This window comes from Granulicella sp. L60, assembly GCF_009765825.1.
Taxonomy (GTDB): domain Bacteria; phylum Acidobacteriota; class Terriglobia; order Terriglobales; family Acidobacteriaceae; genus Edaphobacter.
The window spans coordinates 434,046-531,981 of sequence record NZ_LMUR01000022.1 but is presented as its reverse complement, the minus strand read 5'-3'; the positions used below and the strand labels follow the sequence as shown (position 1 = coordinate 531,981).

Here is a 97,936-nt window from a genome sequence, read left to right as displayed (position 1 = left end):
GGGGGGGGGGGGAATCGCCGGAGCCTTCGCTGCGACGGAAGGGGGGACGGTCGCCGCCGGAGGAACGGTCTTTGCTGAAGGAGGGGCGGTCGCTACCGAAGCGCGGTTTGCTGCCGAAGCTGGGTTTCGAGCCGAAGCTGGGGCGCTTGGCTGCGTAGCTGGGCTTGCGGTCGTATGTTCGGGGAGCGGCGCCTTCGGAGCCTTCCTGCTCGCCGGATGGGTTTAGCGCGGCTGCGGCGGCTCGGTCGGCCTTCTCTTCCTCCCAGGGCTTGGTGAAGCTGGGACGGTCGGGGCGGTTGGATTCGCGGGTGAAGGGGCGGCGTTCGCGGGTGGTGGGGCGGTCTTCTGAACTGCGACCAGGTTTGGTTACAAATCCGGTGCCGACCTTGCGGGGCTTGGGGATGAACTTGGTGATGCGGGGGGTGTCGCCTGTGGCTTCGGCGCTTTCGCCTTCAGTGGTGACGACGAGAGAGTCGATGTCGTCGGATTCCGGATCCTCGATGGCGAGGAAGGCGGGGAGTTCACCGGCGACGTGAAGGACAGTGCGGCCTTCAACGGCTACAGTTTCTAGCTGGCGGGCGGACATCAGCGCGTGGACCACGTCCCGGATGCGCGAACGGGCGGCGATGGGGGAGAGGAATGTCTCGATGTCTTCTTCGGAGGCGACGATGGCCTGGCCGAGATAGAGGGAGATGAGGGCAGAGAGCGCGGTGGGCTGGCCGGCGTTGGCTCCGGCTTTGATCTGCTTGGTGAAGCGCGTGGTGGTGAGCTCCCAGAGGGTGGAGGCGCCGTCGGGCTGGGGCACGGGCAGAGCGCGGAGGTGCTGCCAGAGTTCGGTGAGGGCGCGAAGGACGGCGGTCTCGGTGACCTCTTTGCCGAGCTGGGTGGTGAGGTCGTAGGAGCTCATGCCGGTAGCGTGGTCTTTGGCACGCTCGGCGAGGAGGGTGTAGGTGTTGAGGGCGAGCGGGGAGACCTTGGTGGCGCCGCTGGTGGTGGGGGGCTGCTTCCAGGCTTTGTCGCCACGGAGGGTGAAGACGTAGGGGAAGGCGAGGGGAGAGACGATGAAGTCGGGGGTCTCGCTGCCGGTGCCGGTGGGCGAGCCGAGGAGGTTGAGGGGAATGGCTCCGCCGTCGAGGATGAGGCGTGAGAGGAGGGTGCGGGACTGATCGGTGTCGGCCAGGGTGGGAGCAGCGTTGGGCGTGCCGAGGATGGCTTCGACGAAGGAGGGCGCCGGGGACGGCAGCTGGGCGGCGCGAGGCGTGAAGAAGACGAGGCCAGAGGCGTTGAGCCAGTCGCGGAGCATGTTGATGGTGAGGATGGGCTCGGCGTTTTGATGCCAATGGCTGAGTCGGGCGGCGGCGAGTTGATCGGCCGTGGGGGTGCTTAGGTTGCTCAAGGTGTTGCCTTCCTGCTGGGCGAATCGATGCTACGCACTACAGCAATCTTCGGCCTGGGCCGAAGGACGGTCTTTGAATCGATGGGAGCGGCGCGCGACTGATGTTCGGTCAAATGGTCCGCTGCACGTCAATTACAAGGATACCGCAAAGTGCGGGTGGCCTGCGGGATACTTTCGCTGCGGATGAAAGTAAAGAGGTCGCGCCCTCGCCTGAGCCTGCGTGGACGCTTCAAGAACTGCGTGGGCGGGGAGGTTTATCTCCCAAGCGGACGCAGGCGGCGGCGTACCAGTTCCGACATGCCGAGAACACCGGTGGCAAGCAGGGTGAGCGAAGAGGGTTCGGGGACGGACGAGTCTCCGATGATTTGAACAGAGGTCGAATAGGTGTCGGCGTAGGAGGTGATAGACAGGGGTCCCGCTTCCGTCGAGGCAGAGACAGGACAGTCATATACTCCACCATCCGATGCACCGATACACGAATCGCCGATGGCTGGATTTGGCAGGGCCAGTTCTCCTCCGCTATCACTCCAGAAAATGATATCGATATTTGCCAGGTCACCGCCTGCGTAGTCGAAGCTGAAGTAATCTGCGCTGTCGGCGATGACTGTGCCGATGCCGCCTACGCTGATGGTACTGATCAGTCCGGCGCCGTCACTTATAAGAAATTCGCCGGGTGCTACGCTGCAACTGAAGTCGCTGTATTCGCTCTGGCAAGCCACGAACTCTTCGGTGGTAAATGTTCCGGTAACAGTTACAAGCTGGTTGGTGAAAGACTGACTACCGAGGGTTCCCGTCGCAACCTGGGAGATCGAAAGAGTGATGACGTCGGCGAAGACGAGAGACGAGCCGAAGAGAGATATCAGCGCGAGGTACAAGGCTAAGCGGAGAGATGGGCGCATAAGACCTCCAGGGACGCAAACTGCTTTGTAGAACAGGGACCCATGGAATCTGTCTCGCTGCGACGTTTTCCGAGGTCAGCATAGCGCATTCCAAGTTGCGGTGGTGGGCGTGTGCGGCTTTTTGTTGAAGTTTTTTGAGAGAGGTTAGATCCGCTGGAAGGCTTTGGCGATGTCTTTGTGGGAGTAGCGGAGGGCGATAGGGCGGCCGTGGGGGCAGGCGGTGGGGTGCTCGGTCTTGCTGAGGGCGTCGAGGAGCCAGGTGATCTTGGAGGGTTCGAGGGGCTGGTTGATCTTGATGGCGGCGTGGCAGGCGATGCTGGCGGCGATGCGGCGGCGGCGGGCTTCGGCGTTCTCGGTCTGGCGGTTGCGGTCGGGGATGGCGAGAACCTCTTCGAGCATCTGCTCGAGCTCGTGGCCTTCGAGACCGGCGGGGGCGGCTTTGACGGCGAGGGTGCGGGGGCCGAAGGGTTCGACCTCGAAGCCGTTGCGTTCGAGTTCGTCGGCGAGCTCGGCGAAGGTGATCATCTGGGCGGGAAGGAGATCGACGAGCATGGGTATGAGGAGGCGCTGGCGCTGGACTTGTTCGGTGTCGCGTTCGCGGAGAACTTTTTCAAAGAGGATGCGCTCGTGGGCTACGTGCTGGTCGATGATCCAGAGGCCCTCTTCGTTGGTGGCGAGGATGAAGGAGTCGCGTAGCTGGCCGAGGGGCTTGAGGGTGGAGAGGGCGGTGAGGGTGTCGGCTTGTTGAGGGGCAGCTCCGCTCTCTGCGGAATCGAAGCTGGATTCCGTGCGGTCGTAGCCTACGGGGATGGAGTGGCCGGAGAAGGCGAAGCGGCCGGGGGATGGCGGGACGATGGGGGCGGCGAGCTCGAACGTGGGGGATTTTACGTGGAAGGGTTCGGCGTCCGAGGGATGGTACGGCTCGGATTGGGAAAAATACAGGGGTTCTTCGCTGCGCTCCGAATGACGACTTCCATCAACGGGGCCGTTTGAGAAAGTGCTGGGGTCGTTGGTTGGGTTGAATAGTGGGGGGTCGGGTGCCCCGGGGAGCGGGCTTACGTCGAGGAGGAGAGAGCTTGAGGCTCCGTGGGGACCGTTCTGCAGGGCGGTGGCGAAGCTGGCGGCGGGACGGGCCTGCATGAGGGTGGTGCGAATGGTGTCGCGGACGAAGTCGTGGACGAAGCTGGGCTGACGGAAGCGAACTTCGGTTTTGGCGGGGTGGACGTTGACGTCGACCTCTTGAGGGGGCATCTCGAGGTAGAGGAGGACGACGGGGAAGGACGTCGGGGGAAGGATGTTGCGATAGGCCTCGGAGAGCGCGTGGAGGATGAGCTTGTCGCGGATGAGGCGCTGATTGACGAAGACGTAGATGGAGTTGCGGTTGAGCTTCTGCAGCTCGGGCTTGGAGACGAAACCGGTGAGACGGAGGAAGCCGGGTTCGGGCGGAGCGTAGTCGGCTTCGCGCTTCCAGGGTGGCGGCTCGGGCAGGCCGGCGCGGGTGAAGTCGATCTCAGCTGCGGTGGGGAGCATGTAGCTGGTGGTGTCTTTGCCGAAGATCTGGAAGAGGCGGTCGGCTGCGTTGGCTACGGCTGGAGCGACGAGGAGGGCCTGGGTGGCGGAGTGAAGCTCGAAGTGCCGGGTGGGATGGACGAGGGCGTAGTGGGTGACGAGCGCGGCGATGTGGGAGAGTTCGGTGGGCTCGGACTTGAGGAACTTGCGGCGGGCCGGGGTGTTGAAGAAGAGGTCTCGGAGGGTGATGGTGGTGCCGACGGGGAGGCCTGCGTCTTCGACGCGGAGGATGTTGCCACCGGCGATCTCTACGAGGGTGCCGGCTTCTTGGGGCTTGCCGTCTGCGGCGGCGCTGGCACGGGTTTCGAGGGTGAGGCGCGAGACGCTGGCGATGGAGGGGAGGGCCTCGCCGCGGAAGCCGAGGGTGGAGATGGAGAGGAGATCGTCGGAGGTGCGGAGTTTGGAGGTGGCGTGGCGTTCGAAGGCCAGGAGGGCGTCGTCACGGACCATGCCGTGGCCGTTGTCGGTGATGCGGATGAGCTTGCGACCTCCGGCTTCGACCTCGATGCGGATGCGGGTGGCGCCTGCGTCGAGTGAGTTTTCGAGGAGCTCTTTGACGACGGAGGCGGGGCGCTCGACGACTTCGCCGGCGGCGATCTGGTTCGCCACGAGGTCGGAGAGGATGCGAATACGGCCCATGAGTCGATTGTACGAGGGGAGCAGATTAAGTGTGAGGAGCGTGGTTACCGATGGGGTGTTCTGCAGGTAAGGATTGCTACGTCGGGAGTATTGGGCTGCGGATTTGAGAGCGAAAAGTCTTCACGATTTGTACGCAAGTTGCTGCATGTTCTTGTGTAACAGTTTGGCCAATTCGCCGGATTTTATGGGAGATAGCGATTGGTTACCTAAGTGCTCGTAGAGGTTCAGTAAAACCTCAGTATTAACAGGAGATTTATGACCCGTTTGACCCTTGCGCTTTGCAGCCTGGTTCTTGCTGGAGTTGGAACCACCTCCGCTTTGGCCGATACCGTCACGTTTGATTTCAGCTTCACGAGCACGAAAAACATTTCAGGTTCGGGAAGTTTTACGGCAACTTCAGTTGGAACCGATGAGTATCTTATCGACAGCATCAGCGGCACGACAGATACGGGAGACGGCACTGACAGGAAGATCACTTCCCTGCTTGCTCCGGGAACATTTCCCGAGGGCGCCGCTAACGACAACCTGCTCTTTTTCACTCCTTCGGACGATACGTATTCGCTCGACGTGTCAGGACTCTCGTATGAGCTGAACAATGGGGCGCTTTTAAACTTGTTCAGTGTCGGAACAAACGATGGGGTTGACCTGTTGCGGGTTAACGGCAATGAAGTGGTTCAAAGCATCGATATTTCGATTGCGCCTGAATCGTCGCCTGTTCCGGAGCCTGAGTCTATGGTGCTACTGGGAACTGGGTTGCTCGGTATGGTCGGATTGGTTCGGCGTAGACTCGCTCTCTAAACTTCTCAGATAGAAACTGTGGGATTGCAAAACTCTGGCGGGTGCTCTTCATGAGGCCCGCCTGTTTTTTTTGCGTAAGGCTTACTTCCTTTAATGCGTATGTCAGGGCAGGTGATGGACTCTTCGATACCGGACAGACACGGATCGGCTCCGGAGCATCCTAGGGCTAAGGAGAACGATCATGATCCGTAAACTGAAGACGGGGGAGTTCCGCATCTATTCGCGCCACCAGGATCCGAAGACGGGAAAGCGCAAGAATTTGGGGACGTTTGCTTCGCGGGAGAAGGCAGAGGAACACGAACGGGCGATTCAGTACTTCAAACGGAGCTAACGGCAAGAGCTTCGAGAGGTTACGAGAGAAAAGTGATGGATGTGCATTGAGCATTTTTTTTCACACTGTCCGCAAGGAAAGCGGGGATGAGTGTGATATGCAGCGTTTTATGGGCTTTATTCGTGAAATTGAGTTTGGCAGCCAAGGTGCATATGACTTGTGCGAGTCCCTACTTGCTTCACCTTAAGGAGTCCTATGAAATATTTTGCTCTTGCCCTTGGTGCGCTCTCTCTGGCACTTCTTCCTTCCTCCTCTGCCATGGCCGATACCTTTAGCTTCTCGTTCTCCGGAGTTGGTTTTTCGGGATCGGGAACGTTCCAGGCGACCGAAGTTGGTAAGACCGACATGTACACGATCACCTCGGGCACCGATGTCACCGGTTCCGTCTGGAGCTCGCTCGGCACAACGAACTTCACCTCTGTTCTTGCGCCTGGGAAGTTCGATAGCAACGACAACAAGATGGACTTTCCTGGGACGGGATTCGATAACTCCGACTTCTTCGATTCCAAGGGAGTGTCCTTCTCGCTCGCCGATGGACTGGACCTCAACCTGTCGGACGGCTGGTTTAACGAAGCGAAGGTTGGCTTTGCCGGCATTCCTCTCCAGATCGTCGAAGCAGACTGTGTGGATGTAACCAAGGATCCGTCGTCGCCTTCGCCGGTACCTGAGCCAAGCAGCCTGATGCTGCTGGGCACAGGAATTCTGGGAGCCGCCGGTGCGATCAAGCGTCGCGTGCTTGCATAAGGACAGTTTGTAATGTTATGTGAAACAAAAGCCGCCTCTTGATCGAGGCGGCTTTTGTTTGTTTGCGAGTATGGGAAAGACTGCGAGTAGATCTATTTCTTTTTCTTTACTGCTTTCTTCTTTGACTTCGTGGCAGTGGTGTCGCGGTCGCCTACCATGTGGAGTCGCATGAAGTTGGTGGCTCCGGATTTGGTGCGTGTCCCGGCGACGATACCTACGATCTGACGTTGATGAACGTGGCCGTGCGTTTCGAGGAGAACCTCGGCCATCTCGACGAGTTTGTCGGTGTCGCGGAAGCGGTCGCAGAGGATGGGGTAGGTGCCCCAAAGAAGCATCGAGCGATTGATGACTTTTTCGAAGGGAGAGAGCGCGAAGATGGGTGGATCGGGGTGGTACTTGGAGAGGAGGCGGGCGGTGGTTCCGGTCTCGGTGAAGATAGCGATGGCGGCGACGTCGAGGTCGTCTGCTGCGTGGGACATACACTCGCAGATGGTCTCGGCGATGGAGAGGCGAACGCTGGGGTGATGGCCGAGAGCAGGCGGTGGGTCGATGCGGATCTGATGTTCGGTCTCGGTGATGATCTTTGCCATCATGGCAACGGATTCGACGGGGTACTTGCCTGCGGCTGACTCGGCGGAGAGCATAACGGAGTCTGTGCCGTCGTAGATGGCGTTGGCGACGTCGGAGGCCTCGGCGCGGGTGGGGCGCGGATTCTCGATCATGGATTCGAGCATCTGCGTGGCGGTGATGACGGGTTTGCGATACTCGGCGGCGCGGCGGATGATGTGCTTCTGGATGGCAGGGACTTTTTCGGGCGGGACTTCCACGCCGAGATCGCCGCGAGCGACCATGATCGCATCGGTGATCTCTAGGATGCTGTCGAGGTGCTCGATGGCCTGGGGCTTTTCGAGCTTGGCGATGATCCAGGCGTCGGACTTGAGGGCGGCGAGACGGTTCTTGACGTGGCGGATATCGTCCGCAGTGCGGACAAAGGAGACGGCGACAGTGTCTACGCCCTGGCCGATGGCGAAGATGAGGTCCTCTTCGTCCTTTTCGGTGAGGGAGGGGACGTTGACGGCGATGCCCGGAAGGTTGATGCCCTTGTTTTCTCCGAGCATGCCGCCGTTGACGATCTCGCAGATGACATCGACGCCTTTGACGATCTCAACGCGCAGCTCGATGAGTCCGTCGGAGAGCAGGATGCGGGAGCCGGGCTCGAGGTTTTCGGCGAGTGTCTTGAAGGTAGTGCCGACGATGGCGGCGGTGCCTTCGATCTCGCGGGGGGTGATGGTGAGACGTTTACCCGCAACAAGCTGAACGGGTTTATGTCCTTTGAGTTTGCCGGTGCGGATCTTCGGCCCCTGAAGGTCGGCGAGGATGCAGATGGGCTTGCCCTCCTCCTTGGCGACGGTGCGGACCATCTTGATCAGCTCGGCCTTTTGGGCGTGACTGCCGTGGGAGAAGTTGAGGCGGGCAACGTCGAGGCCAGCGCGGACGAGCTGGCGGAAGACCTCGGGAGTACTGGAGGCAGGGCCGAGGGTGGCGACGATCTTGGCTCGGCGGGTACGCTCCTGGGAGAGAAAAGGGATATCAGTCGGCATAGGGCTTGGGGTGTTCCGGGGCTTCAGGGTCTTTGAGGTCGTCATGAGTCGCTTGCGGGTACTTTCTCACCATCGTGGATTGGGATGGTATGACCAGTGAGTTTTGCTTCCGTCGCAATTCTAACTGTGCGCGGAGTTGTTTGGGGGTAAGTGCTCGGAATGATGCGAGAAAAAGCGTGCGTGAAACTCGGAGTTGAACTCCGCCCCCCAGAGGACGCTGAGAGAGATGATATAGAGCCAGAAGAGGAGCGCGATGCCGGCGCCCAGTGAGCCGTAGACCTGGGAGTAGTTGGCGAAGCGGGTAACGTACCAGCCGAAGACGAGGGTGGCGATAAACCACATGAAGGTGGAGGCGACGGCTCCGGGGAGGGTGCGCTTCCACGATTGTTGCATTGGGGTGCCCATGTGATAGATGACCGCGGTAATGCCTATGCTGCCGGCGAGGGCGACGACCCAGCGGACGAGCAGGGCGAAGAGGTAGACGGGGGTACGGGCGGAGACCATGACGTGCAGGGCGAGCCAAAGGGTGATGAAGTGACCGAAGACGACGAGGAGACTAGCGAGGGCGAAGGGGATGAGAGAGAGAGGGACGAGAAGGAGGGCGCGCCGGCGGCGCTGGAGGAAGGTCCAGCAGTCGGCGGGGAGGTCGTTGGCACGGCGGACACCTTCCATGAGCGTGGCGATGACGCTGGAGGCTCCCAGGAGGCTGACGAGGGCGGAGAGGCTGAGGGCGTGGTTGGAGCGGACGGTATGGGCCGAGGTGACGAAGTAGCTCTCGAGGAGGGGGCTGACGTCGGGGGGGAGGATGCGGTCGAAGAAGGACGAGAGCTGGAAGCGAAGAGGCGCGGTGTCGGGCAGGAGGCTGACGACGGCTGCGGCGACGATGAGCATCGGGAAGAGCGACACCATGGCGGAGTAGGCGGTGGACTGGGCGAGGTTGAGGCAGTCGTGCTGCATGGCGCGGACGAAGGTGCCGTGGATGACTCTGGGAAGGCGCGCGAGCCTTCGCATGAGAACGGTCCGCAGGCGGGCGGGCGGCGTCAGATTAGGCCTTCCACCGGGTGAGGAAGTCGGTGACAGAGGATGCGTGAATGTAGCGCATGTCCCCGAACTCGCCGGTCGTCTGGGAGTAGAGCAGCTTGCCGGTGGCGTCGAGAACTGCGAGGGCTGGGACGCCCTGCTTGAGGGGAACCTTGTACGTTTCAGCGATGTCAGCGTTTTTGTCGAAGTGGCCGATGTCGACGTGGACGACGAGGAAGTTGTTGGCGAGGAGCTGGTCGTTGGGGCTTTGGTGGAAGTAGATGTCGAGGACCTGGCAGTCACCGCACCAGTCGCCGCCGAAGCTGAGGATGACACGTTTGTGTTCGTGTCTGGCTTGTTTGAGAGCTGCGGCGATCTCGGTTTTGGCGTCAACATCTGTGGGATAGAGGTGTTTCTTGACGGCTGGGACAGGGGTTACAGGCTGGCGCGCAGGTGGTGTTGCGGCGAAGGGCGGCGCAGCTTCAGGGCTGGGTTGTTTGTTCTTGCAGCCGGTCATGAGAGAGGTGGAGGCGGCGAGGGAGAGGGTAAGGAAGATCGGAGTCCGGCGATTCGAAGGGGCGGTCACATGCATGGTTGAGACCTTCCTAGAGATGAGTGGGACGAACTGCGGTCAGGCCTTCCAGCGCTTGAGGAGCGCGGTGATGGCCTCCGGGGTGGGACGTTCGAACTCCTTGGGGCGCTCGGAGTAGAGGAGCCTACCATGAGCGTCGATCACAGCCAGCGCGGGCACGCCTTTGGTGATGGGGACTTGATACTTCTGGGCGATGTCGAGGTTCTTGTCCATGTGGCCGATGTTGATGTGGACGAGAATGTAGTGTTTCGCGATGATCTCGGCGTTGGGGCTTTGGTGGTAGTAGAAGTCGAGAACCTGGCAGTCGCCGCACCAGTTGCCCCCGAAGTCGAGCAGGACGCGTTTATGCTCGCTGCGCGCGCGGACGAGGGCGGAAGAGATGTCTGCGGCTGGACTCGAGGTGTCGGAGTAGAGGTCTTTGTTGACGTGGAAGGTGGACTGCGCGCTGGCCTCTACGAGGGGCAGAAGCGAGAGGGAGAAGGCTGCGGCGAGGAGGAGTGCGGAACGAAGTGTAACGACCTGGAGTTTCATAGTGATCGGATTAACCTTATGCCGGTGTATCGAGAGACGGATAGCGTGCCCTTGAAAGAAGCGGACACTAACGATGATGCACGAAGATCGCGGCACGACGCAAAGTATCTTGCGTGTGGCCATCATGATGGTGACGGGTCGCTACTTGCCGGTGTAGTAGCCGTCGCGGGTTTGGACCAGCAGGCCCTTCTGTTTCACGGAGAGGTCGACCTGGTGGTAGCCGTCGGCGGAGGCGTCCTGGCTGGGGGTATAGCCGAGACGGTACTGTGAGCGGAGTTCTTCGGCTATCTGGTTGTAGATCTGGGCTACGTCTTCGTTCTTTTTGACCTCGAAGAAGCGTCCGCCGGTCTCCTGGGCCATGCGCTCGAGGATCTTCTTGCCGTCGGTGCGTGGACCGCTGGGGGTGTTGTTGCCGGGATTGTTTCCGCCGGGATAGCCTCCACGGCCGCCGGGGTAGCCGCCGCCAGGATAACCACCCCCAGGGTATCCGCCGCCGGGATAACCGCCGCCGGGATAACCTCCTCCGGGATAACCGCCTCGGCTGCGCTGCTGGTTGTTGTTGGCGGGATGGGACTCTTCGCCCTTGAAGTAGATGGCATAGATGATGGTGTCGGCGCGCTGGGCGGTCTCGATGGATTTGACGAGGTTCTCGCGGCTGCCGCTGTCGACGCCGTCGGAGAGGATGATGACGGCTTTGCGACCGGTGCGCTTGCTCATGATCTCGTCGGAGGTGAGGAAGAGGGCGTCGTAGAGGGTTGTGCCGCCGTGACGATGACCGCTGCCGCTGTCGGTGGAGTCGGAGTCGCTGGGGGTGTCGATCTCCTTGAGCGCGGCCTGAAGCAGGGGCCGAGAGGGGGTAAGGTCCTGAAGAAGCTCGGTCTGATGGGCGAACTGGGCGATGAAGGCCTGATCTTTGGGCGTGGTGAGCATCTGGTCCAGGAAGGTGCTGCTGGCGGTGCGCTCCTCGTCGAGGACCTTGCGCTGGGAGAGGCTGGTGTCGACGAGCAGGCCGAGGGTGAGAGGGAGGTCGGTGTCTTTATCGAAGTAGCGGATGGTCTGGGGCTTGCTGTCCACCTGTAGAACGAAGTCGGCCTTGGTGAGGTTCTGGATAAGAGCGCCCTTCTTATCGCGGACGACGACGGGCAGGTTGACGAGACGGGCGTCGACCGAGAGGGTGGAGACGTTGGAGGATGGAGCGGGGGTCTGGCTGGAGGCTGGAGGCTGGGATGAGGCAGGCGCGGGTGCTGCGCTTTGCTGGGCAGAGAAGGGTTGAGCAGAGAGACAAGGCGCAAGGGCGGTGAGGAGGCCGGCGAGCAGGAGAGGCCGGACAGAGCTGGGGGCGTTCATGACTGGTTAGACGAGGTCGGCGATGGGGGGTTTCAAAGGCGAGCTAAAATTAGAAATCATCGACATGAGGGTGTTTCTGTTGCAGAATGCTGGCAACAAGAAAAATGCTGGTACAAGTGTGCAATGGACATAAACAAGAGCAGCGATGCGGCGTCGGAGGACAGCCTGCAGCAGGAATTCGTCCAGTGGCCGCATCTGGCCGGGACGTTCGTTGTACTGCTCCTGTTCTCGTGGCTCGGAATCGTTCTTTCTCGACAGTCCGAGGGCGTGGCCACGATCTGGTTTACCAACGGGCTACTGTTCGCGCTTGTGATCCGCAAATCACGCAAGGTGTGGATTCATTACTTTATTGCAGGGATCGTGGCCGATACGCTGGCGGATGTGATCTACGGGGATCCGCTAAAGCTCGCATTCGGGGTTTCGCTGGCGAACTCTTTCGAGGTCATCTGCTCTTCCCTGGTGCTGACGCGGTGGTTCGGTAACCCGTTTCATCTGACCAGGCGCAAAGAGCTGGTAGCGTTCCTGGGGATAGCAGTGGTTGGGGCGACGGCGGTCACCAGCGCACTGGGGGCGAGTTGGACGCTGCTGTTTGTCGATGGCGGACCGTGGTGGATGCTGTTCCGAACGTGGTACCTGGGCGATGTACTAGGAATGGCGATTATTGCGCCTCTGGTGTTCATTCTGCAGCGGCCTGGATTCTTTGTCATGTTGCAGCGCCGCCAGTTGCCAAAGACACTGTTGTTCCTGGCGGTGCCGGCGCTCGCTACCTTTATGGTGTTCCGGGACAGCAAAGACCCGCTGATCTTCTTTATCTTCCCTGCACTCCTGTTTGTGGTGTTTCGCCTCGGATTCCCGGGGACGGTGCTGGCTACCTTCGTGATCGCGCTGATTTCGATCTCCTGCACGGTGTCGGGCCATGGACCGCTGATGCTGATTCGAAATACAAATTTGCCGCACCGCATTGTGATTGAACAGATATTTCTTGCCGTGGCGCTGTTTACTTTCTTTCCGGTAGCTGCGCTGCTGGAGGAGCGTAAGGCGCTGGAGGTCTCGCTGCAGGCAAGCGAGTTGCGGTATCGGGAGCTGGCCAGCGCCGATTCGCTGACGGGGCTGGCGAACAGGCGGGCGTTCGACGAGAAGCTCGAAGAGGAGTGGCGGAGGGCGTTGGAGGAACAGGAGTCGTTGGCGCTGCTTTTGATCGATGTGGATCTGTTCAAGTCCTATAACGATATCTACGGGCATGTAGGCGGAGATGAATGCCTGCGGTGCCTGGCGAAGGTGATTGGGTCTTCTCTACAAAGGAGCGCAGATACGGCAGCGCGCTTTGGCGGCGAGGAGTTTGCCGTGATTCTGCCGAATACAGAGCTGAATGAGGCCATGATTGTTGCGGAGAACATTCGCGAGGCAGTTGCTGCGATGGGACTGCCGCACTGCGGAAATACCTCCGGAGTTCAGACGATCAGCGTGGGAGTCGCCGCGGTCGTCCCCGAGTTGGCGGCAGCCGCAGTGTCCCTGGTAGCTGCGTCGGACCATGCGCTGTACCGCGCGAAGTACCTCGGCCGGAACCGGGCAGAGGCGACAGGGGCTGCGGCATAGGATTTCTAAAGTCAACGGAATGATCGCTCGGAACGGCGAAGGCTTCAATGCGGTCTTCCGAGGATACGATTGTCATTTAAAGGGCTTACATTGGATGTAGAGGCGTGTATTCTGGCGGCACGATGAAACAGATTCTGTGGTTGGGGGCGGGTTGTCTCTTCGCCTGCCTGGGTGCAGGTTGTGCGTCCGTGTCGGCGACGGCGTCGATAGCCGCGGCGGCTACACGGGCGAAGCCTCCACTAGGCTCGTCGGGCACGGTGGTGTTGTGGCCCAATGGGGCTCCGTACGCCCGTGGCACGGAAGATGAAGATGTGCCGAAGATGTTCTCTTATCCGGCCATGGGAGGCTCGGGAACGCATACGGCGGTGATCGTGATGCCGGGCGGCGGGTACGAGCATCTGGCGATGGAGAAAGAGGGGGCCGAAGAGGCCCGGTGGCTGAGTGCGCGGGGCGTAACGGCGTTTGTTTTGGAGTACAGGCTCGGGCCGCGATACCACTTCCCTTCCCCTATGCTGGACGGAGCGCGGGCGGTGCGTTACGTGCGCAGCCATGCGGAAGAGCTTGGCGTGGCAAAGAACAGAATCGGACTGTGGGGATTCTCCGCGGGCGGAAATCTGGCAGGATATCTGGCGACGGTCAACGATCCCGGAGAGGCAAAGGCCGAGGATCCGATTGAACGGGTGAGCGACCGGCCGGACTTCGCGATCGTCTCCTACGGCCGGTTCACGATGGATGATTCGATCCCACGGAAGACCAATATGGAGGGCTTGCTGGGAGCGCATCCCACGCAGGCGATGATGGATCAGGTGTCCGTAGTGAAGAAGGTAACGAAGGCTACGCCGCCATGCTTTATCTTCGCGACGACGGCGGACCAGACGGTAAATTCGCTGAATGCGACAGCGTTCTACGATGCGCTGAAGCGGGTGGGCGTGCCGGTGGAACTACATATCTTTGAACGCGGTACGCATGGGTTAGGCATGGGCCAGGGAATGAAGCGATTTCCGGAGGTGGCTATCTATCCGACACTGGTGGCGAACTGGATGGCCGTGCACGGATGGATGACGCAGGAAGAGAGTGACGGCAGCGAAGCGAGGACAATAACGAGATAGACGCGAGAAGAGCAGGGCGCGTCGCACGAATGAGCAATGGACTCAATTTCATTAACAAGCGGACTACAAAGGCTAAACAGACGCTTCATAAAAAAATATCCGTACTGATGCGCTTCCACTATAAGTGAGTGGACTCCTCCCGTCGTTCAGATAGCTGACAGTAATGATCTTATGGCTAAGCGAACCACGTATTTTGAGGTATTACTTGAAGGTTTTCGTGTTTGAATCCCCACGGCCGTGGGTTTGGATGACCGGATTCTCGCTGGTACTGGTGTGCCTGACGCTTGGACGGCTAAACCATGACCTCCATGCCGGGGCGGTGGCCGCCGCTTTATTGGGATTTACTGGCTTGGCAGCTGCCATGTGGGCGCTGTGGCGAGAGCATGGCAGAGCACAGAAGCTAAATGGCGCACAGGAGGCTCATTCAAAGTTTCTGGCAGCTGCGGAGACGAGCCTGGACGCATTTTCACTGGTGGAGTGTGTGCGCAATGATGAGGGCAAGATCATCGACTTCCGCATACTCTTTGCGAATGCGAACACAGAGAAGCTGCTTGGGAGGCCACGGGCACAGTTGCTTGGGCAGATGGTATGCGCGGTGACTCCGCTGAAGTCGACAGGACCAATCTTCGCCGCACTATGTTCCGTTGTGCACACCGGTGAACCGCTGAATCAAGAGTTTCAGGTGAAGAATGCAAGCATCAAGGCATCGTGGGTGCGCACCCAGATCGTGAAGCTGGGGGACGGCTTGGCGATTACGTGCGGCGATATCAGCTTATCGAAGGTGGCAGAACAACACCATGCGCGCCTGGCGGAGTTCAACGACTCTGTCTTTCAGAATGCGCCGTTCAGCATTATTGCAACGGATATGCGCGGTACGATTACGGCCATGAACGCGGCGGCGGAGAAGCTGACAGGGTACAGCCGTGAGGAGATGGTGGGGAAGGTTCCGCTGACGGTACTGCATGATGAGCGGGAGCTGCTGGGAAGAGCGGTCGCGATCGACCCGTCGACCACTGTGGAAGAGTACGGGCTGCAGGCACTGACGGCTGGTGCGGCCGCAGGTGAGATGGAAGAGCAGGAGTGGACGCTGATCCGGCGAGATGGAGCGCGTACGCCGATCAATCTTGCGATGCGAGCGGTGACCTCGGATGCCGGCGAGATGACTGGGTTCGTCGGTATTGCGTTCGATATCACCGAACGCAGACAGATGTTGGACTACGTGACTCACCTGGCAAGCCACGACCAGCTTACGGGCCTGGCGGGACGCGCGTTGATGCAGGATAAGACGGTGCAGGCAGTGGAGCTGGCGCGTCGTCTCGGAACCAAGGTTGCGGTGTTTATGATCGACCTGGATCACTTCAAACGGCTGAACGATTCGCTTGGACACGCCGCCGGCGATCAGCTTCTCATCGAGGCCGCGAGGCGCCTGAGCCGTGCGGTGCGTAGTACAGATGTAGTAGCGCGGGTGGGTGGAGACGAGTTCGTCGTCGTGATGCCTGACATTACAAGCATTGAAGATGTGGAGCAGTGCGCGGCCAGCCTGGTGGCGAAGCTGACGCCGGAGATCTCGATTGAGGGCCATCAGGTGCAGATTACGGCGAGTGTTGGGGTTTGCATCTATCCCGAGTTCGCAAGCGACGCAAAGCACCTGCTGAAGAGGGCAGACTCCGCGATGTATGCGGCGAAGGAGAATGGACGCAACCAGTACCAGATCTTCAGCGAGAGCATGTTAAAGGAGACGGCTGAGCGCCTGACGATGGAACACGCCCTGCGGCATGCGCTCGCCAACCAGGAGCTTCGCCTGCACTATCAGCCGCAGATCTCTTTGACGACCGGGGCGGTGATTGGAATGGAGGCGCTGCTACGGTGGACGCATCCCCGGCTGGGCAGCATCTCGCCGACACAGTTCATTCCGCTGGCCGAAGAGACGGGGTTGATTGTTCCGATCGGCGAATGGGTGTTTATGACAGCCTGCCGCGAGGGGAAGGCTATCCAGGATGAGTTAGGCAAGGAACTGACGGTTTCAGTGAATCTGTCGCCGCGGCAGTTTCAGCAAAAGAACCTAGTGGAGATGGTGGAACGCTCACTGGCTATGAGCGAGTTGCCTGCAGAGAGACTGCAGATTGAGATCACCGAGAATATGCTGATGATCAACTCCGGCGACAACCTAGACAAGCTGCAGAAGATGAGAGAGCTTGGGGTGAGAATCTCGATCGATGACTTCGGCACAGGATTTTGCAGCTTCTCGTACCTGCTGCAATATCAGGTGGATCGGTTGAAGATCGATCAAAGCTTTGTAAAGAAGGCGGGAACGGACGCCAACGCGGCGGCAGTGGTGCGAACCATTATCGCGATGTCGCATGGACTGAATATCAAGGTGGTTGCCGAGGGCGTGGAGACCGAAGAGGAGATGCGCTTCCTGCTGAGGAGAAAATGCGATGAGGCGCAGGGAAACTTTGTTGGGAGGCCGGTTCCACCCGAGGAGTTTTGTGAGGTCGTCCGCAAATTTGGCCAGCTCGTATCGGTCCGATCTACCGAACCGGTGAGCGGCTGGGTGCGTTAGGACGAGGCGCCGAAACATGGACGTCGCGCTGAGAACAGGAACAGCCTGCACTTTGAAACACGCCCACATTGATTTGAGCGCGTCTCAAAAGTGCAGGTCCGCTGATCAGGCAGTCGTTCGACTGCGCCTGATGAGATGGTAGATGCCGAGCAGAATGAGTGCGCCGACCAGCGACATAAGGAATCCCGCGGACTGATCGGGCTGGTAGTGGCCGATGGCGCGTCCGAGGTAGGTACCCAGAAAAGAGCCGGCGATGCCGATGAGCATCGTAATAAAGATTCCACCAGGCTCTTTGCCCGGAATAATGAGCTTGGCTAGTGCGCCAACGACTAGACCGATGAGAGCAGTCCAAAGCAGATGAAACATATCTTGTTCCTCCATGTCTTTTTTACCGGGGTTGCCGGATCCGACTCGCTGGATGGGGAAAGAATACTCCTGGATCGGATAGATGCCAGAACTTATTGTTTCCGGGAACATTTTATTGTGCGAGTCATCGCACAGGAGACGTGCAAAGACCGAGAGGGCCTGAAAGCACGGTCTATCTTCTGCTAGGGGCGGAGAACGTTCGGACTATGCGGATGGCTCAGGAGCGTTGCGAACGATGAGGTCGTTCTTCCAGAGGGCCAGGACGACGTCCATCTGGCTATTGTGGGGGATCTCCTCGCCGTCGGTGACCTCGGCCCAGAGCGTGTTGACGGTCTTATGCGTGCCTGCGTTGAGAAGGGCTACGGCGCGGAGGGCGTAGGCCTTGGCCTTGTTGGATGGAGCGTACTGGCCGGGGGGAATTCCCTTGATCAAGCCAGCCTCACAGAGACTGAGAAAGGCGAAGCGGGGGCCTCCCTTGCGTTGCGCTGACGGGCTGGTGGGGTAGAGCTTTTCCGCCGCTCCCTGCCATCGCGCCGAGGGGGAGAGTGGTTTGCCGTGGGTTTCCATGCGGGCAGCGATGAGGGCGGCCTCGCCGTATTTGTTCGCCATACTATCTCCTATGTAGATTGTTTCAGATTCACGCGGAGCGTTTTGGCTTTGCGGTGGCTTTGGATGCGGCCTTGGCTGTTGTCCCGGATTCAGCGGGTGGCGCGGATTTGTCGTCCTGCCAGAGTTTGAGACCGCCGTCGATGGCGTTGCTGTTGGCTCCGATGATGACGTGATTAGGCAGATTGTTCATCAGCTTGGCGTTACCGCCTCCAAGGACGACGTAGTCGCAGATGAGCGCAGCCTGAAGACGGGTGATGATGTCGATGACGGACTTGCGCCATCGCTTCTTTCCGCGCAACTCCAGACCGGCGAGGCCGATGTACTCCTCATACGTGCGCCCTTTTTTGTAAGGAAGATGAGCGAGTTCGAGGGGGATCACAGTGCCGTCGAAGATCATGGCAGAGCCGAGGCCTGTGCCGGTACCGAGGAAGAGCATGCGGCCGCCCTTGTAGCCCCCGAGGGCCTGCATGGCGGCGTCGTTGATGAAGCGAATGGGCTTGCCAAAGGCTTTGCTGTAGGGGAAGTCGATCCAGCCGGCGCCGAGGTTGTGGGGTTCGGCGAGGGGATGGTCGTGAACCACTGGGCCGGGATAGCCGATGGAGATGCAGTCGTACGCCCAGCCTGCGGTGGCGGCGAGGACTTGCTGGGTCATCTGTTCAGCGTCCATGGTGGGGCCGGATGGAATTTTGATAGGTACACGCATGTCGGTGGACGCCACCTTGACGTGAGTGCCGCCGATGTCGATTACGAGAACTTTCATTGCAAGTTGCATATTAGCAGCGATTCCGTGGGTGTGCACATGGGCAGAAGAACAACGAATGGAAGGCTTTGAGCCTGTTGCCTCTGGTCAGGACCGACAGTTTGAAGCCCCTGGATGATTTTGGTGGAGTGGATGTAAAAGCTTCTTTCGGTCTGGAGTTTAAAGGTTCCTTCAAGCCAATGTATTGAAAATAAAGATCAAGAAAAATATCGAAATAAATCATTGACAGTCGTACTGCAAACAAAATATGTTGGTGACGGGTACTTTTACCCCAAAGGTTATCAATCATGCGTAGAGTCATCGTGGCTGCCCTCGCCCTCGTCCCCACCCTGCTTCACGCTCAGGTAAATTCGCCTGCACAAACCCAGTCCACCGGAAGCTCGCTTCAGTCGAAGCTGGTTCAGCCGGCGGCGTTCGCCTCGGAGTCGGATCGTAGCACCGCTAGCTCTCCTCTGCGAATCTCCACTGGAGTCAATGGCCCGAAGTTGATCCACACTGTGTCTGTAGAGTCCGACTCCGCGCTGTTTCTGAGGGTCGTTCCGAGCGATGAAAAGGTGGTTGTCGCATTGGTTGTCGATGAGAGCGGCAAGCCCTTTGATTTGAAGGTTGTAGGACAGGTCAATCCGGTTCTGGAGAAGAATGTTCTGGACGCGGTTAGCCAGTTCCGCTTCAAGCCAGGCACTCTGGATGACCAGCCGGCGCCGGTTCCTGTCGAGCTGGAGCTTACGATACGCAGCCAGCGTTAGACGTTTGCTGTTCGGCGTTTCGGCGCCAGGTATCATTGCTGAGCGATGTGAAGGAGGGCTCCTGGAGTCCTCCTTTTGCTTGCATGCAATCCCTTGGGAATGTGTCGTTTAGGTGTTATTTCACGGACGATGGGACCGCGGGAGTCCCGCCGGGGCCGGTGGTGGTTGGGTTGGGGCGGAGGATGAGGAACGCCGCGATCAGCAGGATGATAACGACTGTTACGCACCAGAAGGTGCGGGAACCGGATCTATGAGGCGTGTTCTGGGTGCTGTCGTTTAAGGGTTCCATGGATCTATGATGCACGTCGAGATGAATTGAAATGTGATTGCGTGTCAAAAAATGGCGGACGTGGTGGATGGGGCTTTTTGTTGGGGGTTTTGGCGATTCTGGGTGTTTTGATGGTGGTTTTTTGTGGTGAGTTCGTGGTGGGTTGTGTGGTGACGGTGGTAAATAGGAGGTCACTTTTTGAGGTGCTGAAAGTACGACAGGTTTTTGAGATTTATTTTTCGGAGCGATGCGCTTGAGTAGTCCTGATGAAATTGTCTGCCTTGCCTGGGGTCATGGCAGCAGACAGGAAGGCATATCTCAGGGGCTGAAGCCCCCTTTTTCAGCGAGGCTGAGAGACCCAAGGCAAAAGCCTTGGGCCATCTCAAAGGCAAGAGCAAAATCTTCTGCTCTGGAAGAAATTTTCTACTCTGGAACAATAGAGAAGATGCTATAGAGGTGAGAGACGAAGGTGGGCCGCTAGTTTGCGGCTGGCTTGTCTGAGGTTTTGCCGGCTGGCTTGTCGGGCTTGTCGGTTTTTTCTGTGACCTTTGCGGTGAAGGTGCCGTCGTAGCCGAGGGGTGCTACGTCGATGGCTCCGCTTAGTGTTCCCTTATCGTCGAAGGTGCCGGAGTAGGTGAGGGTGAGTGCGTCACCCTGGTAGGAGCCGCCGTGAACGATGGTGACCTTCTGGCCGTCGACGGTGACGGTGGTGTCGTAGGCCTTGCCGTCGGTGCCGGTGCAGGAGCCTGTGATCTTGTCTTTGACCTGAGTAAAGATGCAGGCTTCGCTGATGGGATATCCCTGAACGTCTCCGGTGATGGTCCACGCTCCGGTGACCGTTGGCTGGGCGAGGAGCGCTGTGGTGGAGAGAAGTAGCAGGGGAAAGATTCGCTTCATAAGACTCCTTTGTGTGGGACCAATATACATTGCAGATTCGAAGAGGCGGAGGACTTCCTGGGTGCGGCGCGCCCCCCGCATCCTCTGTGGGCATGGAGGCGACCTATCGAAGGCGGCGCTTTCGAAGCAGACGAAGAGTGCGTGGGCTTGCGAGAGTGCAAAGAGGGATTAGCTTATCGGGTAATCCCAACTTTTGATTGTTGCTGCTTTGTGGTGGAACGGATTTAGCTTAAAGCCGTTTCGCCTTTCGCAGTGGGTGCAGAGGAAGAACAACGGCGAGTGCAACGGCAAAGACAGAATACAGGGTTCTTCCCCTTCGATACGCTCAGGATCAGAATGACGACTTGTAGAGCGGAGTTCGTACGGGGCATCGAGGTCGATGCATCTCCGAAAAACCCAGGTCTCAGAAGCGAGACCTGGGGCACCCAAATTCTGCCTCTATCTAACTTTGAGAACTCCGCTCTAAAGAAGCGGGCGCGGAGCATAAACGGGCCGGGTCTATAGACAGACACGGATCTGGGGAAAGGCGAGGATCGGCGGGGGCTTATACACTCCGAGGCTTGTCGTTCGCCTACGCTTATCGTTCTCCTATGAAGGTGAGAACGGGGGTGCCGGTGGAGGTGTCGTTGAGGACGGCGACGATAGCATAGCCCTGCTGAGTGAGGGTGGCGAAGGTGGCCGGGGCGGCGGTCATGAAGAGGCGTGGGATGCTGTCGCCCTGGACGCGTGTGCCTATGAGGATGAAGTTGCCGGTGCTGTCTGCCGATGGGGTCATGGCGGTGAGGATGTATCCCTGCTGAGCGAAGCTGGAGATGGTGGAGGCTACGTTGGGGAAGGTGACGGCTGCGACGGTGACGTCGTAGGGGCTGGTGTCGCCTTGCCAGCTGTAAGAGAAGTAGACGATTTTGCCCAGGTCAGAGGAGACGGCGGTGATGACCTGGCTATGCTGGCCAGCTTGCGTTGCTGCGGTCTGCAGTTGAGCGGTCGTGGCTGCGGGGATGGTCGTCTGTGAGCCGATGAATGGCAGGTTCTGAGTGGGACCCTGTATCCAAGATGCGCCGAAGAAATTGTATGTCTGCTGGAGCTGGAGCGAAGTAAGGACGGAGTTGGCTGCGTTGACTGCTGTGCCACCAACGATCGGCCAGTTTGGGCTGTTGAAGTCGGAAGGAAACTCGGAATAGGAGTCGCCTCCGTAGCCGACGGAGAGATCGAGGTTTATGAGATTGGCGGGCAGGTTATATTGCTCGAAGAACAGCGGACAAGCGGCTTTGGCATTTGTGTTGTTTAGTTCGCACTGGTTCAGGGCGGCGAGATAGAGCGGCGTTCCAATGCTGTTGGGGTAATAGACACCAAAACCTTGCGAGCTGCTGGATGGAACGCTGGGTGGGCCGTTGTTGTAGCCGTTGATGGTGGAGCGGGCGTCGACTTGCTGGAAGCGCAGGTCGCCAACCTGGGGAGCGCGGGCGGTGATGGTGAGCGAGGCGGGGTTGCTGGTGACGCTGCCAGCGGAGTTGCTGACGACTACGGTGAAGGATGAGTTGTTATCGGCGGCAACGGTTGTGGGCGTGGTGTAGGTGCTGGCGGTCGCGTTGGCGATGGGTGTGCCGTTGTCGCTCCACTGGTATTGGAGAGAGGAGCCGATGGCTGTGACGGAGAAGGTGGCGGCGGTTCCGAGGGAGACGGACTGGTTTGCCGGCTGGGTGGTGATGACGGGAGGGGTGAGTGGAGAGGTAGGAGGCGAGGTGGGCGGTGCGGTATAGGGGGTCGTGACGGTGGAGAAACAGCCGCAGAGGGGAAGGACCAGCGATGCGAGGATGGCTAAGAAGAGGGGAACGAACTTCAGTCTGCGGTCGCGCAATAGATCAGACTCAGGCAGCGAAGAGCACAACATGGCCGCGATCATGTGCCGATGATACAGGGGGGATTCGGTTTGGTCTACGAAAAGAACCTGGGTGGGTGGGCGGCGTAGTGTGGATATAGCTTAGGTTAGGGCGTCCAGAGTAGAGGCTGGCGGCGCAGGTCTCTCGTCCTGCCGGTCTGTTGGATATGAGTTTCTGTCTGCTATCTCTCTAGCGTGGCGATGATGCTCTTTTTGCGGCGTCGTCGATAACGGCTGCGATCTTTGCGGGCTCTTCCAGGATGGACATGTGGCAGGTCGAAAGAGTGGTCGTCACTGCTCCCATTCTTTTTGCGGCCTCGGCTTGCATGGCTGGCGGGAGCATGCGGTCTTTGGTCGAGATGACGGCCCATGTGGGCTTTGTCTTCCAGGCCGCCACTGTAAGTTTCTCATTGAACATGGGGCCGTAGCTCTGACCTTGTACGGCGAGCGCGAGCTTTCGCTCCGCCATCGGGAGTCCTTCGGCGATGATGTCGATCATGCCTTCGGGGGTGAGGGTTGCGAAGTTGTCGGGGTCGACGCGGATCTGCTTCTGGCCGTCCGTCCATCCGTACGGAGCGCTGGCGTCGTTGGCGGACTGTCCGGCCTCGGGCGCGTAGGCGGTGACGTAGACGAGAGCGGCGACTTTAGGATCGTCGCCTGCCTGGGTGATGACGGCGCCTCCCCAGGAGTGGCCGACGAGGATGACGGGGCCGTCCTGCATGGCGACGATTCTTTTGGTGAAGGCGACTTCGTCGGCGAGGGAGGTCATCGGATTTTGCACGGCGACTGCGTGATAGCCCATGTCCTGTAGGAGCGGAATGACCTTCGACCAGCTGGAGCCGTCGGCAAAGGCGCCGTGAACAAGCACGATGTTGTTGACTGATGCTGGGGGCATGGCGTCCTCTTTGAGTGTCCGACTGTGTGGGCTTGTGATGCCGGGAGTTGTTGGGCGGCGTCATTTATCTTCTATGTTCAGGTAGCTTCGGGGCTGGATTTGATGGTGAGTGGGAGAGGGTGGTGGAGACGTGGCCATGCGTCAACATGAGGTTCACACTCGACTGGACCGGGCGCCGGTGCAGATCTTTGCGGCGAACGATCGCATGAACCAGATGCTTATCGAAGGTCTTGACGCTGCGGCCTGGAGGGCACAACCGCCGGGGAAGGTTCGAACGATTGCGGCGATCTTTACGCATATGCATAACGTCCGCTGTAAGTGGGTGAGGCTTACGGCTCCGCATCTGAAGGTTCCGGTGCAGCTTAACCGTGCGCGCTGTACGCCGGAGGAGGCTCGTGCGGGATTGGCTGAGAGCGCTGCTCGGTGCGGAGAGATGCTGGGTGAGGCGCTGGGTGATGGGGTGGGGCGCGTCGAGATGTTTCGCAGGGATGGATGGGCTCCGGCGTGGCCGGTTGGTGTGGAGATGCTGTGCTACATGGTGGCTCATGAGGCGCATCATCGCGGGCAGGTGTGCATGGTGGCGCATCAGCTCGGATTCGCGCTGCCGCGTGAGGTGGCGGATGGGATTTGGAACTGGGAGAAGATTTGGAGGGAGTGCGGAGCGGATGGTAGGCCGGGTTCTACGTGATCACCATTGGACGCGGACGCCGAAGATGGTGATGAGTAGCGGGGCCTGGTCGGGACTGATGATGAGGCCGTCGAGGTTGGAGGGTGTTCCACGGAGGCCGTCGAGCCGGCAGCCACGGAGGTCGGCGGACGCGAGTTTGGTGTGGGAGAGGTCGGCGCGGCTGAGGTCGCAGTCGCGGAAGATGACGCCGGAGAGCTCGGCTCCGTAGAAGTCGGCGTCGGTGAGGTTGCAGCTCTCGAAGACGCACTGCTGGAGGCGCGCCATGCGGAGGAGAGAGAAGTCCATCTTGCACTCGCGGAAGAGGACGCTCTTGAGTTTAGCTTCGGTGCAGATGGCGCCGGTGAGACGAGTGGAGATGATCTCGACGCGCTCGAGGGAGCTGCCGGTGAGGACGATGTTGGCGAGGTCGGAGTCTTCGATGCGGGCGTCGTGCAGGTGCAGGCCGTGCGCGTTTGGGTCGGCGAGGGTGACGGAGGTGCAGAGGCAGCGGTCGATGCGGACGGGCTGGCCGCGTGGGCTTTGGAGGGATGGGATGGCGGTGTTGGATGCTGTCGCATCCTGCACGATGCCAGTTGCGAGCTGCTCGGCGAAGGTGTCGGTGAGGAGTTCGGGGTCGATGTCCGGGGCGATGCGGGCTTTGGGTTTTGATGCCATGGGTAAAGACTATCGTGCTGTAGCTGTTGGGTCGTGAACGATGGAAGGGTGTGCATCTTTACGGACAGCTTTCTGAGATAAGTGGATTTAAAGACGGCGCGTATGCAATCTTCTTACCCGCGACGTGAATCAGAGGTTGTGCGGTCGAGCGTTTCATACATCGTCATTGAGAGTTCCCTGGAGGATTTATGTCAGCAACCATGAAGGTAGCGCAGGTTCCCAGTCCCGGAGCGGATATCCAGATTGTGGAGCGCGGGATTCCTGAGCCGGGTCCGGGACATGTTCGGATCAAGGTGCAGGCCTGTGGTGTTTGCCACAGTGATGTGCTCACGAAAGACGGTAGCTGGCCGGGAATTCAGTATCCGCGGGTTCCGGGGCATGAGGTTGCGGGCGTCATCGACGGTGCAGGTGCCGGGGTTTCGGGGTGGAAGAAGGGGCGCGCGTTGGCGTGGGCTGGCACGGCGGCCAGGATAATACGTGCATCCCGTGCAGGCGCGGAGATTTTCGCAACTGCCAGAATTTGAAGATTCCGGGCATCAGCTACGACGGGGGGTATCAGCAGTACATGGTGGCTCCGGTGGAGGCGCTGGTGGCGATACCGGATAGTCTGAGTGACGTTGAAGCAGCACCGCTGCTCTGCGCAGGAATTACGACCTACAATGCACTGCGGCATAGCGGTGCGATGCCTGGTGATCTGGTTGCCGTGCAGGGTATCGGCGGGCTGGGTCATCTTGGAGTTCAATTTGCGAGTAAGTTTGGTTACAAGGTCGCAGCCATCGGACGCGGGCCGGAGAATGCGGTGCTTGCGAAGAAGTTGGGGGCAAGCGTGTACATCGACAGCAAATCGGCGAACGCGGCAGAGGAGTTGCAAAAGCTGGGCGGGGCGCGGGTGATTCTAGCGACGGCACCGAGTTCAAAGGCGATGTCCGAGTTGTTCGACGGTCTGGGGCCGAACGGTAAGCTCGTGGTGATTGGTGCGGCGTTCGATGCCATTGAGGTGACACCGATACAGCTCATCACTGGAAGTCGAACGATTCAAGGCTGGGCTGCGGGAACACCGGCAGACTCCGAGGACACACTGCGGTTTGCCGAACTGAGCGGCGTGCGTCCGATGATCGAGACCTATCCGCTGGAGAAGGCGGCTGAGGCTTTTGCGCGGATGCTGAGCGGCAAGGCAGAGTTTCGCGTGGTGCTGACGATGTGACGAGGGTGCGATCGCTCTGAACTTGGTCGGCTCAGATGCTATCAAATATAAAAATTGATATTGCTTTCTGGCTGAGAAAAGCGGTTCGCGCAGGCGCGAATGCCCACATCTCAGGATCGAGATATGGGGCACCCGGCAAAGTGCGCGAAGGATGGGGCACCCGGTCATTTGTGGTTGGTTGAGATGGGTAAAACTAAGCGTGGGCGGGCCGCCTAAGAACAAACAGCCCACTTGTCGCAGATCGTTGTCTTACTCTATTGCTCGTATAAAAGTGTAATGACGCCATTCAATTCATGTAGATACACAATTGGGGTTGGGTAAGGTGGCTGTGTTGTGGGGGAAAGTACTACCATCGAACGCGGCAAACTATCACCCTGTACGCGCTCGCCGATGAGTATGTATCCGTTTGTATCGTTGCCGCCAAAGGCGCTGATGACATACCCCGCAGTGGCCAGGGTTGTTGCCGCGGAGACAACTGCCGAAGAGATTTGATTCTGCTGCGGAACCACGACCGTTTGCGTTTCATACATGGTCGTTGTGTCGCCGGTCCATCCATAAGAGACCAAAATGGCATTGCCCGAGACGTCGAAAGAAACTGCCGTAATAATCCGGCTTTCCTTAGCGTCCAAAGTAGCTTGAGCTTGAATCTGTGCTTGCTGGCTTGTCCCAGCAGGAACAACGGGGTCAAGTCGATAGTCAAACCCACCCGCTTGCGTCGTTTGAACCCACGACACTGCATAAGCATCTTCGAGAGGCTCCAAATCCAGAGACGTGATTACAATGTTGGCGGCTGTATACGATTGCAGATCTGAGATGTAATTGGAATAGCTCCCACCTTGGTAGTGCATGTTGAACGCCGTCGTCGTCGGCGGCAGCGGTTCGTACGCGTAGCTCCAGGAGCATTCGCCTCCACCGCACGCAAAAGAAGATCCTATTCCAAGGGGAGTACCCAGTGCATTATCAGCAAAAGTACTAACGATGCCGCTCGGCCCTACTAGGACTTCACCGACGCCACTGCCTTTATTAAATAGGCCTGCAGTATCCACCTGCTGCCAGAACAGATAACGCAGATCTCCCGCCTTGGGAGATCGTGGGCCCGCAGTGAGCGTGGCGGCCTTGCTCGCAAGGTTGCTGGTTGCATTGCTGACCTTCACCTGGAAAGATCCGATGGCGGTAGACCCGGCGGTGCTCGGTTGGGTGACAGGCGTCGTAAAGGAAGCGCCAGTCGCTCCTGGAATGTCGACGCCATTCATACTCCACTGATAGCTGAGCGGTGAGGTGCCAGTGGCTGTGACAGTGAAGGTCGCGGCTTCGCCAATGGGGACAGTCTGGCTCAACGGCTGCTGGGTAATGCTAACTGCCTGTGCAGGCACAGAAATGATGCTATTGTCTCCGCAACCAATGAGAGAGAGCGCTGTTCCACCCAAGAGGAGCACTCCTAAGAACCGACTCCATGTCCATGTGGTTGTACGGAGGGATAAGTCCGAAGGGGCAACGGAATTCAAGGCAGCGTCTGAAACCAAAATAGTGACGTTAGGGCAGAAAGTGCGCAGCAAGCCAGCAATAAATCTCACGTTCGAAAGACCTCGGGGAACCGAAAGTTGGAGCGTAATACATAAAGCGATTCAAAGACGAGTGTGGACAATGTGGAGACAGATAAAACTTATACAGGCTAAAGGAAAATGGCAAAGACTTTGCGAACAACGTCTCAATAACATTCCATGCACGGTGGCGGTCCGCCCTCATAACAACCATAAATGACAGGGTGGCCGTAGCAGCCAAGTCTGAACCTAACTCCCGAAATCCGTGGATGGAGAGCGAAGTAAACAAAACAACGGCAGAGCCGAAGCTCTGCCGTTGTTTGTTGTTACGCGAAGCGTCGAGAACGGTACGAAGTACTTACTCGGCGGCTAGTTCTTCTTGTTCGCCTTCCATGCGCATCTGCTCTAGTTCGCGCTCTTCGGCTTCGATGGCGGATGCCACTTCCTGCTGGACCTGGGCTGCCGCTTCTTCCAGTTCGGGTGAGAGCTGGACGTTGCGGTAGTACTCCATGCCGGTTCCGGCGGGGATGAGGCGGCCAACAATGACGTTTTCCTTGAGGCCACGGAGCGTGTCGATGGAGCCGTTGATGCTGGCTTCGGTGAGTACGCGGGTGGTCTCCTGGAAGCTGGCGGCCGAGATGAAGCTGTCGGTCGAGAGCGACGCCTTGGTGATGCCGAGCAGGAGCGAACGGCCGATGGCGGGACGGCCACCAGTCATCAGGACGCGCTGGTTCTCCGCGTTGAAGCGGAAGCGGTCCGTCTGCTGATCGACGAGGAAGGTGGTGTCGCCAACCTCTTCGATCTTGACCCAGCGAAGCATCTGACGAACGATGGTTTCGATGTGCTTGTCGGAGATGGTGACGCCCTGGAGCCGGTAGACTTCCTGGATTTCGTTGACGAGGTACTGCTGGAGTGCGCGCTCGCCGAGAACTTCCAGGATGTCGTGCGGGTTGCGGGGACCGTCGATCAGAGCATCACCGGCACGGAGGCGTTCGCCTTCCTGCACGTTGACGTAAGTACCGCGGGGAACGCTGTACTCCTCTTCCTGACCGTTGTCCGCGGTGACGTAGACCTTGCGCTGACCCTTCGACACTTCGCCGAAGCGAACGACGCCATCGATCTTGCTGATGATCGCGGGGTCGCGGGGCTTGCGTGCCTCGAAGAGTTCGACGACGCGTGGGAGACCGCCGGTGATGTCCTTGGTACGCGTGGTTTCGCGTGGGATCTTGGCAAGGATGTCGCCGGGGAAGATCTCGTCGCCGTCGGCCACCATGAGGTGAGCGCGTGAAGGCATGAGGTACCGCTTGTTGCCGGATGCAGACTTGATGATGATGGCAGGCTGACGCTTCTCGTCGGAGGAGTCGGCGACGACCAGACGGCTGAGGCCGGTGACTTCGTCGACTTCTTCGTTGAGGGTGACGCCTTCCTGGAGGTCCTTGAACTGGACGGTTCCAGCGATCTCGGTGAGGAGGGAGAAGGTGTACGGATCCCACTCGCCGAGCGTGGTGCCCTGTTTGACCTGCGCGCCCTCTTCGACCTTGAGCTTGGCGCCGTAGACGACAGCGTAACGCTCCTTCTCGCGGCCCTTGTCATCGACGATGGCGAGCGAGCCATTGCGGTTGAAGGCGACCAGGCCGCCGTCCTTGGAGCGAACGGTGACGAGGTTGATGAAGCGTACGGTACCGGCGTTCTTGGCCTCGAGGTGCGAGGCGTCGGATACGCGTGATGCCGTACCGCCGATGTGGAAGGTACGCATGGTGAGCTGGGTGCCGGGCTCGCCGATGGACTGCGCCGCGATGACACCGACGGCTTCGCCCATCTCCACCATCTTGCCTGAGCCGAGGTTACGGCCGTAGCAGAGGATGCAGACGCCGCGCTTGGACTCGCAGGTGAGAACCGAGCGGATCTTGACGCGCTCGATACCCGCGGCCTGAACGGCGTTGGCGAGATCTTCGTCGATCTCCTGGTTGATGTCGACGATGGTCTTGCCCTCGAAGTCCTTGAGCTTCTCGAGCGAGACGCGGCCGATGATGCGGTCGCGCAGGGGCTCGATGGTCTCGCCGGCTTCGATGATGGGGGTGACGTAGATGCCTTCGACGGTGCCGCAGTCGTTGTGCGAGATGATGACATCCTGCGCAACGTCGACCAGACGGCGGGTGAGGTAACCCGAGTCAGCGGTCTTGAGTGCGGTATCGGCGAGGCCCTTACGTGCGCCGTGAGTCGAGATGAAGTACTGCAGCACGGTGAGACCTTCGCGGAAGTTCGCCGTGATGGGGGTTTCGATGATTTCGCCGGAGGGCTTTGCCATCAAACCACGCATGCCGGAGAGCTGGCGGATCTGCTGTTTGGATCCACGAGCACCGGAGTCGGCCATGATGTAGATCGGGTTCATGGCTCCTTCCTTGTCGGCCTGCTTCATGTTGTTGAACATCTCGTCGGCGACGCGCTCGGTGACGGTGGACCACATCTGGATGACCTTGTTGGAGCGCTCACCGTTGGTGATGGCTCCGTCGAGGTACTGCTGCTGCATGGTGAGGACGGTCTTTTCGGCGTCGCCCACGAGGGTGTACTTGGAGTCGGGGATGACCATGTCGTCGAGACCGACCGAGAGGCCGGAACGAGTGGCATAGGTGAAGCCGAGATCCTTGACGCGATCGAGGGTCTTGACGGTGACTTCAAGGCCGAGGTTCAGGTAGCAGTAGTTGATGAGCTGGCCGATTCCTTTCTTCTTGAGAAGGCCGTTGACGTAGGGCATGCCTTCGGGGAGCGCATCGTTGAGGATGGCGCGGCCGACGGTGGTCGAGATGAACTGGTTGTTGAACTCGACCGGCTCGGTGTGGGTGAGGTCCTGATCGTCGTACGCGGTGGTCATGTCGAGGACAGGGCCGGTGTAGCGCAGACGGATCGGGGTGAGGGTCTCGACCTGCTTCGCTTCGAGAGCCATGAAGACCTCTTCGATGTTGGCGAAGACGCGGCCTTCACCCTTGGCGTTAACCTTCGCCTTGGTGAGGTAGTAGAGGCCGAGGACGAGGTCCTGCGTTGGGACGGTGATGGGTTGACCGCTGGCGGGCGAGAGGATGTTGTGCGAAGCGAGCATGAGTACGCTGGCTTCGATCTGTGCCTCAGGCGAGAGCGGGATGTGAACTGCCATCTGGTCGCCATCGAAGTCCGCGTTGAAGGCGGTGCAGACGAGCGGATGGATCTTGATCGCCTTACCTTCAACAAGCACGGGCTCGAAGGCCTGGATGCCGAGACGGTGAAGGGTCGGAGCGCGATTCAAGAGAACCGGGTGATCCTTGATGACCTCTTCGAGGATGTCCCAGACGATGGGCTCCTGCATCTCGACCATCTCTTTGGCTTGCTTGATGGTGGTGCAGTGGCCGGTCTGCTCGAGGCGGTGATAGATGAATGGCTTGAAGAGCTCGAGCGCCATCTTCTTGGGAAGACCGCACTGGTGCAGCTTCAGCTCGGGACCGACGACGATGACCGAACGGCCGGAGTAGTCGACGCGCTTGCCGAGGAGGTTCTGACGGAAGCGGCCCTGCTTGCCCTTGAGGGTGTCGGAGAGCGACTTCAGCGGACGGTTGTTCGCGCCACGCAGGACGCGGCCACGGCGGCCGTTGTCGAAGAGAGCATCGACGGCCTCCTGCAACATGCGCTTCTCGTTGCGGACGATGACCTCAGGTGCGTGGAGGTCCATCAGCTTCTTGAGGCGGTTGTTACGGTTGATGACGCGGCGATAGAGGTCGTTCAAGTCCGACGTGGCGAAGCGGCCGCCGTCGAGCGGAACGAGGGGGCGAAGCTCCGGCGGGATCACGGGGATCACGTCGAGGATCATCCACTGGGGCAGGTTGTCGGACTTCTTGAAGGCCTCGACGATCTTGAGACGCTTGGAGTACTTGAGCTTCTTTTGCAGCGAGGTCTCGGTCTTCATGCGCTCGCGCAGTTCGATCGAAAGCTCGGCGATCTCGACGCGCTTGAGGAGCTCCTTGATGGCTTCGGCGCCCATCATGGCCTTGAAGCCGGAGGGGCGGTACTGCTGGTCGAGCTCGCGGAACTTGGTCTCGTCCTTGATGACCTCGCGCTCCTTGACCGGCGCATCGCCTGGATCGACGACGACGTAGGACTCGAAGTAGAGGACAGCCTCGAGCTCACGCAGGCTGATGTCGAGCAGGTGGCCGATGCGCGAGGGCAGGCCCTTGAAGAACCAGACGTGCGAGCATGGGCTGGCGAGCTCGATGTGTCCGAGGCGCTCGCGGCGAACCTTCGAGAGGGTGACTTCGACGCCGCACTTGTCGCAGATGACGCCGCGGTGCTTCATGCGCTTGTACTTGCCGCAGAGGCACTCCCAGTCGGTGATGGGGCCAAAGATGCGGGCGCAGAAGAGTCCGTCGCGCTCCGGCTTAAAGGTGCGGTAGTTGATGGTTTCGGGCTTGGTGACTTCGCCGTGCGACCAGCTGCGGATCTTCTCGGGGCTGGCGAGCTGGATCTTAATGGCGTCGAAGTCGGCGATGGGACCGGTTAGTTCGAAGGGGCTGGAGCGAAACATATTTGGCTCTCCGGTGCAGCGTCAGGCTGCTGTTACTAATTCTGTTTCACGATGACTTTCGGCGCATCGTGATACCGGTGGTTCTGGTACAGGTGCTTGTATTCAATTGTGGGTGCCACCGGAGTGGCGGCCTGAGGAGAATACGCAATAACCTCCTCAGGCCCTGGTGCATTAGTCTGCTGCGGCGATGGCTGGCAGTGGCTGCTTCTTCTGGTCGGCGAGCTTGATCAGCTCGACGTCCAGGCAGAGGGACTGCAGTTCGCGGATAAGAACGTTGAACGACTCGGGAACACCCGGCTCGATGGCAGCTTCGCCCTTGACGATGGCTTCGTAGATCTTGGTACGACCGAAGACGTCGTCGGACTTGGCGGTGAGCAGCTCCTGCAGGATGTAAGCTGCGCCGTATGCTTCAAGGGCCCAGACCTCCATCTCTCCGAAGCGCTGTCCGCCGAACTGCGCCTTACCGCCCAGCGGCTGCTGGGTGATGAGCGAGTACGGCCCGATGGAACGAGCGTGGATCTTGTCGTCGACAAGGTGCGACAGCTTGAGCATGTAGATGTAGCCGACGGTGGCGGGCTGCTCGAACGGATCGCCGATCATGCCATCGAAGAGCTGCGTCTTGCCCGAGCTCGGAAGACCAGCGGCCTTGAGGAGCGCCTTGATCTCGGTCTCGCGTGCGCCGTCGAATACCGCCGTGCCGAACCAGATGCCGCGCTTCATGCCGGCAGCGACGCGCATGGTCTGCTCGTCGTCGAGGTCAAGAAGCTGGTTGAGAGCGGCAGTACCGGCGAAGCGCGCCTTGAAGAGCTCGCGAACTTCGTTGGCCGACTCCATCTGTGCGGCGAGTTCGGCGATCTGCGCGCCGAGGGTGTGTGCTGCCCACCCGAGGTGCGTCTCGAGGATCTGACCGACGTTCATACGCGAAGGCACACCGAGCGGATTGAGGACGATCTCTACCGGGGTTCCATCGGGAAGGTAAGGCATGTCTTCCTCTGGAAGGATCCGGGCGATGACGCCCTTGTTACCGTGGCGGCCGGCCATCTTGTCACCGACAGAGAGCTTGCGCTTCATGGCGATGTAGACCTTGACCATCTTGATGACGCCGGGAGCGAGTTCGTCGCCCTTCTGCATCTTGCCGATCTTCTCGTTGGTGATCTTGCGGAGAACATCGATCTGACGTGAGGTCATCTCCTCGATCTCATCGATCTGCTCGTTGACACGGGGATCCTTGTCGGCGTAGCGGATGCGCTTGAGGTTACGGGTGCTGATGAGCTCGATGGTGTCGCGGTCGAGGATGTCGCCCTTGTTGAGCAGCTTCTTGTTGGTGCGCTCGTCGTGCAGGTCAGCAAGAACTTCCTTCGCTCCGAGAATTGCCTCGAGGCGCTTGAGGCGCTCGTCGGTGAGAATACGAATCTCATCGGCGAGGTTACGCTCGAGCTTCTCGATCATCTCCTGCTCGATCTGCTTGGCGCGTTCGTCCTTCTCCTGACCCTTGCGGGAGAAGATGCGGACGTCGACGACGGTGCCTTCGATACCCGGAGGGCACGTCAGCGAAGCGTCGCGAACATCGCCGGCCTTTTCGCCGAAGATGGCGCGGAGGAGCTTCTCTTCCGGCGTCAGCTGGGTTTCACCCTTCGGCGTTACCTTGCCGACGAGGATGTCGTTGTGGCCGATCTTCGCACCGATGCGGATGATGCCCGAGTCGTCGAGATCGCGCAGTGCGTGCTCGCTGACGTTGGGAATATCGCGCGTGATCTCTTCCGGCCCGAGCTTGGTGTCGCGAGCTTCGATCTCGAACTCCTCGATGTGGATCGAGGTGTAGTAGTCCTCGCGGACCAGCTTCTCCGAGATGAGGATCGCGTCCTCGAAGTTGTAACCGCGCCACGGCATGAAGGCGACCAGAACGTTACGGCCGAGGCCGAGTTCGCCCTGCTCGGTGCAAGGACCGTCGGCGATGACCTGACCCTTGATGACGCGATCACCTTTGCGGACGATCGGCTTCTGATTGATGCAGGTGTTCTGGTTGGAGCGCTTGAACTTCGTGAGCTGATAGATGTCCGAGCCAACCTCACGCGAGAGCTGCGTGGGGTGATGCTCGCCTTCTACGCGGACGATGATGCGCTCGGAGTCGACCGAGTCGATGATGCCGTTGCGCTTGGCCAGGATGACGGCGCCGGAGTCGCGGGCGGTGACGCCCTCCATTCCGGTACCGACGAAGGGAGCCTCGGCAACGAGCAGAGGAACGGACTGCCGCTGCATGTTTGCGCCCATCAGCGCGCGGTTGGCGTCGTCGTGCTCGAGGAACGGAACGAGCGAGGCAGCGACCGAGACCAGCTGCTTCGGCGAGACGTCAACGTAGTCCACTTCGGACTTGTTGACGAGGACGAAGTTGCCCTGGCGACGGGCGTCGACGACATCCTGCACGATGTTCAGCTTCTCATCGAGCTCGATGTTGGCCTGCGCGATGGTGTGGCGATCCTCTTCCCATGCAGAGAGATAGAAGCTGAAGGGAGCAAGATCCATGGTGCGCTTCTTGTCCTTCTTCAACTGCTCGTTCTGCTTGCGGGCCTCTTCGATCTCGAGGTAGTCGCCCTGACGCAGACCGGACTCACCAGCGTTGGTGACGGAGACGTAGTCGAGCGCGCGGCCGTCCTTGACGCGACGGTAGGGCGACTCGATGAAACCGTATTCGTTGATGCGCGCGAAGCAGGAGAGCGACGAGATAAGACCGATGTTCGGGCCTTCCGGGGTCTCAATCGGGCAGATGCGTCCGTAGTGAGTCGGGTGCACGTCGCGGACTTCGAAGCCGGCTCGCTCACGGGAGAGACCACCAGGCCCAAGGGCGGAGAGGCGACGCTTGTGCGTGATCTCCGAGAGGGGGTTGGTCTGGTCCATGAACTGCGAGAGCTGCGAGGAGCCGAAAAACTCACGAATCGCGGCCATAACTGGCTTGGCGTTGATGAGGTCGTGCGGCATCGCGGTCGACATCTCCTGATAGACCGACATCTTCTCCTTGATGGCGCGCTCCATGCGGACGAGTCCGATGCGGAACTGATTCTCCATCAACTCACCGACAGCGCGGACGCGGCGGTTGCCAAGGTGATCGATGTCGTCGACGTTGCCGATGTTCTTGCGCAGCTTGAGGAGGTAACGGATGGTGCCGTAGAAGTCCTCGGGCGTCAACGTGCGCTTGTCGAGGCCCGAGGGGTCCTGGTTCTCGTAGAGCTTGATGTTGAACTTGAGGCGGCCGACACGCGAGAAGTCATACTTGCGCGGATCGAAGAACATGCCTTCGAAGAGCGCGGTCGCGGTGTCGAGCGTCGGTGGGTCGCCGGGACGCAGCTTACGGTAGATCTCGATCAGCGCCTCTTCGGGCTTGCGCACGGAGTCGCGGCGGAGAGTGTTGGTGATGATGTTGCCCACGTCGTCGCGCTCGGGAAAGAAGACCTCGAAGCTGGTGACGCCGGACTGGATGATCTTGTGCAGCTTGTCGGCGGTCAGCTCCTGGTTGGCTTCGTAGAGCAGCTCGCCGGTGGAGAGGTCGACGACGTCGGACGCAGTCATCGCACCGTCGAACTCGCTGGTCTCGATCTCGATCGCTTCGATCTTGTGCGTGCGCAGAGCCTTGAGCGTGTGAGCCGAGATCTTGCGGGTCGCCGGTGCGATCTCCTCACCCTTGACGGTGATGGCAGCCGCGGGGCGTGTGCCCTGCAGATTCGACGCCTGACCTTCGGGCGCTACCTTCCAGCTGAGCTTGCCGGCGGCGACGTTGATGGTGTCGACGGTGTAGAAGGTCTTGAGGATCTCCTCGTCCGTACGCAGACCGAGGGCGCGCAGGAAGATGGTGCCGAGGAACTTGCGCTTGCGGTCGATGCGGACGTAGAGGGTGTTCTTCTGGTCGTACTCGAACTCCACCCAGCTGCCGCGGTACGGGATGATCTTGCCGAGGAAGTAGGTGCGGTTGTTCGCGGTCTCGAAGAAGACGCCGGGCGAACGGTGAAGCTGCGATACGATGACGCGCTCGGTACCGTTGACGATGAAGGTGCCGTTCTGGGACATGAGAGGAATGTCGCCGAAGAACACTTCCTGCTCCTTCATGTCGCGGAGGCTCTTGACGCCGGTCTCGGGATCCTTGTCGTAGATCTTCAGGCGGATCGTGACCTTCAGCGGTGCAGAGTAGGTCATGCCGCGCTCTTCGCACTCTGCCTGGTCGTACTTCAGCTGCAGGCCGACAGGGTCGCCGCACTTGGTGCAGAAGTCAGGGGTGTTCTTGTTATAGGTCCCGCAAAAGTTGCAGAGGACGTCGCCCGGATGGAAGGGGTCGGTGATGACCATGTGACCGCAGTGGGTGCAGGCCGTGCGCAGGTGGTTGAGACCCTTAAGGTAGCCGCACTTGCACTCCCAGTTGCCGATGGAGAAGTCGACAAACTCGAGCTCAGAGACGTTGCGGAAGTCGGTAATCGGGAACACCGAGGTGAAGACGGACTGCAGGCCGTTGTCTTCGCGCTCCTGCGGCAGCTTGTCCATCTGCAGGAAGCGCTCGTAGCTGCGGCGCTGGACCTCGATGAGGTTAGGAATCTGGATGGATGTGGGGATCTTCGAAAAATCGAGACGGCTACGGATCGCGCGCATTTCGCTGGACATGCTCTCTCCTGAAAACTGACCTTCGAGGCCTCCCGGTTGCATCCGCCCGCATCGTATGGCTGGCTGCAATCGTGAGGGGAGAGCTTGGCCGGGCTCTCCGGGTTTGGTTCTGATCGCGCAGTGGCTATGGTCTTCGGGTCTTGCTGTCCTCGATGGCAGCCAGTCCCGTGCGCAGAATGTTTTGCCGTGTCATTGCCCGGACACGGATAAATCTCGAAACTTTTACTACCTGCCGGCGTTCGAAGCTGCTATAAAGAACGCGTGCAGCGTGCTATTGACTCCTATACTGTGGAGACAATGCCGATAAACACGGCAAAGCGCTCGAAGGGACAGCGTGTCCCATGAGCGCAAAGGTCGACTTGTGCACTGTTTCTATATTGGTGGTATTAATGCCTGCCGCCATTGAGGTTCGCCTACCCCAAAGTTGCCGCTCGCTTGATTCCTATTGCACTATGCGCATCCGCCGCTCGAAGCGTATAGTGGCCGGTTCCTTAGCCTGTAAGACAGGATGATCCGGGATACAGCAAAATTTGACTGAAACCACCGTCCGCCAATGAGCACGCCAAGGCGGAACGAATCTTCTCTAACGTCAAGAATATCGCGTTCCGCCCCGGCGTGCAAGCTGGCAGTTAACTACTTGATTTCTACGGTTGCAACGCCTTCGAACTTCTTCGCGATGGCAGCTGCGTCATCCTTCGAAATGTTCTCCTTCAAGGGCTTGGGAGCGGCGTCAACCAGATCCTTGGCTTCCTTCAGGCCAAGAGCGGTGACTTCGCGTACAGCCTTGATGGTGTTGATCTTATTCGCGCCGGCATCCTTGAGGATAACGGTGAACTCGGTCTTCTCTTCAGCCGGTGCCGCTGCCGCTGCGCCGCCGCCTGCTGCCGGGGCTGCAACTGCTGCTGCTGCCGAAACGCCGAGACGCTCTTCGAGCTTCTTGACCAGAGCCGAGGCCTCGAGGAGGCTAAGGCTAACGATTGAATCTTCCAACTGCTGGATGTCTGCCATGTTATTTCTCCAATATAGAACTGAACTTTGTGTTGCCGATTACTTCTCCGAGAGCCTGACTGCGCTTCGGCTGCCTAAGCCCTCCCAGGTTTCCGTTGCGCCCAGACCAGCGCACCCGGGGAGACCAGACAAAACTTGGGTTTAGCCTTCGACCGGATCCGTTGTCGCGGCCTCTCCGGCCTGCGATGCGGTTCCGTTCTCTGGCTGCTCCGCAGCCGCATTGGCTGCTGGGGCTTCGATAGCGTGCGTCTCTGCAACGAGCTGACCTTCAGCTGCAGGAGCTTCGGCCGCCGGCGCTTCTGCTGCAGGTGCCGGAGCTGTTGCGGCCGGAGCTGCTGCGCCGGCAAACTTGCCCTTCTCGACGCCCTGATTGATGACAACGGCGAGATCGCGACCGGTAGCGTTGATGACGGTAGCCAGACGCTGTGCAGGCGACTGAATGAGGAAGAGGAGCTTCGAGAAGAGCTCTTCCTTGCCCGGCATGGTGGCGAGATCGCCGATCTCTTCAACGTTGATCAGCTTGCCGTCGATGATGCCCAGCTTGAAGGTGAACTCTGCGTTGTCCTTGACCCAGGTCGAGAGCGCCTTGGCCAGGGCGACAGGATCGCCGGAGGTGTAAGCCACCGCCGAGACGCCCTTGAGACCTTGAAGCGCAGCCTCGATCTTGGTTCCGCTGGAGGCCTTTGCGGCCAGCTTGTTCTTGACGACGTGATAGCTTCCGCCCGCGCCGCGAACTGCCTTACGCAGCTCAAAGTCCTTTGAGGCGGTAAGACCCTTGAAAGTGCCGATGATGGCGGAGGTCGAGTGCTGGAGCTCGGCTGCGAGCTTACCAACCTTCTCCGTCTTTGATGCTCTGGTCAATGCCATGACTGAATCCTCTTCGCTTTCGCTACCCCACTCCTCGCTTCCGCGGCCAGAGTGGGCTTGGTGCTAACTAAATTGATTAGGCCTTGCCAGCCAGTTCTGCGGCGGCGTAGTCGAGTTGAATGCCGGGGCCCATCGTCGAGCTGAGAGTCACGCCCTTGATGTACCTTCCCTTGGCTGCAGACGGCTTGGCTTTGACGACACTCGTGATGACGGTCATCGCATTGTCGACCAGCTTCTGCGGATCGAACGACAGCTTGCCCACCGGAACGTGCACAAGTGCAGTCTTGTCGGTGCGAAACTCGACCTTACCAGCCTTGATCTCTTTGACCGCTGAAGCAACGTCAGTGGTAACCGTACCGGTCTTCGGATTCGGCATCAGACCCTTGGGGCCGAGCACCTTACCGAGACGGCCGACAGACTTCATCATGTCGGGGGTCGCGATCAAGGCATCAAAGGCGGTCCAGTTTTCCTTCTGGATCTTTTCGACCAGCTCTTCACCACCGAAGAACTCAGCTCCGGCAGCCTCTGCATCCTTGATGCGGTCGCCCGAGGCGATCACAGCGACGATCTTCGACTTACCCAGACCGTGGGGCAGAACGACTGTGCCACGAACCATCTGGTCGGCGTGCTTAGGATCTACACCAAGACGCATGGTCAGATCGACCGTCTCATCAAACTTTGCGTACTTCGCTTTTTGGAGAAGTGGAACTGCGTCCACCAACAGGTAGGCACGTGGCTCAACGAGCGCGCGCGCCTTTACCAGATTCTTAGATAGCTTCCTTGCCATTTTCCCTCGTCTCCCACCCCTCAGTAGCTGTTCTCTCCGGGCGTGGTTCTCGACTGACCTCAACTAGGTGTTGAGGCACTCTTATGAGTATGCCAAAAATCTTGTTTTAGTGCAAGATTTTCATTTCAAAATTCAGATGATGGTCTCACGCGGTGATCTCCTTCACGACCCGGTGCGCTGACTCGATAGCGCCCTGCATCCACCCGTTCCATCGGGATGTATGCTCGCCCGCAAAGAAAATTCGGCCTTCCCTACGTGCATTCACGGGGATCCAGCTCAGTTCGCCAGGACCAAACGAAGTAAGACCGCCCCGCTGCCACGGGTCCTCGCCCCAGCTCTTCACTCGAGCCGCCTCGAACTGATCCCGCGCCCCCGGAAACACGATCTCCGCATCAGCGAGCGTCTGTTGTACCCGGCTCTGCGCATCCATCGTGTCGAGCTTCGCAGCGTTCTCTCCAATGACATACGACAGCAGCAGACCGCGCTCCTCCGGCGACTCCGGCCCAAGTGCCCAAAATCTTTCCGACAGAAGGTCTGTATTCGCAAACCCGCTCAGCCCCTTCGCCTTCCAGAACTGCTTCTGCATCTGCAGGAAGACTTTGTCCACCGGAAAGTACTTCAGCTCCCGGATAACGCGTTGCTTTTCAGTCGACAGCTTTGCGTCCGCAAAGAGATTCCTCGCCACCGAAAACGGCAGCGCCGACACAACATAGTCTCCCCGAACCGTCTCATGCCCGCCGGCATGTTCCATCACGGCCCACGCGCCGCTGTCATTCTGCCCAACGCCTGTCACCCGGCATCCATATCGAATCGCCCCGCCCAACTCCAACTTCTTCGCCAGCGAGCCAGGAAGCTGGTCGTTGCCCCCGCGGATATGAAAGTACTCGCGGGTGACCTGCTCATTGAATTCCACCAGAAGCAACAGGCCAGCGCTAGCCGAGGAATCTCCGCCCAGGGTGACGAGTTCGACCGCATCGCGGGAGAGCCCCTGCTTTTCCAGGTACTGCCGCAAGGTGTAGTGATCCTGCTCCAGGATCGGGCCGGGTACGCTCAGAGAATCCTTGCTATCTTTTACCAGCTCCAATGGGCCGCCCATGTAGCGCTTCGCCATGCCTCCGCGACCCAGGCGCCTCTCCTCGGCAGTCAACTGCAGGGGCCAATCCGGTTCGGGGCCATGCCCGGGCACATAGTTCTGTCCGCGCAGATGCACCACATCGGCCAGGTTGCCGCCCTTGAACGGCTCCAGCGTCAACCCAAACTCGCGCACATAATCCAACGTCATATGGTGCGTATCCGGAATGCGCGTCGCTCCGGTCTCAGCCGAGAGCCCCTGATCAAGCCCTTCGCGCAGCGTCAGGACCCTGCCCCCGGCACGCCCCTGTCCTTCAAGGACGACTACCTCGAAGCCTAGCTTGCGAAGTTCGTAGGCGCATGAAAGACCCGCCAGCCCACCGCCCACAACCACTACCCTTCTCTTCGCCTCGGCCGCGCGAACAAACTTTACAGGAGCAAATGCAGACGCCGCCGCTGCAGCCAGGAAAGTACGCCGATTCATCATGCCTCATCCTCATCTCTTAAGTCTCAACCGCTTGCGATTCAGCATCGCGTTCGGGAGATTGTTCCACTGCAATCAACAATACGAGATCCACTGAATTATTCCCGAATTCTACACTTGACGAAGCCTTGAAGCCGGTCTATGCTCGTCTCACAATTGGCGAACAAATGGCGAAAATTATCAGTCCCGACCTCTTCCCGATCCTTCCCTCGCAACCCGTTGGAATCGCTCGTCTGGCCGCGCAGGCAGAGCATGCCGACGACGGCCACCTGATCGAGTTCAAGGCGCTGAAAGTGCGGAGCATCCTCAACTGGTCGGTCTCGAAGCGGCGGATATGGACGGCCTACAGCATCAATCCGTACCGTGGATGCGAGTTCGGCTGCAAGTACTGCTATGCGCGGTACACCCACGAGTTCATGGCCCCGAAGAGTGCCGCTTCGGGAGTTTTGGCAGAATCTGGCTTGTTGGCTGGCGGGCTGGAGAATAAGCCGGACTTTCACGATCCCTTGCTGTTCGAACGCATGATCTTCATGAAGCAGAACGCCGCGTGGCTACTGGAGCAGGAGTTGAAGAAGATCGATCCTGCAGTGGAGATTGCACTGGGTACGGCCACCGATCCATATCAGCCGATCGAACGAAAGGCACGGATTACGCGCAGCCTGCTAGAGGTGTTTGCACGAAAGACAGGCTATCGGATCGGTATTGTGACCAAGTCGCGGCTGATCGAGAGGGATATCGATCTGCTCACTGAGATCGCGCGCTACAACACGCTGGTGGTGCACATAACGATCACGACGCCGGATGCGGAGCTGGCGAGACTTCTGGAGCCGCGTGCTCCACGGCCGGATCTGCGCTTTCGTGCGGTAAAGCGGCTGCGCGCGGCATGCATACGGACGGGAATCCTGTGCTGCCCGCTGCTTCCAGGAATTACAGACTCCGAGCAGGCGATCGACGAGATGGCTCGCCGCGCCGCGGAGGTGGGAGCCTGTTTTATGGCGGCCAACCCACTCTTTCTCAAGCCGTGCTCACGCCCTACTTATCTGAGCTTCGTCCGTGAGCACTTCCCCTCCCTTGTGGCCGATTACGAGAAGCGGTTCGGTAGCGCGGACTTTGCGGCACCGGAGTACACCAGGAAGATGGCGGCTGTCGTCGGAGAGGCGTGCCGCAGGCATGGGTTGGGGCGCCGCTCCATGGACGCGGTGCTGACGCGGGACACTGGCGACAGGAAGATGCCTGCGAGCAGAGCAGAGCCGGCGCAACGAAAGCTGTTTGCGTAGAGATTTCTTTTGGAGTGCCGTGCGGAGTCTTCTGCGCGAACACCTTTTTCTCGGAAAGACTGACGGGAGTGAAGAATGCAAACAATGTGGACGATTCGACCAGCAAGGCCAGCGGGACGTAGTCGCAGGCGGAGGTGTATTGCTCACAAAGCAGCAGCATCGCGACGCTGGTGTGCGGACGTTCTCTACCAGCTGGCGCCCACTCAATCACCTCAAAGATGGTGTCGGCCGTCGCTCAAAAGACATAACAGGATGATCCGGACGTGAGGAGAGCCTATCGATTCGCAGGCACAAAGCAGCGAAGGAGGATGCCGGGAGACGCTCGCCATATCGTGCGGCGATGCTTCCCTTCATCCTCCAATCGCGTAAAGCGGATGCTGCGAAGTTAGGCTACGACGTCGATGCCCATCGAACGGGCGGTACCGCGGATGGTCTTGGCGGCAGCTTCAACCGTCGAGGCGTTCATGTCCGGCATCTTCTGCTTGGCGATCTCGAGAATCTGCTTCTCGGTGACCTTGCCCTTCTTCTCCTTGTTCGGAGTGCCGGAGCCCTTCTCGATACCTGCGGCCTTAAGCAGAAGCACCGGAGCCGGAGGCGTCTTGGTGACAAAGCTGAAGGTGCGATCGGCATAGACGCTGATCACGACCGGGACGGTGAGGCCGACCAGAGCGGGGTCTTTGCTTGTCCGCTCGTTGAACTGCTTGCAGAACTCCATGATGTTGACCTGCGCTTGGCCAAGTGCTGGGCCAACCGGAGGTGCAGGTGTGGCCTTGCCGGCCATGATCTGAAGCTTGACGTATCCAGTAATCTTCTTCGGTGCCATTGCGGTAAATCCTCTTTATGCTTCTAGCAGTAGACGCTCCTCAGAAGAACGCTGCTGCTGACTAGTAGTTCTAAACTCTGCCACCCGCTGCGGGATGGTTACTCGTCGACGACCTTGTCGACTTTGGAAAATTCGATCTCGACCGGAGTGGAACGACCGAAGATGCTGACCATGACCTTGAGAGTCTGCTTGTCTTCGTTGATATCGTCGACCGCGCCCGTGAAGTTAGCGAATGGGCCTTCGTTGATGCGGACCTGCTCGCCCTTGTCGAACTTGACCTTCATGCTCGGCTTGCTGCTCGAGGTGTCGGAGCGGAAGAGGATGGAGCTGACCTCCTGCTCGGAGAGAGCGACCGGGTTGTCGCCCGTGCCAAGGAAGCCGGTGACGCGCGGCGTGTTCTTGATCACGTGCCAGAGGTCGTTATCGAGATCCATCTCGACCAGAACGTAGCCCGGCAGGAAGACGCGCTCGATGGTGTACTTCTTTCCATTGCGCAGCTCGGTAACCGGCTCGGTCGGAATCATGATGCGGCCGATCTTGTTCTGCAGGCCAAACGCCGTGATGCGGCTCTCAAGCGACTCCCGCACCTTCCGCTCAAAGCCGGAGTAGGCGTGGATGATGTACCACTTGAAGTTCTCGTTGACCGGCGGGGCAAGCTGCTCCGTGGACGGATCACCGGCGGCGTTGACCGCCTCGGGGTTCTGCTCTTCCGGATTCTGCTCGTCTGCCGCCATCGTTGTGCCTTTTTCGCGCATCTCTACTTCTTTCTACCGGCCTTACTCGGAAATCAAAACTTAGTGCTGGGTGAGGTGTCTCAACATATACTCAATCGCGCCACCGATAGAGTAGTCCACTATCCAGAAGTATGCGGCGAAGATAAATACCGTCACCAGTACGACGATCGTGGTCGACTGGACCTCGGCGCGCGGTGGCCAGATCACCTTGCGCATCTCGCTGCGCACATCCTTGAGAAACTCACTCAGGCGAGCCGGCTGCGACTTCAACTGCTGCATTCCAGTGCTGGGCTGATCGGTTACCGCTATTGTCTTGGCCATAGTGCTATCTCAAATCTTCGTGGTACTGCGTGAATTCTGTCTCCCGGACTCGAGGGACCGGGCAAACTGGCGGGGGAGCTCGGATTCGAACCGAGAAGTTCGGTTTTGGAGACCGACAGTTTAACCGTTGAGCTTACTCCCCCTGATATGGAGTGAGGATTACGTTCGCCTCACTCCCGAATCCGGCTGGAGGTTACTTTGTTTCCTTGTGATCTGTGTGCTTGCGGCAGGTATTGCAGAACTTCGAGAACTCAAGGCGGCCAGTGGTCGTCTTCTTGTTCTTCGTTGTTGAGTAGTTCCTGTTCTTGCACTCCGGGCACTGCAGTGTAATAATTTCGCGCATCTCTTTATCCTAACCGATTTCGAAGATTTAGGCTGCATCGACGAAACCCGTTTATTTTGAACGGTAGTTGCCGGAGACAGCTTCCCGCTTCCGGTACTTCCCTACCTTGATTACTAAAAACAGCTACGACATCTGTGGAGCAGTTACTTGATGATCTCGGAGATGGTTCCAGCTCCGACGGTGCGTCCGCCTTCGCGGATGGCGAAGCGCAGACCCTTCTCCATCGCAACCGGGGTGTGCAGCGTGATCTCCAGCTGGATGTTGTCGCCGGGCATCACCATCTCGGTGCCCTCCGGCAGCTTCGCCGAACCGGTTACGTCCGTGGTGCGGAAGTAGAACTGCGGGCGGTAGCCGTTGAAGAACGGAGTGTGACGTCCGCCCTCTTCCTTGCTCAGCACGTAGATCTCGCCCTTGAACTGGGTGTGCGGCGTGATCGAACCGGGCTTGGCCAACACCATGCCGCGCTCCACATCTTCCTTCGCGATGCCGCGCAGAAGAAGGCCGGCGTTGTCGCCTGCAAGACCCTCGTCCAGCTGCTTCTTGAACATCTCCACGCCCGTGCACACCGTCTGCTGGGTGTCGCGGAAGCCGACGATCGAACAAGCCTCGCCGACCTTGATCTTGCCACGCTCGATGCGGCCCGTGACTACCGTGCCGCGGCCGGAGATCGAGAAGATGTCTTCGATCGGCATCAGGAACGGAAGGTCGACTGCGCGCTCCGGCTGAGGAACATACTTGTCCACCGCAGCCATCAGCTCGTCGATCTTCGCCTCCCACTGGGCTTCGCCGTTCAGCGCGCCCAGGGCAGAGCCGCGGATGATCGGGGTATCGTCGCCAGGGTAGTCGTACTTCGACAGCAGCTCGCGAACTTCCATCTCGACCAGTTCGATCAGCTCTTCGTCCTCAACCGCATCGCACTTGTTCAGGAACACCACGATGTACGGAACGCCAACCTGGCGCGCGAGCAGAACGTGCTCCTTGGTCTGGGGCATCGGGCCGTCGGTCGCGGCAACCACCAGGATCGCGCCGTCCATCTGCGCGGCTCCCGTGATCATGTTCTTGATGTAGTCCGCGTGGCCAGGGCAGTCGACGTGCGCGTAGTGGCGGTTCGGCGTCTCGTACTCCACATGAGAGGTCGCAATCGTGATACCGCGCTCGCGCTCTTCCGGCGCATTGTCAATCGTGTCAAACGAACGGAACGTGTTCTTCGGGTTGTGCTTCGACAACACCTTCGTGATCGCCGCCGTCAGCGTCGTCTTGCCATGATCGATGTGCCCGATCGTTCCGATGTTTACGTGCGGCTTTGACCGGTCAAACTTTTCCTTGCCCATGACTCTCTCCGTGTTTCTGTAACTGGTAGATCAAACCTGTTGACAACTTGTCCGCGCCAAACGGCAACGAACTACTTCGCGTCTTTGCCCTGCACCTTGGCGATGATCTCTTCCGAGACCGAACGGGGTGCTTCCTCGTACTGTTTGAACTGCATGGAGTAGTTCGCGCGACCCTGCGTAGACGACCGCATATGAGTGGCGTAACCAAACATCGTGCTTAGTGGAACGGTGGCCCGGATAGCCTGTGTGGTGCCGACCATCTCCATACCTTCGATACGGCCACGGCGAGAGTTGAGATCGCCGATGATCGTACCCATATACTCTTCGGGGACGGTGACTTCGACCGACATCACCGGCTCCAACAGAACAGGCTTTGCCTTGCGGGCAGCTTCCTTGAATGCCATCGAACCGGCGATCTTGAACGCCATTTCGTTTGAGTCGACGTCGTGATAGCTGCCATCGTAGAGCGAAACTTTGACATCAACCATCTCGTAGCCAGCCAGAACGCCACGCTGCATAGCGTCCTGAATACCCTGATCGATGGGCTTGACGTACTCCTTCGGAATCGCTCCACCCTTGGTGTCGTTGGTGAACTCGTATCCCTTGCCCGGCTCGTTCGGCGAGATGCGAATCTTACAGTGGCCATAGTTACCCGAACCGCCGGTCTGACGGATGTACTTACCTTCCGCGTCCGAGTTCGTGCGAATGGTCTCACGGTAGTTCACCTGAGGCTTGCCGACGTTGGCCTCGACCTTGTACTCGCGCATCATGCGGTCGACGATGATCTCAAGGTGAAGCTCACCCATGCCAGCGATGATGGTCTGACCCGAGTCGATGTCCGTGCGTACGCGGAAGGTAGGATCTTCCTGCGCGAGTTTGGCCAGCGCCATGCCCATCTTCTCCTGGTCGGCCTTGGTCTTCGGCTCAACGGCAACTTCAATAACAGGCGCCGGAAAGTCGATAGACTCGAGCACGACGGGGTTCTTGTCGGTGCAGATGGTGTCGCCTGTAACGAGATTCTTAAGGCCGACGGCCGCGCAGATATCGCCAGCGAGGATCTCGGTGATCTCTTCACGTTTATTGGCATGCATCTTCAGAAGACGGCCGATACGCTCTGTCTTGCCGGTACGCGGATTCAGAACCGAGTCGCCGGTCTTGAGCTGTCCCGAGTAAACGCGGATAAAGATGAGCTGGCCGACGAACGGGTCGGTCATGATCTTGAAGCCGAGCGCAGAGAAGGGCTCGTTGTCATCTGCCTTGCGAATGATCTCCTCTTCCATGTTGTCGGGGTTGTGGCCGATCATGGGAGGAATGTCGAGCGGACTTGGCAGGTAGTCAATAACGGCATCAAGAAGAGTCTGAACGCCCTTGTTCTTGAACGACGAACCACACAGAACCGGGAAGATATTCATCGCAATGGTCGCCTTGCGGATGCCGACCTTGAGTTGCGCCTCCGTGGGCTCCTGGCCCTCGAGGAAGAGATTCATGATCTCATCATCAGAGTCGGCAACAGCTTCAATAAGATGAGCGCGCGCAGCTTTGGCCTTGTCGAGAAGATCGGCAGGAATCTCTTCCACCGAGTATTCGGCACCCATCGTCTCGTCGTGCCAGTAGATCGCCTTCATCGTAACCAGATCGACCACTCCAGCAAACTTCGCCTCAGCGCCGATCTGAATATTGATTGGCACGGCACGGGCACCTAAGCGGTCGACGATGGTCGAAGTCGCATAGACGGCGTCTGCGCCGGCTTTATCCATCTTGTTGATGAAACAGATACGGGGCACCTTGTACTTGTCAGCCTGACGCCATACGGTCTCAGACTGAGGTTGCACACCTGCGACCGCGTCGAAGCAAGCAACCGCACCGTCGAGAACGCGAAGCGAACGCTCCACCTCTGCGGTGAAGTCAACGTGGCCCGGCGTGTCAATGATATTGATACGGATGTTCTTCCAGGTGCAGGTGGTTGCGGCGGAGGTAATGGTGATGCCGCGCTCCTGCTCCTGCTCCATCCAGTCCATGGTCGCAGTGCCCTCGTGCACCTCGCCGATACGGTGCGTGATGCCCGTATAGAAGAGGATGCGCTCGGTCGTCGTCGTTTTGCCGGCGTCGATGTGCGCCATGATACCGATGTTCCGGCAACGATTCAGAGGTGTAGTGCGTGCCACGATCTATCTCTCATCTGCGAGCATTTGCCCGCGGTAATAACTGCGTTGAACCTAAAAACTGAATCCAAAGACAGAAGACTTGCTTACCAGCGATAGTGCGCGAAGGCCTTGTTCGCCTCTGCCATGCGGTGAACATCTTCCTTTTTCTTCATCGCGGCGCCACGGCCGTTTGCAGCATCGAGAAGTTCTGCGGTCAACTTCTCAACCATTCCCTTTTCGCCACGAGCACGGCCGTAGGTTACAAGCCAGCGGATGGCGAGCGAGGTGCGGCGCTCGGGGAGAACTTCGATGGGAACCTGATAGTTCGCACCACCGACGCGGCGGCTCTTGACTTCGAGAAGCGGCTTGCAGTTCTCAATCGCCTTCTTGAACAGCTTGAGGGCTTCGTCGCCACCCTTCTGCTCAAGGTTAGTCATGGCGGTATAGAAGATGCCCTGCGCGGTCGACTTCTTGCCGCCCCACATCATGGAGTTCACGAACTTCGTGACCAGAGTGGAGTTATAGACCGGATCCGGAGCAACTTCACGCTTAGCGATGTAGCCTTTTCTTGGCATTTCTTTCTTTTCTCGTCTTCCTTCAGGACCGTCGACTTCTCAAGGCCTGAACTTAAATTGTGCGGCGAACCGCAGTTGATCTTGAACGCACAGCCTGCCTACTTGGCTGCTGCTGCCTTCGGACGCTTTGCGCCGTATTTAGAGCGACTCTGCTTACGATTGGCAACGCCGACAGAGTCGAGCGTTCCACGAACGACGTGATACCGGACGCCCGGCAGATCCTTCACACGGCCGCCGCGGATAAGCACAATCGAGTGCTCCTGCAGGTTATGGCCGATGCCCGGGATATAGGTCGTCACTTCGATCCCGTTAGTGAGGCGAACACGCGCAACCTTACGAAGAGCCGAGTTCGGCTTCTTCGGGGTCTGAGTGTAAACGCGGGTGCAAACACCACGGCGCTGAGGCGAACCCTGAAGCGCGGGGCTGGCGGTCTTATAGCGAGTGGGCGTGCGGCCCTGCTTGACGAGCTGATGGAACGTTGGCACTAGAACTCCTTGTTGATACGCACAAAGCCTTGAAACAATCTCATGTCGGACGCACAGAAGGGCTCGGGCTTCGCTTTTTGCCGTACACGCAAAAAAATGAGAACGCTGAAGCGTCTCTGACGAAGATCTTCCCTGCTGTTGCGTCTGTAAACCGGTACAACAAACCAGACGTTAACAGTCGACGGTGGTCGAGCGTCTTTCCCTATATTTCAAGGATGAGCCGACTCCGTTTCGCTGTCCCGGCCCGCATAGCCCATCCAAGGTGGAGGGTGTCGCAGGCACGATTGCGATGGGCCGCATACTGACGACACTCAGATCACTAAAACCTTTGATCGAGAGTATCCTGCGGTGAATCTCTTGTATCCAGTGTAGCGCAAACAGACCCCAACTGTCATGCGACAGTCAGCAAACCCAAGAATCGCGCGGGCTTTTCTCCGCCCTCCATACGTCGGGTCTCCCCTTCAGCATGGACTGGATACTCGCGGAACCTTCTTACAATAACAATCTCACGAGTTCGAGTCAACTTTTTAGCCTGATTTTGCCCCATAATTTGAGAGTTGCACCATTTTGGCTGCATGAAATGGGCTCTAGGCCAGGATACGGGACGCCATGCTAGGCTTTTCGCATGACTTTTGCACGCTGGCGGATGCCTTCCCTCTCTTTTTCTTTTTTTATTGTGGCCATCATTTCAACCCTAGGCACTGCTATTTCGGGGCACGCCCAGACTGGCGCCACCGGTGCCGCTACCGCTCCCAAAGATGCGCGAGTTGGGACGCTGATCGAGGCCCTGGGAAAGACGAAGACACCCAGCTCGGCTGCGATCTCGCCTGACGGAACTACAGTTGCCTGGGCGGTGAGGACACACGAGGGATCACAGATTCACTTAACTGATGTGGCGGACCCAGCAAAGGAGAAGATCGTCGGGACGGCTTTGCAGGCTGCGGGTTGCGGGAGTTCCGATCCCAAATGGTCGCCTGACGGTCAGTGGCTGGCGTTTGTCTCCGATTGCACGGTGAAGGCCGATAAACAGGATCAGGTGTTTGTGTGGTCGAAGAAGACGGGCGAGTCGAAGGAGTTGACTCATCTGACCGGCGGAATCGATTCGCTGGCCTGGTCGCCGGATGGACGATCGATCGGGTTCCTTTTCGTCGAGAATGCCACGCGAAGTGCGGGGGCGTTGGCCGCGATGAAGCCTTGGTCCGGGGTGATCGGCGAGGATGGGGTGGAGATACAGCGAGTTGGCGTGGTGCAGGTGGCGGATGGTGCGTTCGCTCAGGTGACTCCCGCTGCACTGCATGCCTATGAGTTCGGCTGGTCTCCCGATTCGAAGCAGCTTGCATATGTGGCGGCGAATCCGCCGGGCGAGAACAACTGGTGGGTCGCTCAGCTTTATACGGAAGATATTGCCAGCGGGACGCCGAAGTCGATTCTCGATACGACGAAGATTGAGGGTTCGCTTCATGGGCTGCAGATTGCGGTGCCTCGATGGTCGCCGGACGGATCGCGGATCGCGTTTATCGGCGGACTGATGAGCGATCAGGGTTCGACGGGCGGGGATGTCTACCTGATCCCAGCGGCTGGAGGCAAACCGAGGAACGCGACACCAGGGCGCAACGCTTCGGTGGCATTTATAGGCTGGGTAAGCCCAGAGGTTCTGGGAGTTGCCGAGCATGTGGGCGGAAGCAGCCATCTTACGGCGCTGAATCTGAGCTCGGGGAAGGACGTTTCGCAGATCAACACTACATTTCCTGAGAGCATCGGCGCCGGTGATCTGGTGATGAGCATCTCGATGTCGCATGAACATACGATTGCGATTATTCGCAGCTCGTTCGAGATGGCTCCCGAGGTTTGGGCGGGACGGCCGAACGATCTGAAACAAATCACGCATTTGAACAATGGACTGAAGCCGTCATGGGGTAAGACAGAGAACATTGAGTGGACCAATGATGGGTTCAAGGTTCAGGGATGGCTGTTGTACCCGGCGGGCTGGACTCCGAACGATGGAGCGCCGGGGAAGAAGTATCCGTTGCTGGTGAGTGTGCATGGCGGACCTTCGAGTGCGGTGACGCCGCGCTGGCCTGGCGTCGGTTATGGCGGGGTGCCATTCTCGGCGCTTGGATACTTCGTGTTCATGCCTAACCCGCGAGGCAGCTATGGGCAGGGTGAGAAGTTTACCCAGGCCAACATCAAGGACTTCGGCTACGGCGATCTGCGGGACGTTCTGGCCGGAATGGATGTGTTGGAGAAGCGCTTCCCTATCGATACGAACCGCGAAGGCCTGACGGGCTGGAGTTATGGCGGGTTCATGACGATGTTCGGCGTGACGCAGACGACGCGGTTCAAGGCGGCGGTTGCGGGCGCGGGCATCAGCGACTGGAAGAGCTACTACGGGGAGAACTCGATCGATCAATGGATGGTTCCGTTCTTCGGCAAGACGGTGTATGACGATGCTGCGGTGTATGCAAAGAGCTCTGCGATCGAGTACATCAAGAATGTGAAGACGCCTACGCTGGTAGTGGTTGGAGATCGCGATGGCGAGTGCCCGGCGCCGCAGAGCTTCGAGTTCTGGCATGCGCTGCGGGCCGAGGGCGTAAAGACGCAGTTGGTGGTGTATCCGAACGAGGGCCATGGATTCCGCGATCCGGCACATCGGCAAGACGTTCTTGAGCGGGCGCTGAACTGGTTCGAGACGGAGATGCCTGCGCAGTAGAGAGCATGTCGGGCTTGTCGCTCCCACGAGCGATGGTTCGTGCTCCCGCGGGCAATTATTCGTCGCGGGAGCGAAACTGGCAGGTTGCGAAACGGTGGTCGAATCGTCCAATCAGTTCCGGGATGATTTGCTTCCGGTGTGCGCAGCTTTTACACTATGGGTTCAGCTATTCAGCGGTTGCGGTGTGACCGTTCAGCTTGCGTTCTGGTTGGACGGGGAGGTTCAATGCGTCGGTTTGTCACTTTAGTATTTCTGTTGCTTTTCACGATCCCTTTCGGTGTCTCAATTTCGGGTTGTTCAAAGAAGACTGCCACGGTCTTCTGCGACGGGGGTGACTCGGGTGTTCCCGTCGGTCAGGTGACGACCATTACCCTGCAACCGAAGATCTTCGGCATCTCGCTGAACTTCGCCCAGATCTCGTCGACTTCCCTTACGCCGGTAGCTACCGACTGCAAGGGAACAACGGAGACCGTAGCTCACTACACCTACGCGACCTTCGATGCCAACGGCGTACCGGACCTCACCATCGCCGACGTGAATCCGACCACCGGCAGCCTGTGCGCGGGTACGTGGAACCGAAACTCGGGCGGCGGCATCGCGGACTTTACGACGTGCGTGCCGACGAACAAGACCGGCACAGCGTATGTGGTCGCGAGCGGCAGCGGAGCTTCGAGCAATCCGCTTCCGGTCTACGTCCATCCCGTGGTGACCAGCGTGGTGCTGGGGCCGCTGTCTACAGACTGTATCAACGATCCGGCGACGAACTGCAGCCCCGCCGCGTTTATCAATACACAGACGAGCTGCACGATCAACCCGGCCAATGGCTGCTGCACGGTACCAGTGACCACGGAAGCAGCCGCATCGGCCAGCGCGAACGGATGCGTCTCGCAGAGCGTGACGGGACAGCTGGCAGCGCGCGTGTATCAGAACGCTACTCAATCCGAGCAAGACAATATCAGCTGCCAGGTGGGCCATCTCACCTACACGCCTCAGATTCCGTCGATCCTTACGATCGATCAGAACGGTGTGGCCACGGCGCAGCAGCCTGGCTCGACGGTCATCACGGCGGGCATCTCCAATGCGGGAAGCTCGGCGGGATTCTTCTCGACGTGTCCGCCGGTGTCGATCACTCTGAGCATCCCAAACAGCACAAATCCGACGAGCGTGGTGGTGGACCAGAACTTCACCCAGCCGATCACGACACTGGCGACGGACATGAACGGAGTCGTTCTGACAGGCCTGGCGTTGACGTACGAGTCGACGACGCCGACGACGATTCCAGCGGGCGTCTCCTCGGTGACTCCACTGTTTCCGGGCGCTGCAGCAATTACGGCGACCTGCCAGCCTCCGACGTGCAATCCTTCTCCGTTCAACCAGATCGGACTGTTCGGCAACGGAAAGCCTGTGACCTCAAACGCGGTCAACGTGACGACTCCGGGCAATAACAGCACGGTGTTGTACATCGCAAGCACAAACTCGCTGTATATCGTGCCGGTTGACTTTTCGACGAACCAGATCGGTACGCCGATCCGTCTGCCCTATCAGCCGAACTCGATGGTGATCAGCGACGACGGCACCACGGTCTACATGGGCACGGCCTTCGAGCTGATGACGTTCACGACTGCGACCAACGCGCTGGCCACCCAAAATACGGCGGTGACCGGCAACGTACTCGCGGTGTCTCCAGACGGGACTACGCTGGTGATCAGCGATCCGATCCGACAGCTGATCTACCTGTACACCACCGCCACGAATACGATCCTGACGCAGTATGGCGGGGTTGCCACCCATGCGGCGTTCACTCCGGACAGCTCGACGGTGTACATCACATTGGGCGACTATAACTCCTCAACCGGTGTGACGACTCCGAATAACCAGCTTCTGGTGCATTCGACGTTCACTGGCTGGTTCGCGACGACTTCGTCTCAGTCGACGACGAACATTGCTATAGGCGTTCCGACGGTAGGCGCGTTCTTCGGCGGAAACCCGACGACGGCTCGCACGTACTGCCCGACAACGACGATCAATGGAACGATTACGAACTCATCAACGACAGCGAACGCTTTCTATCCCGACGCCAGCGTGATCGGGCCATCTGCGGACCTGATTGCTACTACTAACGACGGTCTTCACCTTCTGGGAGCAACGGCTGCAGGAACGTTTACGGATTCGCTTCTGTCTACGCCTGCGACTCAAAATGGAACCCAAAGTATTCCAGCACATCCTGGTCTGCCGACCGGAGCTTGCCCAACTGGAGGTGCGAATGCACCGGTAACACCTGCGGTCAAGTTCATCGCGACCCCGACATTCACCGGCGCGCTGCCGGGAGTTACGGCTACGGCGATCACAGGCGTCGATCCTACTTCGGACTCTGTGGCTGCCTTCATTACCTACACCGGGACGGGCGGGGTTCTGCCGGTCTACATGCCCAATCCGACGGGAGCGGGTACGCTGACGACGATTCCTCTCTCGACGGCATTGGGTACGCCGATTGCTCCGGTGGCCGGTGTGGTCAGCGCGGATGATCTGACCTTCTACGCTGGAACCTCCGGGGACAACGTGGTGCACCTGATCACGAAGCAGACGGATGGAACCTACAAGGACACGACGGCGCCGATTGCTCCGAAGCTGATCGACCAGAACAACAACATCGTCACACCGAACCTGCTGGTACAGAAGCCGCGGAAGGCTATCTCGTAGGTTTGGGTTGCTGGATGTGGAAAGCCCTCTCTTCGGAGAGGGCTTTTTGTTGTTTGCTTCTTCTGAGTACCCCACCCCCTGGGGGGTGGGTGGGGGTAAATTGTTATTTTTCAGCGAGTTGCGTTTTTCACAGACTGCAAAATATTCATTCCAGATGGTTTACGGGCAAATATTTCTTTCTAAATGGGTTATGGGTTTAAATAGAAAATCCCCGATTTTGTCGGGGATTTTTTATGCTCTGTATCCAGTATAGCGGTTGGGGGATAACTCGTGCGTCATGCGAATGTCCGCGGTTGGCGTGGGGTTTGGTGAGTTTGGGGGTTGACAAGGGTTTGTGGAGGGTTGGGGAGGACAGGCAACAGCAAAGGCAACTGCAGTGGGAAGGGGAGTGGGAAGGTTAGGCTAGGCGTTTTTTGAGGAGGTCACGGGCTATGGCGTCGAGGACTCCGTTGAGGAAGTGGATGGACTCGGGGGCGGCGTAGCGGCGGCCGATCTCGAGGGTTTCGTTGATGATGATGGGGGTGGGGGTGTTGGGGAAGCCGAGCATCTCGGCGACGGCGGCGCGGAGGAGGTTGCGGTCGACGACGGGCATGCGCTCGAGGCGCCAGTTCTGGGCGTGCGACTCGATGAGGGCGTCAATCTCCTCGTCACGGGTAGTGGCGATGCGGTAGAGGTCTTCGGTGAAGCTGCGGGTTTCTAGATCGACGTCTTCGACCGAGGCCCAGAAGAGTTTGGTGACCTGTTCGGCGGACTGCTTGCCGAGGTCGCCCTGAAAGAGCATCTGCATGGTGAGTTCGCGGGACTTGCGGCGAGTGCCCATTATGGTTTGACCTGACCGATCTGTGCGGCGAGTTTGCGCTGGATGGAGACCATCTCGATGGCGGCGATGGCGGCTTCGAAGCCTTTGTTTCCGGCTTTGAGGCCGGCGCGGTCGAGGGCCTGTTCGAGGGTCTCGCAGGTGAGGACACCGAAGGCGTGGGGGATGCCGGTCTCCTGCTGGGATTGGCCGATGCCGCGTGCGACCTCGTTGTAGATGGCCTCGTAGTGAGCGGTTTCGCCGCGGAGGAGGCAGCCGAGGGTGATGATGGCGTCGAATTTTTTGCTTTCGGCTAGGGTGCGGGCGGCGGAGGGGACCTCCCAGGCGCCGGGGACGCGGACGATCTCGATGTCGGATTTGGCTGCGCCGCTGCGGTGGAGGGCGTCGAGCGAGCCTTGCAGGAGGCGGTCGGTGATGACGGTGTTCCAGCGGGTGGTGACGATGGCGAAGCGCATGTTGGCGGCGCTGAGGTCGCCTTCGACGGCGGGGGGCTGATTGTGGAGGGGGTTCTCGGACTGCCAGAAGCCGAGGGTCAACTCTGGAGTGAGTTGGACGGTGAAGAGGCGGCTGTTCCAGTGGGTGAGCCCGGGTGCGGAGACGGTCGCTTCGCCGTTTTCAGAGAGCCACTTTTCTACGAGGGTGTGGATGTGGTCGAGCTGGTTGACCTCGACGAGGACGGGTGGGACGGCAGGTGGGCGGCCGGTGACGAACTCGAGGTTGCCGGTGGGTGCGAGGAAGGCGGCGCCGCGGCCCTGCGCGTCCTGCCAGCCTTTGCCCTGCTCGAAGCCGAGGGCGGTGAAGAGGCTGTTGAGCCTGTCGAATGCAGCGCCTTCGGCTACGGCGCTGACGAGTGTGATTCCCTTAATCATAGATTCGATTGTATCGTCTGGAGAGCGCTGCGAGGATGTGCGGCTCGCTGCGGGCTTTGGGGAGATCTGCGTGAACTACGAGACGTTGTTGTGTGAGATGAAGGAGCAGGTGGCGCGGGTGACGCTGAATCGGCCACAGGTGCTGCATGCGTTGAATGCTGCGGTGTTCGATGAGCTGGAGTCGGTGTTTATGACGCTGGCGGCGGATGTTGAGGTTCGGGTGATTCTGCTGACGGGCATGGGGGAGAAGGCGTTTGCGGCTGGCGCGGATATCAGCGAGCTGACGGGGTTGAGCGCGGCGGAGGGTGAGGCGAAGGCGCGGCGGGGGCAGGAGGTGTTTCGACTGATTGAGACGTGCGGGAAGCCGGTGATTGCGTGCATTAACGGGTTTGCGCTGGGGGGAGGATGCGAGCTGGCGATGGCTTGCACGATGCGGCTGGCCAGCGAGACGGCGAGGATGGGGCAGCCGGAGGTGAAGCTGGGGCTGGTTCCGGGATATGGCGGGACCCAGCGTCTGCCGCGGCTGGTGGGCAGGCCGATGGCGCTGAAGTTGTTGCTGACGGGGGAGATGATCGGCGCGGCGGAGGCGTTGCGGATTGGGCTGGTGGAGGAGGTGGTGCCGGCGGATCGGCTGATGGAGCGCGCGGAGGCGCTGGCGAGGACGATGGTGGGGATGGCTCCGCTGGCCGTGGCGGGGTGCATGGAGGCGGTGCGCTGGGGCAGCGAGCTGGGGCTGGATGCGGCGTTGGATGTGGAGGCGGAGATCTTTGGGCGGCTGTGTGGGACCGAGGATAAGGCGGAGGGGACGAAGGCGTTTCTTGAGAAGCGGAGCGCGGTGTGGGTGGGGCGGTGAGGATTTTGGTTTCGTGAAATTGGGTTACTTTTTTGAGGTAGGAAGCGGGGTTTGGCTTGATATGCTGGTAAACGTGCGTAGATTCCTGTTTCTCCTTCCTGTTGCTTTGATTCCGCTGATGTTTGACGGCTGTACACGCACGGCTGTGCCAAGCGTGATGGAGACGCGGGCGATTGCGGCTCAGCAGATGCAGGAGGCGAATCTGGCGCGGCAGGAGATGGAGCTGATTCCGCCGCCGTCGAAGACACGCTATATGGCGGTGAAGAGTTTGACGGTATGGGAGAATCCTTACCTGACGGTGCAGGGCGCGATGGTGACGCTGCATGTGGTGCTGGCGGATGCGAATACGAGCGACCTGGGAACGGGTGGGATGCTGAGGCCGGTGGGTGCTCGGCGACAGGTATTGAATGTGCGGGTGGGTGATCTGCCGACGGCGCTGAATGCGGTGCCGAAGAGCGCGTGGCCGTATGGGCGGGTGGTGGCGGTGGAGGAGGCGCATGATGTGCCGGTGAGCGCGCGGCCGGAGGTTCGGCGGAACGTGGAGGCGGCGATCAAGATGCTGAACGACATTGGGGTGGTGGTGTACGAGTGGAACGATAACGGTCGGAGCTGAGCTGGGTAGCTTTTTTCTGGCGTGGTTTTTTATCGTGTGGTGGGATGGGCGTTTTTAGAGGGGTTTTGGGATTTACCCCGTGGTGGATGGTGGTTTCTTGCTGGTGAGTTGTGGTAATTCGTGTGGTGGATGTGGTGCGTTGTGGGACGCATCTTTCGCTTGAAAAAATGCGACAGGTTTTTTGAGTTTATTTTTGCGTGGGCGGGCCGATGCGGCGGTGGTGTCTTCGGGCCGGGATGTTGCGCTAAGATGCTCTTACTTTGAGTGCGGTAAATCTTCGACGCGGGTAAACGATTGCAACTTCATACAACGGCTCTGGTGATCTTCTGTTTTTTCTTTGCGCTGGTTACGCTGGCGGGGTTCTGGGCTGCGCGTTGGCGGAGGCCGAAGGACGGCATGGGCTCGCTCGAAGAGTGGGGGCTGGCGGGGCGAAGCTTTGGGACGTGGGTGACTTGGTTTTTGATCGGCGGGGATTTGTATACCGCCTATACGGTGATTGCGGTGCCGGCGGCGCTGTATGGCGCGGGGGCGATGGGGTTCTTCGCGGTGCCGTATGCGGTGATCGCGTATCCGTACATGATGGTGGTGCTGCCGAGGCTTTGGACTGTTTGTCACCGGCATGGTTACATAACATTCGCTGACTTTGTTGGAGGGCGGTATGGGAACCGTTGGCTGACGATGGCGATTGCGCTGACGGGCGTGCTGGCGTTAATGCCGTACATTGCGCTGCAGCTGGTGGGGATTCGCGTGGTGATCGGGGCGTTGGGGATCCACGGGGAGTGGCCGCTGGCGGCGGCGTTTGTGATTCTGGCGGCGTACACGTACTCGAGCGGGCTGCGGGCTCCGGCGGTGATCGCGGTGGTGAAGGACGTGATGCTGTATGTGATGGTGCTGGCGGCGCTGATCTATATTCCGATCCGGCTGGGTGGGTATGCGCGGGTGTTTGAGACGGCGAATAGCCTGCTGGCGAAGCATACGCCGGCGGCTATGATTTATTTGAAGCCGGGGCAGTTTCTGGGATACTCGACGCTGGCGATCGGGTCGGCGGTGGCGCTGATGCTGTATCCGCATACGGCGACAGCGGTGCTGAGTGCGAAGAGCGCGAATGTGGTGCGGCGGAATGCGGCGATGCTGCCGGCGTATAGCTTTCTGCTTGGACTGGTTGCGCTGCTGGGGTATCTGGCGCTGGCGGCGGGGGTGGTGACGAAGGATAACAACTCTGCGGTGCCGCTGCTGTTTCTGAAGATGTTTCCGGAGTGGTTTGCGGGGTTCTGCCTGGCGGCGATTGCGATTGGCGCGCTGGTGCCGGCGGCGATCATGTCGATTGCGGCGTCGAATCTGTTTACGCGGAATCTGTATGGAGAGTTGGTGCGGAAGAAGATGACGCCGGCGGACGAAGCGGCGATGGCGAAGGTGGTGTCGCTGGTGGTGAAGTTTGGAGCGCTGCTGTTTGTGCTGAAGCTGCCGGCGCCGTATGCGATTGAGATGCAGTTGCTGGGAGGAATCTGGATGGCGCAGCTGTTTCCTTCGGTGGTGGTGGGGGTGTTTACGCGGTGGTTCCATCCTTGGGCGCTGCTTGTAGGATGGGCGGCGGGGATGGCGAGTGGAACGGCGATGGCGGTGGCGCTGGGGCTGAAGAGCTCGGTGTATCCGCTGCATATGTTTGGCGGGACGTATGCGATGTATGCGGCGGTGCCTGCGCTGGTGCTGAATCTGACGGTGTCGGTAGTGCTGACGCTGGTGTTTCGGGCGGTGAAGCTGGATGGCGGAAGCGATGTGACGGATGCTGCGGCTTATGTTGGTTGATGGCCACGCTTTGAGTTATGTTCAGCGGATAAAAAGGCATACCCCAGGGGCTAAAGCCCATTTCTTGCGGGGTTGAGAGACCCAAGGCTAAAGCCTTGGGGTACCTAGATGCCAGAGCGCTGTGAATCCACTAGCGAGGATTGTGGATTCAGAAGCGAGAGCTTTGAGGATCTGGAAACAAGGGACCGCGTAAACTAGGGCTTGGGGAGTTTTCTGTTATTTACTCTCTTACGTTGGGCTTTGGTTGCTGACGAATTTCTTTTGGCATCGAGACACATCATCATGCATTTGATTGAACTTTATAAGTCGGTCCAGGGAGAGTCTTCCTTTACTGGGCTTCCGTGCATCTTCGTGCGGCTGGCGGGGTGTAATCTTCGCTGCGCGTGGTGCGACTCCGAGTACACATTTAGCGGCGGCAAGCCGTTTAGCGCGGATGAGATTGTGGCGCAGATTGAGGCGCTGGCTCCTTGCAGGCTGATCGAATTTACCGGCGGTGAGCCGATGCTGCAGGCGAAGGAACTGATTCCCTTGATGGATCGTCTGCTGGATGCGGGCTATACGCTGATGATGGAGACGAGTGGAGAGCGTCCGCTGGCGGATGTGCCGAAGGCGGTGCATAAGATCGTCGATGTGAAGTGTCCGGGTGCGGGTGCGGCGGCGAATAGTTTTCGGATGGAGAACCTTGCGGCACTGACGAAGCGGGATGAGGTGAAGTTTGTGTTGAGCGATCGGGCGGACTATGAGTTTGCTTGCGGGTTCATTGCAGAGCACGGGTTGAATGAGATTGCGGGTGGGGTTTTGTTAAGTCCGGCGTTCAATAAGTCTCCTAGTCCGCTGCGGACGACGGATAACGCTACGCTCGATCCGCGCACGCTGGTGGAGTGGATGATGGCGGATGGGGTGGACGCGCGGCTTTCGCTGCAGATTCATAAGTTCATCTGGGAGCCGATGAAGAAGGGTGTTTAGTGCGGGGCAAAGATTTGTCCTGCCGGACGGGCCCACTGCTCGTGGGGAGGTCACTTCGTGACTTTTTTACCTTGTCTTGATGGGTGAATTGCAATTGCCCTCCCGTTGGTCGGGATCTACTTTTCTTTGATTATTTTTGTTCGGTTTGCGGCATGGAGTTTGGCAGGCTGGAGAGCAGGGTGGCGATGTCGTTCTTCATGGCGCTGAGCCTTGCGCGAAAGTCGTACAGCATGGCGTGACGATCTCTGAGGTCGCTGATCCTTAGTTTGAGCAAGTCCTCGGGCCTGCTGGTGAGCAGCGCGATCTTCTCCTGACCCTTCTTCGACTCCGGCGGTGGGATGCGGCCAACCTGAATCCAGGTTTGGATGAGACGCTGCTCGCGGGTGAGTTGTTCGGGGTCGTCTGGCGCGGGGGTGTTCATAAACTTTCGTACGGCGATGGGGTAGATGTTCTGAGATCCGGGAGTGCGATCGAAGACCTCGCCGAGCATGTTGGTGGGGACCTGGAGGGTCTCGGCTCCGCCGCGTTGCATGTGCAGACCGACGAGGGAGAGCACGGTGGGAGCTGCGCCGGCGATGACGCCGGTTACGTTGGAGGCGACGTCGTGCGTGGTGAGTCCTAGTGCGGAGCTTGCGGTTCCTAGACTTCCGCCGATGCCGAAGCTGGCGAGGTTCAACAGGTCTACGGTTCTTTGTTGCTTTGCGAGGAGATAGTTCTCCAGCTCGCGCGTGTCGGAGATCTCTTCTTCGATCTTTCCGGTGGTGGCGTCGATCTGAAGGCTTGCGCTGAGGGCCTCGGCGAGGATCTGCTGGCGGACGAAGAGGATTTGCCATGGACTGACTGTGCCTGCGGGCTGGTCGGAGAGATCTTTTAAATGCTGGAAGAGTGGGCCGAGACCTGTGGCCTGGGCGGTCTGCTCGGCTGAGAGGGGCAGCTCGTTGTAGGGCGTGAACTTTGGGCGCTCCTGTGCGTGGAGGGCGCTTGGCAGGCACAGAAGAACGAGGAGAACTCTGTAGAGGCAGAGAGAGTTTGGGCGTGGCATGCGGACAGTGTATGCCGGGTGTGCGGCAGCGAAAAGTGAGAACTGCGCTAAAAATCTATGGTGGCGCTGGATGGGTTGGGTTGACGCGATGCTGGGGGTGGAGAGGGTTTTGCGTGGATCGTGCGCTAACATCAGGCATGCGCCTTCTTTCTGTTGCTCTCTTGTTTGCGTTGATTCCGTGCGCCGTTGCTGAGGTTCCGCAGGTTGCGCAGAAGCCTATTGAGGTAAAGGTTGTGGTGGTGAACATGTTTGAGGTGGGCGCGGATAGCGGGGATGCGCCGGGGGAGTATCAGTACTGGGTGGAGCGGGAGCATCTGGATACGGTGCTGCCGTTTCCGCAGGGATACCACGACCTTCGGCTGAACGCGAAGACGGGCGTGCTGGGGGTGTTGACGGGAGTGGGGACGGCGCGGACGGCGGCGACGATGATGGCGCTGGGGATGGATCCGCGGTTCGATCTGACACATGCTTACTTTCTGGTGGCGGGGATTGGCGGGATCGATCCGGCGATGGGATCGCTGGGGTCGGCGGTGTGGTCGGACTATGTGGTGGATGGTGATCTTGCGCATGAGATCGATGCGCGGGAGATACCGAAGGATTGGAAGACGGGATATGTTCCGCTGGGGAAGTCGACTCCGTATGAGCAACCGCGGGCGGCGCGGTTTGGCGATGATGGGAACGTGTATCACCTGGATACGGCGCTGGTGGATTGGGCGTTTAATTTGACGAAGGATACGGTGCTGATGGATACGCCGGCGATTGCGGAGCGGCGCCAGCAGTATGAGGGCGATGCGGCGAAGCGGGCTCCGTTTGTGCTGCGGGGGGATAATCTTTCGGCGGCGACGTTCTGGCATGGGAGGCTGTTGAACCAGTGGGCGAGGGACTGGGTGAAGTACCAGACGGATGGGCGTGGGACGTATGCGATCTGCGGGATGGAGGACACGGGGACGATGCAGTCGTTGACGTGGCTGGCGAAGGCGAAGAGGGTGGATGTGGATCGGGTGCTGGTGTTGCGGACGGCTTCGAACTACGACCAGCAGCGGGTGGGAGCGACGGCGGCGGAGAGTCTGGCGGAGACGAAGGTGAGGCAGTACAGCGCGTATCTGCCGGCGTTGGATAGCGCGTATCGCGTGGGGCATGTGGTGGTGGATAGCCTGGTGGCGAACTGGGCGCAGACGCGGGACCATATCCCCGTCCTATCCCCCGTAAGATAGATTCAGGTGTTTGTAGTGGTCTGGAGTGCATAGGTGAAGATTCTTGTGGTTTCTCCGCATCGCGATGATGCGGCGTTTTCGCTGTCGATTGCGATGACGAACTGGTTGTTGGCGCGGCATTCGGTTACGCTGCTGAATGTGTTTACGCGCAGCCGGTATGCGCCTTATTCGGATGCGGACTTTGTGCATGAGAACGACCGGATGTCGTATGTGTCGGCGATGCGGCTGCGGGAGGATGAGGGGTTTCTTCGGCGTGTGGCGCAGGAGTTGCCGCGTGGGTTGAAGGACCATATCCAGATGGTGGATTTGAATTTGAAGGATGCTCCGATTCGTCTGCGGGTGCCGGAGGACGAGGTGTGCGATACGGCAGTGAATGCTGCTGATCCTGCGATTGAGAAGATTCGTAAGGCGATTGTGCGGCAGGCGGAGATGGGCGCGATGGATGCGCTAGTGGTGCCGCTGGGGTTGGGGAGGGATGTGGATCATCTGACGGTGCGTGAGGCGGCGCTGCCGTTAATGCATGGGGTTGCGTGTGCGTTCTATGAGGATCTGCCGTATGCGGCTAAGCATGCGAGCGCGGCGGCGGATCTGGATGCGGTGCGGGATGTGATGTCGGGGTCGGTGGGGCGGCTGAGTCCGGTGGTGTGTGCGGCAGATGGAGCGGTTGAGCGGAAACGGGTGCTGGTGCTGGGTTATGCGTCGCAGATCGACGATGAGGCGGGTGGGGTGATGAGTGAGTTTGCTGCGCGCTATGGTGGTGGGGAGCGGCTTTGGGCGAATGAGGCGTGGGTGGCGGCAGCAGAGGCGAATCGGCTTAGCGTGCCGCAGGGTTGATGGTTGCGGCGTCGGGTTTGATGGTGGCGGTGTCGATTGACTTTACTCTGCGGAGGCCGCGGAGGGAGTTGCAGAGGAAGATGGCGTCGGCGGTTTGAAGGTCGGCGGTGGTGAGGATATTTTCTTCGGTGTTGGGGTTGGTCTCGATGAGATGACGGCGAAAGATGCCGGGCAGGACGCCGCAGATAAGGGGTGGGGTGAAGAGCTTGCCAGCTCGTTCGATGAAGAGATTGCTGATGGCGCCTTCGGTGAGTTCGCCGCGTTCGTTGGTGAAGAGGACCTCGTCGAAGTTTGCGGCGCGGGCTGCTGCGTACTCGCGGTCGTAGAGCTGGCGGTGGGTGGTCTTGTGGCGGAAGAAGGGATCGGTGGAGGAGGTGGGTTCGGGTGAGAGCTTGATGGTGATGGGGGATGGGTCGGGGTGGAAGGGCTCGGTGGTTAGGGTGAGGTTGCCGGTGGAGTCGAGGAGGAGACGGACTCGATGGGCGGCGTTGGGGTCGAGGGTTTGGGTGAGAGAGTGGAGGCGGGATTGGATGGAACTGCGGTCGAACGGAAAGTTGAAGTAGAGGGCGGAGGATTCGAGGCGGTCAAGGTGCATGGGTAGGAGGCGGAGCTCGCCTTGCAGGAGCATGGTCTCGATGAGCTGGAAGTTTCGCGGGGCGCGGGTGAGGAAGGATGCTTTGAGGAGGCACTCGCGATGCTCTTCGTGCGGGTCGGAGTCTGCGACGATGCCACCGCCTACGCCCATGCGGGCGATGCCGTCCTTGAGGATGAGGGTGCGGATGGCGACGTTGAAGGTGGCAGTGCCGCTGGGTGAGAAGAAGCCGATGGCACCGGTGTAGATGCCGCGAGGGCGCTGCTCGAGTTCGCGGATGATCTGCATAGTGCGAATCTTGGGGGCGCCGGTGATGGAGCCGCTGGGGAAGATGCTGCGGAAGATTTCGTAGTGGGTGATGTTTGGCCGGAGGAGGCCTGAGACGGTGGAGGTCATCTGCAGGAGGGTCTGGTAGCGTTCGACGGAGAAGAGGTCGTTGACGTGGACGCTGCCCATGGTGCAGATGCGGCCGAGATCGTTGCGCAGGAGATCGACGATCATGATGTGTTCGCTGCGATTTTTTTCGTCGTGGCGAAGGCGAGCGGACATCTGCGCATCTTCGTTGATGTCGAGGCCGCGGGGCATGGTTCCCTTCATGGGGCGAGTGATGATCTTGTTCTGATCAATCTTGAAGAAGAGCTCCGGCGAGAAGGAGAGGATGTGGTGGTTGGCGATGTTCAGGAGGGCGCTGTAGGCTACGGGCTGTTGTTGCGAGAGCGCGCTGAAGACAGCGAGTGGGGAGAGTGAAGTGCGGAAGGATACTTCGTCGGTGAAGTTGACCTGATAGGTGTCGCCGGATGCGATGTAGTCTTTGATCTTTAAGATTTTTGCGATGTACTCGTCTTCGGGGATGTTGAGGGCGAGATGGTCGGCCAAGGCGGTGGTGGGTTCGGCTGGACTTTCAATGTGGTCGAAGATGGTGGGCTGGGGGTAGACGCCGAACCAGGCAAGGGGTAGTTGCGATGGCGAAGTTATGTGGGGATTTTGTTCGATGGGTTCGAAGTGGTAGCTGCACTCGTAGGAGCAGTAGCCGGCGACGTGGGAGCCTTCGGCTAGTGCTGCGTCGATGTCGGTGAAGAGCTGGGGGATCTCGTGGAGGTAGTTCGCGGTGAGGATGCGGGTGGGGTGGAGGAAGAGATAGCTTTGCTGATTGGTGGGGTCGAAGCGTGAGGTTTCGAGGAGAATGGAGTTGGGATTCTCTGCAGCGGCTGCGCGGGCTTGGTGCGGGGGGGTTGGGGTGGGGTTGGGCATGGGGCGGGCTCACTCTCAGTATGAGTGATGCTTGGGTGCGACGGGAAGTGCGATGGTGGTGAAGGGCAATGGCAAAAGCAGATCCCTGCGGGATGACAAACAAAAGGGATTTTTTTGCTTGGAGTTGAACTAACGGGGCGAGGGGAACGTAGATGACTAACGAGTTCATGGCAGGCAGGGAGATCGCATGCAGGATATCGTTGTCGCGTTTCGTCAGTTTTTTAAGTCGCCCGGTTTTGCGATCACCGTTGTACTGACTATTGCGTTGGGAATTGGCGCGAATACTGCGATCTTTACGCTGGTGCATGCGGTTCTGCTGAAGTCGCTGCCGGTGGCCGATCCGAAGACGCTGTATCGCGTTGGCGATAAAGACGATTGCTGCGTCAATGGAGGGTATGAGAACGACGACGGAGACTTCGATCTGTTTTCGTACGAGCTGTATAAGCATTTTCTAGAGACGACGCCGGAGTTTTCGCAGATGGCTGCGATGCAGGCGGGTGGAAATAGTATGACGGTGCGGCGTGGTTCGGAGCCGGCGAAGTCGCAGCGAACGCAGTATGTTTCAGGGAATTTCTTTACGACGTTTGGGATTGGATCGTTTGCGGGGCGCGTGCTGACGGATGCGGACGATACGCCGGGTTCGGCTCCGGTGGCGGTGTTGAGCTATCAGGCGTGGCAGTCGGACTACGGCGGCGATGCGCGGGTGGTGGGAGCGTCGTTCAATATGCAGGGCAAGCCGGTAACGATTGTGGGGATTGCGCCGCCGGGATTTTTTGGTGACCGCCTTATCGACAGGCCGCCGGTGTTTTGGGTGCCGCTGTCGTTGGAGCCGACGATTGAGGGTAAGAATACGATCCTGCATGTTGCGGAGAGCAACTGGCTGTATGTGGTGGGGCGCAAGAAGCCGGGGGTGAGCATCGAGGCGGTGCAGGGAAAGATGTCTGCGAGCCTGCGGCAGTGGCTGTCGACGCAGATTGGATATACGCAGGAGGGTCGGTCGGTCATTATTCCGAAGCAGCATGTGGTGATTGTGCCGGGAGGCGGGGGGATCGAAAACCTGCAGCAGGAGACGGGCAAGGGGCTGTATCTGCTGATGACGATCTCCGGGCTGGTGCTGCTGGTGGCGTGCGCGAATGTGGCGAACCTGCTGCTGGCGCGGGGTGCGACGCGCAAGTCGGAGACGTCGGTGCGGATGGCGCTGGGCGCGACGCGGAGGAGACTGATACAGCAGATGCTGACGGAGAGTGTGCTGCTGGGATGCCTGGGTGGGTTGGCGGGGCTGGCTGTTGCCTATGCGGGAACGAGGATGATTCTGGCGTTGGCGTTTCCAGATGCGCCGCAGCTTCCGATCGCGGCGAGTCCTTCGCTGCCGGTGCTGGGGTTTGCGTTTCTGCTTTCGCTGATGACGGGTGTCGTGTTTGGGATTGTGCCGGCGCTGATTACGTCGCACTCTGATCCGGCGGAGGCGCTGCGCGGGGTGAATCGTTCGACCAGAGATCGTGCGTCGCTGCCGCAGAAGTCGTTGATTGTGTTTCAGGCAGCGCTGTCGCTGGTGCTGCTGGTGGGTGCGGGATTATTGACGAAGAGTCTGCGCAATATGGAGCATCAGAACTTCGGCATCCAGACGGAGAACAGATATGTGGTGCATCTGGATCCGTGGGGCGCGGGATATACGCAGGAGCAGCTTCCGGCGCTGTATCAGCAGTTGGAGGAGCAGTTCGGCGCGCTGCCTGGGATGAAGAGCGTGGGGTTGGCGCTGTACAGCACGCTGGAGGGAAACAACTGGGGTGAGGGCGTATTTGTGGCTGGACGACCGGCGCCGGGACCGAATGAACACAACGGCTCGTCGTGGGACAGGGTGAGTCCGCGGTTCTTTGAGACGGTGGGACAGCCGGTGTTGCGTGGGCGCGGATTTACGGATCAGGATACGGCTACGTCGCAGAAGGTGGCGGTGGTGAATCAGGCGTTTGTGAAGAAGTTCTTTCCGAAGGAAGATCCGATGGGACGGCACTTCGGAGTCTACGACCAGAAGTACGCTTCGACGTTCGAGATCATTGGCGTGGTGGCGGACGCGAAGTATTCGAGCCCACGCGAAGAGGTGAGGCCGATGTACTTTCGTCCGCTAACGCAGGAGTTGACGGGGTTGTCGGAGGCTAACCCGATGATGGCGGAGGGGCGCGGGTTGTTTATCAATTCGGTGACGATGTGGTTTCAGCGGCCTCCGCAGAATCTGGATGCGACGGTGAGGCGGACGCTGGAGAATATCAATCCGAACCTGACTGTGCTGGATCTGCATTCGCTGGACTATCAGGTGGCGGACAACTTTACGCAGGAGAGGTTGATTGCGCGGCTGACGGCGCTGTTCGGCGTGCTGTCGTTGGTGCTGGCGTCGGTGGGGCTGTATGGGATTACGTCGTACCAGGTGGCTCGGCGGACGAGCGAGATTGGGCTGCGGATGGCGCTGGGTGCGGATAGAGCGAATGTGGTGAGGATGGTGCTGCGCGGGGCGTTTCTGCAGGCGGCGCTGGGGCTGGCGATTGGGATTCCGATTGCGGTGTTGGGAGCGCACTATATGGCGGACCAGCTTTATCAGGTGCGCTCGTATGATCCTGTGAGCATGGCGGTGGCGGTGGTGGTGCTGCTGGCGTCGGCGACGCTTGCGGGATTTATTCCGGCGCGGCGGGCGGCGAATATTGAACCGATGAATGCGCTGCGCATGGAGTAGATAGCGAGTCAATGATAGAGGCGATGGGTGCGGACGCATTGACGCGGGGCGAGGCTGCGTGTTTCGATGAAGGTCGGTGAGCCGCTCCTCTTCTCTTCCCCTTTCTCTTCCGATTGATGCGATTCTGCCGGAGATCGGCGCTTCTCTCAGACGCTGCTCGAATCTGGTGATCGAAGCGCCTCCGGGTGGAGGCAAGACGACGCGCGTGCCGCCTGCACTGCTTGAGCTGGTGAACGGTGAGGTGATTGTGCTGGAGCCGCGGAGGATTGCGGCACGGCTGGCGGCGCGGCGGGTGGCGTGGGAGCTTGGCGAAGAGGCGGGCGAGACGGTTGGATACCAGGTGCGATTTGAAGAGGTTAGTGGACCGCGCACGCGGCTGCGGTTTGTAACCGAAGGTGTGCTGACGCGGCGGATGCTCTCGGACCCGGAGTTGAAGGGTGTGGATGCGGTGGTGCTGGATGAGTTTCATGAGCGGCATCTTGAGAGCGATCTTGCGCTGGCGTTGTTGAAGCGTCTGCAGCGGAGGCGGCCTGAGCTTAAGATTGTGGTGATGTCGGCTACGCTCGATGCTGCGCCAGTGGCGAAGTATCTCGATGACTGCCCGGTGCTGCGGTCCGAGGGAAGGATGTTTGAGGTTTCGGTGCGGCATCTGCCTTACTCGTCTGAGCCGCTGCATGTGCAGGTTCGAAGCGCGGTGGAGCTGCTGGTGCGCGAGGGAGATGGCGGAAACATACTCGTCTTTCTGCCGGGGGCTGCGGAGATTCGGCGCGCGATGCGCGAGTGCGAGGCGGTGGCGCGGAAGATGGAGATGCTGGTGCTGCCGCTGCATGGGAGCTTGTCGCCGGCGGAGCAGGATCGGGCGGTGGCGCCGGCTGCGCAACGGAAGCTGATTCTGGCTACGAATGTGGCGGAGAGTTCGGTGACGGTGGAGGGTGTGACGGCGGTGGTGGACAGCGGGCTGGCACGGGTTGCGACGTACTCGCCGTGGACGGGACTGCCGACGCTGCATGTGGGGCGGATCAGCAAGGCTTCGGCGAAGCAGAGAGCCGGGCGCGCGGGGCGTACGGGGGCGGGGAGCGTGCTGCGGCTTTATCCGGAGGAGGACTTTGTGCAGCGCGCGGAGCATGACACTCCGGAGATTGAACGCAGCGAGCTGTCGCAGCTTTGCCTATCGCTGCGGGCGATGGGGATTGTGGATGTTGGAGGTGTGGAGTGGCTGGATGCTCCGCCGGTGACTGCGATGCAGCAGGCAGAGGCGCTGCTGGAGCGGCTTGGGGCGAGGGGCGGGATGATCCAGAGGCTGGCGCGGTATCCGCTGGCTCCGCGGCTGGCGCGACTTTTGGTGGAGGCGATGGAGCGCGGTGTGGGTGAGGATGGATGCGTTGCGGCGGCGCTGTTGGGATCGGGCGCGCAGGTGGAGAAGAACGATCTGCTGGCGGCGATGGAGTTGCAGATGGACTATCGCACAGCGCAGCAGGTAGAGCAGCTGCGAAGGATGGCGAGGCCGCAGAGGCAGAGGCATCATGACGATGACGCGCTGCTGATGTCGGTGCTGGTTGGTTTTCCGGATCGGGTGGCGCGGCGGCGGGCAGGCAACCAGGTGTTGATGTCCGGCGGTGCGTCGGCGGAGGTGGCGGGCGAGGCTCCGGCGTATGAGTTTATGGTGGCGATCGATGCGGAGGATCGCAAGGATAAGCCGCTGCCGTTGATTCGCATGACGGCGCGGATTGAGCCGGAGTGGTTGATCGATCTGTTTCCCGATCGCGTGCGGGAGTTGACGAGTGTGACGTGGAATCGTGAGGCGGAGCGCGTGGAGGCGGTGAGCGCGCTGCTTTACGACGAGTTGGTGATACAGGAGTCGCGGGGGATGATGCCGGATGCCGAAGCGGCGGCGGAGTTGCTGGCGCGGAAGGCGATGGAGGTGGGCGCCGAGCGTTTTATTGACGGCGATGCTCTGGAGGAGTTTGCGGCGCGGGTTGAGTTCGCGGGCTTCGAGAGGCCGGACGTGGGACAGGCGTTGCTTGACTTGTGTCTGGGTCTGCGGAGCTTCGTCGAGTTGAAGAGTGCTGCGAAGGATCTACTTGCGGTGATGGAACAGAAGATGGACGCACGTCGGCTGAGAGAGATTGCGCCGGTGAGCGTTCGACTGCAGAACGGACGTCAGACGAAGGTTCATTATGAGAGCGGCAAGCCGCCGTGGATTGCGTCACGGCTCCAGGATTTTTTCGGTATGCGGGAGACGCCTCGGATTGGGGTCGATCGGACGCCGGTGGTGGTTCATCTGCTGGCGCCGAACCAGCGTGCGGTGCAGACGACGACGGACCTTGCGGGGTTCTGGGAGCGGCTCTATCCGCAGGTGCGGCGGGCGTTGATGCGGCGGTATCCGAGACATGCGTGGCCGGAGCGGCCTTAATTTATATGCGAGTACGCTACTAGATATTGCTAGCGCTTCATGAGTCGGAAGAAGAGGGCCTGTCTTGCGATGGGCTCGGTCTTTTCTGCGAGCTGCGCCATCTGCTTCTGGCTAAGCGGCGTGAAGTCGCGGGCGAACTGAACGCACTCCTCCACCTGCTGCACGGTGTCGCAGCCTACGATGGCTGTGCTGATGGGAAGCGAGAGAGTGTAGAACATAGTCTCGCGTTTGGTGAGGGTGCCGGGGCCGGTGGCGATGGCGCCAGTTCCCTCCCAGGATTTTTTCTGCACTTCGACGGGCGGCGGGGTCCAGGTAGAGAGGATTCTGCCGCGAGCCATCACCTTCATGCCGATGATGCCGATCTGTTTTTCGACGGCCATGGGGAGGAGATCTTTGGCGAAGCTGTAGTAGTACTGGTCGGCGGCGTTGAGACCCATGAGTACGGTGTCGAAGGGAAATCTTCGGATGCACTCCATGAGCGCTTCGGGGCGGAAGCGGCCGGTGACGCCGAGGAAGCGCACCATCTTCTGTTCGCGCGCCTGAGTGAAGGCTTCGATGGCGCCGCCCTTGCCGAAGATGGTCTCGACGTCTTCGTCGACGCCTACGTCGTGAAGCTGCCAGGTGTCGAGATGATCGGTGTTGAGGAGCTTGAGTGAGACTTCGAGGTTGCGGAGTGCGGCGTCGCGGGTGCGTTCTTTGGTTTTGCTTGCGATGAAGACCTGATCGCGATGGCCTTTGAGAGCTCTGCCGAGATACTGCTCGCTCCAGCGATCGGGACCGCCGTAGATGGCCGAGGTGTCGTAGTAGTTCACGCCGAGTTCGAGTGCGCGCTCTATGATGGGGATGGCGATGGCGTCGTTGTTGGTCTTTTCGAGTGCGCCCTGGCCGCCGAGGCCGAAGATGCCGGTGCGGAAGCCGGTCTTGCCGAGGTTTCTGGTCGGCATCATCTCCTGCACGGCCATGGAGGCGGCGGGAGTTGGGATGGAGGCTGTGTTGTCGGCGCGAGCGGAGGTGGGGAGCGCGGAGTGTGCGAGACCGGCGGCGATAGAGGCTCCGCCGACTTTGAGGAAGTCGCGGCGACCCTGATTGGTGACCTTCGATTTACCAGAGTTTCCTGAGTTGCTGAAGCTGTCCATGTGTGTGCGATCCCTGGCTGCCGCGCGAAAAGTGAAAGCGGCGAACGAATTTATTGTTGCCGCTCTACTTAGCGGCGTCAAGGCGATGCGAGAGGTGAAGTTCGAGGCGGATCGATGCCTATCTCTGCGGAAGCCAGACTGCGAGCAGTGATGAGCCTTCATGTACGGCGGATCATCGTTGAAATGAGGACGATACGGATGCACGGTCTTCCTTTTCCTTATTTATTTTGAGTTGTACTAGGAAATAAGAAGGCATTGGAACGAAAGCACAAATTTTAGTGCAAGTCCGCACATACATGAAGCAATAAGGGACCATGAATTGCAGTGCGGAAATATATTTCTTGACGAAGTAGCAAGGTAGTGCATATATTTTGCGGCGCAAATAAAAGATGCTTTGTGCGGTATGGACGACGGGCCCAGGCGATTGGCGAGAAGCGTTCTTGTACATATACGCTTCGAGATTTGCCGGTGCCGGAGTGCTCGACGGACCCACAAGGCATTGAACCAGGAGGAACAGGTACATGACGACCACGAAGCGCCGCTCTACTCGTCCTTATCTACTCTATGTCTCCTTCGCTGCATTCTTCCTCGCAGCGACGCTCTCCACGAACGCTCAAACGCTGGACTGCACTGCATCTCCCTATAACGTTCCGGCGGGATTACCGACCGCTTCCACCACATCGTTACAAGACCAGGCACAGCTGATGTGCCAGCAGCATCTGCTGTTTCCGACAGCGACATCGAACCCTCCGTTGACGGCTACGCGCGTGGCGGATCCGAACAAGCCGGTGAATGCGTGGCCGGGCACGGTGGCATCGCCCGAGACGAGCAACTGGACGGATGCGCTGGGGCATACGATTGTGCGCTGGCAGTGGGGACAGTGGACGACGTATGACGATTCGCAGAGCGGGGGTACGGCGAGTGTGCTTTGCAATGGGGCCAGCCCATGTACGCCCGCGCTGGAGCAGGGTACGTCTACAGGCGGCGCGATGAGTGGCTTTGGCGACTATGGGCCTGCGGGATCGCGTCCGTATCCGACGGGAAATGCGCCGCTGGGGATTGGAGGAACGATTCCGTGCGTGGCCCCGGGATGTCTGGTAGGCGCGACCTACACGCCGATCAATCTATTCGCCCTACAGAGAGATGTGAGGAAGAGTGACGACTGGACGTATGAGCCGGTTGATCTTTTCAAAACAAGAGACGGCGGAGAGCAGATCAAGACGCCTACCGACTGGTGGGTGAAGCGTCGTCCGGAGATCTGGGATCTGGTGCAAAAGGAGATCTACGGGTATACGTGGCCGGAGAAGGTGTGGCCGAAGATTACGTGGACGATTGGACCGGTGGACACGGGATCGGAGACTGGAGTTATCAGCTGCATTACGAGTCCTTCCTGTCCGAATGGAACGGTGACTAATGGAGTGACGTACTCGTATCGGGAGAAGACGTATACGGGTACGATTTCGACGGCGAGCTATCCGGCGTTGAGGGATGCTCCGGTGATTACGATCACGTGCCGCTTCCCTGCAAACGCAACGGGGAAGGTGCCGACGTTTATCAGCATCAGTGAGTCGGATGCTAATTTTCAGTACACGGCTCCGCTTGGCTTTGCGGCGTGTGGTTATACGCAGACGCTGCTGCAGCCGGATGCAGGCGGTGCGGATACGTCGGACTACCTGATAGGGCTGATCAACAAAGGCAATTGGAGAAAGCCGACCGATCCCGGCGCGCTGGTTGCATGGGCGTGGGGGATCAGCCGCATCATCGATGAGTTCGGCAAGGATGCGGATCCGTATGGACCTGATCCGGACAAGGTTGCTGTGGAAGGACACTCGCGTGATGGCAAGGCAACGCTGGTGACAGCCGCCTATGATGACCGCGTGGTAGCTGCGCTTCCGAGCTGTGGCGGAGAAGGTGGAACGTCGTGGCTGCGACGCGCGTATGGCGAAAGCATCGAGTCGGTTGTGGGAGACGGCGAGTATTACTGGATGGATGGCTACCTGATGAACTACGCAGGGGCGAAGTGCCAGAAGAATCCTGACGTGGGCAACCCAGGTTGCAAGCCTGCCTTCTTTCCGAGGAAGGTGGAAGACCTGGATGTCGATGTTCATTCAGTGATGGCGTTGATCGCTCCGCGTGCCGTGATGACGAACGGTGGCACGGATACGCCATACCATGGATACGGAGACGCATGGCAGGATCCTCGGGGGATGTTCCTTGCCGGGAAGATGTCGGGCCCGGTGTGGGAGCTGCTGGGATGGAAGGGCCAGGTGATTCCGGAGGGCACGGTCTTTACGAGCAATCCGACACCGTATAACTCGGGCGAGTCGATTGGTGGAACGCCACCATTCGATACGGCGTTCATTGACGGAACGGTAGGCTGGCGGCGTCACACTCAAGGTCATACCGATGTGCCGGAGTGGCCAGTGTTTGTTACGTTCGCGTCGAAGTACCTCAATGACGTTCGGCCAGTTATTACGGCTGGTCAGTCTTTCCAGTTGCGTGATTCGTGGAGCAACGATGTTGGGATCGTCAAGGGAACTCCAGGCGGCGGCGGCAAGCTGCAGAACTGGCAGATCAAGGGCGGCAGCGGCGCATATATCTTCGACATCAACACGGAGACGGGGATGATTACGCTGTCGGATAGAGGCAAACTTGATCCGAGGACCTCAAGCTATACGCTGACTCTTATGGCGAGCGATGGCATACTGCCTAGCCACGATCAGACGGTCACGATTGAGATTCCACGTAACTTCGTCGCGCAGCGATAGTTCGAACATGGATGCGGGGAGGCTCGTTGATGCTACGAGCCTCCCCATTTTTTTGCATGGAATTTTGAGCGGCGCATGAGGTTAGTCAGGGACGGCGTTTACCAGTTCTTCGAGCGATGGCAGGAAGGTGAAGCGTACAAGGGTCTGGGGATTTTTTGCGGCGGCTATGAGAGCTAAGGTACGCTGCTTCCAGCCTGCGGGGGCTTTGGTTCCCTGTGAGAGATAGTTCAAGGCTTCGAGGCCAGCCGTGGCAAGTTGCGGGAGTTGGCTGCCTCGCGACTGCGCCACGGCGAGGAGTGGCGTGGACGCGAGCTGCGCGTTGATTGCAGGAGCTGCGACGATCCATTCTTTGAAGGCAGCTTCGAGGTCTGCGCGTGCCTGCTCGTCAGCGGCTGGGGCTTGGAGGAACTGGTGCGTGAGGCGTTCGATGTTGTGGCGCGAGGGAGGGTCGGGGCGGACGGCGTCGACCAGATTGTCGAGCGGGGTTAGCTGTGAGGTGTGCTGCTGTTCGTAGCGATCGGAGAAGCTGACGGGCTCGAGCACGGACGCGAAGGTGCGGAGGGCATCGATGTCTTCGGTACCGGCTAGTTCGCGCAGCGCAGCGTCCTGATGGGAGAGGTGAGTGAGGCCGAGGGCTTCGAGGCGGATGGACTCTGCGGCGAGGCGGCGATACATGTCGTCGATATTGTTGACGCCTTCGGGCGACCAGAAGCGTTCGGCGATGGCGGCGGAGCGAGGCCAGATACGAGAGTCGATGGAGCGCTCGTTGAGGTGCTCGCCCCACATGCAGATCTCGCCACCGAGGATGAAGCTGCGCTGTTCGGGGGTGAGATCGGAGCTGAAGGGTAGAGGGTCTGCGAGGTAGTGCTCTGCGGCGGACTTCATTCCGTCGAGATAATATGGCTGCGACAGGATGCCCTGGTAGCCCTGCTTTGCGGCATCGGAGAGAGACTTTGCGCCGCGCCAGGACTGGATGACGACATCCTTTGGAAGAGCGGGGTTGAGTACCTCATCCCAGCCGACCATGTGCTTGTTGTGCTTCTGGAGGATCTTGAGAAGATGCTGGTTGAAGTAGGCTTGCAGCGCGGCGGCGTCCTGCAGCGAGTGCGTGCGCATGAACTCCTGAATGCGTGGGTTGGCCTTCCACTGGACTCCGTCGCTCTCGTCGCCGCCGATGTGCATGTAGGGATCGGGAAAGATCTGCGCCATCTCTCCGATGAAGCCGTCGATGAACTTATAGGTGCTATCGCGTGTGGGGTCCATGGCAGCGTCTTCGATACCGAACTCACGGCGAATGGTGTACGGACCGGGTGCGCTGGCGAGATCCGGATAGCCGACGAACCAGCTTTTAGTGTGGCCGGGCATGTCGAACTCGGGCACGACGCGGATGCCGCGTGCGCGGGCATAGGCGACGATCTCGCGGGCCTGATCCTGCGTGTAGAAGAGGCCGTCGGAGCCCATGCCGGTGAGGCGCGGGAAGAGCTTGCTTTCGATGCGGAAGCCCTGGTCTTCGGTGAGGTGCCAGTGGAAGACGTTGAGCTTCACGGCGGCCATGCCGTCGAGCGTGTGCTTGATGACTTCGACGGGCTCGAAGTGGCGCCCGCAGTCGATCATCAGGCCGCGCCAACGGAAGCGCGGTGTGTCTTCGATCTGCACGGCGGGAAGGAAGTAGCCTGTGGGCTCGGTCTGAAGAAGCTGCTGGAAGGTCTCGAGGCCGCGCATAGCACCGACTACCGTGGTGGCTTGTATACGTGCACCTGTAGTGGTGATGTTGAGGCTGTAGGACTCGTCTTCGTCGAGCGATTGAATGGCTTGGCCTGCGCCTTGAACGTCGATGACGAGTGTGGCTGCGGTGGCGTCTGTACGAACTTCCTTTGAGAGCGGCGTGCCGGTCTTGTCTTCGAGTGCTTGCAGGGTTCGTTGAATGGCTGCGTCGAGGCGCTCATCGTGAAAGTGCGGCGTGCTGACGGAGAAGGAGCTGCTCCATGGCAGTCTGCCTTCGCTTGAGGTGAGCTTCGCGGGTTCGGGTAGAAGCGTGTTGGTGAACACTGGGTTAGCCTGTGCCGCTGCGTGGAGGTAGAGTGACAGACATAGGATGACACCAGCCGCTAGTTGACGCTTCACGAAGTTCTCCTCTTTAGATGATGCGCTATTCGATGGTGGTGGTTGGGATGCGGATGGAGGCGCGGTAACGATCGCCCCGGTAACGAGAGCAGGCCACTTCGATGGGGATCTCCTCGGTCGTCATGATGATGCGCGAGATCGACAGCACGCTGGCCTTCCTGGGGATGGTGAGTAGCTCGGACTCATCGCGCGTGGCGGGGAGGGCCTCGAGGATCTCGTCTGCCCAGGCAACGCGGACGCCGAAGTTCTCGCGCAGGATGTAGTACAGAGACTGCTTCTCGAAGTCGAATCGCTCGAGCCCTGGAAACTGTTTGAGGGGTATGTGGGAGTCTTCGATCGCCATAGGGATTCCGTCGGCGAGGCGGAGGCGTCGCAGGCGCATGACCATCGCGTCTGTGTCGACCTTCAGTTGTTCGGCTAGCGCTGTTGTGACCTTGACGATGCTCTGCTCCAGAAGCCGCGAGCCTGGAATCAGGCCACGCTGCTTCATGTCTTCGGTGAAGCCGCGCAGGTGCATGATGCTCTTTTCGAGTTTGGGGCGAGCGACGAAGGTGCCGCGTCCCTTCTGACTGATGGCGTAACCGCTGGTCTTCAGACCGTGCAGCGCCTGACGCGCGGTCATCCTGCTGACTTGGTAGATGCGCGCCAGCTCTTCTTCGGAGGCGAGTGGATTGCCTTCGACCAGCTCGCCGGATCGGATTCTCTCCATCAGCGTCTGTTGGATCTGAAAGTACAGAGGGATGAATCCGGTTTTATCCAGAGGATGAACAGGAGCGACGGATTGGGCCTGAGCTTTCAACAATCTAGTCTCCTTGCACTGTCTTGGCGGGCATCGATTCGCTGAAGCGCAGCTTGTCCAATAGGCTTTTCAACAGGATCATGGTGAAACGATCAACATGCTCGAAATAATGAAACTCATATAGTTACAATTACTAATATTGATAGACCTAAAGCTGCAGCCTTATCCTGCATCTCGTCAGGAGCGCGGAAAGCATGAGGATGAGCGCGGTGAAGACGACGGATCGAAGGACGCCCGGAAGACCTGAGGCGACATGCGTTGTGAAGTAGGTAAATCCTATGGCAGCGACAGCAAAGTAGTAGAGGTCGGGGAGCAGGTAGGTGAGCAGCGTGTTCTCTCCTGCGGGACGAGTGAATGCGGTCCAGCGAGTTCGTTTTTTGACGTCACATATCCAATAGAGGAGCGTAAAGCAAAGGACGCTGCACGCGATGCAGTAGAGGCACCAGGTCGGGGTTGCGCGAATCTTGGAGATGCCGAGCGGAGTGAGAAGGTAGCCGCACAAGAGTGTGACGAGTGCGAACGTAGAGGCCCAGACGGCCTTCTGACGAAAGGTGGGCCAAAGCCTGCTTCGTTCGCCGACGAAGAGGCCAGAGGTGACGACGCCGGCCATGGCGATCGAAGACATCGCTCCGTTTCCGAATGGCCACAGGTAGAGGGGCAGCCTAGTCGGAAAGATGAGCCACTTCGCAGTGGTGAAGGCGCATAGAGCCGTGAGAACAACGAACCATGCGATGGGTGCCCAGTGCCAGCGGCGCGTTGTGAGATAGAGGATAGAGACTGCGAGATACGTCCAGCCGAGTAGGCCGAGGATCTCTGGGTAGGAGGTGTCGAGCCAGACGATGTGTCCGTCGGCTGCGGTGCGGCGAAAGAGTAGGAACATCGCGAGCAGCAGGGCGAGGCCGGAGTAACGCAGGATGCGGAAGAGGTTCTGGTAACGGGTGGAGGCTGGATAGACGTTCCAATAGAGGATTGCGCCAAGGAGAGAGATGATGGCCCAGATGTTCGTGCCGATGCCCATGAGAACGTGGTCGCCCCGCTCTGCGTTGGCGAGGATGAGGCCGAGAGCTACGAGCGCCACGGTGCGAAGCAGGATGTGCAGGCAAACGTTCGACATGGAGCCGGTCTTTTTGATGCGGCGTTCGAGAGCGATAGGGATGGTCATGCCGAGGATAAAGAGGAACGCCGGGAAGACCATGTCGACGTAGGTCATCGCGTCCATCTTGCCGGGTGCGTGATAGTTCCACCAGGGAAGGCCTTTGATCGAGGCTAGTTCGTTGACGAAGATCATGAGCGTCATGGTGAGGCCGCGAAAGACATCAATGGATGCAACGCGGGGCGCGTGTGTGACGGATTCGGCGACGTCGTTAGGGGCTTCGATGGTTGTGTTCATAGAGCCTCGACCTGGCGGAACACTCCGAAGGCAGGCATGATTCGTGCCGGCAAGTGGCTGCTTCCATACTCGTTTCATGAGCAGGGAACGATAGTAAAAAGACGGCGAAAGAATTTCTTTCGCCGTCTCTGGTTTGGATTGTTGGTCTGGTTAGAAGACCAGCTTCAAAGCGAGTTGAATGTTGCGCGGCTCGTTGACGGCGGTGGAGATCTGACCAAAGTTGTTGCCGGGGCTGACGTTGTTTGCAGGAGGAGACAGGCTGACCATGTTGAAGGCATTCAGGAAGTCACTGCGGAACTCAACGTGGGTTCCTTCCGTGACTGCGAAGTCCTTCGACAGCGATAGATCCACCTGCTGGTAGCCGGGGTCACGCTCAGAGCCGACGGACGCATTGCCGAAGCTCAGAGCACTCTCTTCGCTGTAGGCACAGGTGCCGTTGTCGGTGTCGCTTGCGCAGCCTGCAACGGAGGGATCGTTTCCGAACCAGTTGCGTGAGGTTCTGCCGACCACCTTCAAGCTGCGAAGGTGATTGGCGCGCGATGCCCTGGCGTTGACTGTGGTTGAGTAGAACGCGTTTGAGTTTACGGTGATGGGGAAGCCGGTGTGGAAGCTCATGATGGTGCTTGCCTTCCAGCCGCCGACGATCTCATCCTCGAAGCGATTCATGTTGCCACCGAACTGACGTCCGCGACCGAACGGAAGCTCGTAGTAGCCGGAGATCGATACGTTATGACGAGCATCGAAGTACGTCGGGCCGTAGTCTGCACGACCGTTGTAGGCATCCTGCCAGTACGCGCTCTGTGAGTCGCCTGCGCCGCCGCCTGCACCGTAGTAGCCAAGGTTGTTGCTAAGTCCCTTGCTGTAGGTCCAGTTGGCGAGCACTTCGAGTCCGTGGCTGAGGCGACGACGTCCTGTCACCTGCAGCGAGTTGTAGTTCATCACCGCCTCTGACTCAGTGAAGCTGATGTTCGTAATCTGGCTGAGCGCCGGGTTGAGAGCGGACAGCGTTGTGATGGGTAGATCGCAATTAAGGCAGGCCCGCTGGTTGGCCTCACGCGGATCGACCAGGTGGTTTCCTACCTGACCGAGATAGGCGACAGTCAAAGAGGTGAAGTTGTCGAGCTGATATTCCGTGGTGAGGTTGTACTGCTGGATGAGAGCGGGCTTCAGATCCTTCTGCCATGCGCGCACGTTGCCGGAGTAGACAGAGGGGTCGGATGGACGATAGAAGCCCTGAGTGGTGGACAACTGACCTCCGTTTGCGCAGGGGAGACCAGCAGTGCACGAAGCGTCCACGAAGAAGGGCGGGTTGAGCGTGAGGCGGAGGTTCGCACCCGTTCCTTCGAGGAAGTTCGTGATGCCATATCCACCGCGAAGCACAAACTTCTCGTGGAGGGACTCAGGCGACCAGGCGAAGCCGAGCCGAGGCATGAAACCAGCGTGGTAGGAGTCATAGAGCCCGCGAGGTGCGCCATTGACGCCGGCGTTTACGATGGCTCCGGTGGTGAGGTTGATGTTCGCCTGCTTGTTGTTGACCTCGATGTAGGGCTGGTCATACTCCCAGCGCAGGCCGAGATTGATGGTCAGGTTGGAACTCAGCTTGTAGTCATCCTGCACGAAGAACGCGGGGCGATACTGGCGCTGTCCCCAGCGGCCGGTGAGTGCGCCCTGTCCTTCGGTGGTGACGTTGTCGTGGAGGAAGTCATCTACGCTGGCGTTGAAGCTGAACCATCCGAGCGTGCCGTCGTTGCCGGAGTAGTAGCGGTTCTCCTGATAGCGAAGCACCTGCGCGCCGAACTTCAGAGTCTGCTTTCCGTGCTGCCATGTGAGGTTGTCGCCGTAGGTGAAGGCGTTGACGATGCTGTCGCTGTCGATACCGCCGTAAGAGCCGTTACCGTCCTGACCAGCGGGTGCGCCGATATCGTCAACCGTTCCGGAGTTCGCCTTGTTGCCGATGACGAGCGTACTGAAGCCCGGGACGAGCTGCGTTCCGGGGATGCCGAGGGTCGCGTTGCCGGTCGTGCCCCACTTGCCGGAGACATCGGTTGGCGTCTGAATGTAGCGCGTGCGGCCATAGCCGGCGCGGGCCTCGTTGATCAGGCTCGGCGAGATGACGTGCGTCCAGTTCACGATGAAGCCGGTGTAGGGATCGTTGAAGTTGGTGGGGATGTCTGTGGGCAGAGCAACCTTCGAGTAACCGTCGTGCTCACGTCCGATGGAGACGCGGCCGGAGATGGTATCGCGATTGGTCGCCTTCCAGTCGATCTTTGCATCGCCCTGGTCGTTTACTGTGGCCTGTCCTGAAGAGCCGATGTAGTTTACCGAAGATCCTTGCCCAGGGGTCGTATTCGGCAGGGGATAGAGCTCCGGGTGGGCGAAGAGATAGAGTGCAGCCGGATTGGTGATATCAGTGCGAGCGCGGTCTGCAGCTGAGACGACCGTGCGCTGTTCGACCGTGTCGCTATGCTGACGGGCTCCCTGGTAGTCGACGAAGAAGAAGAGCTTGTCGTGAAGAAGAGGACCGCCGAGGGTGCCACCGAAGATGGCGCGGTTAAGCGGAGGACGTGTACCGGCATTCCATGGGGATGCATTAAGGTTCTGATTTTCGCCGAAGAAGTAAGCGTTGCCGTGGAAGTGGTTTGTGCCGCTCTTGGTCACCATGACGACCTGGCCGCCGTTGGCGTTACCGTACTCCGCGGTGGCGTTGCCGGTGATGATGCGGACTTCACCGAGCGCGTCGACGTTGGGGCTGTAGCCGATGTAGTTGTCGATGGCTTCGTTGATGTCGGCACCGTCGAGCGTGTAGTTGTTGCTCTGCTCGCGATTGCCGTTGACGTTGAATCCGCCGTTGTACTGGCTGCGGCCTACGTTATCGAGGGCAGCCGGGTTGGGCGTGATCGCTCCTGCAACCAGCAGGGTGAGGGTAGAAAAGTTGCGGCTCTGAAGAGGAAGCTCGGTCGCTGCAGCCGCCGTGATGGTGTCTCCGGTGGTGGCGTTTTCCGTATTCAGAATGGGCGCGGTGTCGGTGACGATGACGCTGCTATTTGCGGCGCCGAGTGTGAGCCCGACGTTCACCCTTGCTTCCTGATCGACCTCGAGAGTAAATACGCTTGTGCTCTGAGTGGAGAAGCTCGGAGCTTCGACGCTGACCTTGTACTGCCCGATCTGCAGGAAGCGCAGAGAGTAGATGCCGCTGGGGTTGGTCGTTGTCGGCGTCTGTACACCGGTGAGCACGTTGACCGCGGTGACCTTGGCTCCTGCCACGACGGCACCGCTGGGGTCGGTCACGGTTCCGGTAATGGTTCCGGTGATGGTTTGAGCAAATGATGGAATACAGGCCATCAAGACCAGTGCTAATGCCAAAAGACTTTTGCTTAGCGTGAGTTGCTTGCGCATTGGCTTCCTCCGAGAGTAGATCTTCCGAATCAATATCTTTGTGTATCGAGATTTCGGGTTATTGGTACTTGGCTTGAGTATGTTTTTGTTCTGAAACTTTGTTAGGACGAAAGCCTTGCTTCCTGCCGCAGCTTCTCCCTTCGTTGGCCCGTGACGCTAAACATTGGGTGGAACGATCACCGCTGGAGGTCTTTTCGGACTCTCGCGGGGAAGATCAATAGCGAACCGCAAAAGAAAAATTGCTACAACGCTTCCATGCTCAGACGGCGATTCATGGAACTGAAATGTTCAGATGTCAGATCGTATAGACAACTGGACTGAAGTGCAATACTAAATTCACGATTTCTTTAGGTTTTTTAGATCTTGATAAAGATGCGCCGTTGATACAGAATCCATACCGGGACGAAGCAGACCGCGACGAAGGCGATGGCGAACAACAACGAATCCATTCCTGGCGGAAAGACAGAGGCGAAGAAGTGAGTGAAGATGTATCCCTTCAACGTGATGGGCGGTCGGCTGCCGGGAACATGCACGACGTAGATGATGATCGCGAGAACCTCTGAGATCACATAAGCAGTGATGGCGTTGGTGCCGAAGACGCGCCACGGATAGCTCCACCGGCCAGCCGTACCATCGTCTTTGATCAGCCATGTACACAGCGCGAGCGCCACCAGAGCGATTCCGGCAGCGAAGAGAACGTAGGAGCTGGTCCACAGCTTCTTATTAATGGGGAACCAGATATTCCACATCTCGCCGCCCGCGATCAGAGCGGTTCCTGCGATGAGCATCCATCTGCTCTTTTCCTGAATGGTTCTCTGCGTCTGTAGCCAGAGGCCAGTGAGAACTCCGAGAAGAACTGTGGCGATTGCAGGTAGTGTGCTCAGGAGGCCTTCAGGATCGCGTGTTCCTTCGTAGAGGCGGCCGGGAAGCATCCAGCGATCGATGATTGCAACCCAGTTGCGAACAGGGTCGAGGATGGGAAGATCGCGTACGGGGAGCATGCCGCCAGGCAGTGGAATCCACCGCATCATCACCCAGTAACCCACCAGCAGAAGAGCCGTTACCGAAAGCAGAAATGCGGGCCTTCGGTTCCATAGATAGAGAGCACTGGCGCACAGATAACACAACGCAATGCGCTGCAGCACACCGTAGATGCGCAGAGTAGAAAGAGGAAAGAAAGGAAGCCCGTTCAGAACGACGCCGATAAGAAAGAGGATGACCGAGCGTTGCAGCGTGTGGAGCAGAAGCTCGCGTTTGCCTACGCCTCGTGCCAGACGCGAGCGAAAGGAGAAGACCAGCGAGGTTCCCGTGAGAAAGAGAAAGGTTGGGAAGACCAGGTCCGTCGGGGTGCAGCCGTTCCATACCGAGTGCTTCAGAGGCCAGTACGCGTGATCCCACTCGCCAGCGGTGTTGACCAGGATCATGACGGCAAGCGTAAAGCCGCGCAGGACATCGATCGAGGAGAGGCGTTTTCCCGAGACAGCCGAAGCCGTCACCTGCTGCATGGTCGTCATTCGTTTGATCCCGCCTTCAGACGCTGTTCTTCCAAAAGCCTGTTCCGTCGCCCTCTGCCGGAGTGGGCAGGCGATAAGGCGCTCATGGCTATTTCGTTTGTGTTTCTGATGGATAAATTTGTATAGGCGTACAGACAGGTTTGCAACTTAAAAATGAGGACACAGCGGTTTTCATAAGCGCTGTGACGACAATGTGGGACAGAAGACCGTGGATCATCACTTCAAAAGACGCGAAGAACGGGCACGAAGCGCGTGTCGTCGATCTAAGCGACTTCTGTGGGAGAATGTTTTGCGCCGCAGATAGACCTAAAGTTCGCTGCGAACGCATTGACGAACCGAAGATTGGATAGTCCACTTTGAACAGGCGTGCTGCCTGATCTTCGTGGAGGTTTTGAAAGGTATGGAATGGATAAGAGGCAGTTTTTGAAGACGTCCGGAGCGATCCTCGCTGGTTCCCTGCTTTCCCGCTTCGCGCAGGCCGCAGATCAGGCGGCAGACCAGACCGCGCCCGCCGAAGGTCCACGCACCAACTGGGCCGGCAACTATACCTTCAAGTCGGTTCGCGTCGATCAACCCGCCAGCGCGGAAGAGGTCGGACAACTTCTCAAGAGTCTGCCCCACGCCAAGGCGCTCGGAGCTCGGCACTCCTTCAACAACATCGCCGACACGGTGGGAGATCAGATATCGCTCAAGCGCCTCGACCAGATGACGCTCAATAAAGAAGCTCGCACAGTCACAGTAGGCGCTGGCGTTACCTACGGCAAACTCGCACCGTGGCTCGACGCGCAGGGCTTCGCGGTGCACAATCTTGCTTCGCTTCCGCACGTCTCTGTCGTCGGAGCCTGTTCGACCGCAACGCATGGCTCCGGCATCCATAACGGCAACCTGTCGACGATCGTCTCGGGCATAGAGATCGTCAATGGCAGCGGCGAAAAGGTCTCACTCTCGCGCAACGGCAATCCCGATCAGTTTGCAGGAATGGTCGTTGGACTGGGCGCTCTGGGCGTAATCACCAGCATCACGCTCGACGTCGTTCCCACCTTTCAGATCGCGCAGGTCGTCTACGAGAATCTGTCGTTCGACCAACTGGAACATAACCTCGACACCATCTTCGCCTCCGGCTACAGCGTCAGCCTCTTCACCGACTGGCAACATCACCGCGCCACCCAGGTATGGCTGAAGCAGACCGTGACGAACAACACCGCGCCCGCCATGCCTCCGCTCTTTTATGGAGCCACGCTGCAGAAGACCAAGCTCCATCCTCTGACCGGGCACTCGGCGGAGAACTGCACGGACCAGCAGGGCATTCCGGGCCCTTGGTACGAGCGGCTGCCTCACTTCCGCATGAACTTCACTCCATCGAGCGGCGCCGAACTACAGACCGAGTACTTCGTTCCACGCAATCGCGCCTATCAGGCGATACTCGCCGTCGAAAAGCTGCGCGACCGGATCACACCGCACCTCTTCATCACGGAGTTGCGCACCATCGCCGCAGATCATCTGTGGATGAGCATGGCCTACGAGCGGGATTCGATGGCCATCCACTTCACATGGAAGCCGGAGTGGAATGATGTGAAGCAGATCCTGCCGCTGATTGAAGAGCAACTAAAGCCCTTCGGTGCACGACCGCACTGGGCCAAGCTCTTCACCACACCGTTAGACCAGCTTCGGCAGCTATATCCGAAGTTTGCCGACTTTGAGGCGCTCGCAAAGCGCTATGATCCCCAGGGCAGGTTCCGCAACGACTTTCTGAATAAAAACCTGTACGGCGCATGAGGCCGGACGACCTCCCTCTCTTCGGGTAAAACCGTCGCCTCTTTATGTTTGAGGATCGCAAGATCTCTGCTGCCCCATGAGTTAGGTGACCGTCTGCCTTTTGCGCTGCATGTGCGAAGGCTGGAACTCAAGTGGCAGCAAGAGATGTCGATCGCTGGAGGCACTGCGTATGGTGCGATCTCGCCAGCGCGAGGCACGCATATGCACTTCGGTGCTCATCATGTCCTCGATAGATGCGGGTGAGATCGCAAGTGGTCCGTCCAATTGATGAAAGAAAATCCCGTTAGCGCCGAATAAGAACTCCCAATATCCCAATCAAATATTTTCACTTGACATTAGTACACAACCCCAACTAATGTTCCGTCGAAATCTCTGTAGTTGATTTAGAAACTCTCTAAATAAACGCTTTAGTTGTTTGCAAAGACCTTGGCAGGACAGGTGCGAAACATACGCAACCTGACCCTGACGCACAGACGGCCTGCAGGCGACAGAGGTCAGGCACTCGGTTCGGCGACGACTCGAACAGCCTGAGTAAAAAACTGTAGCTTGCAATTTTCTTGGAGGCAAATCATGAAACAGCGCAATAGGTACAGGATATTTATCCTGATGCTCCTGGCTTTCTTCGCGTGCGGAAGCGTTTACGCGCAGGAAAACGCAGAGATTACAGGCGTGGTGACGGATCCGTCCGGCGCCGTAGTCCCCAATGTAACGATCACGGTTACACACGTCGCTACCGGCGATGTGCGCACGACGACGTCGAGCTCCTCCGGCCTCTTTGATCTTCCTGGCCTGCAGGTCGGCACCTACAAGTTGACCGCTACCGCATCCGGCTTCAAAAGCTACACCGCCTCTGGAATCGTGCTGAACGTCGCGCAGACGTTGCGTGCGAGCGTTGCGCTTGCAATCGGGTCCGAGAGCCAAACCGTAACGGTCGAGGCCGACGCACTGCAGGTGCAGTCCGAGACCAACGAAGTCAGCTCCCTGATCACCGGCAAACAGATCGAGCAGTTGGCGACCAACGGACGTAACGTCATCTCCCTGACCACGCTGGGCACGGGTGTCTCGACGACCAATCCCTCGTTCAACGGCGTCACCGCTCAGGGCAGCAGCTTCAACCTGAGCTTCAACGGCATGCGGCCTGACCACAACAACTGGTTGATCGACGGCGGCGAAGTGTATGACCGCGGCAGCGGCGGCAAACTGGACGTCATGCCTGCTCCAGACGTCATCGCCGAGTTCCAGATCCTCAGCAGCAACTACAGCCCCGACTACGGCATCTCCTCCGGCGGTACGGTGACGATGGTTCTCAAGTCTGGAACCCACGACTTCCACGGCGGGCTGTGGGAGTTCAACCGCAACGACGTCTTCGATGCAAACAACTACTTCTCCAAACAGGCCGGTCAGCCAAGGCCGGAGCTACGCCTGAACATCTACGGCGGAGACATCGGCGGCCCGGTGTGGATCCCTGGTCTCTACAACAAGGATCGCAAGAAGACCTTCTTCTTCTGGAGCGAAGAGTGGCGCAAGTTCATCCAGGGCGCCAATCCTAACGCGGCCCAAACGGTTCCCGCTTCCAACTTCCCCACCGCTGGGCAGGATCTGGCATATACGGACTACACCTCAAACGGTGCCGCTGTGCTTCCGATTGTCCCGGTGACTGCGGATCCGGCCAAACAAGCGCTGTACGGTCAGCTAGGCCTTACGGCAGGACAGCCCTTCCCCAACACCTGCACCAGTGCCACTACATGCGTGTCAACCATTCCTCACCAGCTTCTCGATCCCAACGCTGTACTATTCCTGGGAACCGGCGCGATTCCGAAACCAAATGCGGCGGGTAACCAATATATCGCATCGCCCAAGCAGCCGACCGACGTTCGCGAAGATGTAGTCCGCGTCGATCACAACATCAACGACAGACTTCACCTGATGGGCCACTGGATTCACGATCAGATGTCCCAGACCATCTTCCCGACCCAGTGGAGCGGCGACAGCTACCCCACCGTCGGCAATGTGTTCGCGAACCCATCGTGGGCCGCAGTCATCAACCTGAGCCAGGTCATCTCTCCGACCCTGTTGAATGAGACCGCCCTGAATGTCAATGGCAACACCATCGACATCACCCCGGCCGGCATCTTTCAGCAACCTGCTGGCTGGACTGGAACCGGCATCTTTACAGGCAACAACGCTCAGAACCGTCTTCCCTCCGTCGCATTCTCCGGCATCGGGCCTGGAACTACCTACACGACTAACTACTGGCCGTGGCATAACTCCTTCCTCGACTACCAGATTCGCGATGACCTGTCCTGGACCCATGGAAAGCATGCCTTCAAGTTCGGCGCAGGCTACATGCGCATGGACAAGAACCAGCAGCAGCAGGCAGATACCCAGGGTGACTTTACGTTCAACGATGGAGCTTACGCGAAAGACTCGTATGTAAACTTCCTGTTGGGCTTTGCAAACAGCTACACCCAGCTTCAGTCGCTGCAGACAGCACACTGGGTCAACAACACCTACTCCGGATATGGCTTGGATAACTGGCACGTTCTTCCGAGACTGACGCTCAACCTCGGCCTCCGTTACGACGGGCTGCCGCGCACCTTTGAGAAAAACAATCGGACGTCGAACTTCCTTCCCTCCGCCTTCAATCCCGCCGACGCGCAGGTTCCTGCAGCGGATGGGACTTTGAATCCGAATGGGCCTGGATTCAGCCAACCCGCAGGAGCACCAGTGCCCTTCTATCTGAATGGCGTGGAGCTGGCGGGAGTCAACGGTCTTCCCAGAGGACTGGTAAAGGCGACATACGGCACCATTCAGCCTCGTGTCGGCTTTGCTTACGACCTCTCCGGAGATGGAAAGACAGTTATTCGGTCCGGCTTCGGAATGTTCTTCGAGCGCGTCCAGGGCAACGACATCTACGGTACAGACGTCAATGCACCGTTCGCCTATCAACCTTCCGTCAACGCAATCTATTTCTCTAACCCGAACCAGAGCAGTTTGACTGGAGCAACCGCAACCTCTCCCACCTCGCCGGCGAACTTCGGCTCTCTGGCCTACAACTACCCCAACCCCGCCACGATTCAATTCAGCCTTGGAGTACAGCGTGAGCTTGCACCCTCCATCGTTGCATCGATCCAGTACGTAGGCGTTACAGGCTGGCATCAGAACGATGAGCGCGCAGTCAATACGTTGCCGCTGTCCGATCCAGGCAATCCCACAAACCCGTACGACGACCGTCAGTTAGTTGCTGGCGGAGCGAATGCAAACTTCTACAGGCAGTTCCCTGGATTCGCCAACATCACGCAGGTAGAAGACACAACCAACAGCAGCTATCACTCACTCCAGGCGGCCATGCGCATGGAAGCAAAGCATGGATTTTCCATCCAGCTCGCTTACACGTGGTCGCACGAGATCGATATTCAAAGCGGCGATCTTACCTCTTCCACACTGTCCGGTTCCGGCGGCCAGATCTCAAACCCCTTCAATCTAAACTATGACCGCGGTTCGGGTCTGTTCGATCGTCGCCACATCTTCAACGCAAACTACATCTACGAGCTTCCGTTTTTCCTGCACTCCACCAACGCGTTTGAGAGAACGCTGATCGGTGGCTGGCAGATCTCGGGAGTCACCGTTGCTGAGAGCGGCGTCCCCATCAACGTCAACTACGGAACCGACACACTCGGATTGGGCGGCGGCACCACCAACCGTCCCGATCTGATCAGCCCGGTCCAGCACATCAAAAAACAGACTGCGTGGTTCAGCACCTCGTCCTTCGCAGCTCCGCTTGCACCTTGGGCCGGTGGCACAGGTCAGGGCTACGGCAGCGCAGGCAAGGATGCCGTTGTAGGACCTGGGCTCTTCAACTGGAACCTGGCCTTGTTCAAGGAGTTCAGGCTTACCTCGCACGAGGGGCCGAGATTCCAGTTCCGGGCTGAGTCCTACAATACCTTCAACCACACGGAGTTCAACGCTGTAAGCACCGGGTTCACCAGCAGCAACTTCGGGCAGGTGACCTCGACTTACGATCCGCGCGTTCTTCAGCTCGGAGCGAAGTTCCTCTTCTAAACCAATAAACAGGAGCGATCACCTCCTGCTTACCAACCTGGTGCAGCGACTCAGTCCAGTCGCTGCACCTTTTCTTTTTTCCGATGCGCAGCCACTCTGCGTTACCATCCTTTCAGTTGTCTTTCCGGTTGGGAATATGCTGCGAATTACACAAGTGCTGTCTCTTCTTCTTGCATGTTCCACTGTGTCGGCACACGCCTTTGCGCAAGCAAACCCGACCGCAAATCCAACCTCAGGTCAGACTCAGCAAGCACTCGCCTATGAGAAGCAGCGTGCATACTCAGACGCCGAGCAGCAGTGGAAACAGATCACGGAGACAAACCCGCAGAACGCGGATGCATGGGCTCACCTTGGTCTTATGCAGGCGCTCGGAAGCAAATACTCTGAAGCAGAGACGGCCTACCGCAAGGCGCTTGAACTCGGCTCCCATCTCTCCGGGCTACAGCTCGATCTGGGTCTCGCCCTCTTCAAACAGCAGAAGTTGAAAGAGGCTATTCCAGCTCTTGAAGCCGCGGTAACGGAAACCCCAAACGACATCAAGCCGAAACTGCTGCTCGCCATGAGCTACTACGGAACCGCGCACTACGCAGAGGCGATTCCCTACCTCGAATCTGCCGTGGCCTCTTCACCGCAGAACCTCCAACTCCGCACCGCCCTTGCGCAGAGCTGCCTGTGGGCGGCACATTACGACTGCACGCTGGAGCAGTACAAGCAAATCCTGCTGCAGAGTCCCGACTCCGCGCAGGCCGATATACTCGCCGGCGAGGCGCTCGATGGAATGGGCAAGCCTGATGAGGCGACGGCGCAGTTTCGCGCGGCAGAGAAGATCTCTCCGCACGAACCGGAGGTCCACTTCGGCCTGGGATATCTACTTTGGAAGCAGCATCAGTTCGACGACGCGCAGAAAGAGTTCGAGCTCGAGATAGCGGACAATCCAAAGAACACGCAAGCGATCGCTTACCTCGGCGACATCGCGATCAAGAAAAACAACGAATCAGCCGCGATGAACTACCTCACCCAGGCCACCGCGCAGCCCGAGGCCATACGCCTTGCTTACCTCGATCTCGGCATCCTCAATGCGGCACACAGCCAAAGCAAAGAGGCGGAGGCAAACCTCCAGCACGCCATCGCGATGGACCCAGCACAGGCCGACGCGCACTACCACCTCGCGCGTCTCTACGCCTCCACTGGCCGGCCAAAGGAGGCTCAGGCCGAGTTCGCAAAGGTGAAGGATCTCCATCAGAAGCGCGATGACACACTCGTGCAGACCATGATCGACGCACGAAAGTAGAAACCCACCTCCCTGCCCGCACGAAATCCCCCAGTCTCATGCTCTATTGGCTTGCAGAGTGCGCGCTCGCGTCAGCACTGGGATCAGTACTGAGATCGGCGCGATAACGCATCACATAGGTTTCAACATGCTCGACATCGGCGGTGAGGCTTTGCTGAAAGGCAGCGCGCTGAACGTGAGACATGTTCGCAAGGATCGGATCCGGCTGATCGAAGGACGCGAAGTTGCGCAGACGTGTAACGATGAAGACACGGTCTGGACTCTCGCCCAGAGTAGTCGTGATGACCTCAAACGACTCAACACCCGACTTGCGCGCTGCGGGAAGCATATTCTTGCGGATGATAGCGAGGAAGTCGTCGAGAGTGCCCGGGCGCAGATGATACTCGGTGAAGTAGTTGAGCGGCGTGTCGTTGGGAGCGAGAATGGACAGGTCGTTGTGCAGCGCCACGGCCGACTCATGATTGGACGCGATCGGCGGAATGCGGCGTGCGCTAAGAGCCTTGGCCTCTTCATGCGTGAGACCCTTTTCCGTGTACTTGCCCTGGTCGTAGTGGATGAAGGAGCCGAAGGGCAGCACGGTGAAGTAGCGATCGGACGGACCAAAGGTAGACACAGAGAAGATCAAACATGCTGGTGCTCCGCCTTTGACGACCGCAGCACAGTAGTCCTTCTGGGCAGACTCAAACTGGCCGCCGGTACCCGAGTGGATGACAGTTTCCTCCAAAAGAAAGTTGCTGATGGAAGACTGGGCGAAGGCGGGAACAGCGCTGAGAACACTCAGCAGAGCAAAAGTGAATAGACGCATGAAGGTATGGTGCGGCGCAGACAGTGCATCGGTCAAGAAGTCTTCCAACTAACAGGCACAACTGCACTGCGCCGAAGATAGACATCACTGCGAAGCAGGCGTCGCACCGGATGACGCCTGACTCAACCCGGAGGACCGAGCCTGGAGAAGCCGATATCCATCCCTCGTTCGAATGTGGTACTTCTGCATCGCCTTGTCCGTCAGCTTCACCGTAATCGTCCGCCAGCCCTGGTTAGGGTTCGGCTGCGGATAGTAGCTGAGCGTATAAAGATGCGCCAGGTCATCCCGGATAGAAGCGAACGCCTGCCTCTCATCCCTCCAGCTCTTCGAAAAGTAAGCTCTCCCGCCCGTAGCCTTGCTCATGCGTTCGAAGACCGCGGTAGAGACTGGCTCTGCCTCCGCCTGCTGCGTGCTGATCATATAAATGATCGTCCCGGTTGACTGCGCAAGCTCTGCCACATCCTCCGGCGGCACCAGACTCGCGTTGTCAGGGCCGTTCGAGAAGACAACGATCGCCTTCTTCCCCGTCAACTGCGCGGCATCCTTCACCGTCATCAGCAGACTGTTGTATAGCGCCGCATCGTCACCAGCGACCGTCTTGCGAACACCGCGCAACACCTGCGAGCGGTCGTCCGTGAGTCCGGCGACTCGCGAGAGATCGCGGCTATAGGAGTAGAGTGCAACCTTGCTCACCCCCTCCAGCGAGCGGATAAAGTCAGCGATCGAGTCCTGCGCAAACACGAATCCCCGGTACATATAGTTGCTTGTGTCAAAAAGAATGAAGACATTCGCCCCCGCCGACCACAGCCCCGGAGTACTCGCAGCACCTCCCGCACTCTCGGGCGCAACCGCCTGCGTCCACGTGTCCTTCGCAGCAAAAGCTCCACCGGAGGAAGAAGTATCGATCAACCTGCGCGGCGGCTCATTACCCTCCTCGAAGGTAGCGATCTTCTCCTGAACGCTGTCCTCAGCAACCGAGAAGTCTTCCGGGCCAAGACCACTGATGTAGTTTCCCTTCCCATCCGTAACAGCGACGTTCAGCTGTACAAGCACCACGTTCACACGGATGCGTGACGCATCATCCTGCGCCGCGCCGTAGCCGCCGCTGTACAGCGGAAACGACGCCATCCAGAGGAGTAGAAAATGTCTCTTTGCCATAGTCCTCCATTCGTGCGGTGAAATTCGTGCGGTGAAATCTATCGTGCCGTGGAGTCCGCAACAGCCTGCGCGGACGCACCTGCGGAGCCCTTTGCTAACGGCAGCGCTGCAATCTTCCCCTGACGAAACTCCTTGCCCGTCTCCTGCACCGCGCGGAAGGTCGCCGGCCAGTCCTCAGGCTCCGTCGCAAAGATCTTCGTAATCGTGTACCGCGTCAGCTCTGGAATAAGGCTGTTCAGCGTCACCGGCGAGTAGCCCATCTCGTCCGCCAGACGCGCCCAATACAAGTTGCTCGACTCCCATGACTCACCGAACAGTCGATTCGAATACGATCCGAAGAAAGGAAACGGCTTCACATTCAGCAGATCCAAACCATTCGTCCGCGCCAGCGTCGGATGCGGAACGCCGAAGTCCTTCGACACCCTCTGCCAGCTCACCTCCGCCGGATAGCGCCCTCGCAACTCTTCAAGCTCACGACTCGCCGGACCCCACACAACCGGCTCATTAGGAAACCGCTTGCGATACTCCGCCGCCAGATACGAAGTCTCCGCAGGCATAATCCGAGGAACCATCGCAGCCGCATCCTCCGCCTGATGCAGCGATCGTTCCACCCGCTCCAGCCGCTGCGGAGCCATGTTCTCCGAAAAAATCTCGACGACCCTCTGCCGCATCTGCGCGTCTCCAACCGACGCAGTCAAAATCTCCTCACCGCTGCGCTGATACAGCGTCACCGCATGAAGTTCATTCGGCGTTACACTCCACCACCGCGGCAGCGTCGCACTCACCAGCAGATCCGGCACCAGCTCCTTCCATATCAGCGCCTGCACATTCTCCGGCGCGATAAAATCCTCCTCCGACGAAGCCAGCGCATACGACAGATCCGCCAGCGATCCCATCAGGTACGCACCTCCACCCGCCGGCATCCCCGCGCCCAGCACCATCGGAGCGCCCCACAGCCGATCGACGCCGATGATCGACACCCCCATAAAATCATGCGACCGAACGAACAGCGGATTGTGATGAAGCATCTGCGCCCCCGGCGGCTCGTAGTACGCATAGTTCAATCCCACCAGCGTGTCGCGCAGAAACGGCGTCAGTTGCCCACGCGCAACCTCAAGCTGCGCACGCGAAGCAGGCGACTTGATCACCTTTGCCAAATTCGTCCGCACCTGCAGTTCCGCATGATGATTCGTATAGTTTGTCGGCGCCCAGATCACCTTCTCTGTATTCGTAAAGATAGGACGCGGCAGATCGAACTCGCGAAGCTCCGCCGCCAACGGAAGCAGCGCATCGCCGTTCCCCTTGCCCTGTTCCATCTCCTTCAACCCATCGCTCAGCGCGAACAGCGTACTCAAAGAAGCCAGCCGCTGATCCTCCAGAACCAGCCGCATCCTCTCCTCCAACGCAAGATGCACACGCTGACCATCAGGGCTCACCTGGCGCGGACCCGCAAGCAGATCCACAACCTCATCCTGCGAAGAAGCCCCACCCGCGCCGCTTCCGCCACCACCTGCAGCGAGCATCAGCCCTTCAAGCGAGCTGCGTGTCGCATCGAAAAGTTGCGGCGACGAAGAGATCGCAGCAAACGGCTCAATCATCTTCTGCCACGAAGCATTCAACTCCGCGCGAGGAATCTCTCCCTGTCGAGCCAGAATCTGCCACAACCCCACGTTTGCCTGAAACGCCCCAAGCGCATTCCCCCGCAGCGTCTGGTCCGAGGTCTTTCCAATTGTGTTCGCCACAGTTACAAACCGAGTCATCGAGTCGTCATTCAACTCCGGAAACTCGGCAAACACCAGATACCAGCTATTGAACTTCGCGAACCCATCAGCCAGCACCCGCACCGTATCGACCGAGAGACGTCTCCCCGGCTCCCGTCCGCGATCGAGTTCACTCAGCGTGAGATAGGTCTGCAGCGGCCCCGTCTCGCTCTCCACGCACGACAGCGAAGTCAACGCCTCCAGCAACTGCTCCGGGCGCTCCAGCTTGCCGTGCTTCGCCTCGTCGCGAACCATCTTCGAGCCGCCCTCGCGAAGAATCTCTCTCCACACCGCCAGATCTCCCGGCACAAGCAGATCACCATTCGGCTCCCACTGCAGACGCGTATACAAAACCAGAAGGTCGGGAGACTTTCGAAACACTCCCCTCACCACATTCGGCCCCGCCCCGCCCGCGCGAAAACTCTCATACAAACGCTTCATGCGCGGCGCTTCGGTAAGGTGCCTCTGCTCCTCCCGCGGAACGCGCGCCAGCACATCGTAGTACGCCACCAGCCAGCCGCCATCCTTCGCAAGCAGACGCGGAAGAAACTCACCCGGCGACTCCGGACTCGCCCCCACCAACTCCCTCCACTCCGGCTCCGCTGCCGTACCTCCAGGCACCATCACGCGGCCGTTGCGCGTACTAAGCTGGTTCCCATAAAAGTCCAGAACGCCGACCAGAGGAAGCAGGCCCCGCAGTCCGGGCGACCGTTTCAACGCAACCTGAGTCTCCGCATCCGTCTTGGCCAGCGCCCAGTAAAGACGCGCCACAGACTGATCGTTCAAAATCGCATCCACAATGCTTCCAGAGCTTCGCTGCGGCTTCGTGCTCAACGTAGTCCAGTCGCCCTCATGAAACAGCACCGGCACCTGCGACGCTGGATACGAGTAGATAAACGGCGTGCCCTTCTGCAATGCCTCTTCGAGTTCGACCAGCGGAAAGCCCGAGTCGATCGTAAGAAATGCTCTCTCCGGATTCGCCGTCTCCAGCGAGAAGTTCTTCTGGCCACACCCCGGCCGCAGCCGGTAGCCGAGAATCTGAATCAGCGTGCCGGCATCATCGCAGCCATCCACGCGAATCGTGCTGCTCGTTCCCGCGAGAATCTGAAGCTCTCTCGCCTGGTGGACATAACGGTCGATCAACGTCAGGAAGACCGTCGGCGCGCCATTATCGTATCCGCGTAGATAGACGTTCCGCGCCAGCAGCGGCAGCACCTCCTCCGGCGATACCTGTTGACTGATCCCCGCCATGCGCAGAAAAGATCGCAGAGGTCCGGGGATGATCACGCTGTTCGCCGCAGGAGAAACCGTCTGGCTATCCGGTCCAGCCGCAACGGCCGGCATCGAGACCGCCCACGCCATCTCGCCTGGATAGACAGAGCAGCACACACACTGGCAGAGGAAGACGACTGAAGCGACAGCCAACAGACGGAGAGAGGACTTCATCGCTGGTACCTCCTTACAACAACACGGAGACGTGCAATGACCACCACTTTGTATGAAGTAACTCGCGACCAACGAAGGTAGCGCAGCTGAAGCCGAGAGGCTGCAACTTCAGCTCAACCTGGCCCTGGGCCGCAGTCACACTGCACTCTGCAAGCCCATCTCAAAGAAGTTACGTCCCATATCGCATAACGGATGCGTAATGAACCACGGAACCTATAGACGTTCGGCAGCTTCGAGAAAAAACACTCTACTCCCATCGCGTAGCGATTTCCACACAAGAGATAAAGAAATGACAAAGATTTCAAAAGACTCCGTGACATCAACATGCGAGTCAGGCGACTACTCATAAATCCTGATCCAGACTTACTCTGCACACGATTAGCTGAAGGGGCATGCGCCCATGGGCCACCCACTAGAGGCCGCTCAAACGATCAGCTATCCTGAGTTAAGGATGGACGCGAATCCCATAGATTCACAAGGAGAAGGCAGATTGTCTCTTAAACCCGTTTCCGCCACGCCCCTCGTCTCCATCATCATGGCCTACTACAACGGGCAGGAATACATCCATGAGGCGGTCGCGAGCGCTCTGGCTCAGACCCACCCGTTCATCGAAGTCATCGTGATCGATGACGGTTCAACGGAAGAAGCCCACAAAGTTCTGATGACCATCCCCGGAACCACCGTCGTGCGCCAGGAGAACGGCGGCGTCGCCGTCGCCAGGAACCGGGGTCTGCGCGAGGCCCGAGGCGAGTACATCCTCTTTCTGGACCAGGACGACCGCCTGCTGCCCGACGCCGTCGCCTCCCACCTGCGGTCGATGGCGGGAAAACCCACGCCAGGACTCGTCTTCGGAGCGATACGCGAGATCGACCAGACCGGCAAAGTCACCGGCCCGCCCTACATCTGCGCCCCGCGCCGCAACTACTTCCTCTCCCTGCTGGAGTGCAACCTCATCCACTGCCCCGCCGCAGCCATGATCTCGCGTGAGGCGATGCTCGCCCTCGGCGGCATGGACCAGAACCTGTTGTGCGCCGAAGACTTCGACCTCTACATGCGCCTCGCCCAGAACTATCCCGTCGTGCGCCACAACGACGTCGTCGCCGAGTACCGCATCCACGGCTCGAACGCCTCCAACAACCGCAACACCATGATCCGCGCAACCAACCTCGTCTTCGACAAGGTCGAACGCACCATGACCCTGACCGCCGGGCAGCGGCGGCGCGTCCGCCTCGGGCGTGTCCGCGCCAACCTGATCTTCAACGACCAGAAGAATCCCATGCAGAAACTACAGATGGCCCGCTTTCGTCTGCGCTCCCTGCTCCAAAGCTCGTTCGTGGAGATGCTGCGCGAACGCTGACCACCCAGCTCCGTCGTCCGAAGAAAATGGGAGGAAACGAAGCCCAAAGGCTCAGCCGCGTAAAAAGCGCCCCGCTGAAAATAAAGTTGAAGATGGTGGCGTACTCTCGGCCCTCAAAAAGCCGCCCCTAAGCCACCATCTTCACCACACCAACTACCACCAACTCACCAGCAAAAAACCACGCCGAAACACGCCCATCTCCAAAAACCCCTCTAAAAACGCAGGAAAACCGACGATCCGCGCTCAGGAGATCTCCAAAATTTTTTCCGGACGAAACTCACCCCGCGCAGCGTCCATCCAGGCAATCAGATTTCCCGCAAGCCGTTGACCGTCGCCCTCCCGAACCGCCGCGACCGCACTCCTCGCCGTACGCCGCGCCGACCCCAGAACCGCCGACCGCAGCGGAAACCCAATCTTCTTCGACCACAGATACATAGGATTGATCACCTCCGAGTATCCTCGGCGCTTCAGATCCATACGACCCGACGCCACCTCCAGATGCACCCCCAGCGCGTTGTCGCTCTCGACGATCGTGCCCGAAGGACGGCACTGTAAAGCGAAATCGAGATCCTCCAAAAACGCGTAAAGTACGTATCTTTCGTCGAAGTTCACCTTCCCCAGCAGCGAACCGCGAATAGACATCCGGCATCCGTAGTTGGTCGAGAGCGGTGTCACAGCCCCCGGCTCCGCCGTCATAACCTCGGGATGATTCCGGCGATAGTCCTCGATCAGCCGGCGTGAAAGCGAACGATCCACGGTTCCAGCGGAGTAGATGCCGTGCGCGAGGTTGCGTCCATTGACGATAGCGACCGAAGGATGACGGCGATAACAGGCAAGAATCTCACGAACATAGTTCTCGTCCAGCTCCACATCGTCGTCCAGAAACAACACGCACTCAGGACGATGCCTGATGCTGCGGAGCGCGTAGTTGCGCTGCACCGCCGACCCGCGCGGCCCGACCAGAACACTGATTCCAGGTAGGTTGCGCGTCTCCTGGGTCACATCGCTCTCCGCCGGCACGCTGATCACAACCGAGCATGGTTCGCTCTGCCGGACGACCGAAA

70 protein-coding genes, 1 tRNA gene and 1 pseudogene (1 of these 72 running past the window's edge) are annotated in these 97,936 nt (G+C 59.1%); 26 read left to right on the top strand and 46 right to left on the bottom strand.

What is annotated here, in order from left to right:
- The 3 genes from GSQ82_RS23180 to mutL form a co-directional block, all read right to left on the bottom strand.
- The coding region (locus tag GSQ82_RS23180; RefSeq protein ID WP_216847163.1) for a hypothetical protein at positions 1-1,396 on the bottom strand (1,396 nt) is incomplete at its 3' end.
- A gap of 254 nt (positions 1,397-1,650) precedes the next feature.
- Entirely contained in the window at positions 1,651-2,295 is a 645-nt protein-coding gene (locus GSQ82_RS23175) for a PEP-CTERM sorting domain-containing protein (RefSeq protein ID WP_158794634.1), read from the bottom strand.
- 144 nt (positions 2,296-2,439) lie between these two features.
- Positions 2,440-4,503, bottom strand: a complete 2,064-nt coding sequence (gene mutL / locus GSQ82_RS23170; protein WP_158794633.1) for a DNA mismatch repair endonuclease MutL — start codon at positions 4,501-4,503, stop codon at positions 2,440-2,442.
- A 255-nt stretch (positions 4,504-4,758) separates the two neighbouring features.
- On the opposite strand from mutL, the gene GSQ82_RS23165 reads away from it, so the two are divergent.
- The 3 genes from GSQ82_RS23165 to GSQ82_RS23155 all read left to right on the top strand — a co-directional run bounded on the left by GSQ82_RS23165 (position 4,759) and on the right by GSQ82_RS23155 (position 6,376).
- The gene (locus GSQ82_RS23165) at positions 4,759-5,301 is read left to right on the top strand and encodes a PEP-CTERM sorting domain-containing protein (RefSeq protein ID WP_158794632.1); all 543 of its coding nucleotides are present in this window, start codon (positions 4,759-4,761) and stop codon (positions 5,299-5,301) included.
- Between the two features lie 181 nt (positions 5,302-5,482).
- Positions 5,483-5,632 (top strand): hypothetical protein, encoded by a 150-nt coding sequence (locus GSQ82_RS23160; RefSeq protein WP_158794631.1) that lies wholly within the window; start codon positions 5,483-5,485, stop codon positions 5,630-5,632.
- A gap of 195 nt (positions 5,633-5,827) precedes the next feature.
- A complete protein-coding gene (locus GSQ82_RS23155) occupies positions 5,828-6,376 on the top strand; it encodes a PEP-CTERM sorting domain-containing protein (protein WP_158794630.1) in 549 nt (182 codons plus the stop codon).
- Between the two features lie 92 nt (positions 6,377-6,468).
- Here GSQ82_RS23155 and pyk read toward each other — a convergent pair whose 3' ends face one another.
- The 5 genes from pyk to GSQ82_RS23130 form a co-directional block, all read right to left on the bottom strand.
- A complete protein-coding gene (pyk, locus tag GSQ82_RS23150; RefSeq protein ID WP_158794629.1) occupies positions 6,469-7,977 on the bottom strand; it encodes a pyruvate kinase in 1,509 nt (502 codons plus the stop codon).
- A 120-nt stretch (positions 7,978-8,097) separates the two neighbouring features.
- Positions 8,098-8,988, bottom strand: coding sequence for a YihY/virulence factor BrkB family protein (locus GSQ82_RS23145; RefSeq protein WP_158794628.1), 891 nt, complete (start codon positions 8,986-8,988; stop codon positions 8,098-8,100).
- Positions 8,989-9,022: 34 nt separating this feature from the next.
- Positions 9,023-9,589 (bottom strand): thioredoxin family protein, encoded by a 567-nt coding sequence (locus GSQ82_RS23140; protein WP_254061868.1) that lies wholly within the window; start codon positions 9,587-9,589, stop codon positions 9,023-9,025.
- 39 nt (positions 9,590-9,628) lie between these two features.
- Positions 9,629-10,120 carry a thioredoxin family protein gene (locus GSQ82_RS23135; protein ID WP_158794627.1) on the bottom strand — a complete coding sequence of 164 codons (492 nt, stop codon included), beginning with the start codon at positions 10,118-10,120 and terminating at the stop codon, positions 9,629-9,631.
- 141 nt (positions 10,121-10,261) lie between these two features.
- Positions 10,262-11,467 (bottom strand): VWA domain-containing protein, encoded by a 1,206-nt coding sequence (locus tag GSQ82_RS23130; protein WP_158794626.1) that lies wholly within the window; start codon positions 11,465-11,467, stop codon positions 10,262-10,264.
- A gap of 123 nt (positions 11,468-11,590) precedes the next feature.
- On the opposite strand from GSQ82_RS23130, the gene GSQ82_RS23125 reads away from it, so the two are divergent.
- The 3 genes from GSQ82_RS23125 to GSQ82_RS23115 all read left to right on the top strand — a co-directional run bounded on the left by GSQ82_RS23125 (position 11,591) and on the right by GSQ82_RS23115 (position 16,735).
- Positions 11,591-13,063, top strand: coding sequence for a diguanylate cyclase (locus tag GSQ82_RS23125; RefSeq protein ID WP_158794625.1), 1,473 nt, complete (start codon positions 11,591-11,593; stop codon positions 13,061-13,063).
- A gap of 122 nt (positions 13,064-13,185) precedes the next feature.
- Positions 13,186-14,172, top strand: a complete 987-nt coding sequence (locus GSQ82_RS23120) for an alpha/beta hydrolase (protein WP_158794624.1) — start codon at positions 13,186-13,188, stop codon at positions 14,170-14,172.
- 217 nt (positions 14,173-14,389) lie between these two features.
- Positions 14,390-16,735 carry an EAL domain-containing protein gene (locus GSQ82_RS23115; RefSeq protein ID WP_158794623.1) on the top strand — a complete coding sequence of 782 codons (2,346 nt, stop codon included), beginning with the start codon at positions 14,390-14,392 and terminating at the stop codon, positions 16,733-16,735.
- Between the two features lie 105 nt (positions 16,736-16,840).
- Here the strand turns inward: GSQ82_RS23115 and GSQ82_RS23110 are convergent, their stop codons facing one another.
- From GSQ82_RS23110 to GSQ82_RS23100, 3 genes are all read right to left on the bottom strand, one after another.
- Positions 16,841-17,101: a GlsB/YeaQ/YmgE family stress response membrane protein gene (locus tag GSQ82_RS23110; protein WP_158794622.1), complete on the bottom strand. Its 261-nt coding sequence runs from the start codon at positions 17,099-17,101 to the stop codon at positions 16,841-16,843.
- Positions 17,102-17,305: 204 nt separating this feature from the next.
- Positions 17,306-17,710, bottom strand: coding sequence for a hypothetical protein (locus GSQ82_RS23105; protein ID WP_158794621.1), 405 nt, complete (start codon positions 17,708-17,710; stop codon positions 17,306-17,308).
- Between the two features lie 28 nt (positions 17,711-17,738).
- Entirely contained in the window at positions 17,739-18,470 is a 732-nt protein-coding gene (locus GSQ82_RS23100; protein ID WP_158794620.1) for an ROK family protein, read from the bottom strand.
- A gap of 287 nt (positions 18,471-18,757) precedes the next feature.
- On the opposite strand from GSQ82_RS23100, the gene GSQ82_RS23095 reads away from it, so the two are divergent.
- Positions 18,758-19,216: an energy transducer TonB gene (locus GSQ82_RS23095; protein ID WP_158794619.1), complete on the top strand. Its 459-nt coding sequence runs from the start codon at positions 18,758-18,760 to the stop codon at positions 19,214-19,216.
- A 115-nt stretch (positions 19,217-19,331) separates the two neighbouring features.
- Here the strand turns inward: GSQ82_RS23095 and GSQ82_RS23090 are convergent, their stop codons facing one another.
- From GSQ82_RS23090 to GSQ82_RS23075, 4 genes are all read right to left on the bottom strand, one after another.
- Positions 19,332-19,505, bottom strand: coding sequence for a hypothetical protein (locus GSQ82_RS23090; RefSeq protein WP_158794618.1), 174 nt, complete (start codon positions 19,503-19,505; stop codon positions 19,332-19,334).
- A 456-nt stretch (positions 19,506-19,961) separates the two neighbouring features.
- Positions 19,962-20,381 (bottom strand): hypothetical protein, encoded by a 420-nt coding sequence (locus GSQ82_RS23085; RefSeq protein WP_158794617.1) that lies wholly within the window; start codon positions 20,379-20,381, stop codon positions 19,962-19,964.
- A gap of 577 nt (positions 20,382-20,958) precedes the next feature.
- Positions 20,959-22,272, bottom strand: a complete 1,314-nt coding sequence (locus GSQ82_RS23080) for a hypothetical protein (protein ID WP_158794616.1) — start codon at positions 22,270-22,272, stop codon at positions 20,959-20,961.
- 178 nt (positions 22,273-22,450) lie between these two features.
- Entirely contained in the window at positions 22,451-23,155 is a 705-nt protein-coding gene (locus tag GSQ82_RS23075; RefSeq protein ID WP_158794615.1) for an alpha/beta fold hydrolase, read from the bottom strand.
- A gap of 136 nt (positions 23,156-23,291) precedes the next feature.
- Here GSQ82_RS23075 and GSQ82_RS23070 point away from each other — a divergent pair, with 136 nt between their 5' ends.
- Positions 23,292-23,843 (top strand): DinB family protein, encoded by a 552-nt coding sequence (locus GSQ82_RS23070; RefSeq protein ID WP_158794614.1) that lies wholly within the window; start codon positions 23,292-23,294, stop codon positions 23,841-23,843.
- On the opposite strand, the gene GSQ82_RS25460 is transcribed toward GSQ82_RS23070, so the two are convergent.
- Positions 23,844-24,497: a pentapeptide repeat-containing protein gene (locus GSQ82_RS25460; RefSeq protein ID WP_158794613.1), complete on the bottom strand. Its 654-nt coding sequence runs from the start codon at positions 24,495-24,497 to the stop codon at positions 23,844-23,846.
- 188 nt (positions 24,498-24,685) lie between these two features.
- On the opposite strand from GSQ82_RS25460, the pseudogene GSQ82_RS25275 reads away from it, so the two are divergent.
- Together GSQ82_RS25275 and GSQ82_RS23060 are read left to right on the top strand one after the other, a co-directional pair.
- Positions 24,686-25,041: pseudogene (locus GSQ82_RS25275) on the top strand (alcohol dehydrogenase catalytic domain-containing protein); the annotation flags it as partial.
- 21 nt (positions 25,042-25,062) lie between these two features.
- Positions 25,063-25,701: a zinc-binding dehydrogenase gene (locus GSQ82_RS23060; RefSeq protein WP_371417268.1), complete on the top strand. Its 639-nt coding sequence runs from the start codon at positions 25,063-25,065 to the stop codon at positions 25,699-25,701.
- Positions 25,702-25,955: 254 nt separating this feature from the next.
- Here the strand turns inward: GSQ82_RS23060 and GSQ82_RS23055 are convergent, their stop codons facing one another.
- The 7 genes from GSQ82_RS23055 to GSQ82_RS23025 all read right to left on the bottom strand — a co-directional run bounded on the left by GSQ82_RS23055 (position 25,956) and on the right by GSQ82_RS23025 (position 40,655).
- A complete protein-coding gene (locus tag GSQ82_RS23055) occupies positions 25,956-27,128 on the bottom strand; it encodes an immunoglobulin domain-containing protein (RefSeq protein WP_158794612.1) in 1,173 nt (390 codons plus the stop codon).
- 472 nt (positions 27,129-27,600) lie between these two features.
- Complete coding sequence (rpoC, locus tag GSQ82_RS23050) at positions 27,601-31,791, bottom strand: DNA-directed RNA polymerase subunit beta' (RefSeq protein WP_158794611.1); 4,191 nt, start codon at positions 31,789-31,791, stop codon at positions 27,601-27,603.
- 171 nt (positions 31,792-31,962) lie between these two features.
- Positions 31,963-36,435 carry a DNA-directed RNA polymerase subunit beta gene (rpoB, locus tag GSQ82_RS23045; protein WP_158794610.1) on the bottom strand — a complete coding sequence of 1,491 codons (4,473 nt, stop codon included), beginning with the start codon at positions 36,433-36,435 and terminating at the stop codon, positions 31,963-31,965.
- Positions 36,436-37,068: 633 nt separating this feature from the next.
- Complete coding sequence (gene rplL / locus GSQ82_RS23040) at positions 37,069-37,443, bottom strand: 50S ribosomal protein L7/L12 (RefSeq protein WP_158794609.1); 375 nt, start codon at positions 37,441-37,443, stop codon at positions 37,069-37,071.
- A 141-nt stretch (positions 37,444-37,584) separates the two neighbouring features.
- Positions 37,585-38,310, bottom strand: a complete 726-nt coding sequence (gene rplJ, locus GSQ82_RS23035; protein ID WP_158794608.1) for a 50S ribosomal protein L10 — start codon at positions 38,308-38,310, stop codon at positions 37,585-37,587.
- Between the two features lie 76 nt (positions 38,311-38,386).
- On the bottom strand, positions 38,387-39,097 hold the full coding sequence (rplA, locus tag GSQ82_RS23030) for a 50S ribosomal protein L1 (protein WP_158794607.1): 711 nt from the start codon (positions 39,095-39,097) through the stop codon (positions 38,387-38,389).
- A 145-nt stretch (positions 39,098-39,242) separates the two neighbouring features.
- Positions 39,243-40,655 carry an NAD(P)/FAD-dependent oxidoreductase gene (locus GSQ82_RS23025; protein ID WP_158794606.1) on the bottom strand — a complete coding sequence of 471 codons (1,413 nt, stop codon included), beginning with the start codon at positions 40,653-40,655 and terminating at the stop codon, positions 39,243-39,245.
- 164 nt (positions 40,656-40,819) lie between these two features.
- Here GSQ82_RS23025 and GSQ82_RS23020 point away from each other — a divergent pair, with 164 nt between their 5' ends.
- Positions 40,820-41,929 carry a radical SAM protein gene (locus tag GSQ82_RS23020; RefSeq protein ID WP_158794605.1) on the top strand — a complete coding sequence of 370 codons (1,110 nt, stop codon included), beginning with the start codon at positions 40,820-40,822 and terminating at the stop codon, positions 41,927-41,929.
- Positions 41,930-42,314: 385 nt separating this feature from the next.
- Here the strand turns inward: GSQ82_RS23020 and rplK are convergent, their stop codons facing one another.
- The 9 genes from rplK to rpsL form a co-directional block, all read right to left on the bottom strand.
- On the bottom strand, positions 42,315-42,752 hold the full coding sequence (gene rplK / locus GSQ82_RS23015; protein ID WP_158794604.1) for a 50S ribosomal protein L11: 438 nt from the start codon (positions 42,750-42,752) through the stop codon (positions 42,315-42,317).
- A gap of 98 nt (positions 42,753-42,850) precedes the next feature.
- Positions 42,851-43,507, bottom strand: a complete 657-nt coding sequence (nusG, locus tag GSQ82_RS23010; RefSeq protein WP_158794603.1) for a transcription termination/antitermination protein NusG — start codon at positions 43,505-43,507, stop codon at positions 42,851-42,853.
- 39 nt (positions 43,508-43,546) lie between these two features.
- The gene (gene secE, locus GSQ82_RS23005; protein ID WP_158794602.1) at positions 43,547-43,807 is read right to left on the bottom strand and encodes a preprotein translocase subunit SecE; all 261 of its coding nucleotides are present in this window, start codon (positions 43,805-43,807) and stop codon (positions 43,547-43,549) included.
- Between the two features lie 67 nt (positions 43,808-43,874).
- Positions 43,875-43,950 (bottom strand) — tRNA-Trp (locus tag GSQ82_RS23000).
- 50 nt (positions 43,951-44,000) lie between these two features.
- Complete coding sequence (rpmG, locus tag GSQ82_RS22995; protein ID WP_013579310.1) at positions 44,001-44,150, bottom strand: 50S ribosomal protein L33; 150 nt, start codon at positions 44,148-44,150, stop codon at positions 44,001-44,003.
- A 143-nt stretch (positions 44,151-44,293) separates the two neighbouring features.
- Positions 44,294-45,481 carry an elongation factor Tu gene (gene tuf, locus GSQ82_RS22990; protein ID WP_158794601.1) on the bottom strand — a complete coding sequence of 396 codons (1,188 nt, stop codon included), beginning with the start codon at positions 45,479-45,481 and terminating at the stop codon, positions 44,294-44,296.
- A 71-nt stretch (positions 45,482-45,552) separates the two neighbouring features.
- Positions 45,553-47,646, bottom strand: coding sequence for an elongation factor G (gene fusA, locus GSQ82_RS22985; protein WP_158794600.1), 2,094 nt, complete (start codon positions 47,644-47,646; stop codon positions 45,553-45,555).
- A gap of 83 nt (positions 47,647-47,729) precedes the next feature.
- Positions 47,730-48,200 (bottom strand): 30S ribosomal protein S7, encoded by a 471-nt coding sequence (gene rpsG, locus GSQ82_RS22980; protein ID WP_020715236.1) that lies wholly within the window; start codon positions 48,198-48,200, stop codon positions 47,730-47,732.
- A gap of 98 nt (positions 48,201-48,298) precedes the next feature.
- On the bottom strand, positions 48,299-48,685 hold the full coding sequence (rpsL, locus tag GSQ82_RS22975) for a 30S ribosomal protein S12 (protein ID WP_123489299.1): 387 nt from the start codon (positions 48,683-48,685) through the stop codon (positions 48,299-48,301).
- Positions 48,686-49,310: 625 nt separating this feature from the next.
- Here rpsL and GSQ82_RS22970 point away from each other — a divergent pair.
- Together GSQ82_RS22970 and GSQ82_RS22965 are read left to right on the top strand one after the other, a co-directional pair.
- Complete coding sequence (locus GSQ82_RS22970) at positions 49,311-51,395, top strand: S9 family peptidase (RefSeq protein WP_158794599.1); 2,085 nt, start codon at positions 49,311-49,313, stop codon at positions 51,393-51,395.
- 357 nt (positions 51,396-51,752) lie between these two features.
- Entirely contained in the window at positions 51,753-54,095 is a 2,343-nt protein-coding gene (locus tag GSQ82_RS22965) for a hypothetical protein (RefSeq protein ID WP_158794598.1), read from the top strand.
- 397 nt (positions 54,096-54,492) lie between these two features.
- Here GSQ82_RS22965 and nusB read toward each other — a convergent pair whose 3' ends face one another.
- On the bottom strand, positions 54,493-54,915 hold the full coding sequence (gene nusB, locus GSQ82_RS22960; protein WP_158794597.1) for a transcription antitermination factor NusB: 423 nt from the start codon (positions 54,913-54,915) through the stop codon (positions 54,493-54,495).
- Positions 54,915-55,781: a 6,7-dimethyl-8-ribityllumazine synthase gene (gene ribH / locus GSQ82_RS25270; protein WP_158794596.1), complete on the bottom strand. Its 867-nt coding sequence runs from the start codon at positions 55,779-55,781 to the stop codon at positions 54,915-54,917. Before ribH ends, nusB begins: the two co-directional genes overlap by 1 nt.
- A gap of 37 nt (positions 55,782-55,818) precedes the next feature.
- Here ribH and GSQ82_RS22950 point away from each other — a divergent pair, with 37 nt between their 5' ends.
- The 4 genes from GSQ82_RS22950 to GSQ82_RS22935 all read left to right on the top strand — a co-directional run bounded on the left by GSQ82_RS22950 (position 55,819) and on the right by GSQ82_RS22935 (position 60,019).
- Positions 55,819-56,634, top strand: coding sequence for an enoyl-CoA hydratase/isomerase family protein (locus tag GSQ82_RS22950; protein WP_371417260.1), 816 nt, complete (start codon positions 55,819-55,821; stop codon positions 56,632-56,634).
- Between the two features lie 13 nt (positions 56,635-56,647).
- Positions 56,648-57,247 (top strand): hypothetical protein, encoded by a 600-nt coding sequence (locus GSQ82_RS22945; RefSeq protein ID WP_254061866.1) that lies wholly within the window; start codon positions 56,648-56,650, stop codon positions 57,245-57,247.
- 294 nt (positions 57,248-57,541) lie between these two features.
- Positions 57,542-59,053: a monocarboxylate uptake permease MctP gene (mctP, locus tag GSQ82_RS22940; protein WP_158794595.1), complete on the top strand. Its 1,512-nt coding sequence runs from the start codon at positions 57,542-57,544 to the stop codon at positions 59,051-59,053.
- A 282-nt stretch (positions 59,054-59,335) separates the two neighbouring features.
- On the top strand, positions 59,336-60,019 hold the full coding sequence (locus GSQ82_RS22935; protein ID WP_158794594.1) for a radical SAM protein: 684 nt from the start codon (positions 59,336-59,338) through the stop codon (positions 60,017-60,019).
- A 130-nt stretch (positions 60,020-60,149) separates the two neighbouring features.
- Here GSQ82_RS22935 and GSQ82_RS22930 read toward each other — a convergent pair whose 3' ends face one another.
- Entirely contained in the window at positions 60,150-61,193 is a 1,044-nt protein-coding gene (locus tag GSQ82_RS22930; protein WP_158794593.1) for a hypothetical protein, read from the bottom strand.
- Between GSQ82_RS22930 and GSQ82_RS22925 the strand changes: the two genes are divergently transcribed.
- A complete protein-coding gene (locus tag GSQ82_RS22925) occupies positions 61,175-62,275 on the top strand; it encodes a purine nucleoside permease (protein ID WP_254061865.1) in 1,101 nt (366 codons plus the stop codon). The two genes, GSQ82_RS22930 and GSQ82_RS22925, sit on opposite strands and share 19 nt — an antisense overlap.
- Positions 62,276-62,308: 33 nt before the next feature.
- The gene (locus GSQ82_RS22920) at positions 62,309-63,109 is read left to right on the top strand and encodes a PIG-L family deacetylase (protein WP_158794592.1); all 801 of its coding nucleotides are present in this window, start codon (positions 62,309-62,311) and stop codon (positions 63,107-63,109) included.
- Here the strand turns inward: GSQ82_RS22920 and pabB are convergent.
- A complete protein-coding gene (pabB, locus tag GSQ82_RS22915; protein ID WP_158794591.1) occupies positions 63,090-64,952 on the bottom strand; it encodes an aminodeoxychorismate synthase component I in 1,863 nt (620 codons plus the stop codon). The two genes, GSQ82_RS22920 and pabB, sit on opposite strands and share 20 nt — an antisense overlap.
- A 187-nt stretch (positions 64,953-65,139) precedes the next feature.
- On the opposite strand from pabB, the gene GSQ82_RS22910 reads away from it, so the two are divergent.
- Both GSQ82_RS22910 and hrpB read left to right on the top strand, forming a co-directional pair.
- Positions 65,140-67,677, top strand: coding sequence for an ABC transporter permease (locus GSQ82_RS22910; RefSeq protein WP_158794590.1), 2,538 nt, complete (start codon positions 65,140-65,142; stop codon positions 67,675-67,677).
- Positions 67,678-67,753: 76 nt separating this feature from the next.
- The gene (gene hrpB / locus GSQ82_RS22905) at positions 67,754-70,090 is read left to right on the top strand and encodes an ATP-dependent helicase HrpB (RefSeq protein ID WP_254061864.1); all 2,337 of its coding nucleotides are present in this window, start codon (positions 67,754-67,756) and stop codon (positions 70,088-70,090) included.
- 29 nt (positions 70,091-70,119) lie between these two features.
- On the opposite strand, the gene GSQ82_RS22900 is transcribed toward hrpB, so the two are convergent.
- Positions 70,120-71,226, bottom strand: coding sequence for an aldo/keto reductase (locus tag GSQ82_RS22900; RefSeq protein WP_158794589.1), 1,107 nt, complete (start codon positions 71,224-71,226; stop codon positions 70,120-70,122).
- 521 nt (positions 71,227-71,747) lie between these two features.
- On the opposite strand from GSQ82_RS22900, the gene GSQ82_RS22895 reads away from it, so the two are divergent.
- Positions 71,748-73,994, top strand: coding sequence for a cadherin repeat domain-containing protein (locus GSQ82_RS22895; RefSeq protein ID WP_158794588.1), 2,247 nt, complete (start codon positions 71,748-71,750; stop codon positions 73,992-73,994).
- A gap of 81 nt (positions 73,995-74,075) precedes the next feature.
- Here GSQ82_RS22895 and GSQ82_RS22890 read toward each other — a convergent pair whose 3' ends face one another.
- The 5 genes from GSQ82_RS22890 to GSQ82_RS22870 form a co-directional block, all read right to left on the bottom strand.
- A complete protein-coding gene (locus tag GSQ82_RS22890; RefSeq protein WP_158794587.1) occupies positions 74,076-76,118 on the bottom strand; it encodes a beta-N-acetylhexosaminidase in 2,043 nt (680 codons plus the stop codon).
- 25 nt (positions 76,119-76,143) lie between these two features.
- Positions 76,144-76,920: a GntR family transcriptional regulator gene (locus GSQ82_RS22885; RefSeq protein WP_158794586.1), complete on the bottom strand. Its 777-nt coding sequence runs from the start codon at positions 76,918-76,920 to the stop codon at positions 76,144-76,146.
- A gap of 145 nt (positions 76,921-77,065) precedes the next feature.
- Positions 77,066-78,307 (bottom strand): DUF5009 domain-containing protein, encoded by a 1,242-nt coding sequence (locus GSQ82_RS22880; RefSeq protein ID WP_158794585.1) that lies wholly within the window; start codon positions 78,305-78,307, stop codon positions 77,066-77,068.
- A 150-nt stretch (positions 78,308-78,457) separates the two neighbouring features.
- On the bottom strand, positions 78,458-81,703 hold the full coding sequence (locus GSQ82_RS22875) for a TonB-dependent receptor (RefSeq protein ID WP_158794584.1): 3,246 nt from the start codon (positions 81,701-81,703) through the stop codon (positions 78,458-78,460).
- 356 nt (positions 81,704-82,059) lie between these two features.
- Positions 82,060-83,217: an acyltransferase family protein gene (locus tag GSQ82_RS22870; protein ID WP_158794583.1), complete on the bottom strand. Its 1,158-nt coding sequence runs from the start codon at positions 83,215-83,217 to the stop codon at positions 82,060-82,062.
- Positions 83,218-83,640: 423 nt separating this feature from the next.
- Between GSQ82_RS22870 and GSQ82_RS22865 the strand changes: the two genes are divergently transcribed.
- From GSQ82_RS22865 to GSQ82_RS22855, 3 genes are all read left to right on the top strand, one after another.
- The gene (locus GSQ82_RS22865; protein WP_371417259.1) at positions 83,641-84,993 is read left to right on the top strand and encodes a D-arabinono-1,4-lactone oxidase; all 1,353 of its coding nucleotides are present in this window, start codon (positions 83,641-83,643) and stop codon (positions 84,991-84,993) included.
- Positions 84,994-85,563: 570 nt separating this feature from the next.
- Positions 85,564-89,055, top strand: coding sequence for a TonB-dependent receptor (locus GSQ82_RS22860; RefSeq protein ID WP_158794581.1), 3,492 nt, complete (start codon positions 85,564-85,566; stop codon positions 89,053-89,055).
- 184 nt (positions 89,056-89,239) lie between these two features.
- Positions 89,240-90,346, top strand: coding sequence for a tetratricopeptide repeat protein (locus tag GSQ82_RS22855; protein ID WP_158794580.1), 1,107 nt, complete (start codon positions 89,240-89,242; stop codon positions 90,344-90,346).
- 43 nt (positions 90,347-90,389) lie between these two features.
- On the opposite strand, the gene GSQ82_RS22850 is transcribed toward GSQ82_RS22855, so the two are convergent.
- From GSQ82_RS22850 to GSQ82_RS22840, 3 genes are read right to left on the bottom strand one after another with little or no spacing between them, the layout of a single operon-like run.
- Positions 90,390-91,187, bottom strand: coding sequence for a hypothetical protein (locus tag GSQ82_RS22850; RefSeq protein ID WP_158794579.1), 798 nt, complete (start codon positions 91,185-91,187; stop codon positions 90,390-90,392).
- Between the two features lie 48 nt (positions 91,188-91,235).
- A complete protein-coding gene (locus GSQ82_RS22845; protein WP_158794578.1) occupies positions 91,236-92,309 on the bottom strand; it encodes a VWA domain-containing protein in 1,074 nt (357 codons plus the stop codon).
- 38 nt (positions 92,310-92,347) lie between these two features.
- Positions 92,348-95,515: a hypothetical protein gene (locus tag GSQ82_RS22840; RefSeq protein WP_254061863.1), complete on the bottom strand. Its 3,168-nt coding sequence runs from the start codon at positions 95,513-95,515 to the stop codon at positions 92,348-92,350.
- Positions 95,516-96,005: 490 nt separating this feature from the next.
- Between GSQ82_RS22840 and GSQ82_RS22835 the strand changes: the two genes are divergently transcribed.
- The gene (locus GSQ82_RS22835; protein ID WP_158794577.1) at positions 96,006-96,872 is read left to right on the top strand and encodes a glycosyltransferase; all 867 of its coding nucleotides are present in this window, start codon (positions 96,006-96,008) and stop codon (positions 96,870-96,872) included.
- Between the two features lie 243 nt (positions 96,873-97,115).
- Here GSQ82_RS22835 and GSQ82_RS22830 read toward each other — a convergent pair whose 3' ends face one another.
- On the bottom strand, positions 97,116-97,936 hold the 3' portion of the coding sequence (locus GSQ82_RS22830; protein ID WP_256370110.1) for a glycosyltransferase family 2 protein. 70 nt of this gene lie beyond the right edge of the window; 821 of the gene's 891 nt are visible here — the last part of the coding sequence; its start codon lies beyond the right edge, outside the window — the gene reads right to left on this strand; its stop codon occupies positions 97,116-97,118.

What these genes read in the sequence shown, in the direction of transcription:
- GSQ82_RS22900 (WP_158794589.1), bottom strand. Translation starts at nt 71,226, where the DNA reads ATGGACAGCTTCAGCAACTCAGGAAACTCTGGTAAATCGAAGGTCACC.
- GSQ82_RS22870 (WP_158794583.1), bottom strand. Translation starts at nt 83,217, where the DNA reads ATGACGACCATGCAGCAGGTGACGGCTTCGGCTGTCTCGGGAAAACGC.
- GSQ82_RS25460 (WP_158794613.1), bottom strand. Translation starts at nt 24,497, where the DNA reads ATGGCATCAAAACCCAAAGCCCGCATCGCCCCGGACATCGACCCCGAA.
- GSQ82_RS23110 (WP_158794622.1), bottom strand. Translation starts at nt 17,101, where the DNA reads ATGTTTCATCTGCTTTGGACTGCTCTCATCGGTCTAGTCGTTGGCGCA.
- GSQ82_RS23060 (WP_371417268.1), top strand. Translation starts at nt 25,063, where the DNA reads ATGGTGGCTCCGGTGGAGGCGCTGGTGGCGATACCGGATAGTCTGAGT.
- GSQ82_RS22840 (WP_254061863.1), bottom strand. Translation starts at nt 95,515, where the DNA reads ATGAAGTCCTCTCTCCGTCTGTTGGCTGTCGCTTCAGTCGTCTTCCTC.
- GSQ82_RS23020 (WP_158794605.1), top strand. Translation starts at nt 40,820, where the DNA reads ATGGCGAAAATTATCAGTCCCGACCTCTTCCCGATCCTTCCCTCGCAA.
- GSQ82_RS22860 (WP_158794581.1), top strand. Translation starts at nt 85,564, where the DNA reads ATGAAACAGCGCAATAGGTACAGGATATTTATCCTGATGCTCCTGGCT.
- GSQ82_RS23165 (WP_158794632.1), top strand. Translation starts at nt 4,759, where the DNA reads ATGACCCGTTTGACCCTTGCGCTTTGCAGCCTGGTTCTTGCTGGAGTT.
- GSQ82_RS23135 (WP_158794627.1), bottom strand. Translation starts at nt 10,120, where the DNA reads ATGAAACTCCAGGTCGTTACACTTCGTTCCGCACTCCTCCTCGCCGCA.
- nusG (WP_158794603.1), bottom strand. Translation starts at nt 43,507, where the DNA reads ATGCGCGAAAAAGGCACAACGATGGCGGCAGACGAGCAGAATCCGGAA.
- rplL (WP_158794609.1), bottom strand. Translation starts at nt 37,443, where the DNA reads ATGGCAGACATCCAGCAGTTGGAAGATTCAATCGTTAGCCTTAGCCTC.
- GSQ82_RS23160 (WP_158794631.1), top strand. Translation starts at nt 5,483, where the DNA reads ATGATCCGTAAACTGAAGACGGGGGAGTTCCGCATCTATTCGCGCCAC.
- GSQ82_RS23070 (WP_158794614.1), top strand. Translation starts at nt 23,292, where the DNA reads ATGCGTCAACATGAGGTTCACACTCGACTGGACCGGGCGCCGGTGCAG.
- GSQ82_RS23175 (WP_158794634.1), bottom strand. Translation starts at nt 2,295, where the DNA reads ATGCGCCCATCTCTCCGCTTAGCCTTGTACCTCGCGCTGATATCTCTC.
- rpsG (WP_020715236.1), bottom strand. Translation starts at nt 48,200, where the DNA reads ATGCCAAGAAAAGGCTACATCGCTAAGCGTGAAGTTGCTCCGGATCCG.
- GSQ82_RS23140 (WP_254061868.1), bottom strand. Translation starts at nt 9,589, where the DNA reads ATGCATGTGACCGCCCCTTCGAATCGCCGGACTCCGATCTTCCTTACC.
- GSQ82_RS22970 (WP_158794599.1), top strand. Translation starts at nt 49,311, where the DNA reads ATGACTTTTGCACGCTGGCGGATGCCTTCCCTCTCTTTTTCTTTTTTT.
- GSQ82_RS22935 (WP_158794594.1), top strand. Translation starts at nt 59,336, where the DNA reads ATGCATTTGATTGAACTTTATAAGTCGGTCCAGGGAGAGTCTTCCTTT.
- mutL (WP_158794633.1), bottom strand. Translation starts at nt 4,503, where the DNA reads ATGGGCCGTATTCGCATCCTCTCCGACCTCGTGGCGAACCAGATCGCC.
- GSQ82_RS22845 (WP_158794578.1), bottom strand. Translation starts at nt 92,309, where the DNA reads ATGGCAAAGAGACATTTTCTACTCCTCTGGATGGCGTCGTTTCCGCTG.
- tuf (WP_158794601.1), bottom strand. Translation starts at nt 45,481, where the DNA reads ATGGGCAAGGAAAAGTTTGACCGGTCAAAGCCGCACGTAAACATCGGA.
- GSQ82_RS23025 (WP_158794606.1), bottom strand. Translation starts at nt 40,655, where the DNA reads ATGATGAATCGGCGTACTTTCCTGGCTGCAGCGGCGGCGTCTGCATTT.
- rplJ (WP_158794608.1), bottom strand. Translation starts at nt 38,310, where the DNA reads ATGGCATTGACCAGAGCATCAAAGACGGAGAAGGTTGGTAAGCTCGCA.
- GSQ82_RS22895 (WP_158794588.1), top strand. Translation starts at nt 71,748, where the DNA reads ATGACGACCACGAAGCGCCGCTCTACTCGTCCTTATCTACTCTATGTC.
- GSQ82_RS22880 (WP_158794585.1), bottom strand. Translation starts at nt 78,307, where the DNA reads ATGAACACAACCATCGAAGCCCCTAACGACGTCGCCGAATCCGTCACA.
- secE (WP_158794602.1), bottom strand. Translation starts at nt 43,807, where the DNA reads ATGGCCAAGACAATAGCGGTAACCGATCAGCCCAGCACTGGAATGCAG.
- GSQ82_RS23145 (WP_158794628.1), bottom strand. Translation starts at nt 8,988, where the DNA reads ATGCGAAGGCTCGCGCGCCTTCCCAGAGTCATCCACGGCACCTTCGTC.
- GSQ82_RS22910 (WP_158794590.1), top strand. Translation starts at nt 65,140, where the DNA reads ATGCAGGATATCGTTGTCGCGTTTCGTCAGTTTTTTAAGTCGCCCGGT.
- GSQ82_RS23125 (WP_158794625.1), top strand. Translation starts at nt 11,591, where the DNA reads ATGGACATAAACAAGAGCAGCGATGCGGCGTCGGAGGACAGCCTGCAG.
- GSQ82_RS22875 (WP_158794584.1), bottom strand. Translation starts at nt 81,703, where the DNA reads ATGCGCAAGCAACTCACGCTAAGCAAAAGTCTTTTGGCATTAGCACTG.
- GSQ82_RS23130 (WP_158794626.1), bottom strand. Translation starts at nt 11,467, where the DNA reads ATGAACGCCCCCAGCTCTGTCCGGCCTCTCCTGCTCGCCGGCCTCCTC.
- GSQ82_RS23090 (WP_158794618.1), bottom strand. Translation starts at nt 19,505, where the DNA reads ATGGAACCCTTAAACGACAGCACCCAGAACACGCCTCATAGATCCGGT.
- rpoB (WP_158794610.1), bottom strand. Translation starts at nt 36,435, where the DNA reads ATGTCCAGCGAAATGCGCGCGATCCGTAGCCGTCTCGATTTTTCGAAG.
- nusB (WP_158794597.1), bottom strand. Translation starts at nt 54,915, where the DNA reads ATGGGCACTCGCCGCAAGTCCCGCGAACTCACCATGCAGATGCTCTTT.
- GSQ82_RS23085 (WP_158794617.1), bottom strand. Translation starts at nt 20,381, where the DNA reads ATGAAGCGAATCTTTCCCCTGCTACTTCTCTCCACCACAGCGCTCCTC.
- rplA (WP_158794607.1), bottom strand. Translation starts at nt 39,097, where the DNA reads ATGGCAAGGAAGCTATCTAAGAATCTGGTAAAGGCGCGCGCGCTCGTT.
- GSQ82_RS23095 (WP_158794619.1), top strand. Translation starts at nt 18,758, where the DNA reads ATGCGTAGAGTCATCGTGGCTGCCCTCGCCCTCGTCCCCACCCTGCTT.
- ribH (WP_158794596.1), bottom strand. Translation starts at nt 55,781, where the DNA reads ATGATTAAGGGAATCACACTCGTCAGCGCCGTAGCCGAAGGCGCTGCA.
- GSQ82_RS23155 (WP_158794630.1), top strand. Translation starts at nt 5,828, where the DNA reads ATGAAATATTTTGCTCTTGCCCTTGGTGCGCTCTCTCTGGCACTTCTT.
- GSQ82_RS22930 (WP_158794593.1), bottom strand. Translation starts at nt 61,193, where the DNA reads ATGTTAGCGCACGATCCACGCAAAACCCTCTCCACCCCCAGCATCGCG.
- GSQ82_RS23120 (WP_158794624.1), top strand. Translation starts at nt 13,186, where the DNA reads ATGAAACAGATTCTGTGGTTGGGGGCGGGTTGTCTCTTCGCCTGCCTG.
- rpmG (WP_013579310.1), bottom strand. Translation starts at nt 44,150, where the DNA reads ATGCGCGAAATTATTACACTGCAGTGCCCGGAGTGCAAGAACAGGAAC.
- rpoC (WP_158794611.1), bottom strand. Translation starts at nt 31,791, where the DNA reads ATGTTTCGCTCCAGCCCCTTCGAACTAACCGGTCCCATCGCCGACTTC.
- GSQ82_RS23080 (WP_158794616.1), bottom strand. Translation starts at nt 22,272, where the DNA reads ATGTTGTGCTCTTCGCTGCCTGAGTCTGATCTATTGCGCGACCGCAGA.
- GSQ82_RS23105 (WP_158794621.1), bottom strand. Translation starts at nt 17,710, where the DNA reads ATGGCGAACAAATACGGCGAGGCCGCCCTCATCGCTGCCCGCATGGAA.
- GSQ82_RS23075 (WP_158794615.1), bottom strand. Translation starts at nt 23,155, where the DNA reads ATGCCCCCAGCATCAGTCAACAACATCGTGCTTGTTCACGGCGCCTTT.
- rplK (WP_158794604.1), bottom strand. Translation starts at nt 42,752, where the DNA reads ATGGCACCGAAGAAGATTACTGGATACGTCAAGCTTCAGATCATGGCC.
- GSQ82_RS23100 (WP_158794620.1), bottom strand. Translation starts at nt 18,470, where the DNA reads ATGAAAGTTCTCGTAATCGACATCGGCGGCACTCACGTCAAGGTGGCG.
- pyk (WP_158794629.1), bottom strand. Translation starts at nt 7,977, where the DNA reads ATGCCGACTGATATCCCTTTTCTCTCCCAGGAGCGTACCCGCCGAGCC.
- pabB (WP_158794591.1), bottom strand. Translation starts at nt 64,952, where the DNA reads ATGCCCAACCCCACCCCAACCCCCCCGCACCAAGCCCGCGCAGCCGCT.